This window comes from Planococcus sp. BI3, from assembly GCF_056680115.1.
This window is the reverse complement of record NZ_CM155266.1, coordinates 2,016,714-2,097,500: the sequence shown is the minus strand read 5'-3', so window position 1 is coordinate 2,097,500 and position 80,787 is coordinate 2,016,714. Positions and strand designations below refer to the sequence as shown.

Annotated in this window: 67 protein-coding genes, 1 tRNA gene, 2 rRNA genes and 3 riboswitches (1 of these 73 cut by a window edge); of the genes, 59 read left to right on the top strand and 11 right to left on the bottom strand. The window is 46.0% G+C overall.

Going from position 1 to position 80,787, the window contains the following annotated elements:
- The 7 genes from AC1MEO_RS10405 to tsaD form a co-directional block, all read left to right on the top strand.
- Positions 1-1,884: ribosomal RNA gene (locus AC1MEO_RS10405) — 23S ribosomal RNA — on the top strand; it begins 1,048 nt to the left of the window's first position.
- A gap of 72 nt (positions 1,885-1,956) precedes the next feature.
- A 5S ribosomal RNA gene (rrf, locus tag AC1MEO_RS10400) occupies positions 1,957-2,072 on the top strand.
- Positions 2,073-2,085: 13 nt separating this feature from the next.
- Positions 2,086-2,158, top strand: a tRNA-Asp gene (locus AC1MEO_RS10395).
- 141 nt (positions 2,159-2,299) lie between these two features.
- Positions 2,300-2,752 carry a tRNA (adenosine(37)-N6)-threonylcarbamoyltransferase complex ATPase subunit type 1 TsaE gene (gene tsaE / locus AC1MEO_RS10390; RefSeq protein WP_480330131.1) on the top strand — a complete coding sequence of 151 codons (453 nt, stop codon included), beginning with the start codon at positions 2,300-2,302 and terminating at the stop codon, positions 2,750-2,752.
- Positions 2,749-3,444, top strand: a complete 696-nt coding sequence (gene tsaB, locus AC1MEO_RS10385; RefSeq protein ID WP_480330129.1) for a tRNA (adenosine(37)-N6)-threonylcarbamoyltransferase complex dimerization subunit type 1 TsaB — start codon at positions 2,749-2,751, stop codon at positions 3,442-3,444. The genes tsaE and tsaB overlap by 4 nt, the downstream gene beginning before the upstream one ends.
- Positions 3,441-3,896 carry a ribosomal protein S18-alanine N-acetyltransferase gene (rimI, locus tag AC1MEO_RS10380; protein ID WP_480330127.1) on the top strand — a complete coding sequence of 152 codons (456 nt, stop codon included), beginning with the start codon at positions 3,441-3,443 and terminating at the stop codon, positions 3,894-3,896. Before tsaB ends, rimI begins: the two co-directional genes overlap by 4 nt.
- Positions 3,889-4,908, top strand: a complete 1,020-nt coding sequence (gene tsaD, locus AC1MEO_RS10375) for a tRNA (adenosine(37)-N6)-threonylcarbamoyltransferase complex transferase subunit TsaD (protein WP_480330125.1) — start codon at positions 3,889-3,891, stop codon at positions 4,906-4,908. Before rimI ends, tsaD begins: the two co-directional genes overlap by 8 nt.
- Before the next feature lie 380 nt (positions 4,909-5,288).
- On the opposite strand, the gene AC1MEO_RS10370 is transcribed toward tsaD, so the two are convergent.
- Positions 5,289-7,226: an ABC-F family ATP-binding cassette domain-containing protein gene (locus tag AC1MEO_RS10370; protein WP_480330123.1), complete on the bottom strand. Its 1,938-nt coding sequence runs from the start codon at positions 7,224-7,226 to the stop codon at positions 5,289-5,291.
- A gap of 132 nt (positions 7,227-7,358) precedes the next feature.
- On the opposite strand from AC1MEO_RS10370, the gene AC1MEO_RS10365 reads away from it, so the two are divergent.
- The 3 genes from AC1MEO_RS10365 (at position 7,359) to tatC (ending at position 9,056) form a co-directional block, all read left to right on the top strand.
- Positions 7,359-7,991 (top strand): redox-sensing transcriptional repressor Rex, encoded by a 633-nt coding sequence (locus AC1MEO_RS10365; RefSeq protein ID WP_480330121.1) that lies wholly within the window; start codon positions 7,359-7,361, stop codon positions 7,989-7,991.
- Positions 7,992-8,081: 90 nt separating this feature from the next.
- Positions 8,082-8,282: a twin-arginine translocase TatA/TatE family subunit gene (locus AC1MEO_RS10360; RefSeq protein WP_480330119.1), complete on the top strand. Its 201-nt coding sequence runs from the start codon at positions 8,082-8,084 to the stop codon at positions 8,280-8,282.
- A gap of 12 nt (positions 8,283-8,294) precedes the next feature.
- Entirely contained in the window at positions 8,295-9,056 is a 762-nt protein-coding gene (tatC, locus tag AC1MEO_RS10355; protein WP_480330117.1) for a twin-arginine translocase subunit TatC, read from the top strand.
- Between the two features lie 52 nt (positions 9,057-9,108).
- Here tatC and AC1MEO_RS10350 read toward each other — a convergent pair whose 3' ends face one another.
- Positions 9,109-10,032 (bottom strand): CPBP family intramembrane glutamic endopeptidase, encoded by a 924-nt coding sequence (locus AC1MEO_RS10350; RefSeq protein WP_480330115.1) that lies wholly within the window; start codon positions 10,030-10,032, stop codon positions 9,109-9,111.
- A 115-nt stretch (positions 10,033-10,147) separates the two neighbouring features.
- On the opposite strand from AC1MEO_RS10350, the gene groES reads away from it, so the two are divergent.
- The 5 genes from groES to AC1MEO_RS10325 all read left to right on the top strand — a co-directional run bounded on the left by groES (position 10,148) and on the right by AC1MEO_RS10325 (position 15,968).
- Positions 10,148-10,432 carry a co-chaperone GroES gene (gene groES / locus AC1MEO_RS10345; protein ID WP_006831533.1) on the top strand — a complete coding sequence of 95 codons (285 nt, stop codon included), beginning with the start codon at positions 10,148-10,150 and terminating at the stop codon, positions 10,430-10,432.
- Between the two features lie 31 nt (positions 10,433-10,463).
- A complete protein-coding gene (gene groL / locus AC1MEO_RS10340) occupies positions 10,464-12,095 on the top strand; it encodes a chaperonin GroEL (protein WP_480330112.1) in 1,632 nt (543 codons plus the stop codon).
- Positions 12,096-12,276: 181 nt separating this feature from the next.
- Complete coding sequence (locus AC1MEO_RS10335; RefSeq protein WP_480330110.1) at positions 12,277-13,014, top strand: TIR domain-containing protein; 738 nt, start codon at positions 12,277-12,279, stop codon at positions 13,012-13,014.
- 463 nt (positions 13,015-13,477) lie between these two features.
- A complete protein-coding gene (locus AC1MEO_RS10330) occupies positions 13,478-14,821 on the top strand; it encodes a DarT ssDNA thymidine ADP-ribosyltransferase family protein (protein WP_480330108.1) in 1,344 nt (447 codons plus the stop codon).
- Between the two features lies 1 nt (position 14,822).
- On the top strand, positions 14,823-15,968 hold the full coding sequence (locus AC1MEO_RS10325; RefSeq protein WP_480330106.1) for a macro domain-containing protein: 1,146 nt from the start codon (positions 14,823-14,825) through the stop codon (positions 15,966-15,968).
- A gap of 630 nt (positions 15,969-16,598) precedes the next feature.
- On the opposite strand, the gene AC1MEO_RS10320 is transcribed toward AC1MEO_RS10325, so the two are convergent.
- The gene (locus AC1MEO_RS10320; RefSeq protein ID WP_480330104.1) at positions 16,599-17,363 is read right to left on the bottom strand and encodes an SDR family NAD(P)-dependent oxidoreductase; all 765 of its coding nucleotides are present in this window, start codon (positions 17,361-17,363) and stop codon (positions 16,599-16,601) included.
- 281 nt (positions 17,364-17,644) lie between these two features.
- On the opposite strand from AC1MEO_RS10320, the gene AC1MEO_RS10315 reads away from it, so the two are divergent.
- From AC1MEO_RS10315 to AC1MEO_RS10300, 4 genes are all read left to right on the top strand, one after another.
- Positions 17,645-18,490: a DegV family protein gene (locus AC1MEO_RS10315; RefSeq protein ID WP_480330102.1), complete on the top strand. Its 846-nt coding sequence runs from the start codon at positions 17,645-17,647 to the stop codon at positions 18,488-18,490.
- 282 nt (positions 18,491-18,772) lie between these two features.
- A complete protein-coding gene (locus AC1MEO_RS10310; protein WP_480330100.1) occupies positions 18,773-19,717 on the top strand; it encodes a GAF domain-containing protein in 945 nt (314 codons plus the stop codon).
- A 330-nt stretch (positions 19,718-20,047) separates the two neighbouring features.
- Complete coding sequence (locus AC1MEO_RS10305; protein WP_480330098.1) at positions 20,048-21,049, top strand: tRNA dihydrouridine synthase; 1,002 nt, start codon at positions 20,048-20,050, stop codon at positions 21,047-21,049.
- A 470-nt stretch (positions 21,050-21,519) separates the two neighbouring features.
- Complete coding sequence (locus AC1MEO_RS10300) at positions 21,520-22,263, top strand: aquaporin (protein ID WP_480330096.1); 744 nt, start codon at positions 21,520-21,522, stop codon at positions 22,261-22,263.
- A gap of 65 nt (positions 22,264-22,328) precedes the next feature.
- On the opposite strand, the gene AC1MEO_RS10295 is transcribed toward AC1MEO_RS10300, so the two are convergent.
- Complete coding sequence (locus AC1MEO_RS10295) at positions 22,329-23,210, bottom strand: glycine betaine ABC transporter substrate-binding protein (protein WP_480330094.1); 882 nt, start codon at positions 23,208-23,210, stop codon at positions 22,329-22,331.
- Positions 23,211-23,392: 182 nt separating this feature from the next.
- Positions 23,393-23,944, bottom strand: a complete 552-nt coding sequence (gene cudC, locus AC1MEO_RS10290; protein ID WP_480330092.1) for a choline uptake/conversion transcriptional regulator CudC — start codon at positions 23,942-23,944, stop codon at positions 23,393-23,395.
- A 273-nt stretch (positions 23,945-24,217) separates the two neighbouring features.
- Here cudC and betB point away from each other — a divergent pair, with 273 nt between their 5' ends.
- Together betB and betA are read left to right on the top strand one after the other, a co-directional pair.
- A complete protein-coding gene (betB, locus tag AC1MEO_RS10285; protein WP_480330090.1) occupies positions 24,218-25,690 on the top strand; it encodes a betaine-aldehyde dehydrogenase in 1,473 nt (490 codons plus the stop codon).
- A 154-nt stretch (positions 25,691-25,844) separates the two neighbouring features.
- A complete protein-coding gene (gene betA, locus AC1MEO_RS10280; protein WP_480330088.1) occupies positions 25,845-27,527 on the top strand; it encodes a choline dehydrogenase in 1,683 nt (560 codons plus the stop codon).
- Positions 27,528-27,683: 156 nt separating this feature from the next.
- Here the strand turns inward: betA and AC1MEO_RS10275 are convergent, their stop codons facing one another.
- Positions 27,684-28,271 carry a TetR/AcrR family transcriptional regulator gene (locus AC1MEO_RS10275; protein ID WP_480330086.1) on the bottom strand — a complete coding sequence of 196 codons (588 nt, stop codon included), beginning with the start codon at positions 28,269-28,271 and terminating at the stop codon, positions 27,684-27,686.
- A 129-nt stretch (positions 28,272-28,400) separates the two neighbouring features.
- Here AC1MEO_RS10275 and AC1MEO_RS10270 point away from each other — a divergent pair, with 129 nt between their 5' ends.
- The 5 genes from AC1MEO_RS10270 to AC1MEO_RS10250 all read left to right on the top strand — a co-directional run bounded on the left by AC1MEO_RS10270 (position 28,401) and on the right by AC1MEO_RS10250 (position 32,326).
- On the top strand, positions 28,401-28,787 hold the full coding sequence (locus AC1MEO_RS10270; protein ID WP_480330084.1) for an MFS transporter permease: 387 nt from the start codon (positions 28,401-28,403) through the stop codon (positions 28,785-28,787).
- Between the two features lie 252 nt (positions 28,788-29,039).
- Positions 29,040-29,777 carry a toxin regulator gene (locus AC1MEO_RS10265; protein WP_480330082.1) on the top strand — a complete coding sequence of 246 codons (738 nt, stop codon included), beginning with the start codon at positions 29,040-29,042 and terminating at the stop codon, positions 29,775-29,777.
- 378 nt (positions 29,778-30,155) lie between these two features.
- Positions 30,156-30,605, top strand: a complete 450-nt coding sequence (locus tag AC1MEO_RS10260) for a PTS sugar transporter subunit IIA (protein WP_480330080.1) — start codon at positions 30,156-30,158, stop codon at positions 30,603-30,605.
- 72 nt (positions 30,606-30,677) lie between these two features.
- Positions 30,678-32,042, top strand: coding sequence for a PTS galactitol transporter subunit IIC (locus tag AC1MEO_RS10255; protein WP_480330078.1), 1,365 nt, complete (start codon positions 30,678-30,680; stop codon positions 32,040-32,042).
- Entirely contained in the window at positions 32,039-32,326 is a 288-nt protein-coding gene (locus AC1MEO_RS10250) for a PTS sugar transporter subunit IIB (RefSeq protein WP_480330076.1), read from the top strand. Before AC1MEO_RS10255 ends, AC1MEO_RS10250 begins: the two co-directional genes overlap by 4 nt.
- Positions 32,327-32,407: 81 nt before the next feature.
- Here AC1MEO_RS10250 and AC1MEO_RS10245 read toward each other — a convergent pair whose 3' ends face one another.
- A complete protein-coding gene (locus AC1MEO_RS10245) occupies positions 32,408-33,817 on the bottom strand; it encodes a GH1 family beta-glucosidase (RefSeq protein WP_480336078.1) in 1,410 nt (469 codons plus the stop codon).
- Positions 33,818-33,994: 177 nt separating this feature from the next.
- On the opposite strand from AC1MEO_RS10245, the gene AC1MEO_RS10240 reads away from it, so the two are divergent.
- Positions 33,995-34,459, top strand: coding sequence for a MarR family winged helix-turn-helix transcriptional regulator (locus tag AC1MEO_RS10240; RefSeq protein WP_480330074.1), 465 nt, complete (start codon positions 33,995-33,997; stop codon positions 34,457-34,459).
- 89 nt (positions 34,460-34,548) lie between these two features.
- Here the strand turns inward: AC1MEO_RS10240 and AC1MEO_RS10235 are convergent, their stop codons facing one another.
- Complete coding sequence (locus tag AC1MEO_RS10235) at positions 34,549-35,064, bottom strand: CarD family transcriptional regulator (RefSeq protein ID WP_480330072.1); 516 nt, start codon at positions 35,062-35,064, stop codon at positions 34,549-34,551.
- A 193-nt stretch (positions 35,065-35,257) separates the two neighbouring features.
- Between AC1MEO_RS10235 and AC1MEO_RS10230 the strand changes: the two genes are divergently transcribed.
- The 9 genes from AC1MEO_RS10230 to xylF all read left to right on the top strand — a co-directional run bounded on the left by AC1MEO_RS10230 (position 35,258) and on the right by xylF (position 45,375).
- Positions 35,258-35,470: a hypothetical protein gene (locus AC1MEO_RS10230; RefSeq protein ID WP_480330070.1), complete on the top strand. Its 213-nt coding sequence runs from the start codon at positions 35,258-35,260 to the stop codon at positions 35,468-35,470.
- A gap of 117 nt (positions 35,471-35,587) precedes the next feature.
- On the top strand, positions 35,588-36,106 hold the full coding sequence (locus AC1MEO_RS10225; RefSeq protein WP_480330068.1) for a YehS family protein: 519 nt from the start codon (positions 35,588-35,590) through the stop codon (positions 36,104-36,106).
- 190 nt (positions 36,107-36,296) lie between these two features.
- On the top strand, positions 36,297-37,415 hold the full coding sequence (locus AC1MEO_RS10220) for a sugar ABC transporter substrate-binding protein (protein WP_480330066.1): 1,119 nt from the start codon (positions 36,297-36,299) through the stop codon (positions 37,413-37,415).
- Between the two features lie 85 nt (positions 37,416-37,500).
- Complete coding sequence (locus AC1MEO_RS10215) at positions 37,501-39,021, top strand: ATP-binding cassette domain-containing protein (RefSeq protein WP_480330064.1); 1,521 nt, start codon at positions 37,501-37,503, stop codon at positions 39,019-39,021.
- A 12-nt stretch (positions 39,022-39,033) separates the two neighbouring features.
- Positions 39,034-40,209 carry a sugar ABC transporter permease gene (locus AC1MEO_RS10210; protein WP_480330062.1) on the top strand — a complete coding sequence of 392 codons (1,176 nt, stop codon included), beginning with the start codon at positions 39,034-39,036 and terminating at the stop codon, positions 40,207-40,209.
- Positions 40,210-40,349: 140 nt separating this feature from the next.
- Positions 40,350-41,330: a sugar ABC transporter substrate-binding protein gene (locus AC1MEO_RS10205; protein WP_480330059.1), complete on the top strand. Its 981-nt coding sequence runs from the start codon at positions 40,350-40,352 to the stop codon at positions 41,328-41,330.
- Complete coding sequence (locus AC1MEO_RS10200) at positions 41,327-42,796, top strand: sensor histidine kinase (RefSeq protein ID WP_480330057.1); 1,470 nt, start codon at positions 41,327-41,329, stop codon at positions 42,794-42,796. Before AC1MEO_RS10205 ends, AC1MEO_RS10200 begins: the two co-directional genes overlap by 4 nt.
- Entirely contained in the window at positions 42,768-44,321 is a 1,554-nt protein-coding gene (locus tag AC1MEO_RS10195; protein WP_480330055.1) for a response regulator, read from the top strand. The genes AC1MEO_RS10200 and AC1MEO_RS10195 overlap by 29 nt, the downstream gene beginning before the upstream one ends.
- The gene (xylF, locus tag AC1MEO_RS10190; protein WP_480330053.1) at positions 44,311-45,375 is read left to right on the top strand and encodes a D-xylose ABC transporter substrate-binding protein; all 1,065 of its coding nucleotides are present in this window, start codon (positions 44,311-44,313) and stop codon (positions 45,373-45,375) included. Before AC1MEO_RS10195 ends, xylF begins: the two co-directional genes overlap by 11 nt.
- Positions 45,376-45,420: 45 nt before the next feature.
- Here xylF and AC1MEO_RS10185 read toward each other — a convergent pair whose 3' ends face one another.
- The gene (locus AC1MEO_RS10185) at positions 45,421-46,059 is read right to left on the bottom strand and encodes an NAD(P)-binding protein (protein WP_480330051.1); all 639 of its coding nucleotides are present in this window, start codon (positions 46,057-46,059) and stop codon (positions 45,421-45,423) included.
- Between the two features lie 235 nt (positions 46,060-46,294).
- Positions 46,295-46,401, top strand: a riboswitch (SAM riboswitch).
- 134 nt (positions 46,402-46,535) lie between these two features.
- Between AC1MEO_RS10185 and sat the strand changes: the two genes are divergently transcribed.
- The 20 genes from sat to metH all read left to right on the top strand — a co-directional run bounded on the left by sat (position 46,536) and on the right by metH (position 73,551).
- Positions 46,536-47,699, top strand: a complete 1,164-nt coding sequence (gene sat, locus AC1MEO_RS10180; RefSeq protein ID WP_480330049.1) for a sulfate adenylyltransferase — start codon at positions 46,536-46,538, stop codon at positions 47,697-47,699.
- A gap of 18 nt (positions 47,700-47,717) precedes the next feature.
- Entirely contained in the window at positions 47,718-49,496 is a 1,779-nt protein-coding gene (locus tag AC1MEO_RS10175; RefSeq protein ID WP_480330047.1) for an SLC13 family permease, read from the top strand.
- An 11-nt stretch (positions 49,497-49,507) separates the two neighbouring features.
- Positions 49,508-50,110 (top strand): adenylyl-sulfate kinase, encoded by a 603-nt coding sequence (gene cysC / locus AC1MEO_RS10170; protein WP_480330045.1) that lies wholly within the window; start codon positions 49,508-49,510, stop codon positions 50,108-50,110.
- Positions 50,110-50,925 (top strand): 3'(2'),5'-bisphosphate nucleotidase CysQ, encoded by an 816-nt coding sequence (cysQ, locus tag AC1MEO_RS10165; RefSeq protein WP_480330043.1) that lies wholly within the window; start codon positions 50,110-50,112, stop codon positions 50,923-50,925. The genes cysC and cysQ overlap by 1 nt, the downstream gene beginning before the upstream one ends.
- A 138-nt stretch (positions 50,926-51,063) precedes the next feature.
- Positions 51,064-51,180, top strand: a riboswitch (SAM riboswitch).
- Between the two features lie 195 nt (positions 51,181-51,375).
- Positions 51,376-52,089, top strand: coding sequence for a phosphoadenylyl-sulfate reductase (locus AC1MEO_RS10160; protein ID WP_480330041.1), 714 nt, complete (start codon positions 51,376-51,378; stop codon positions 52,087-52,089).
- Positions 52,090-52,175: 86 nt separating this feature from the next.
- The gene (cobA, locus tag AC1MEO_RS10155) at positions 52,176-52,952 is read left to right on the top strand and encodes a uroporphyrinogen-III C-methyltransferase (RefSeq protein ID WP_480330039.1); all 777 of its coding nucleotides are present in this window, start codon (positions 52,176-52,178) and stop codon (positions 52,950-52,952) included.
- A 12-nt stretch (positions 52,953-52,964) separates the two neighbouring features.
- On the top strand, positions 52,965-53,717 hold the full coding sequence (locus AC1MEO_RS10150) for a sirohydrochlorin chelatase (RefSeq protein ID WP_480330037.1): 753 nt from the start codon (positions 52,965-52,967) through the stop codon (positions 53,715-53,717).
- A 22-nt stretch (positions 53,718-53,739) separates the two neighbouring features.
- Complete coding sequence (locus AC1MEO_RS10145) at positions 53,740-54,540, top strand: uroporphyrinogen-III synthase (protein WP_480330035.1); 801 nt, start codon at positions 53,740-53,742, stop codon at positions 54,538-54,540.
- Positions 54,541-54,864: 324 nt separating this feature from the next.
- Positions 54,865-56,703, top strand: a complete 1,839-nt coding sequence (locus AC1MEO_RS10140) for an assimilatory sulfite reductase (NADPH) flavoprotein subunit (protein WP_480330033.1) — start codon at positions 54,865-54,867, stop codon at positions 56,701-56,703.
- Positions 56,704-56,881: 178 nt separating this feature from the next.
- Positions 56,882-58,597: an assimilatory sulfite reductase (NADPH) hemoprotein subunit gene (cysI, locus tag AC1MEO_RS10135; RefSeq protein WP_480330031.1), complete on the top strand. Its 1,716-nt coding sequence runs from the start codon at positions 56,882-56,884 to the stop codon at positions 58,595-58,597.
- 186 nt (positions 58,598-58,783) lie between these two features.
- Entirely contained in the window at positions 58,784-59,980 is a 1,197-nt protein-coding gene (locus AC1MEO_RS10130) for an MFS transporter (RefSeq protein ID WP_480330029.1), read from the top strand.
- Between the two features lie 93 nt (positions 59,981-60,073).
- Positions 60,074-60,655 carry a hypothetical protein gene (locus tag AC1MEO_RS10125; RefSeq protein WP_480330027.1) on the top strand — a complete coding sequence of 194 codons (582 nt, stop codon included), beginning with the start codon at positions 60,074-60,076 and terminating at the stop codon, positions 60,653-60,655.
- A gap of 224 nt (positions 60,656-60,879) precedes the next feature.
- Positions 60,880-61,851 (top strand): YncE family protein, encoded by a 972-nt coding sequence (locus tag AC1MEO_RS10120; protein ID WP_480330025.1) that lies wholly within the window; start codon positions 60,880-60,882, stop codon positions 61,849-61,851.
- Positions 61,832-62,509 (top strand): response regulator transcription factor, encoded by a 678-nt coding sequence (locus tag AC1MEO_RS10115; RefSeq protein WP_480330023.1) that lies wholly within the window; start codon positions 61,832-61,834, stop codon positions 62,507-62,509. Before AC1MEO_RS10120 ends, AC1MEO_RS10115 begins: the two co-directional genes overlap by 20 nt.
- Positions 62,506-63,894, top strand: coding sequence for a sensor histidine kinase (locus AC1MEO_RS10110; protein ID WP_480330021.1), 1,389 nt, complete (start codon positions 62,506-62,508; stop codon positions 63,892-63,894). Before AC1MEO_RS10115 ends, AC1MEO_RS10110 begins: the two co-directional genes overlap by 4 nt.
- A 103-nt stretch (positions 63,895-63,997) precedes the next feature.
- On the top strand, positions 63,998-64,510 hold the full coding sequence (locus AC1MEO_RS10105; protein WP_480330019.1) for a FixH family protein: 513 nt from the start codon (positions 63,998-64,000) through the stop codon (positions 64,508-64,510).
- Between the two features lie 37 nt (positions 64,511-64,547).
- The gene (locus tag AC1MEO_RS10100; protein WP_480330017.1) at positions 64,548-64,697 is read left to right on the top strand and encodes a hypothetical protein; all 150 of its coding nucleotides are present in this window, start codon (positions 64,548-64,550) and stop codon (positions 64,695-64,697) included.
- A 120-nt stretch (positions 64,698-64,817) separates the two neighbouring features.
- Positions 64,818-67,892, top strand: coding sequence for a DEAD/DEAH box helicase (locus AC1MEO_RS10095; RefSeq protein ID WP_480330015.1), 3,075 nt, complete (start codon positions 64,818-64,820; stop codon positions 67,890-67,892).
- Positions 67,893-68,097: 205 nt separating this feature from the next.
- A riboswitch (SAM riboswitch) is annotated at positions 68,098-68,202 on the top strand.
- Between the two features lie 71 nt (positions 68,203-68,273).
- Positions 68,274-70,133: a bifunctional homocysteine S-methyltransferase/methylenetetrahydrofolate reductase gene (locus AC1MEO_RS10090; RefSeq protein WP_480330013.1), complete on the top strand. Its 1,860-nt coding sequence runs from the start codon at positions 68,274-68,276 to the stop codon at positions 70,131-70,133.
- Positions 70,114-73,551, top strand: a complete 3,438-nt coding sequence (gene metH / locus AC1MEO_RS10085; RefSeq protein WP_480330011.1) for a methionine synthase — start codon at positions 70,114-70,116, stop codon at positions 73,549-73,551. The genes AC1MEO_RS10090 and metH overlap by 20 nt, the downstream gene beginning before the upstream one ends.
- A gap of 552 nt (positions 73,552-74,103) precedes the next feature.
- On the opposite strand, the gene msrB is transcribed toward metH, so the two are convergent.
- Positions 74,104-75,240 carry a peptide-methionine (R)-S-oxide reductase MsrB gene (msrB, locus tag AC1MEO_RS10080; protein WP_480330009.1) on the bottom strand — a complete coding sequence of 379 codons (1,137 nt, stop codon included), beginning with the start codon at positions 75,238-75,240 and terminating at the stop codon, positions 74,104-74,106.
- 510 nt (positions 75,241-75,750) lie between these two features.
- On the opposite strand from msrB, the gene katG reads away from it, so the two are divergent.
- The 3 genes from katG (at position 75,751) to AC1MEO_RS10065 (ending at position 79,424) form a co-directional block, all read left to right on the top strand.
- Entirely contained in the window at positions 75,751-77,982 is a 2,232-nt protein-coding gene (katG, locus tag AC1MEO_RS10075; RefSeq protein WP_480330007.1) for a catalase/peroxidase HPI, read from the top strand.
- Between the two features lie 241 nt (positions 77,983-78,223).
- Positions 78,224-79,231 carry an LLM class flavin-dependent oxidoreductase gene (locus AC1MEO_RS10070; RefSeq protein ID WP_480330005.1) on the top strand — a complete coding sequence of 336 codons (1,008 nt, stop codon included), beginning with the start codon at positions 78,224-78,226 and terminating at the stop codon, positions 79,229-79,231.
- 58 nt (positions 79,232-79,289) lie between these two features.
- Positions 79,290-79,424, top strand: a complete 135-nt coding sequence (locus AC1MEO_RS10065) for a hypothetical protein (protein WP_480330003.1) — start codon at positions 79,290-79,292, stop codon at positions 79,422-79,424.
- Between the two features lie 166 nt (positions 79,425-79,590).
- On the opposite strand, the gene AC1MEO_RS10060 is transcribed toward AC1MEO_RS10065, so the two are convergent.
- Complete coding sequence (locus AC1MEO_RS10060) at positions 79,591-80,619, bottom strand: NADP-dependent oxidoreductase (RefSeq protein ID WP_480330001.1); 1,029 nt, start codon at positions 80,617-80,619, stop codon at positions 79,591-79,593.
- Positions 80,620-80,787: the final 168 nt, after the last annotated feature.

Sequence of the window (80,787 nt, the reverse complement as noted above, 5' to 3'; positions counted from 1 at the left end):
GGTCCCCAAATATCCGTTAAGTGGAAAAGGATGTGGCGTTGCTTAGACAACCAGGATGTTGGCTTAGAAGCAGCCATCATTTAAAGAGTGCGTAATAGCTCACTGGTCGAGTGACACTGCGCCGAAAATGTACCGGGGCTAAACGGATTACCGAAGCTGTGGATGGACATCGTAGATGTCCGTGGTAGGAGAGCGTTCTAAGGGCGTTGAAGTCAGACCGCAAGGACTGGTGGAGCGCTTAGAAGTGAGAATGCCGGTATGAGTAACGAAAGACGGGTGAGAATCCCGTCCACCGAATGCCCAAGGTTTCCTGAGGAAGGCTCGTCCGCTCAGGGTTAGTCGGGACCTAAGTCGAGGCCGATAGGCGTAGACGATGGACAACAGGTTGATATTCCTGTACCACCTCCCCGCCGTTTGAGCAATGGGGGGACGCAGAAGGATAAGGAGAGCGTGCCGTTGGTTGTGCACGTCCAAGCAGTGAGGCGTGGAATGAGGCAAATCCCATTCCTGATACGTTGAGCTGTGATGGCGAGAGGCCTAGCCTCGGAGTCCCTGATTTCACACTGCCAAGAAAAGCCTCTAGCGAGGCGGGAGGTGCCCGTACCGCAAACCGACACAGGTAGGCGAGAAGAGAATTCTAAGGTGAGCGAGTGAACTCTCGTTAAGGAACTCGGCAAAATGACCCCGTAACTTCGGGAGAAGGGGTGCTCTGGTAGGGTGTATAGCCCGAGAGAGCCGCAGTGAATAGGCCCAGGCGACTGTTTAGCAAAAACACAGGTCTCTGCAAAACCGTAAGGTGACGTATAGGGGCTGACGCCTGCCCGGTGCTGGAAGGTTAAGGGGAGTGCTTAGCGCAAGCGAAGGTGCGAACTGAAGCCCCAGTAAACGGCGGCCGTAACTATAACGGTCCTAAGGTAGCGAAATTCCTTGTCGGGTAAGTTCCGACCCGCACGAAAGGCGTAACGATCTGGGCACTGTCTCAACGAGAGACTCGGTGAAATTATAGTACCTGTGAAGATGCAGGTTACCCGCGACAGGACGGAAAGACCCCGTGGAGCTTTACTGTAGCCTGATATTGAATTTTGGTGCAACTTGTACAGGATAGGTAGGAGCCTTTGAGCCCGGAGCGCCAGCTTCGGGGGAGGCGTCAGTGGGATACTACCCTGGTTGTATTGAAATTCTAACCCACACCCCTGATCGGGGTGGGAGACAGTGTCAGGCGGGCAGTTTGACTGGGGCGGTCGCCTCCTAAAGAGTAACGGAGGCGCCCAAAGGTTCCCTCAGAATGGTTGGAAATCATTCGCAGAGTGTAAAGGCAGAAGGGAGCTTGACTGCGAGACGTACAGGTCGAGCAGGGTCGAAAGACGGGCTTAGTGATCCGGTGGTTCCGCATGGAAGGGCCATCGCTCAACGGATAAAAGCTACCCCGGGGATAACAGGCTTATCTCCCCCAAGAGTCCACATCGACGGGGAGGTTTGGCACCTCGATGTCGGCTCATCGCATCCTGGGGCTGTAGTCGGTCCCAAGGGTTGGGCTGTTCGCCCATTAAAGCGGTACGCGAGCTGGGTTCAGAACGTCGTGAGACAGTTCGGTCCCTATCCGTCGCGGGCGCAGGAAATTTGAGAGGAGCTGTCCTTAGTACGAGAGGACCGGGATGGACACACCGCTGGTGTACCAGTTGTTCTGCCAAGGGCATCGCTGGGTAGCTATGTGTGGCCGGGATAAGTGCTGAAAGCATCTAAGCACGAAGCCCCCCTCAAGATGAGATTTCCCATTGCGCAAGCAAGTAAGATCCCTCAAAGACGATGAGGTAGATAGGTTCGAGGTGGAAGCGTGGCGACACGTGCAGCTGACGAATACTAATCGATCGAGGACTTAACCAACCAACCGTACAGATTCTTGCATGAAATCAATGTCGTGTATCCAGTTTTGAGCGAACAAGCTCAACCAAATAGTCCAGTGATGATGGCAAAGAGGCCACACCCGTTCCCATCCCGAACACGGCAGTTAAGCTCTTTTGCGCCGATGGTAGTTGGGGGTCTCCCCCTGTGAGAGTAGGACGTCGCTGGTCTGTTTTTTTTTTTGGTCCCGTGGTGTAGCGGTTAACATGCCTGCCTGTCACGCAGGAGATCGCCGGTTCGATCCCGGTCGGGACCGTAATTTTAATGATGAACACAGCGATCCTGCTGTGTTTATTTTTTTTGTTTTCATTGTAAACCACTGGAAAAACAATATATTTTGATTTACTGCAGCAATTTCGCTAAACTGGGTAAAGACTCAATAGAGGTGACATGACAAATGACGTATACAATTACACTGAATTCACCAGAGAAAACCGAAGCATTTGCGGAAACTTTGGCTTACCTGTTGGAACCGGGAGATCTATTGACGCTGGAAGGCGGCTTAGGCGCTGGGAAAACCACATTCACCAAAGGCTTGGCAAAAGGTCTCGGTATTCAACGGATGGTCAACAGCCCGACCTTCACCATCCTAAAGCAGTATTCCGGCCGTCTGGAACTGAATCATTTTGATGTTTACCGTCTCGAAAACAGTGACGAAGACATCGGATTTGATGAATTTTTCAACAGCGAAGCAGTATCGGTGGTTGAATGGGCAACATTTATAGAAGAATATCTACCAAAAGAACGTCTGGCAATCACCATTGATCGGCAATCTGAGCAAGGGCGCAAGATTACTCTGCATCCGATTGGCAGACGCTACGAAAAAATTTGCAGGGAGCTAAACTTATGATCTATCTTGGAATCGATACCTCGAATTCTCCATTGGCGATCGCGTTAATAGAGGACGGCAAGGTCTTAATAGAAGAAACGTCTAATTTAAAAATCAACCACTCGTTAACAGCAATGCCTGCGATTGAGGAAATGATGAAAAAAGCCAAGGTGTTGCCTGCTGACCTGACTCATATTGCAGTAGCTGAAGGACCTGGTTCATACACAGGTGTGCGTATCGGATTGACCATTGCGAAAACTTTGGCATGGTCATTGAAAATACCGCTTCATTCTGTGTCCAGCCTGAAGGTGCTTGCTGCGAACGGGCTGGGATTTAATGGTCTCGTTTGTCCAGTAATGGATGCTCGTCGCGGTACGGCCTTTATTGGCTTATATGAAGGTGTTGGTTTGGAGCCGGTACTGGCTGATCAACACAGTGATGTTAAGGAATTTCTAACGGAGATCAAAGAACTTGGCCGCCCTGTGCTGTTCACGGGGATTGATGCGATGCTTCACGAAGAGCTGATTGTGGACATGCTTGGAGATGCGGCTCATTTCAGTGGGGTTCAGAACCGGTTGCCGAGGGCATCAAATCTGATTTTCCTGGCACAGGATTCTCAGGAGAGCGATGTTCATCATGCTGTTCCTGAATATCGCCGTATTACGGAAGCAGAAGCAAATTACAATAAAGCGCAAGAAGGCCAAGTCCTATGAATGAAACAGTCAGATTCAGAAAAATGACGGTTGCAGACATTGAACAGGTTTATGAGATAGAAACTTTGTCTTTTACCTTGCCTTGGACAAAAGATGCTTTTTTTCATGAAATGATCGGTAATGAGCATGCGTATTACGTAATTGCTGAAACCGATGAAGGCATTGTCGGATATTGTGGAATGTGGTTGGTGATGGATGAAGCGCATGTCACGAATATCGCCATTCACCCCGACCAACGTGGTAAAAAAATGGGAGAAGGCCTGATGCAGGCGGCCATCGATGCAGCGAAAGCGAATGGCGCTGTCCTGATGACTTTAGAAGCCCGTGTCAGCAATACAGTAGCACAAAATCTTTACCGGAAATTAGGCTTTAAAAATGGAGGCATCCGTAAGCGGTATTACACGGATAATTACGAAGATGCCATAGTGATGTGGGTGAACTTTGATGAATAAAGACATTTATATACTGGGAATTGAAACGAGCTGTGATGAAACAGCGGCTTCTATTGTCAAAAATGGCACGGAAATCATCTCCAATGTTGTGGCTTCTCAAATTGAGAGCCATAAACGCTTTGGTGGCGTAGTGCCGGAAATCGCTTCAAGACATCATGTGGAACAAATCACCTTGGTCATTGAAGAAGCGTTGCAGCTGGCAGGAATGGAACCGCATCAACTGAATGCAGTGGCGGTCACTGAAGGCCCGGGATTGGTTGGAGCTTTGCTGATCGGCGTCAACGCTGCAAAAGCCTTTGCTTTTGCGCACCAGCTGCCACTCGTTGGTGTTCATCATATAGCGGGGCATATTTATGCGAACCGCTTGGAACAGGAAATGGAATTTCCTCTTCTTGCGTTGGTCATTTCAGGCGGACATACTGAATTGATCTATATGAAAGAGCATGGAGATTTTACGGTAATCGGCGAAACTCGCGACGATGCAGCGGGTGAAGCCTACGATAAAGTCGCCCGGACCTTGAATTTGCCATATCCAGGCGGTCCGCATATTGACCGTTTGGCGCATGCCAGTGATAAGGCGGTAGTATTTCCGCGAATTTGGCTGGAAGAAGGCTCATATGACTTCAGCTTTAGTGGATTGAAATCATCCGTATTGAACTATATGCACAATGCAGCACAGCGCGGGGAAGAGGTTGCTCCTGAGCATGTGGCTGCCGGGTTCCAGAACAGTGTAGTGGAAGTGGTTACTGGAAAAACTGTGCGTGCAGCTGAGGAATACAAGGTTCGTCAAGTGATTGCAGCAGGTGGAGTTGCAGCGAACAAAGGATTGCGGAACTCATTGCAAGCAGCATTCAAGCAAAAGGACATTCCATTTTATATTCCTTCCTTGCATCTGTGTACTGATAATGCGGCGATGATTGCCGCAGCAGGAACCCTTATGTATGAAAAAGAACTTTATGGCACAATGGCCATGAATGGTCGGCCGGGCATGCCTTTAATATCATGGATTTAATAGAAGCAAGTAATTTCATCATTTCAGGAACTCTGAAATGTGTGAAATTACTTGCTTTTTTTTACCATAAAATTCAGACTTTCACAGTCAAAAACAAAATTGATCTGTCAATAGAGAACATTTGTACTTATGCACAATTTGTGAATAAGCTGTTACTAACTAGGGGGTAAAAGGTGGTTATCCTATATATTGTGTGCTTTAGAGTGGAAAACTATGTGGATAACATTTCATTGACCTGTGGATAATGTGCAAAAGTCTGTTGACAGTTGATTAGACAAGCGAAGGATTGTGGAGAAATCTGTGGAAATAAATATTTCACAAAAACCTATTGACCTATATATAGAGACCAAAAAACCGGCTATAGAAATAGCCGGTCTAAATTAAATACTTTCAATTTTTTCCTGAAGTTCAAGCCATTGGGTCATCGTTTCTTCGTGAGCTGCTTTCAAGCTTTCCAATTGGTTTTGAAGCGGCAGGACGCGCTCGTGATTCTGGAAGATTTCCGGTTCGCATAATTGCTCTTCGATTTCGCTAATCTGCAAATCCAATTTTTCCATAGCCTGTTCGACTTCTTCAGATTGGCGGACGAGCTGGCGTTCCAGTTTTTTCGCTTCCTTATCAATCTGCGAAGTGGAAGCGGCAGCTGCAGCTTTTTTCACTTCGGTAACCGAACCGGCTTCATCAAGAGCCTTGAGTTCAGCAACTTCCAGCTTCTTCTCCACGTAATAATCGTAGTCACCCAGGTATTCGGTTGTGCCGTCCTGTCTAAGTTCGATGACTTTGGTGGCGATCCGGTTCATGAAGTAACGGTCATGTGATACGAAAAGTAAGGTGCCTGGATAATCCAGTAAAGCATTCTCGAGCACTTCCTTGCTGTCGAGGTCCAAGTGGTTGGTTGGTTCATCGAGCAACAGAACATTGGCTTTTTGCATCATCAGTTTGGCAAGGGCAACGCGTGCCTTCTCGCCACCTGAAAGTGTAGAGACCGGTTTCAGTACATCGTCGCCGGTAAACAGGAAACGTCCCAGGATGCCGCGTATGTCTTTTTCATTGATGAGGGGATAATCATCCCAAAGTTCGTTCAAGACGGGCTTATTGCCTTTTAAATTGGCCTGTTCCTGGTCGTAGTAGCCAAATTGAATGCCGGTGCCGTAATGGATGTCGCCATCGAGCGGCTCCAGCTCTTTTATGATGGTTTTCAGCAAAGTTGATTTGCCGACGCCGTTCGGGCCGACCAGCGCCAAGCTTTCCTGGCGGTACAGCTTGAATGAGACATTCTCAGAAACTGGTTTGCTGGCATAGCCAATCTTCAGCGACTGGACACTCAAAACGTCATTGCCGCTTTGCTTGTCGATGGTGAAGCCGAAGCGGGCTGATTTTTCATTGCCATCGGGGGCATCCATCCAATCAGTTTTCTGGAGGGTCTTCCTGCGGCTTTGTGCCATTTTAGTCGTTGAAGCCCGCGCCAGATTGCGCTGAACGTAATCCTCCAGCTTGGCTTTCTCACCCTGCTGTTTCTCGAATTGCTTTTGGTCCAATTCGTATTGCTTAGCTTTTTCGTCCAAGTATCGGCTGTAGTTGCCGGTATACTTTTTGACGCGGTGGCGGGAAACTTCATAGACCAGCGTCACAACTTGATCAAGGAAATAACGGTCATGGGAAACAATCAGCAAAGCACCCGGGTAATTCTTCAGGTAGTTCTCCAGCCAGCTTAGCGTTTCGATGTCCAGGTGGTTGGTCGGCTCATCGAGAATCAGCAGTTGGGGCTTACTGAGAAGATGCTTCGCCAGCATCAAGCGCGTTTTCTGGCCGCCGGATAACGACACTACTTTTTTGTTGAAGTCATCCGGATAGAATTTCATGCCGTTTAGGATGGCCCGTGTATCCGCTTCGTATTGATAGCCGCCTGCGTCCTTGAAGTCATTCTGCAGCAGGTCGTATTCCTTCATAACTTTATCGTTTTCTGCAGGATTATTGTATATGTCAGGTTCGGCCATCTGTGCTTCCAGGTGGCGAAGCTGCGCTTCCTGTTCACGGAAATGATGGAAAATGGTCATCATTTCATCCCAAACGGTGGCGTCCGACTCTAAATTGGTCTGCTGTTCCAGGTAGCCGATCGTCAAATCTTTCGGCATGCTGATGTCCCCGCTGTCGTGGGACATTTCACCGGCGATGATTTTCAGCAATGTGGATTTTCCTGCACCGTTACGGCCTACCAATGCTACGCGGTCACGGTGCTGTACTTCCAATTTGACGCCCGACAGGATCTCTTCCGCACCAAATGATTTATAGACTTGATTTACTTGTAAAACAATCATGTAGGTCACCTCTATTCCCTTTAAGTGTAGCTGATGGGACAGTTGTTCGCAATTGCGCAAGCCTTTACATATCAAGTCTCCTATTGTAAGATGAAAGCGATTTGACAACACCTCAGGAGGATGCGAAAGCGTATGTTACATGAGCCATCAAAAATTCCGCAAGCCACGACCAAAAGGCTTCCGCTGTATTACCGTTTCCTTCAAAACTTCGCGAATGCCGGACAAAAACGGATTTCCTCGCAGGAATTGAGCGAAGCAATGAAAATTGATTCTGCCACCATCCGCCGTGATTTTTCCCATCTGGGTGCGCTTGGAAAAAAAGGCTATGGTTATGATGTACAGGAGCTGCTGCTGTTTTTCCGGAAGACATTGGATCAGGACGAAGCTACAAATGTAGCGCTGATTGGTGTTGGGGGACTCGGCAGTGCCTTTTTAAAGTATAATTTCCATCGCAACCACAACACGAAAATCATTGTGGCCTTCGATTCGAACAGCCCACTCGAAGGCGAAAAGATCAGCGACATCAATACGTACCATCCTGATAAAATCGAAGAGAAAATCAAAGAGTATGGGGTGGAACTGGTCATTTTGACAGTGCCGTCACGATCCGCACAGGAAGTGACAGACCGTTTGGCGAAGACCGATATCAAAGGGATTTTGAATTTTACGCCGGTGCGTATTTCAGTGCCCGACCATATCCGTGTCCAGACCATCGACCTGTCAGTTGAATTGCAGACATTGATTTATCAGATCAAACAGCAATGACTTAAAACCTTCACATTTTTACGCCCTTTCCAAATAGCCAAAACAGCTGCAATGATGTAAAATAGAGCCATAATACAGGAGGTGCCACGTATGCCAGGTCCAATGAGTATCATCATTATCGGTGTTGTTGCCTTGCTAGTTTTCGGCCCTAAAAAGCTGCCGGAACTTGGAAAAGCATTCGGTTCGTCTTTGCGTGAGTTCAAAAACGCTACAAAGGGACTTGTAGACGATGAAGACGACGATAAAAAAGTAGAACTGAAGAAGAAAGATGAGCAAAAGGAAATACGATAGGATGTTTGTCTGATGACAGAAAAAGACATGACTTTAGTTGAACATATAGTTGAATTGAGAAAACGGCTGACCATTGTAGTCGTTTTCTTTATATTGGCCCTTATTGTCAGCTTTTTTATTGCCCAGCCTTTGATTCAATATTTGCAATACACGGAAGAAGCAAGAGACCTTACCTTGAACGCGTTTAAAATTACAGATCCGCTGAAGATTTTCATGCAGGTCACGATGATTTTAGCGTTGATCATCACGTCCCCTTTGATCATGTATCAGTTTTGGGCATTCATCAGTCCAGGACTTCTCGATAAAGAGCGGAGAGCAACGTTAAGTTATATTCCGTTTTCCCTGCTGTTGTTTCTTGGGGGGATCGCGTTTGCCTATTTGATCCTGTTTCCTTACGTCATCGGATTTATGTTGAATATCTCCGATAATATGGATATACAGGAGACCATCGGCATCAATGAATACTTTCAGTTCCTGTTCCAGATCACGCTGCCGTTCGGCCTGATTTTCCAGTTGCCTGTGCTGATGCTGTTTTTGACCAGACTTGGCATCATCACACCGATGCTGATGACGAAATACCGCAAGTATTCCTATCTTGGATTGGTGGTCATCGCGGCGTTCATCACCCCGCCGGACATCGTTTCGCATATGATTGTGACCTTGCCATTGATCGTGCTGTACGAATTCAGTGTCATCATCGCCAAAATCGGCTACCGAAAGTTCCTTAAAGCTGAACAGCAGCAAATTATCGAAGAACAACAACCGATCGAATAAGAAAAAACCTTCCACCGAATTAGATCGGGGAAGGTTTTTTCTTATTTGATGGTCATTGGAAGATGAAGAAGAATCCTGCAGATTGAAGTTCTTCCATCTGTTTTTGGAACTCTAAAATCTTATCCATATTGAGCTGAATCAGCATGACATAGCCGTTCAGGCAAATATGGGCGATGATCGGTGTGATGATGCTTTTCGTTTTCTGGTATAAAAACGCCAAGATCAATCCGGTAGTGAAGTACAGCAGCAAGTGCGTAAAGTCGAAATGGATCAAAGCGAACACTAAAGCACTGATTGCTGTCGCGAAAAAGAAATTGGTTGTTTGGTTGAGTGAACCAAACAACACACGGCGGAAGACCAGTTCTTCAAGAATCGGTCCAAACAATACGATTGAAACGATAGCGAGCGGCACCGCTTCAGCAATGTTGACTAATGAAGCAGTATTATCAGAGCCTGGCTCGATGCCGAGAAACTTCATTTCAATTAAAGCGGCAATCGATTGCCCGATCAGCAACAGCAAGAAGCCAAGAAAGCCCCAGACGACTGACATGAAGACGCTGGATTTCTTGCCTTTCCAGATATCAAAAAAGCGCTTGTCCCGGAAAATCACGAGGAGCGTAAGAACAAAGCCGATGCCCATGGTCAGGAAAATCAGCCAGCCTGATGTAGCGGCGCCGGCAGCTGCACGGTCCATGCCTTGCCCTTGAAAATAACTCAAGGTGGGAGCTATAAACAGGATCGGTGAAAGCTGTGCTGCGATAAAAATCAATAATACATACAGCGGCGTCTTTTTGCCTTGGGATTTCGGGCGGTGGCCGCTGGTCTGTTTAGCTTTTGGCCGAGACGTGCTATCATTTTTAAAAAAATTGTCTATAAAGGTTTTTCGTTTGGTGGGCATGATGTAATTCCTTTCACTGATGGATGCTCTTTCTATTGTAGAGCTTTCAGAGGCCAACCGCAAAGAAATCAAAATCATGATGGTTACCACTTGCAAAAGACTGAAGATTTTATTAAACTTGGTAGTGGGTTAGCACTCAGAGGTTGAGAGTGCTAAGCGAGAACATTTAGATAATTTGAGGAGGGTGTTTCAATTGTTAAGACCACTAGGAGATCGTGTAATTATTGAGCTCATCGAAGCGGAAGAAAAAACGTCAAGCGGTATCGTCTTGCCGGGATCAGCACAAGAAAAACCGCAGGAGGGCCATGTGATCGCTGTAGGAAATGGACTTATCCGTGAAAACGGGCAGCGCACAGAATTGGACGTGCAAGCTGGCGACCGCGTCATCTTCTCGAAATACGCAGGATCTGAATTAAAATACGAAGGCAAAGAATATTTGATTTTACGTGAAAACGACATATTAGCAGTTTTAGGCTAAAATAAACCGACGACACAGGAGGAAGCTAAACATGGCAAAAGATATTCGATTCAGTGAAGACGCACGCAGTTTAATGCTGAAAGGCGTAGATAAATTAGCAGATGCAGTAAAAGTGACACTTGGGCCAAAAGGGCGCAACGTGGTTCTTGAAAAAAAATTCGGTTCGCCACTCATCACCAATGATGGTGTAACGATTGCGAAAGAAATTGAACTTGAAAATGCTTTTGAAAACATGGGAGCGAAACTTGTTGCGGAAGTTGCTTCTAAAACAAACGACATCGCCGGTGACGGTACAACTACAGCAACGGTTCTTGCACAGGCAATGATCCGTGAAGGCTTGAAGAACGTTACAGCTGGCGCGAATCCTGTCGGCATCCGCCGCGGAATCGAATTGGCCGTTGAAAGCGCGCTTTCGGAACTGAAAGCCATCTCTAAACCGATCGAAGGCAAAGAATCGATTGCACAGGTTGCAGCTATTTCATCTGGCGACGAAGAAGTCGGCAAACTGATCGCTGAAGCGATGGAGCGCGTCGGCAACGACGGCGTCATCACGTTGGAAGAGTCACGCGGCTTCACGACGGAACTTGATGTGGTAGAAGGCATGCAGTTTGACCGTGGATACCAGTCTCCATACATGGTGACGGATTCAGATAAAATGGAAGCAGTTCTTGATAACCCGTTCATCTTGGTTACCGACAAGAAAATCGGCAACATCCAGGAAATCCTTCCGATCCTTGAGCAAGTTGTTCAGCAAAGCAAACCCTTGTTGATCGTTGCTGAAGATGTTGAAGGCGAAGCATTGGCAACATTGGTCGTCAATAAATTACGCGGCACGTTCAACGCTGTTGCTGTTAAAGCTCCAGGCTTCGGTGACCGCCGTAAAGCAATGCTTGAAGACATCGCAGCCTTGACTGGCGCAGAAGTGATTACAGAGGATCTTGGACTTGAATTGAAAACAACAAACATCGCTCAGCTTGGGCGCGCATCAAAAGTGGTTGTTTCGAAAGAAAACACAACCATCGTGGAAGGCGCCGGCGACCAGGAACAAATCGTCGCACGTGTTACACAGATCCGCAACCAGCTGGAAGAAACAACTTCTGAGTTCGACAAAGAGAAATTGCAGGAACGCTTAGCGAAATTGGCTGGCGGCGTTGCAGTCATCAAAGTTGGAGCGGCTACCGAAACTGAGTTGAAAGAACGCAAACTTCGCATTGAAGATGCCTTGAACTCAACGCGTGCAGCAGTAGAAGAAGGAATTGTTGCCGGCGGTGGTACAGCGCTAGTCAACGTCTACAGCAAAGTGGCTGAACTTCTTGAAACGCAGGAAGGCGACGTAGCAACTGGTGTCAACATCGTGCTTCGTGCACTTGAAGAGCCAGTTCGCCAAATCGCAACAAACGCAGGCCTTGAAGGATCAATCATCGTTCACCGCCTGAAATCCGAAGAAGTCGGCATCGGCTTCAACGCGGCTAACGGCCAATGGGTCAACATGGTGGAAGAAGGAATCGTCGATCCAACCAAAGTTACGCGCTCAGCACTTCAGAACGCAGCATCTGTTGCAGCTATGTTCTTGACGACTGAAGCGGTAGTAGCAGACATTCCAGAACCAGCAGGACAAGGCGGCGGAATGCCTGATATGGGCGGCATGGGCGGCATGATGTAATTCATTAACGCATTAAAAAGCTCCTCCTCACAATGTGAGGAGGAGCTTTTCTTTATTTTGAAAGAAAATAGCAAATTTCAATTCTCATTGAGTTTTCTGATAACACTATGGAATTTATGGTATGATTTAACTAATTTAGGATTTAGGATTTAGGATTTAGGTTTGGGGAGAGATAAACTATATGGAAAAAAAGAGTAAGGAAGCAATTTTACAAATTAAAAGAACGATAAAAGATATAAGAAATTACCGTAATGACTATTATTATGCCAATGCATTCAAACAGTACATAACGATTCTCAACAGAAACGTACAACAATTAAACTTACCTAAATTTGAATTTGAAGAGTTCCATTACTCTTCTACTAAAAAGACAATTAATGATATAGGATATAAAGCTTTGATTCATTACATAGAAACGTTAGAAGAAGAATTACCTCAATTTCATATTACTAATCAGACTGAAAAAATTTCAATAGATGATAAAAAAGTATTTATAGTTCACGGTAGAAATAAAACTGTGCTAAATGAAGCAGAACTTATACTAACGAGAGCAGGCTTGGAACCAATAGTTTTAAACAGGCAAGCAAATAGCGGTATGACACTAATAGAGAAATTTGAGAAATACTCAGAGGTTTCTTACGCAGTAATTTTACTTACACCTGACGATGTCGGATCCTACTATGAGGAAGGCGTCAATCCCAATTTGCAATTTAGGGCAAGACAGAACGTGTTATTTGAATTAGGTTTCTTTTACGGAAAATTAGGAAGGCAAAGTGTTTGCTGTTTAATAAAACAGTCGGTGGAAAAACCAAGTGATATTGATGGGATAGCATATATTCCTTTTAATCAATCCATTGAAGAAATTGAATTGTTATTACTCAAAGAATTAAGAGCAGCTGATCTTAGAGTGAATATTTAATGAATCTTTTAGTCTTAAAATAATTTTAGTGATGTTTTGTAATTCAAATCATGACAATAAATTATCATTAAAGAAAAGATAACAAATTTTTTTAATTATTTTATCACCTAGGTTACTTAAAGGATAAAGGATTTAATATTAGAGCGCCCAAAGTAAAAGCGAATGAAACAATACATTGGGAGACTGAAGTAAAAGGCAAACAAAGATTTTTTCTTGTCAATTTAATCTAATTAATGGTTTTAAAACTCTAACGGTTTGTTATTTTTTATTACAAGAGCTATTCCAGCATCTCCATTTCAAATAGTTCAGGTCCTATTTTGTAGAGTATCAAAACAATAAGGAAGTATACAATATAAATGTTTAAAAATTCAAAAAATATATTTTTATTCAATAGACCAAAATATAATAAATATATGAATAAGTATATGAGCACTTAAGAATCTTTTAATTAAAGGAGAGCTTTATGAAAATTCCACCAAAGTATAAAGGGAAATATTTTTATCACTTTACCCATATTGATAATATCGAATCGATAGTGAAACATGGTCTTTTGTCGACCAATGAAAAAGAAAAAATAAGTGTTGAACATGTTGACTTGTCAAATGAAGATATTCAACAAAGGAGAAGTCAGATGAATGTTCCAATTGAACCTTTTGGAAAAATTCATGATTACGTTCCTTTTTATTTTGCGACAATAAATCCTATGTTATTAGGTATACTTAATAGAAAAAATATTGATCAGCCATTAGTAGTATTTGTTGCTATATCAATAGAAAAATTATTAAATGCTAATGTTATATTTACTGATGCATCTGCAAATGCTCAGGTTCATCCTGGTTTTTACAGCAATCCGGAAGACTTAGACAATCTAAATTGGAATTTGATTGATACTAAAAGATGGCATCGTGGTACCGCCGAAGAGCTACGTGCTCGAATGGCCGAAGTACTTACATACAAAAAAGTTCCAGTCGAATGGATAGACAGCTATGTTGTTTTTAATGATATTTGTAGAAAAAAAATTAAAGAGATTTATAAAGATCATGGACTACAGTCACCTGCTATTTCCTACGAGCCTTTTAGTGGTAGATATTTCTTTTTTACAAAATTTTATATGAAAAATAGAAAAAACGAAACTTTAATAACTGGACCAATATTCCTTTTTAATTATTTTCAGAGCTTAATAAAGGAAATTATAGAAAAAAGAAAAAGTGAAGACTCAAAACAAAGTACTTTTCAAGGTATTACTGACGCATTATTAAAAATAGAAGAAGATTTTTGTTTTTTAAAAGAGTTAGCAGATATTTTTGAATTAGAAACAGACAATAAAGTACATAATAATAATGTTAGCGATCATACACTTCAGGTTGTCAGCAAATTAGTAGATAACAATTATTATAGAAGCCTGTCTGAAGATGATAAAAATTTGGTGACATTGTCTGCTTATTTACACGACATAGGGAAAGGCCCTAAGTCGAAGTGGAAAAATGGAATTCAAGCTACATATCCAGATCATCCAGCAGATTCAATTCCTATGCTTGAAAGAATTCTAGTTGAGGAATTTAAAGTAATATCTGAATATGAAATAAGGAAAATTTGCTTACTGGTCGTTTACCATGACATAATTGGAGATATTCTTGCAAGTGGTAGAAGCGAGACAGAATTATTAAAACTAAATATAGATGAAAATGAATTAAATATGTTAGTTGCTATTTCAATTGCGGATGTTTCTGCAATTAACCCTATTTGGAGTAGTGAAATGGAACGGGAATTGCCGAGTTTCATTAAAAAAATAGTTAAGGAGATTTAAAATGATAAAATTCGTATCAGGTGATTTTTTTGATTATGATGCTGATATTCGAATAAATACTGTTAATTGTGTAGGTGTTATGGGTAAAGGTGTTGCTTTAGTCTTCAAAAAAAAGTATCCAGATATGTTTATTGATTATTATAATGTTTGTAAAAGAAATGAGCTTAAACCAGGTAAACCTCATGTATGGAAGGATGAAGATTTGTTTTCTTCCTTTACTATAGTTAACTTTCCAACAAAAGTTCACTGGAAAAATCCTTCAAAATATGAATATATAGAAGAAGGGTTAATTTGGTTAAGGCAATTCCTCTCAGAAAAAGAGAATTCTACTGTAACTTTACCTGCTTTGGGCTGTGGACATGGAGGGCTTGACTGGGACAAAGTAAAAGTTATGATTAATAAATACTTGAGTGATTTAAATGCGCAAATCCTAGTCTTTGAACCCAGTAGTTCTACAAAAATATCTAATCATAAGTCGGAAAATATTCATCTAAAGGAACAAGATATTCGAAAGCTTTTACCGGATGATGAACATTATCCATTAAGGTTAATAAAACATTCTACAAGTGAAATATATTGTAGGGGAAATACTAAATTATTTCATAAAAAAAATATAGCTCTTATAACTAATTACAAATCAAGTGATAGAGAAAAAAGTGCTTTGTTAAAGATAATAAATGAACTTCCTGTAGGTGAATTCGTTTTTACTATCGGATGGGGAAGCAGCTATGAAAAAGATTTAGCAAAAGAGATACTATCTAAAGGCTTTGAAGTTTTATTAGTTATTCCATTTGGAATTTTACAATTAAAAGTTCGTAAAGATTTAGAATCATTATGGGACTATGAAAAGATTGTTGTATTATCAACGACGAAACCAGATCAAGAATGGAAAAATTACGAAAGTGTTAATTCACTTAAATTGCGTATGAAACTTGGAGATATAGTGATGTTTAATAGCCTTGAAATGGAATATATAACGAAATTCGCTAAAGAGATTCATGAATTTAATGGTGGAATATTTTATATAAATTACTGGGATAAAGAAATAGAGTTTTATAAAAATTCGGCAGCTCAAAAAATTGGAGTAAACTCTTTAACAAAGAGACCGAATGTTTTACCACTGTTAAAATTTTTAAAAAAAATATAAGTACGATAGGGCTAATTAAGGGGGAAGTAAAAATAAACTCATCTCTAGTAAGATAATAACTGCCTTTGCCATGTTAATCAGTAGACTATTTTGAAGATACAGAAAGGGTATACAATGAAAGAAGAATGTACCTTCCTGCTACTGCATGAAGAATATAAGCACCATTTAAAAATTTTTTGTTCTGAAATGTGGAGGCCGATTTTTTTAACATAATTTACGAAAGTAAAAGGCGGTATGTTACTCCAAATTTTGGTTATTGTCTATGCGAATCTTTAAGCATAATATATAAATAATTCTCAGTAGTAGATATAGCGTCTTATACCCTAAATTTTTTCTTACTTTTAACATTAGTTCGATAAGCAAAATAAGAACATGTTTTGCGTCTTTTTCAGTCCAGAATCAGCAACATCAATTGGCGGCATGATGTAACGCAGAAATGAATCGAGAGCTTGAAACCCGATGATGTTCGGGTTTCAAGCTCTTTTTTTTTGAAAAAAGAGCTTTGTTCATCTTTAAATCATTTTTCTTTGTAAAATAAGAGACTGGTATTAAAAAGGGGACGGCGCCGATAAAATAAAGCTGCATTCCGAAAATGGAATGCAGCTTTATTTATGGAAAGGTATAGTTAAATCACTTAGCTGTACGCTTCGAAGTATAAGGAAAAATAGGATCCATTAATTCGAATTCGTAGTTCTCGCTATTTACTTTCCCGACAGTCTTCTCGCTGTCGTAAAGTTCCAGCATGAAGTGGGCCATTTCTTTTGCGGTGTGATATTTTTGGACATTGTCGCTGTAGCTGAACTCATCCAGCTCGCGGGCTGTTTTCACAAACTCGGTTTCGGTCATAGCCGGCGCAATTATTTTTACTTTCATTGGGGAGTCCTGGTCGCGCAGTTCCTGGGCCAACCCTTCTGTAAATGCGCTCACGTAGAATTTGGTTGCAGCGTATGATACAGCATTTGGTACGATCCTGTAACCTAAGTCAGACGAGACATTGATTAATTGTGTGCCTTCTTTGCCGGAATAATCGTGTGTGTAAAGTGTGGAGAGAGTTGTAAGTGCTTCAACGTTTACACGAAGCATCTTTTCGATTTTCTTTACCGCCTGTTCAGCAACCGGCGCACTGTTTCCAAAGCCGGCATTGTTGATCCAGGTTTCAATCTCGTATTCTTTCAGGCTCTCGTATAAATCATGAACTTGTTCACTTTCAGAAAGATCTGCGGTTCTAATGACGACGTCCAGGTCAGCGTTCATGTTAAGGATTTCATTTTTTAACGCTTTAAGCTGAGCTTCCCGTCTTGCGACCAGAATGACGTTTTTGTTCCGTGATGCAAAAGCTAATGCGGTTTCGTATCCAATGCCTGAGCTGGAGCCTGTAATGATGGTGTATTTCATCCCAATTCCCCCACTGAAATTTATTGTGATACACAGCTATCGTACTGTTAGTATTAACCGGAAAGCAAATGATGTGATGATATTCTTCGGGCGGAGAACCCCGCTCCGAGATTCAAGGTTTTTATGCGTTAAATGAAATATGTTTATATTATGTCGGCCGTTAGAAAATTTCTGCTTTTATGACAGCTGTCACTGGTTTCAAAGCTGCTCCGTAATGTAAGTTAGTAGGAGTCGAATGCGGATTCCTTTTAGGGATTTGCTTAAAAAGGAGAATTTTTTCAATGAAAAAAATCGCTTGGATTACGGATACAGCAGCGCAATTGGATGAGGCTTTCATCCAACAACATCATGTACACATCCTGCCCCTCAGTGTTGTTTTTTCTGACGGGTCATTTCGGGAATCCATCGATCTTACACAAAAAGAGTTTTACGAAAAATTACACTTAGCGAAAGTTTCACCTAAAACCTCGCAGCCAGCAATTGGCGAGATGGTTTCTTTATATGAAAAGCTGGAGTTGGAAGGGTATGACTTTGCAATTGCCTTGCACTTATCGAGCGGACTTTCTGGGACATTTGAAAGCGCACAGGCAGCTGCGAAGATGACAAACTTCAAGGTCTATCCCATCGATTCGAAAATCGGTTCTTTTCCGATGGTTAAAATGATTGAAGTTGGAGACAGTTTGCTTGCAGATGGGAAAGGCGTAGAAGAAGTGATTGCAACGATCACTAAAATGACCGCTAAATCGAGGTTGTCCTTTATTCCCTCGAGCTTGAACCAATTGCATAAAAGTGGACGCGTTTCTGGAACGCAGGCATTTGTCAGTAATTTGCTGAACATTAAAGTGGTCATCAGTTTTGAAGACGGGAAAACGGTCCTGAAAGAAAAAGTCCGTTTAACTAAACGGGCAAAAGAGAAGGTGACCCTGTCCCTGCGTGCGGACATGGCGACGGGCACGGTGCCGGAAGTTGCGGTTATTCATTGCAATAACGCACCTGATGCAGAAGTTTGGAAGAACGAGTTGGTCCAGGAGTTTCCGGAGTTAAAAGTAAAAATTGCTGCACTTAGTGTTTGTGTAGGGGTACACGCGGGTGAAGGAACTACAGGTTTAAGCTGGGTTGCTTATTAAGTTTTCATCATAAATTTTAATACCTGTACAGCAAAGGAGCGAATCCGCAATGGTTTCGGTCCTTTTTTGGTTTGTCCCGATCCTTCAAGAAGATATTTTTAACGGTCCTTACCTTAGCCGTGAATTGTCTTACACCTTATAACAGTATATGTTAAAATTTAATAAATGAAGTAATATATTTCCTGTTGGAAATAAGAGAACTAGAGTCGAGTCGGCTGTATTTCATTTGATAGTTGATGGATTGATAAAATTAGAATTTAATGATAATCGAGGTGCTTTAGGGTGACAAGCTTTCAGGAATTGGAGATGTACAAGAATTTTGATGAGCTGGCCAGCGATGTTCTGGATCTTGCAAAAGAAATTCTGCCTGATCAATTGATATATTTAAGCTCTCTCAACGATACGCAGCAAGTTATTCTCAAACTTTCAAATGAGGACACGAACATTCTCGTAACTGAAGGAATGGTCATAAATCTGAATGATACTGTTTGTAACCGCATTGATTTTGAGGAAAAACAACCTTTGATATATGAAGATATGAGGCAAGAAAGCAATTTGGCTGATATAAGAAATGTGTTCGAAGATGCCAATATCAGGTCATATTTGGGCCTTCCAATTTCTCTTATGAACGGAGAAAAATTTGGTACATTATGTGCAATAAACGATGAAGTCAGCCACTTTGACAACAAGAGCATCCAGCTGCTGCAGAAAATCGTCCGGATGTTCACCTATTATCTGGATCTGGAGCGCTTTGCTTACAGAGACGCATTGACGGATCTGTACAACAGGCGTTATCTTTCCAATTTCTTTGAAAATCATTCCGCTGATGGCGGCACGATCCTCTTTCTGGATTTGGATGGCTTCAAAAAGGTGAACGACAAATATGGCCACGATACGGGAGACTTGGTTTTAAAGGAAGTCGCAAGGAAACTTCAAAATTTTGCGGCCCAGCACAGCGACGCTTTTGCGGTCAGACTAGGGGGAGACGAATTTGTCATGCATTTTCCCTCCATGTCCACCAAAGAAGAAGTGCAAAAGGAGGCTGAACGTGTACTTGACGGTTTGAGGACCTGGGACGAGGACTATCAACTTTCCACCAGTATTGGGATTGTAACGTACCCGGCCGATTGCGTGGAGGAGTTGAAGATGCTTCTTAAACATGCGGACCAGGCTTTGTATGAGGCCAAAACCTCCGGAAAGAATACCTATAAGTTCTTTAGCCTGTGAAACGGAGCAGATTTATACAGGTGGCGCGTCAACTCGTTTATCGGGATTGGCGTTTTTTATATGGAAGAAAGCCAGGTGTTGATCTTTTAGGAGGTTAATTTGTTGCTGGAACGTAAAAGAATAACTCAATACTCTGCACGGCGCGCGGCCCGTTCAAAGCCCTCTACTTTCCACCAAGCCGCGTTTCGTGTAAACTGTATAAGGTTAAAGAAAACATGAGATGGTATTCCAGACATAGATGATGTGCAGTGAGCTGCAGCATAATAGTGTGAGAATTTTTGGATGAAGGGTTCGCCTTCCATCCCGTAATGAAAGGATTGGAATTTGAATATGAAAGAGAATTTTTGGCGTGATTTGCCGAAACCGTTTTTTGTGTTAGCGCCGATGGAAGATGTCACGAATGTTGTGTTTCGCCATGTAGTGGCTGAAGCCGCACGGCCTGATGTGTATTTTACAGAGTTTACGAACACCGAAAGTTATTGCCACCCGGAAGCGGTTTTCAGTGTGCGGGGACGTTTGACGTTCACGGAAGACGAACAGCCGATGGTGGCCCACATATGGGGCAATAAACCCGAGCATTTCCGTGAGATGAGCATTGGCATGGCCAAGCAGGGCTTTAAAGGAATCGACATCAATATGGGTTGTCCTGTACCGAACGTGGCAGCCAAAGGAAAAGGCAGCGGATTGATTCGCTACCCTGACAATGCGGCTGAAATCATTCAAGCAGCAAAAGCTGGCGGCTTGCCTGTCAGTGTTAAGACGCGTCTCGGCTACACCGATGTGGACGAGTGGAAAGGCTGGTTGACCCATGTATTAGAGCAGGACATCGCCAATCTATCGATTCATTTGCGGACAAAAAAAGAAATGAGTGCTGTGCCGGCGCATTGGGAACTCATTCCGGAAATCAAGAAACTCCGTGACGAAATAGCACCGGATACCCTGATTACGATTAACGGGGATATTCCAGATCGCCAGGCAGGCCAGGAACTTGCCGATAAATACGGCATCGATGGTGTGATGATCGGACGGGGGATTTTCCATAATCCGTTTGCCTTTGAAATCGAACCGAAAGAACATAGCAGCAAGGAATTGTTTGATCTGTTGAGGCTGCACCTGGATCTTCATGACAAATATTCGACAGAGATCGAGCCGATTTCTTTCAAGCCGCTCCGCCGATTCTTTAAAATCTATGTCCGCGGCGTACGTGGGGTCGGGGAACTGAGAAACCAATTGATGTACACAGAAAAGACCGATGAAGTGCGTGCTTTGCTTAATGACTTTGAGGCTTCAATAGAAGCAGAGAATTTAGCAGAAACTGTAGAAAATAGCTGAGCTCTGAACAGCAGAGGATTGGGAACCTATCGTATCCGATTTTCTTACTATGGGCTGGTGTATAAAACTAAGTTGAATAGAAATCTCCTGCCAGTTCGCTGAAATTGGCAGGAGATTTTTTTGCCGTTTTAGGTTGGTTGCTGTTGAAACAGGTGTGGTTTTTAAAAGTTAAACAAAAGCAGTTTGCCAATCCAAAAATAAAGAGAAGCAAGGGACAAAGGACTGATGGCAGGACAAGGGAAATATGGAGATGGACTGGAAAGGGAATGTGAGTTAAACTAGCATAAAGGTTTTGAAAATTCAGTTTATAAGATTGTTAGATTCCCCTTGTTCGTAATGATCATTTTACCGACTATTGTAGCTTACTGATAAAAAATTATATGCGTTTTAAATGCCAGGCACTCGGCTTCCATGTAATGAAAGCAAGTGGAGTCTTTTGGAAATTCAGTCAGAAGAAGGAGTGAGTTTGGATGAAAAAGTATTTGGCGGAATTTATCGGCACTTTTATTTTGGTATTCTTAGGGACAGGTACAGCAGTTGTCTTGGGAGGCTACACAGGAGGGACGGACACAGGATTTCTTGGCGTGCTGGCCATTGCGCTTGCCTTTGGGCTTTCGATTGTCGCGGGTGCTTACGCCATCGGCCATATTTCGGGATGCCACGTAAATCCAGCGGTTTCGCTGGCCGTGCTAATATCGGGTAATATAACGGTTAAAGAATTTGGCGGGTATGTCGTTGCACAGGTATTGGGGGCATTTGCTGGGAGTTCAATCCTTGCCTTTGTCGCTGCAAGTTCGACAAGCTTGGAAGGGTTTGGCGCAAATGGCTATGGAGAGTTGAGTGCTGTCGGGTTGAATCTGTCAGGGGCACTTGTCATTGAAGTGATTCTCACCTTCATCTTTGTCCTTGCCATTTTGGGTGTCACTTCAAGTAAAGCAACTTCCCATATGGGCGGAATTGTCATCGGATTGACGCTGACATTGGTGCACATTATCGGCATTCCGTTGACAGGCACTTCCGTAAACCCGGCAAGAAGCTTGGCTCCTGCGATTTTTGCCGGCGGCGATGCACTTGCACAACTGTGGGTATTCATTTTAGCTCCTCTTGTCGGCGCGGCACTCGCTGCCTTTGTCTTTAAATCTTTCTTTGTTGTAAAAGAAGAGACGGGGATCGAAGTAGCTGGAGAGTCGGATATCGACCTAGCTGGCAAGTAAAAAAAGACTGTTTCCCTTCGAAATGGGAAGCAGTCTTTTCTGTTTGGGTTCTATTTATCGGGCGTTTACTGTACCCATTGACCAATCAATTCTTCATTTTCTTCCACCCATTGCGCAGCTCCAACTAGAGGATCTTCAGCGCTTTCCACATAGTCAATAAGCTCGCCGATCTGTTCATCTTCCATCTTCCAATTCTTCAGCCACTCGCTTACTTCCGGGTGGTCTTCTTCAAATCCTTGTCTTGTTGCATGGTGAATTTTTTCGATGCCGCCGAATGTGTTTTGTGGATCTTCCAGAAACTTCAGGTCGTATTTGGAGAATACCCAATGAGGGCTCCAAAGTGGCGCTACAATCGGTTCTTCATTTTTTATTGCTTCGCTGATTTCAGCCAGCATGGCAGCTTCCGAGCTTTGCTGCAATTCAAAGTCCAACTCATAGTCCTTGATCAATTGTTCCGTCACTTCCATCGTGCCGGCGCCCGGATCAAACCCGACAATATTGCCGCCGAACATTTCTTTATGGTCATTTAAGTCTTCCACACTATTCACTTCTTCTACATAGCTTGGAACAACCAGCCCTACTTTGGCATTGTCATACCAGGTAGCTTCGGAGAAATTAACGGTATCCTGGTATTCCTTCAAGTAATTCGCGTCTTGTACCGGTAACCATACTTCCAAACTAGCATCTACATCGCCGCTTTCCAAGGCCTGCATCGTCACGCCCATGTTTAAAACATTCAACTTCACATCGTACCCTTTTTCTTCCAGAATCACTTTCCACATATTGGTGACGGCAATATTCTCGGCCCAGTTGATTTGGCTGATGGTTAATTCTTTATCGCTTTCCTCAGCCTGCGTCTGATCACCATCACTGCTGCTGCATGCTGTCAGTGCCGTAGCCATAACTATCGCTGAAATAAACCCAACTTCTTTTCTCCATTTTTTCATATTGCAAAACTCCCCTTTTGTAATGATATCTATTAATAAAATACATTTAAAAAATTAAATATATTAAGATTTTATTTAACGAATGGGCCGTAGAGAGCCCTTTTTTTTATATAGTCAATGCCTTTAAATATGGAGGCAGTCTATTGCTGTATTCAATAGGCTGCCTGATTGCTTTCCATCCCTTATTCCTGCTGTTCTTTCGGCAAGAATTCAAATATCTTCCCGCTTCTTATACTTTCAACCAAGTCATCCAACCAATGGTAGTAAACTTTGGATTCTTCCAATTGATCGTAGAAATGCTTTGCTTCTGCAACAATCTCAGGTGTGGTGGCAGCATCTTTGATGATTTCGATAAACTCTTCCTGTGATTCCTTGATCGCTTCCATATTCGTTTTTACTTCCCGCTCCCACATCTCACAGTAGAACATCATAAACGAACGGAAGAAGTTTTTCTCCGCTACGTAAGTATGTTTTCTGGAACCGCGAGTAAATGTCTTTTTCACCATTTTTATTTCCTGTAGCTTGCGGACTCCCGTGCTCATACTCGGTTTGCTCATTTCAAGCTCGGTGCGCATTTCATCAAGTGTCATCTGGTCTTTAAAGTACATTGTCGCGTATAAATTTGCAGCTGCAGGCGTCACGCCGTATAAGTCCATTGTCTCTGCAATGGCGCCGATGACTTTATCCTTAGCTTCTTCTAATTTGATTTTGGATCGTTCGCTGGATTCACTCATAAGGCCGCTCCTTCGTTAATAAAATACGATGTTAAAAATTGATTAAATCTTCTTAACAAACTTCATGTTAACCTGTACAGCTTAAATGTCAAATGGAAATGGGTGATTTTGTGGCTTGAAAAATTCACCACCTCAATAACCGCAACGGTTTTTGAGCAGGTTTTATACTTTTTACTAAAACTAATTTTGACAGCTATATATAGGCATGTTATGTTTTTAACGTTAAATAAATTCTTAACGAACTTAATTTAATGGGAATTGGAGTTGTTGAATGTGAATCTGAAATTAAAACAATACATAAATGGTGAATGGGTAGATGCAAAATCCGGCAACAAACGTGAAATCATCAATCCTTATAATCAGGAGATTATCGCTATTGTTCCAGAAGGGGATGCCCTGGATGCAAAAGCAGCAATTTCTGCAGCAAGAGAAGCATTCGATCACGGAACTTGGGCTTTTGTGCCTGCAACTGAACGAGGGGCCATCGTAAGGAAAATTGCGGAACTGATTGAACGGGATAAACAGGAGCTTGCTGAGTTGGAATCGTTGGATACGGGGAAAACCGTAGTGGAAAGCCAAGGCGACATGGATGATATCGCTGGCGTGTTTCGTTATTATGCAGAACTTGCCGATAAAAATGGCGGAGAATTGATCGCTTCTCCAGTGCCGGACTCCACCAGCAAAGTAGTTCATGAACCTGTCGGGGTTTGCGGACAGATTACACCTTGGAATTATCCGCTGCTGCAGGCGTCCTGGAAACTGGCGCCTGCGCTGGTGACCGGAAATACGTTAGTGATGAAGCCAAGTGAAATTACGCCACTTACTACTATAAAAGTATTTGAATTGATGGAAGAAGCAGGAGTGCCTGCAGGTGTTGCGAACCTGGTTCTTGGGACAGGTGATACAGTAGGCGCCGAATTGTCCAGCAATACCGACGTAGACCTGATCTCTTTTACCGGCGGACTAGCTACGGGCAAGAAAATTATGCAGGCGGCAAGTGTGAACGTGAAGAATCTCGCGCTTGAGCTTGGCGGAAAAAACCCGAATATCATCTTTGCGGATGCTGATTTTGAAGTAGCGGTCGATCAAGCATTGAACGGGGTATTTTTCCATGCAGGACAAATTTGTTCCGCTGGTACGAGATTGATCGTAGAAGAAAGCATTCACGATGAATTTGTGAATGCGCTTGTGGAGCGGGTGAAGAAATTCAAGCTGGGCAGCGGGTTTGACGAAACGACGCAAATGGGTCCGCTTATTTCAGCTGAACACTTGGCAAAAGTAGAAAAGTACGTAGAAACAGGGATCAAAGAAGGGGCTGCATTAGCCGTGGGAGGAAGACGCCCTGAAGAGCCGGAATTGCAAAAGGGCTTTTTCTACTTGCCGACGATTTTTACGAATTGCACAACTGACATGAAAATTGTTCAAGAAGAAGCTTTTGGCCCAATACTAACCGTTGAAAAATTCCAGACAGAAGAAGAAGCCATCAAGCTCGCCAATGACTCGATTTACGGACTTGCCGGAGGCGTTTGGACAAAAGATACGGTGAAAGCTGAACGCTGTGCAACAAAAATGCGCATGGGTACTGTGTGGATCAATGACTTCAACCTCTACTTTCCACACGCGCCGTGGGGCGGATTCAAGCAATCAGGGTTTGGGCGTGAACTTGGCAGACAGGGCTTGGAAGAATATACAGAAACCAAACACATCTTCCAAAACCTGAAGCCAGAAGCGATCAACTGGTTCTGAGCCAGCAAGCGATTATCCGGACTTTATAACTTTCATATAGAAGAAACAAAAACGATTCATTAAATGTGAAAAACGAAGAAGGGTTTTTGAGCAATGCTTTTCCTGTTGTCTGACTCCTTTCCTTCTAATTTCAACATTCAAGGAGGAACAGAAAATGAGCGAAACATATGATTTTATTGTTATTGGGGGAGGCAGTGCGGGTTCTGTACTCGGCGATCGCCTAAGTGAAGACGGAACGAGAAATGTTCTTGTTTTGGAGGCAGGGCGCAGCGATTACTCGTGGGACCTGTTGATCCAAATGCCGGCAGCTTTGCCATTTCCAGCAGGCAACAGCCTGTATGATTGGAAATACGAATCGGATCCAGAACCTTATATGAATGGACGCCGCATCAAGCATGCACGGGGCAAAGTGCTTGGAGGCTCGAGTTCAATCAACGGCATGATTTACCAACGCGGCAACCCATTGGACTATGAGCGATGGGGAGCGGATGCGGGAATGGAAACATGGGATTTTGCCCATTGCCTTCCGTATTTTAAACGGTTGGAAACGGCTATAGCTTCACCGGATGATGATCTTCGCGGCCACGATGGACCGATCAAATTGGAACGCGGACCAGCGACAAATCCGTTATTCCAAGCCTTCTTTAACTCAGGAGTAGAGGCTGGCTACTCGCGTACTCCGGATGTCAATGGATTTCGCCAGGAGGGATTCGGACCATTTGATAAGCATGTCTATAAAGGCAGACGTTTGTCAGCTTCACGGGCCTATCTGCATCCGGCCATGAAGCGCCAAAACCTGACGGTGAAGACACGGGCTTTTGTGACTGCCATCGACTTTGATGGGACGCGGGCCAAAGGGTTGACTTACCGGCAAAACGGCAAGACTCATTATGTAGCAGCAGGGGAAGTTATCCTGTCAGGTGGGGCGATCAACACACCTCAGCTGCTTCAGCTGTCAGGCGTTGGAGATGCTGAACACCTTCGTTCCCTTGGCATTAAACCGGTATTGGACCTTCCGGGTGTGGGAGAAAACCTGCAGGATCATCTCGAAGTCTACATTCAGCATTCTTGCCCGTTGCCTGTTTCCCAGCAGCCGAGCTTAAATAAAGCACGGATGCCTTTGATCGGCTTGCAGTGGATTTTCACGCGTACTGGACCGGCAGCGACCAATCATTTCGAAGGCGGCGGTTTTGTTCGTTCAAACGAAGATGTCGCCTATCCGAATTTGATGTTCCATTTCCTGCCGGTAGCTGTCCGCTATGATGGACAAAAAGCGGAAACCAAACACGGCTTCCAGGTACATGTTGGACCGATGTACTCAGATGCCCGGGGATCATTGAAGATCCGTTCGAAAGATCCGAAAGTGTACCCGAGCATGGTCTACAATTACCTGTCGACTGAACAAGACCGTCGCGAGTGGATTGAAGCAGTGAAGGTTTCCCGGAAAATCATGTCTCAATCAGCGATGTCGACTTATAATTCAGGAGAAATCTCACCTGGCGCTGCTGTCAGCACAGATGAGGAAATTCTGGAATGGGTCGCAAATGATGCGGAGACTGCCCTTCATCCATCTTGTACCGCAAAAATGGGACCTGCTTCAGATCCGATGGCAGTCGTAGATCCATTGACCATGAAAGTGCACGGCTTGGAAAACGTCCGTGTAGTTGATGCATCTGCCATGCCATACGTTACGAACGGCAATATCCATGCGCCGGTATTGATGTTGGCGGAAAAAGCGGCAGACCTCATCCTGGGGCGTGAACCCTTAGAGCCAATCCACGCTGATTTCTATCGCCATGGTGTCCATCCTGCTGATGCGGGGACCGTAACTGAATAACAATTTCTATAAGAAGGCACTCGTTCACCATGTCATACATTGGTGAACGAGTGCCTTCTTTTTTCTGGATAGAGAGGGTTATTTGCTGTCTATTGAAGAGTCCTACTAATTGAGGCCGACAAAGAGTTTCTGCTTCTGCAGCATTGATGGCAGCTATCACAAATTCCTGATGAAAAAGATGATTTGAATATACATCTCTGCCATTTCAGAGGGAGTCTCCGTCAATTCATTATCCAGCCATTGCTCGACCAAGCCTAAAAAGGCGGAGGTGGCAAATGAAGACAGGTAGTCATGTGGAACGGTAGCACTCTTGAAAAAATTTTCGTTTATCATCATTTTTTCCAGAAAGTGCTCGATGAAGAAATGTTTGAGCCGCTTATGGAAGCCGACGTGGTTGTTGCCGCCTAAAAACACTTTGAAGGCGTCTGCATTCAACTGGATATAGCGGAATACCTCCACGGCATGAATCGAGGTATTGCCCTTTTCGGCTTCTGACAATAAAAAATCCGGCTGGAGCCGTTCCAAATGAGTTTCCAGTCCAGCGAGTAAATTTTCCTCCATCTGGTCCAGCAAATCATACTTATCCAGGTAATGCAGATAAAAAGTGCCTCTGTTTATGTTCGCAGCCGTTGCAATATCCTGAACAGAAATTTTCATAAAATTCTTGTCCTTGAGCAATTGAAGAAATTGCTGTTGGATTTTTTCTCTTGTCCTTGCATTCATGTCATCATAAACTGTGTTCATCCCATCGCCTCCCACCCATTCAACAGTTGAACATTTTCTGTTTATTGCTTTCATTATAGCAGGCGCCTAAAATTAAGGTATACCACTCAACAGTGTGTTTAGTGGAATTCAAGGGGACAGGTGAGATAAATGAAAAAGTCGAATGCGATGATGTGGATTACGTTGCTTATTGCGAGTGTTGTGCTGGTGAAGGCGTTTCTTTTAAATGAAGATATTAAACTGTTTTTATTGATCTTTTTTGCGATTGGATTGGCTCTGGCCTTATTGCGTCTTTTTGTGAACAACTCGATCAAGAAGATGAAGGGCAAGGATTGGAAGACGAAGGCGCTGTTCTTCGCTGTGCTGTTAGGGTTTGGCCTGCCGTTCCAATCGTGGTTTAGAAACGAAGTGCTGTTTTCGATGGATTCAGCCTTTCTGGCAGGCAGCATCGGCATGCTGATTGTCGGTATGCTGTTTATGACGACTTTCTTCGGTTATGCAGTGAATAAATTTCAGGAAATAGAGGCGGATAAATAAAGAAGGTTTTAATTTCGCAAAACAATTAAAGCAAAGACAGCTTCCTTTTAAAAATAGGAAGCTGTCTTTTTCTATCCAGTGTTTAGGAACAGTAAACTGTATGAACGGAAGAGTAACGGTTAAATGGGAAAAAATCTCATATAATAATTAAATAGTACGTATTAAAATATATTTTTATAATTATTACTATGAAATTAGTAGTGTATATACTATGATTAATTTGGACTATATAATCGAAAGGAAGTTAGTATCATGAAAAGTGTATTAAGCTTCGTCAAACTTAGGTGGAGATATGTTCTAGTAGCCTTATTTGCTTTAATTATTGGTGGGAGCGTAGGTCCTTCCCAATCTGAAGTAGATGCATCTACCGAGAGCAATGAAAAACTGATTGAACAAATCAGTAAACTGGAATCAACTAATGAGGAATCCGTGCTGAAAATTAAAGAACTGGAAGCAAAAGTAAAAGAAGCAGAACCGTTTTTCTCATTAAAAGAAGAAGAACGCAAAGAAAAAGAAGCGGAAGTGAAGAAGAAAGAAGAAGAAGCGGAGGCTAAAAAAGCAGCGGAAGAAGCGGCGGCAAAAGCTAAAGCAGAAGCTGAAGAAAAAGCCGAAGCAGATGCCAAGGCTGCAGCTGAAGCTAAAGAAAAGGCAGCAGCTGAAGAAAAAGAAAAAATCGGCTATGATACAGGAATCACATATGATCAACTAGCCAGAACTCCAGATGATTTTATTTATGAAAAGGTCAAATTCTACGGTACAGTTATTCAGGTAATGGAAGGAGATGGGACAACTCAAATCAGATTAGCTGTAAATGACAATTACGATACTGTCCTTTATGCAGAATTCGATTCCACAGTTGTCGACTCCCGAATCTTAGAAGATGATACGATTACGATAAGAGGGTTATCAACAGGGTTACTTACTTATGAATCCACTATGGGCGGGTCAATTTCCATACCTGGAATTTCTATAGAACAAATTGAACAATAATTAAACTAGATATAAGAACCAAGGTGTGGCAGACTTGGGCAAATGAAAATCCGACTGATGATTACTTCTAAAAAGTGATCTCAATCGGGTTTTTTCTACATATTACTAGAATTCAAATGAAAGTGGAGTATAAAATTTTTGGAGAAAGAATTAGCTATTAGTGAATAAAGTTGAAGATTAAGTTAACTAAATATTCTGTATTTTATATTGATTTATTTTGAAAGCGCTTTTATAATAAGGGTGATATCAAATGTGCTAAGAAAGAACATTTGTAAATGAGTTTTTATTGAAGAAAAGGGTGACCCGTACATCCTGTTTATACATATAGTGAGTCATCGCTTTCCGGAGGTGCAAAAAATTGGGGAAGGAGCGTGGAGGATGAGAGTGGAAAAAGAGCTGGCAATCATTGGATTGGAGGCAAATTCCAAGGAGGAAGCATTACAGCTGTTGGGGAGTAGGCTGATCGAGCAAGGTTATGTCAAAGAGGATTTTATCGAAAGTCTGCTCGAAAGAGAAAAAAATTATCCAACGGGGTTGCCGACAGAGCCCTTTGGCGTAGCGATTCCGCATACAGATGGCGACAGGGTGCATCGATCGACGGTCGCCTTTGCCAGTTTGAAGAATCCGGTCAAGTTCCTGATGATGGGAACAGACGATAAACTGGTCGATGTGAAGCTGATTTTTATGCTCGCTTTAAAAAGTTCGGATGACCAATTGGAAATGCTGCAGAAGTTGATGGAATTGATACAAGACCCGGAAATGGTCTCGAAGCTGGTCCAAGTCAAAAGTGCTGACGAACTCAATGGATTAGTAGAAGACAAAGTATAAAAATCACGGCATATTCCCTTAAATAAGCTTTTTCTTTCGATAGATGAAAATATAAGTCGAGGAGTGAAGTTGATGGGATTTTTACAATGGTTCGTAGATCTGGGTGCTTCTGTCTTACTGCCAATTTTAATTTTTATCTTTGCGTTGGTGCTGGGAACCAAGCCCGGTAAAGCATTGCGTGCCGGCATCATCGTCGGGATCGGGTTTGTCGGCATCAACCTGGTCATCGGATTGCTTGTTTCGAGCTTGGGGCCAGCCGCTCAATCAATGGTCGATAATTTCGGCTTCCAATTGAACACCATCGATGTCGGCTGGCCGGCGGCTTCTGCTATTTCCTATGGTACGTCTTTAGGGAGTCTCGCCATTCCATTGGGGGTGGGCGTCAATATTCTCCTCCTGACTTTCGGTTTGACCAAAACGCTGAACGTCGATATTTGGAATTTCTGGCATGTGGCATTCACCGGCTCGTTGGTCTATGCATTGACAGGAGATTTTTGGCTGGGAGTCTTGACCATTATTGTTCACTTGCTGTTGCTTTATTTGATGGCAGACGTTCTGGCGAAGCATATCGAGAAATTCTATGGTTTCCAAAACATCACATTTCCGCACGGGACCTCGGCGCCGTCCGCTTTTGTCGCCATGCCGATGAACTGGGTTTTTGACCGGATTCCTGGCTTCAACAAGCTGGAAGCCGACCCGGAATCGATTCAGAAAAGACTCGGGATTCTCGGGGATTCAACCATCATCGGTGTATTGATTGGGATTCTGATTGGGATATTGGCGGGATACGACATCCCAGGCATCCTGCAGCTATCCATTCAGACCGGTGCCGTCATGGTGCTGCTTCCGAGGATGGTTGCGTTGTTGATGGAAGGGTTGATCCCGGTTTCGGAAGCGGCCGGGGAATTCGTCAAAAAGCGTTTTCCGGGAAGAGACCTCTACATCGGCATGGACAGTGCTTTGGCGATCGGCCATCCAGCTGTCCTGTCCTCGGCTTTGCTGATTGTGCCGATCACCATTTTTATGGCTGTCCTGCTGCCGGGGAACTCCGTGCTGCCGTTTGCGGATCTTGCATCCATTCCATTTCTGATCTGTTTGATGGTGCCGATTTTTAGAGGGAATATCATTCGAACGGTAATCGGGGGATCCATTTATATCGGAATTGGTTTCTATATCGCGACATGGATTGCGCCGCTGTTCACAGAGGCTGCCATTGCCTCGAATTTCGAGATGGGTGAGAACACCAGTATTTCGTCATTGATCGATGGAGCGGTTTGGACGACCTTCATCTTTGTTTGGATTCCGAAAATCCTCAGCTGGTATGGCATGATCGGATTGGGGCTATTGATCTTGTTCGGGTTGATTTATCAAAATAAAATCAAGCCGAGACGACAGAAACAAACAGACGCAACAGAAGAGGGAGAGGAAATTAAATGAAAAAGCTATTGATCATGTGCGGAACGGGAATCGCGACTTCGACGGTCGTAAAAGGGAAAGTGGAGCAATGGCTGAAGGACAATAACTTGAGCCAGGAAGTGAAGATCTACCAATCGAAAGTCAGTGATGAAATTGGGCGGATTGATGAATACGACGTCGTGCTGTCCACTACCTTAGTGCCGAATAACATAAAAGACAAAGTGATCGATGGGGTGCCGCTTCTGACCGGCATCGGTGTTGACAGCATGTATGAGAAAGTCTTAGCTGAGATCAAGCGCGAGTAGCATGGGTAGCAAAAAAAATCAGCCGGTTGCGAAATCGATCGACTTCGCAAACTGGCTGGTTTTATTGTGGGGCGGATGGACTTACAGTTCTTCTCCGCGCGTCTGGATCACCTGCTTGTACCAATGGAACGATAGCTTTTTCTTGCGGTTCAGCCCATCCTTATGGTCGACATAGATAAAGCCATATTGTTTTTTGTAGCCGTTCAGCCAGCTCAACAGGTCAATGGCCGACCAGGCATAATAGCCTTTCAGGTTGATGCCCTGCTGGATTGCTCTTTTGATGACTTTCAGGTGCTCTTCAATGTACTTGATGCGGGGGACATCAACGATTTCGCCGTCGATGATCGGATCTTCATCGCCCAGGCCGTTTTCGGTGACGTACATCTTAACGTCGCCATAGCGCGCTTTCAGCATATGAAGGCCATCTAGAAATCCTTGCGGTGAGATTTCCCAGCCCCATTTGGTATAGGTTTTATCCTCCATTTTGACAGTCCGGTAAAAGCCGTCAAAAGAAGGGCTGCCGGGAACCAATGTGGAGGTTTCCCTTGAGTGTTCGATAGAAGACACTGCTTCGTGATTTTTTTTAACACGGATGGGTTGATAGTAATTAAGCCCGATGAAATCGTTATGGTCCGCATTTCTCCGCAAGGTGTCCAACTCTTCTTGGGTCCAATCGGGCGTCCAGCCTTTTTCCTCCAGCTGCTTAACCACATACGCAGGGTATTCGCCTTTTAAGATCGGATCGTAATACCAGTTGGTCTCGTATTCATTGGCATGCTGGGCAGCTTTCAGGTTATCCTCGTCGTCATCGACGCTATAGGCTGGAAGGAATACATGGGTAATGCCGATTTCGCCGTATTGCTTCAGTTTCTTGTAGGTTTCCACAGCCTTGGCATGGGCATAGAAGACATTATGTGTCGCTTGGAAATATTTCTTTTCGTCGTTCTGGATGCCTGGTGGATGGGCGCCTTTCAAGTAGCCCAATCCGCAGAACATGACGGTTTCATTGAAAGTGATCCAATGCTTGACCCGGTCACCGAAGGATTGGAAGCAAATCTCCGCATACTTGACGAACGCTCGAGCTGTCCGCTTATTGGTCCAGCCGCCGTCTTTTTCAAGTGCCAGCGGCAAATCCCAATGATACAGCGTGACGAAGGGGACGATGCCGTATTTCAAACATTCATCGATTAGATTGTTATAGAATTCCAGTCCTTTTTCATTCACATTGCCGTCACCGTCAGGCAGGATGCGTGCCCAGGAAACAGAGAAGCGGTATGATTCAAGGCCCATCTCGGCCATTAAACGGATGTCTTCTTTGTAGCGGTGGTAATGGTCGACAGCAATATCGCCATTTGTTCCTTCAAAGGTTTTTCCAGGGATCTTGGAAAAAACGTCCCAGTTGGTGGTCCCTTTGCCGTCTTCATTGGCAGCACCTTCCACCTGATAAGAAGCGGAAGCTGCCCCGAATAAAAAGTCATGCGGAAACTTCAATTGGATTTCGTTGTTTTTCATGTAGAAAGACCTCCATCTGCATTTGCTGATTTACAGTATAGCAGGAGAGGGGCCGAAGACAAATGGATGAGGGAGTACAGGGGCTTTCGGCAGTTCTATAGAACGTGCATAAGTATTTCTACAAATTGACTTCCCCTAATGGAATGGGTATATTAAATGGCGAAGAAGATGATTGGAGTGAACCGTTTGACCCCGGACATGGAATTACAGAACTTGGATTTGATTGATTTATTGAGCGAGCGCCATATAGCGACACGGAGAATTTCGGAAAGCGCATGGAATGACGCTAGTGAGATCCATATTTCAAACTCTGAATGGTATATCATGGCCCGTATTTATAAAAAGCAGCCCACCATTGCGTATGTCGCCAAGAATGTGGATATTTCCCGCCAGGCGATTCATAAATTCATAAAAAGCCTGGCTGCCAAAGATTTGGTGGAAGTGCATAATGTGGAGAACAATAAAAAAGAGAAATGCATCCGCCTAACAGCTTTAGGGGAAGAGTGCTACGAGAAACACGAAGCGCTGAAGGTTCAGGCGGAAAAGAAAATTGCTGAAAAAATTGGCAGCGACCAAATGAAAGTCCTCAAAGATATTCTGAAGGCCGATTGGGGAATCTAACCCAAACCGAAGAACGCCCTGCTTCATCAATCCACTTGATGAAGCAGGGCGTTCTTTTCTATATATAAGCAACGTCGGGCAAGGACTTTTTATACGATAGGAAGCGGTTTATCATTCTTGATCAAGTCATTGATCCGTTTGTTGATTTCTTCAAAACTGGTGTCCAAAGCACGGGCAAGTTCCTTGAAGAGAATGATCTGTGTGTTATTCAGCAGTTTGTAGTCGCGCTCGTAAAGTGTCGTCTTCTCGAGTTGTGCATCGAATTTTTTGCGCATCAGGGTGTTGACGACTTTGGCGATCTGCAAACGATCTCCTGAATTGATAAGCTCGGAATACTGCTTCAGCCGCGAATTCGGCTGGGTTTCCCATTCAGCTCCATCTTGCTTGAAGCTTTCGATGATTTCAAGGGCTTCTTCTTTTTGGAGAAGCTTCAGCATAACAACCTTTTCGTTATCAACAGGTGTGCTGATGGTCACCAGGGTATTCTCCAAAGGATGCAATTTATAATATTTTTTGGTGACACCTGAAACGGTTTCATCACGAATATCGTCAATTCTACATAGGCCATGGGCGGAATAAATGATGTGATCTCCAATAGTGAACATTTTTTTCCTCCTCAAATCTAACTCAACTGTAATCAGTATAACACAAGTCTGATTTATTGTAAACTTAGTTGACGATTAATCGCCCTGCTTCTGCCGGACATACAAATGCCATAAACAATAGAGTAGACCATAAATAAAGGGGAATACAAATACAAGGCGGCTTTAGGGTTGCCAAAGTGGAGGTAACAGAAGAATGAAGAGTGTAATAGATGCAAAACGGCTGATCGTTGCTGAAAAACTCAAGCACTACAATGAGCGCTTGGCGGACATGGAGCGGGATTTACAGTTTTTTTACGAAGAATCACTGGACGATGAAGAGTCCCTTACAATAATTATGGAGCTGCAGGATAAAGTCGAGCAATTAAGAGTAGTGATAAATAAAGAAAACCACGAGACAGTCAACTAAAACTGTCTTTTTTGCTGTCTTCAAGTAAGTCTGATGGACACGTGATAATGTGCTATTATTAGTATTGGATTTACCATAGATATGCACAAACACTGGAAATCACAGGAGGCTACTACAATGGACAATAATGATTTATTGATCAGACTGCGCTACGCGCTGGATATAAAAAACAATGACATGATCGAGATCTTCAAATTGGGCGGGGTTGAACTGAGCAAGGAAGAAGTATTGAAAGTGTTGACGAAAACCCCTGAAAGCGATGATGAGGACAATGACAGCATCTGGGCCGAACAGGAAACCGATGATTACATCAAAGCGGACGACCATCTGTTTGAGTCATTCTTGAATGGCTTCATCATTTTCAAACGCGGCCGCCAGGAACCCAAGCCGGGACAGCCGGAAATTCCGGCGCAGACGAACGAGCGCTCCAATAACCTGTTGTTGAAAAAAGTGAAAATCGCTTTGCAGCTCAACAGTGAAGATATGCTGGAGGTTTGGGATTTGGCTGGTGTAACCGTAACGAGAGGCGAGCTGGGCGCATTGCTGCGAAAAGTAGGCCACAAAAACTACAAAGAATGCGGCGATCGCTACGCACGGAACTTCCTGAAGGGCTTGGCGATCAAGTACAGAAAATAGAAAACAGCATTTCTGCTTGTCAGCATCATCGACAAACGGAAATGCTGTTTTTTTTTTGCCGGAAATTAAACAGGAAGTTGAAAAAGTACAGATGATATTAAAAGAGTGCTAGTGACAGCGCTTTCAAATCAGTTATCTGAATTTATACTTAAGTTGTACTTATTTTATTCAAAGGGAGAGGGATAAATAAATGACAAGGAATGTAAAGGGTGTTTTGTTTCTGATGATGCTTATGGCATTTGTATTAGTGGCCGCGGGGTGCAATAGCGATGATGGCGGAGGATCTTCTTCAGCTGTAGATGTAGGAATCGTCTTGCCTACCAAAGATGAACCGAGATGGGTTCAAGATGAGCAGCGTTTCAAAGATGCATTGGCGGATTCAGAGTATTCAACAGAAATCCTATTCAGCCAAGGATCTTCAGCAAAAGAAAAAGAGAATGTTGAAGCCTTGTTGAACAAAGGCATTAAAGTATTAATCATTACACCACACGATGGGCCAGCGGCTGCAGCAGCAGTGGAAGCGGCGAAAAAAGAAGGCGTGACAATCATCGCCTATGACCGTTTGATAACGGACACAGACGCAGTAGACTATTACGTGACGTTTGACAGCTTAGCGGTAGGGGCGGCACAGGCTCAGTATCTGGTCGACAATGCAGAAGGCAAAGACATGCCACTTTACCTATATGCCGGCGCGTCTTCTGATAACAATGCCTTCCTGTTCTTTGAAGGTGCATGGGAAGTGCTTCAACCAAAAATCGCTGATGGAACGTTCAAAGTAGCCAACTCGAGCGAAGCTGAAGCGTTGAAAGATACCGGAGACTTATCACGTGAACAATTGAGCAAAATCATCGGCCAGGTGACTACCAACTGGGATCCGAATGAATCCAAGAACAAAGCACAGACGCACTTGACTTCAGTAGGGGATGATATGAAAGGCGATATCGCCGTTCTTGCGCCAAATGACGGAACAGCTCGTTCGATTGCTGATGTATTCGCTTCAGACGGTGCCGTATCAAGCTATTTGATTACCGGCCAGGATGCTGAAAAAGCATCGATTCAGTACATCATCGATGAAAAGCAATCCATGACAGTATTCAAAGATGTTCGTTCATTGGTTACAGATGCAATGGGCATGGCAGTTGAAGTACTGGATGGCAATACACCTGAAACAACTGGAACATACGACAATGGCTCTGTGGAAGTGAAAGCGAAACAGACACCGGTCATTGTTGTGGACGAAGCAAATGTTAAAGCTGAATTGATCGATTCTGAATATTACGAAGCAAGTGAGTTTACAGGATTAGAGTAAAAGATACAGCGAAGCGGAAAAATAGTGATAGAACTTCTATCGCTGTTCTTCCGTTTCACTTGTATTTAGAGCAGGAGGCGATTGCATGAGTGGCTACATTTTAGAGATGAATAACATCACTAAGGAATTTCCGGGCGTCAAGGCACTTTCCGATGTCAGTTTCAAAGTCGAACAAGGGGAGATCCACTGCTTGATCGGTGAAAATGGAGCAGGCAAATCGACCTTAATGAAAGTGCTGAGCGGTGTTTATCCTTATGGAACGTATAAAGGAGATATCGTTTTCGAAGGACAGGTCCAGCAGTTCAACGAAATCAATGACAGTGTCAAAGCAGGAATCGGCATCATTTACCAAGAGCTTGCCCTTTTTCCGGATCTGACCGTATATGAAAACATTTTTGCCGGCAATGAAATCACAAAAGGACCGTTTGTCGATTGGAATGAAACCATCGTTCAAGCGACTCGCATGCTGAAAAAAGTAAAACTGAATGTTACACCAGAGACCTTGATCAAAGACCTTGGCGTTGGAAAGCAGCAGCTTGTTGAAATTGCCAAAGCGCTCAGCAAAGATGTGAAGCTGTTGATTCTTGATGAACCGACCGCTGCCTTGAATGAAAACGACAGTGAAAATTTATTGGAATTATTGAAGGAACTGAAAAGCCAAGGCATCAGCTGCATTATGATTTCACATAAATTAAAGGAAGTCATCTCAATTGCTGACAAAGCGACAGTGCTGCGGGACGGCAAGACGATCTGTACGCTTGATGCCAAAAAAGGAGAAATCACCGAAAGCATCATCATCAAAAATATGGTTGGACGCGAAATTGAAGATATCTACCCTAAGCGACCCGATAAAAAAATTGGTGAAACGGTCTTAAAGCTGACAGACTGGACTGCCTATGATGCTCAATTGGGTCGGAAAGTTGCAAAAAATATCAATCTGGAAGTGAAAAAAGGGGAAATCATCGGCATCGCCGGCCTTATGGGGTCGGGGCGGACAGAACTGGCGCTCAGCATCTTCGGCAACCCTAAAAATTATAAGCTGCAGGGAGAACTGGAAGTGCATGGAGAAAAGAAAAACTTCAAGCATACCAGCGACGCCATCAAAGCGGGCATTGCCTATGTGACGGAAGACCGTAAAGGCGATGGGCTGTTCTTGATCCAGGATATCAAGATCAATGTCTCCGCCGCTAATATGAAGGGCATTTCCAAGAAGGGCATGCTGAATTTGAATGAAGAAGTGAAAGTCGGATCAGAATATAAAAAGTCACTCAATATTAAGGCCAGCTCTTTGGAACAAGTGGTCGGCAAATTGAGCGGCGGAAACCAGCAAAAAGTATCTCTCGGCAAATGGTTGTTCACAGGGCCGAGAATTCTGATTCTGGATGAACCGACACGCGGGATTGATGTAGGAGCTAAATTTGAAATCTATACCATCATGAACGAATTAATCAAAGAAGGGCTCAGCATCATCATGATTTCCTCGGAACTTGGTGAAATCATGGGAATGAGCGACCGTATTTACGTAATGGCTGAAGGTGCGATAAAAGGGGAACTGGCCATTGAAGAAACGACACAAGAGACCATTATGGAGCTCGCAACGCAATAGGAGGCAGTAATAATGAATCTTTTTACGGAAGCTAAGTCCATCGTAAAATCAAATATCCGCGATTACGGCATGTACATCGCACTGATCGTCATCATGCTGACGTTCACGATCATGACAGACGGTCTTTTCATCTCATCCCGAAACATCAGCAATTTGTTGGACTCTGCAGGTTACATCGCTGTCCTGGCTGTAGGAATGACCTTGGTCATCGTCATCCGGCATATCGATTTATCTGTAGGTTTTGTGGCCGGATTTTTAGGCGCTGTTGCGGCAATCTTTATGACGCAGCTCGGTTTTTCCATTTGGATCACCATTCCCGTCATACTGGTATTTGGTATTCTGATCGGTTTTTTCAATGGATTTCTGATTGCGCAACTGGGCATCCCGGCTTTTGTAGCTACACTCGCAGGTATGCTGATTTTCCGGGGAGCTTTGCTGAATGTCACTGAAGACACCGGAACCATCATCATCAATAACGACCAATTCAATGCGATCGGCAATGGTTTCATCCCTTCGCTGATGCTTGTCAATGGCTTGCATCTGCTGTCGTTGATGGTAGGAGTTGCCGCTATCATCCTGTATATCTTCAGTGAAATTTCTACTCGGAAAAATAAAATGACTTACGGCTTTGACGTGATGTCGAGCGGCATTTTTCTTATTAAATTATTGCTGGTTTCTTTAGTCATTGCATACATTACCTGGATTTTGGCCGGTTACAATGGATTTTCATGGACAATGGTCATTATGCTGGTAGTGGTGGTCATTTATCATTTCCTGACAACGAAAACTGTTTTAGGGCGCAACATTTACGCAGTCGGGAGTAATCCTGAAGCAGCGCACCTGAGCGGCATCAATGTTAAGAAAATCACCTTCATTGTTTTCGGTTCCATGGGAATGCTGGCTGCATTGTCAGGCTTATTGTTCACTTCACGTCTGCAGTCGGCAACGACTACAGCGGGAACATTGTTTGAACTGGATGCCATTGCAGCCGCTTACGTCGGTGGAGTGTCATCAGCCGGTGGGGTAGGACGTGTCACAGGAGCCATTATCGGGGCTGTCGTTATGGCCTCTTTATCCAGCGGCATGAACCTGCTGGGTACGGGTATTTCCTATCAATATATGATTCGCGGCGGGGTGTTGGCGGCGGCTGTTATTTTTGATGTAATGACTCGCAGACAGCGGGCCTGAGCAGTTTAGAAGATGACGGAAAAATAAGGCGGCATCTTCCTTTTGGGAGGTGCCTTTTTGTCTGTTCGTGCCTGTATTGTGAATTTTCAGCCAAGTGGTAAGATGGAAAGAGTTCACTACCGGAAAAGGAGTCAAATCCCGTGAGAAAAAAAGTGATAATCGTCCTCTGTTCCCTATGTGCAATTTTTGGTTTTTTTACTTTATGGTCGGCTGAAGGAACATTCCGATCCGACTGGGAATTGCCGGCTCCCATTCCTGCTGATGAAGAAAGCTACCGGCTTGTATTGATTACGCAGGAGCTTGAAACACCTTTTTGGGATAAAGTTGGAGCAGGTGCAATGGCGCAAGCGGAACGTGAAGAGGTAATTCTGGATGTCTGGGGAAGTTACAGCAACAACCAGGAAGATTTTTTGAAGCAGATTGAAATCGCTCTTCATTCCAAAGTGGATGGACTGATCGTCCAAGGGCTGGATACGGAAGAATTCAAGCAATTGACGAAAGAAAAGGCGGCATTTTATGGCATTCCAGTCATTACAGTTGCCAATGATGTACCCGTTGCGGAAAGTCTGCGCAAAACCTTTGTGGGATCGGATCATTATGCAGCAGGGAAAATGCTTGCGGAACAATTGGTTAAGGAGATGGGCGGTACCGGACAGGTGGTTTTGCTTGGTGATATCGAGCAGGAATACAGCCAACAACAGCGGCTGCAGGGAGTGACTGAAAGTCTTGGAGCGCATACAGGCATTTCAACTATCAATGTGGAAAGCGGTAAGTCGGATGAAGAAGTCGTTGCGGTCACCCAGAATGTACTCAACCAGAACCCGAATGTTCAAAGCTTTATCGCACTCAATGCCAATCACGTCGGGCCCATGATGAAAGAAATCAGCAGACGTGCTCAACTGGAACCCTACCATTTGTATTCATTTGACGATGGCTCTGAGACGGCAGCGTTGTTGGAACAAGGAAAACTGGATGCAATGATTCAGCAGTCTCCCGAAAAAATGGGCGGGCAAAGTATTGAATTGATGATGAAATGGTTGAGAAATGAGGTCGTTCCACTGGAATCGAGTGGATACATCACAGATATTCGTATTGTAGAAGGGGCGGAAGCCGGATCATGAATACGATTCAGAAAAAAATCTGGATGCTCGCGACCGTAGTACTGGTGATGATGATTGCCATATGGCTGACGCTCACCTTCTATAATCAGAAGATGCAGACCCAGTATAATGATATTTTGCAGCGCTATTTGCAGATGAATGAAATCACCAGTGAAAGCCAGCAGATGGTGACTGATTTGAATAATTATTTATTGATGCCATCGGTTGATACGCAATCCCGGCTCGAAGGGAGCAGAGAACGGCTGCTGGATGTTCAGTCGACGGTTTATGAATTGCGGAATGTGGAGAATGAATTCGCTTTGACGAATTACAGTCACCTCATCAGCAGTTTCGTGGAAACGGTGGACCGTTCTGTCAGTTTTCAAGGACAAGAAGAGACCGAAGCTTCCTTGACGGAATTTGAGGAAGCTACTCGTATTTCAATGTATATTTCGGAAATGACTTTAACCATTATAGATACAGAACTTAGGACTTATGAGAGATTTTATCGGGGGATTATTGATCAATCGGCGGAATTGAAGAAACTGGGTGTCTGGCTGCTGCTGTTGATTACGGCAGCGCTTCTGCTGTTTACCTATCTATTCTCCCTCAGCATCACCAAGCCTATCCATCAATTGACGAAAGCGGCAAACGAATTGGCCAAAGGCCGATTTGATCAGACGATTTATGTGGACTCCAATGATGAAATTTCTTTTTTGGCAAAAACTTTTAATCATATGCGGAGAAATATCAATGACATGATTCTGGAAATCCAGCAGAAAGCACAATTGGAGCGCGAATTGCAGGACAGTAAATTATTGCTCCAGCAAAGCCAGCTGCGCAATCTGCAAAGTCAGATCAATCCTCATTTTCTATTCAATACCTTGAACACCTTATCAAAAAAAGCCTACTTGGATGGCGCTGAAGAAACCAGCGACTTGCTGGTCAGTGTCGCCAGTTTGCTGCGCTATAACTTGAAACGCATGGACCGGCCTGTGACGTTGGCAGAGGAAGAGTTTGTGCTCCGCCAATACATGGAAATCCAGCAGGCGCGATTCAGCGACCGTCTGCAATTTTTTACGGAGCTGGATGCAAGCTGCTTGAATCTGCAGATTCCGGGACTCACGCTGCAGCCCCTTATAGAAAACGCAGTGATTCATGCAATTGAACCGGAAGAGGACGGCGGCCATATCTGGTTCCGCATCATGGATCGGGACGATGAAGTATGGATTGAAATCGAGGACAATGGCAAAGGCATGAGCCCGGAAAAACAGCACCAACTGCTCGTTGGAGCGATAGCGCCGGCGGAAGGCCATTCCACGGGAATCGGATTTACCAATGTTGTAAAAAGACTGCAGCTGTTTTATGGCAAGGAAGATGTGGTGGCGATTGAAAGCGAAGTAGGCCGAGGAACCAAAGTCATCTTGAAACTACCGAAAGTCAAGGGGGCGGTTAACGATGATCAAGCTATTGATAGTAGACGATGAACCGACTGAACGAGACGGTATGCAAGCTATTTTGGAGCGCGCCTACAAGGAGTTCGATATCAAGCAGGCAAAAAACGGAAAAGCAGCGATTGACTTGGCGGAAATCTGGAAACCTGACTGGGTGTTCATGGACATCATGATGCCGGGCATGACAGGTTTAGAAGCGATAGAGAAGATTCAGGAAATGGATCGGGAGATTCAATTTGTCATGGTCACTGCTTTTGAGACCTTTGATTATGCCCGTCAGGCGATTAAGTTAGGTGTCAAAGACTATTTGCTGAAGCCGAGCAAAGCCAGCGAAATTGTGGCGACTGTCGCCAAACTGCTGGAACAGCAGGTACAAAAAGAACAGCTCTCAATAGTCCAGCATCAGCAGCGGGAAGATTTTCATAAAGCCCTGGCAATCGTGGAAACAGATATCGTGACCCAATTGCTGTTTGATCATGTTCATGATGTCCATATTGAATTGCTGGTTGATATGCTGGAAATTCCGGCAACTGACGAAAAATTCGTCATGACGGTTCTGGTGCCGGAAGGCTCGGAAAAATTATATCCACAATTAAAAGCGGAAATCCGCAAGACTGAAAATGCATGGATTGGGGCATTGTATGGCCGTCAATTGCCCATCATCGTTTTTCGGGACCAGGAAAGATCTTTTCGATCCCAGGCAATTTCATTGGTAAAAGCCATCCTGTCCATTTCGGGAAGCCATCAGGAAGGGTGGTTTGTCGGTGTAGGACCGGTCTGTGAGTCGTTGGAGGATATCAGGAATTCTTATCAGAAATCCCTTATTGCAACAATGGATCTGTCGCTGCCTTCCAGATACCGATTTTCATCTGATGTCCCGTCCCTTGAAAAAGCGGGGGATGCTGCATTTGTTAAGCGGCAGGAGAAAAAGCTATTCGATTTTATTCGTTTAGGGGAATGGGAATCGATTGATCGATTGGTGGTGGACCTAATCCGACGTTTCGAGCAGGAAGGCGCAAATATCCTTTGGACACAACAGCGGACACTTGAATTTTTGTGGATTACTGCACGAGTCATGGGAGAAATGGGCATTGACGCGCCTAATCCTTATTATACGATTCAAGCCAAAGATCATCGGCAGCTGCACAGTGAAACCCTTCAGGTGATCGAGCGGTTGAAGTGGGTCTATATGAAACATTATGACCGTCTGGAAGTGGATAAAATCCATCAGATCAAGCAATACATCATGGATCATTCCCATGAAGACATTTCATTGGATGCATTGGCCCAGAAAGTAGAGTTGAGCCCTATCTACCTCAGCAAGATGTTCAAAGAAAAACTGGGTTTCAACTATATCGATTTTCTGACCTCGTGCCGAATAAACAAAGCAAAAAAGCTATTGGGTGATCCAAAGAAAAGCCTAAAGGAAATTGCCTTTGAAATTGGCTATCATGAGCCGAATTATTTCAGCAAGGTCTTTAAGAAGATGAACGATGTATCTCCAAAGGAATACCGCAGAACGCTGTTGACGGAAAGGAAAGATCAGCGTGAAGAATAAAAGAATTCAACTATTGCTGGTCTTATTCATCAGCCTGTTTTTTGGAGCCTGTGCACCTGACGAATCGGTGGGCAAAGCAGTGCCTGAAAAAAAACAGTATACAGAAAGCAAGGAGCCCATCAAAATCGGATTTTCCATGGATACGCTGAAGGAAGAACGCTGGTTGAAAGACCAAGCGCTATTTAAGAAAGCCGTAGAGGATTTGGGCGCAGAAGTGGAGATTGTGGCCGCCAATGGGAATGATGCACTGCAGCTCACCCAGGCTGAAACGTTGATCCAGCAAGGCATCGACCTATTGGTCATTGTTCCGCATAATGCGGAAGCCACAGCTGCTATTGTCCATAAAGCGCATCGTGCCGGCATTAAGGTAATTGCCTACGACCGCCTGGTGAAAAATGCGGATATCGATCTCTATGTATCATTTGATAACGAGCGGGTGGGGGAAATGCAGGCGGAGGCAATTTTAGAGTTGGTGCCCAAAGGGAATTACGTCTATATCGGAGGGGCAACGACGGACAATAATGTTCATCTGATAAAAAAAGGCGTATTCAATGTACTTCAGCCGGCCATTGACCGTGGAGACATTAAAGTCGTTTATGACCAATGGACAGAAGATTGGTCACCCGAGAAGGCTTTTCTCAATATGACGGAGGCACTGGCAGCCAATGGCAATCAAATTGATGCGGTCATCGCTGCCAATGATGCGACTGCCGGAGGCGTTATTCAAGCTTTAGAAGCACAAGGATTAGCGGGTAAAATCCCAGTAGCGGGACAGGATGCAGAACTTGCTGCTGCACAACGTGTTGTCAATGGCACCCAGACGATGACGGTCTATAAGCCCATTCAGACTTTGACGGAGCAAGCTGCTGCCTTGGCAGTCAGAATGGCGGAGGGGGAAGATGTCACGACTGTTAAATATGTTAACAATGGCAAGATCGATGTGCCTTCCATCCTGTTGGAGCCGATTCCCGTGACGGTCGAGAACATGAGAGACACCGTCATTGCTGATGGTTTTCATACGGGTATGGAGATTTATGGAGCCGGGAATGACTAAGGGTTCAGCCAGCATCCAGGAAGTCCACAGCTTTAGTTTTTGGTTCTAATCCGGCTGGTTATCGCTGTCCTTGTCGGCAAACAGCCGCAATTCACGGAGTGTCTCTTGTTGGACCTCCCCCTGCAAAAATGATTCAGTCAAAAAGCCGTGCAAGCATTCTTCTTTCGCGCTTTTGGAAAGCGCGCTTTGCTTCAAGAGCTGCCTGGCTTCAAAAAGAAATTCCAGATATTGTTCGTAGCGTTCATCAAATTGGGTCTGCAGATCCTGCTTGATTTTTTTAGCAAGCATGGGACTGGCACCGTTCGTTGCAATCGCGATGCTCAATTTGCCTCTTTTCAAATGGGCGGGGAAATGGATGTTTCCAGACTCTGCCGCAGTGGAGGCATTCACCAAACAATGCGGAGGTGCAGCTTTTTTGGCAGCCTCGTTAACAGCTGGATCGTCGGTAGCGATGACCATCATGAAAGCCTCTTCGACCTCTTTCAGGTCGAATTTTTTTTGCTTCCATCTAATTCTTCCTTCTTCAGCCCAACCGGCTATTTCTGGCAGCACTGCCGGACTGATTACCGTCAGCAAAGCTCCGCTGTCCAATAAAGCGTCCAGCTTTCGCTTAGCGATGCGTCCGCCGCCCACTACAATCACTTTTTTCTCTGCCAATTCAATCATGATGGGAACCACCGTCATCTTCTCCGCCTCCTCAACTCTCTTCATACTATCAAAAATATTCCTATCTGCGTTGAATAGCAACCATTCAGCAAACAATCCAAATAATTTTACTTGCCCTAGCCTCTGGCAGGACAGCTTTCCTGGAAAGAAACCTAAAAAAAATCTAAAACATAGTTTGACACTCGGAATAGTCTATTATATACTTTGTGAAATCAAATATTTCAAACAATTCAGCTCAAAAATTGAATACGCGTTCTTATCAAGAGAGACGGAGGGATTGGCCCTTTGATGTCTCAGCAACCCTCCTTTAAGGAAACGGTGCTAACTCCAATAGGCTTTCCTTAGCCTAGAAGATAAGAAGATTGTTTGTTTTTCCGGACCTTCTTCTTAGCGAAGAGGGTCCTTTTCTTTTTGTCTGAACGCCTTGGAAATTTGGTTTAAGAACCCTTTCGAAATGGACAGCAGAATTCAAAACTAACCTTGGAGGTAATGACATGACGAGTAAAGCACACGGTGGAGATTTGGTAAACAGACAGGTGACCGGCACGGAAAGAGAAACGGCATTAAAGAATGCAGAAACGCTTTCTTCTTTATTCATATCAGATTGGGCGATTTCGGATTTGGAATTGATCGGCATCGGCGGTTTCAGCCCGCTGACCGGTTTCCTTGGACAACAAGATTACGAAAGTGTCGTCCATACATCGCGCCTCAGCAACGGCACGGTGTGGAGTGTGCCGATTACACTGTCAGTCACCAAAGAAGAAGCAGCCAGCTACCAGGTCGGCGACGAAATTGCGCTGAAAGGCGAAGACGATGTCATTTACGGAACGCTCCAACTGACGGAAAAATACGCTTACGACAAAGGGTTGGAAGCGGAAAAAATTTATGGGACCACAGAAGAAGCGCATGCAGGCGTGAAAAAACTATACGAACGCGGTGATATTTACCTGGCAGGTCCGATCACGTTATTGAATCGTCCGGACCATAGCGAATTTGAGGAGTTCCATCTGGACCCGTTAGAAACGCGCCAGCTATTCAAAGATCTTGGGTGGAAGACGATTGTCGGTTTCCAGACGCGCAACCCGGTGCACCGCGCGCATGAATACATTCAGAAAGCAGCATTGGAAGTAGTCGATGGCTTATTGTTGAACCCACTGGTGGGCGAAACAAAATCCGATGACATTTCAGCAGCTGTGCGGATGGAAAGCTACCAGGTCATTTTGAAGCATTATTATCCTGCAGACCGTGCGCGCCTAGCCATCTATCCTGCGGCAATGCGTTACGCGGGACCGAAAGAAGCGGTGCTCCATGCCATCGTCCGCAAAAATTACGGCTGCACGCATTTCATCGTCGGCCGCGACCACGCAGGCGTCGGCGATTATTATGGCACCTACGAAGCACAGGAATTCATCAGCCAGTTTGAAGATGAACTGGGCATCCAGATTTTCAAGTTCGAGCATTCGTTCTACTGCAATACATGCGAAAACATGGCAACAGCGAAAACCTGCCCGCATACGGCAGAAAATCATGTCCATTTGAGCGGCACGAAAGTGCGTGAATTGCTTCGCAACGGGGAGAAGCCCCCGAAACAATTTTCCCGTCCGGAAGTGGCCGATGTGCTCATCAAAGGCTTGCGGGAGACCGTAATAAGTAACTAAGTTGAAGGATGGTTGCCCATGTCAGTCGAAATGATTTTTGTGCTAATTGTCATCGTTGGAATGGTCAGTGCCTTGCTGTTTGAAGTTGCCCGTCCGGATATGATTGTCTTCTCGGCATTGGTGGTTTTGCTGCTGTCAGGGATTTTAACGACAGAAGAAGCATTGCGCGGCTTTTCCAATCCGGGAATGCTGACCATTGCTTTATTGTTCATCGTTGTCGGGACCGTACAAAAACATGGCCTGATCGACCAGATGATGATTGGCTGGCTGAACAAGGGCAAAAGCTTGAAGGGTTCATTGTTCCGTATTTTTCTTCCGCTTCCGCTGTTTTCGGCTTTCTTGAACAATACGCCTATCGTTGTGACATTGACGCCGCTATTGAAGAAATGGTGTGAAGAACGGAACATTGCACCATCCAAGGTGTTGATTCCTTTATCGTATGTAACGATTTTAGGAGGCACCATCACGTTGATGGGAACTTCCACCAATCTGGTGGTCCACGGCATGCTGATCGATTATGGGCTTCCTGGATTTTCCTTGTTCCAGTTGGCGATAGTCGGAATTCCCATCACGATTGTCGGCTTGATTTATCTCTTTACTGTAGGAAATATGCTGTTGCCTGAAAATAAAGGGTTCAGCAAGCAGGTTGCTGAAGATTCCCGGAAATACATCGCTGAAATGATCGTGGAAGAGACATTTCCACATACCAACCAAACGGTTGAGGCGGCTAAGCTCCGCGATTTGAAAGGACTGTACTTGATTGAAATCATTCGGGATCAAACACGGATTTCATCGGTCAGTTCCAAAACCGTCATCCAGTCCGGAGACCGGCTGATTTTTACAGGACTTATTTCCACCATCGCAGACCTGCAAAAAAGAAAAGGGCTGACGTTAAAGACCGGAACCGATCTTCAATTGGATGATCTGAAAAACGGCAATACGCAGCTTGCAGAAGCTGTGGTTTCCCATGAATCGTCGCTGCTGTCGAAGACCATCAAGCAATCCCAATTCCGTTCACGTTATGATGCAGGTGTCATGGCCGTCCACCGCAATAACGAACGCATCAAAAGCAAAGTCGGCGATATCATCCTGCGGCCGGGTGATACGCTATTGCTGCTCGCCGGAACCGGATTTGTGGAAAAATACCAGCAGTCCAATGACTTTTACGTGGTTTCGTCGATGAAAACCCCGAAATCACTGCAGGAAAGCCGCTTGGTGGGCTGGTTTTCATTGGTTGTCCTATTGGGGGCCATTGCCCTTGTCGTTGTCGGCTGGTTGAGCATGTTCAAAGCCATGGCATTGGCGGTACTGATTTTGCTGGTGACCAAATCAGTTTCCATGGAAGATGCCAAAAACGATGTGCAGTTCAACGTGTTGCTGCTGATCGCCAGTGCATTCGGCGTTGGAGCAGCAATGACCAAAACCGGTCTGGCACAATGGGCGGCGGACGGGCTGCTGGCAATTGGGCAGCCGTTCGGCTTGTTGGCCATCCTGATCTTAGTTTATCTGCTGACCAGCATCTTTACCGAATTGATCACCAATAGTGCTGCGGCAGTCTTGATGATTCCCATCGGCATCGAAATGGCCAGCAACCTGCAGCTTGACCCCATGGGCTTTGCTGTCATCATCACTATTGCGGCATCCGCCAGCTTCATTACACCCATCGGCTACCAGACTAATTTAATTGTGTACGGGCCAGGCGGCTATAAATTCATGGATTACGTTAAAGTGGGGACGCCCCTAAGTATTCTGGTTATGTCGGTAACCATCGGAATCGTTTACTATTACTGGTTTTAGGAGGAGAAAAAATGAGCAAATCAACCAATATCGTTTGGCATGAATCGAGTGTTACAAAAGAGGACAGACAGAAATTGAATAATCATAAAAGCGGGGTCCTATGGTTTACCGGATTATCGGGATCGGGAAAATCAACGGTGTCCGTAGCTTTGGAAAAAGAAATTCACGCGCTTGGAATCCGTACGTATTTGCTGGACGGAGACAATGTGCGCCACGGTCTGAATAAAAACCTGGGATTCAGCCCGGAAGACCGGACTGAAAACATCCGCCGAATCGGTGAAGTCGGAAAGTTGATGAGCGACGCTGGGGTATTGACCTTGTCCGCATTCATTTCACCATATCTGGAAGACCGCGACCAAGTCCGTGCGTTGCTTGAAGAAGATGAATTTATCGAGATTTATGTAAAGTGCAGTGTGGATGCTTGTGAAGCCCGCGATCCGAAAGGCCTTTACAAAAAAGCCAGAGCTGGTGAAATCAAAGGGTTTACCGGCATCGATGCACCTTACGAGGAGCCGGTAAACCCTGAAATCACTATTGAAACCGACAAGCAGACATTGGAAGAATCGGTTCAGGTGATTATTGATTATTTGAAGAAAACAGGCTACTTGGGCTAATGGCTAGTGGCATTGACCTGAACCGGCTGCTCGAAATCAGCCTCGTAGCAGGCAAAGAAATCATGGCAGTCTATGGACAGGAACTGGCTGTTGAGGCAAAAGCGGATGATTCGCCCTTGACGATTGCAGATCAGCGGTCGCACCGCGCCATTGATGCAGGACTAAAGAATGCCTACCCGGAAATTCCGGTGTTGAGCGAAGAAGGCAGCGAAATTTCTTATGAAGAACGGAAAAACTGGCAACGGTTTTGGCTGGTGGACCCGCTCGATGGCACCAAGGAATTCATCAAACAGAACGGTGAGTTTACCGTCAACATCGCGTTGATAGAAGAGCATTATCCAGTTCTCGGAGCCATTTACGTGCCGGCTGCCGATGTCTTCTATTACGGCGAAGAAAACGGCGGCGCATATAAATTGGAAAAGGCTTCAGCTGTAAAGTTTGAGGATGCCGCGGCATTGCGAGAAAAAAGTATTTCCTTATCTGCCAGGAAAGCTCTGGATAAAATCCGGGTTGTCACGAGCCGCTCCCATATGTCTGTTGAAACACAGGAATTTATTGAGCGATTAAACGATGGCAGGAAAACGATTGAACGTGTATCCGCTGGCAGCTCGCTGAAGTTTTGTCTGATAGCGGAAGGACAGGCGGATTATTATCCGCGCTTTGCACCGACGATGGAATGGGACACGGCTGCCGGGCAAGCGATTGTCGAAGCGGCAGGCGGCACCGTGCAAGACGCCAAAGACCAGAGCCGCTTTTCCTATAACCAGGAAAGCCTGACGAATGGATGGTTTTTGGCAGCTGGAGCGAATGAATAATCCGGTGAATAAAGAAAGTGATGATATTGAAAAACAGCTACCGTAAATAAATGATATTTTCAGAGTTTTATTGACAGTCATCTTTTATTGCTTTAGTATTTAGACAAATCATTAAAACCAAGTAATCTTATAAGGTATTTCTTATCATGAGAGGTGGAGGGACTGGCCCTTTGAAGCCTCGGCAACAGCTCTGGTCTTTGACTGGGGATAATGTGCCAATTCCAGCAGGTCCCGAACGGATCTGGAAGATAAGAAGACAGGCCGACGCAATGCGTATTGGATCCCTCTCTTCTTGTTCTATTGGAAGAGAGGGTTTTTATTTTATATTTTATGGTAGGGAATTTATTGTTTTGCTTTTGAAGAAATCGCTTCAGGCGGAATATCCAAAGCACAATAATAGTTATTGAAATGTTTAATCGAATTCATGAAAGTTTGAAGGAGGAAATTGGGATGAGCCACGCTGTTTCGTACGAGCAATTTACTGGAGATCCATTTAAAGACCTGGCACCGACCGATACGCTGAAAGGTGCCGCTGATATTCTGCAATGGGCCTATGATTCCTATGGAGAGAATATTGTCTATGCCTGCAGCTTCGGGGCGGAGGGCATGGTATTGATCGATCTTATTTCCAAGGTGAAAAGCGACGCGGAAGTGGTATTCCTGGATACCGACGTCCACTTCGACCAAACCTATGAATTGATTGAACGCGTCAAGAAGCGCTACCCGAAATTGAATATCCGGATGAAAAAACCAGAGTTGACGCTGGAAGAGCAAGCCAGCCAGTTTGGTGATGAACTATGGAACAGCCAGCCGGATAAATGCTGCGACATCCGCAAAGTCAAACCGCTTGAACAAACGCTTTCCGGTGCACAGGCTTGGATTTCCGGCCTCAGAAGAGAGCAGTCTGAAAGCCGCAGCAAAACGGATTTCATCAATAAAGACAACCGCTTCAAATCCGTCAAGGTTTGCCCGCTGATCCACTGGACGTGGGACGATGTTTGGCAATATATCCAATTGAACGGCCTTGAATACAACATTTTGCATGATGAAGGCTATCCGAGCATCGGCTGCAAACATTGCTCGTTCGCCGTGACAACTGATGGAGACAGCCGCGACGGAAGATGGAAAGGCTTTGCGAAAACCGAATGTGGCCTGCATACATAATGAGGCCAGCAAGATGATGGGAATTAACGATCAGAAAATGGCGGGATCATCGTTTCTCTGGTTAAAAAAAGGAGTCTAGGAAGCTTATGAAAAAAGTTTATTTAGTTGGTGCAGGTCCAGGCGACCTTGATTTGATTACAGTGAAAGGGTTGAAGGCCATCCAGAAGGCCGATGTCATCCTTTATGATCGCTTGATAAACCAGGAATTGCTGGACGAAGCGAAAGAACATGCCCAATTGATCTACTGCGGCAAAAAACCCGATAACCATTCCTTGAAACAAGAAGAAATCAACGAGCTGCTGTGCCGGTTCGCGCTGCAGGGAAAAACGGTGACGCGCCTGAAAGGCGGCGACCCGTTTGTATTTGGAAGAGGCGGAGAAGAAGCGGAAGCACTGGTTGACCATAATATTCCGTTTGAAATTGTGCCGGGAATTACAGCTGGAATTGCAGCGCCCGCCTATGCAGGAATTCCGGTCACACATCGCGATTACAGTTCATCCGTAGCGTTTATTTCAGGGGTCAGCAAAGTGGGCGTCGACCAGGATGAATATTGGGAGCATGTCGTGAAAAGCATGGATACATTGTGCATCTATATGGGCGTCAGCAAGCTTCCGGAAATCTGCGGCCGTTTGATGCGCCACGGCCTGAAACCGACGACACCGATCGCGCTGATTGAATGGGGCACGACAGAACGGCAGCGGACAGTGACCGGCACGCTTGAGGACATTATCCGAAACGCCAAGGATTTCGAGAATCCATCGATGATTGTGGTGGGAGAAGTGGTCCGCCTGAGAGACAAATTGCAATGGTATGAGCAGCTGCAGGACGAACAGCAATTTCAGCTTGCCGCCCATGTTGGATAAGGAGATGGTGATATGCAGGCTGTATTATATGTAAGCCACGGAAGCCGTGTAAAGGAAACGCGCCAGGAAGCGATGGCGTTTATGGAATTGGTGCAAGGGAAAGTCGGCGTTTCTCTTCAGGAAACCTGCTTTTTGGAATTGGCCAGTCCGGATATTGCAGAAGGAATCGCCAGCCTTGTGGAACAGGGCGCTACAGCAATTGCGGTCGTTCCAGTTCTGCTTCTGAGCGCCGGACATTATTACGAAGACATTCCGGATGAAGTCAAAAAATCGATATCGCGCTATCCAGACATCCGCTTTACTTACGGCAAACCACTCGGTGTCCAGGACAGACTCGTAGAAATTCTAGCCGAGCGCTTAGAGGAAACAGCAGTGGAACGCTTGTCTGAAGCGAAGATCCTATTGGTCGGAAGAGGCGGGAAAAGTTCAGAAATCACCCGTTCGGTTGAAGAAATTGCGGCGAAACTGGCAGTAATGGCCAAAGTGCCGAAAGTGGAAGTGTGTTATTTGGCCGCGGCTGCCCCGTCATTTGATGAAGGATTGCAAGCTTCCATCAATACCGGCAGCAAACAGATTTTCGTAGTCCCTTATTTATGGTTCACCGGACTCTTGGTCAAATCAATGCAGAAGAAAATCAACGCCTTATCTTCAGAAGAACAGCAAATCATCTTATGCGGATATCTAGGCGACCATCCGGCGATGGTGGATGCCCTCGCAGAACGCGTGCACGAAGCGCTGCAAAGTGAACAACAGCCGGCATGGTGAATAGTGGAAGGAGAGATTGAATATGAATGGATTAGCCGGAAAGAAAATTGGTGTGGCAGCCGTACGTGCCGCAAAAGAAATCAGCCTGCTGATTGAAAAGCAGTCCGGCACTCCCGTCATTCTCCCGATTCAGGGAAGACAGCGGCTAAACGAAGACATCAGCGCACAGAACATCAGTGATTTTTTAGCCAAGCCTTTCGACTGGGCCATCTTCACGACCGGCATTGGAGCAAGGACGTTGACGGATTCAGCGGGAGGCATGGGCCTTCATGTTCCGTATATCAACAAATTGAACACAACAAAATTGGCCGTTCGGGGCAGCAAAACGATGAAGTGGATCAAAGAGCATGATTTGGAGCCGGTCCATGTTTCAGAAGATGGAACCATGGATAATCTATTAGCAGCTTTAGATGAAGAGTATAAAGGCAAAAGCCCACAGCAGATCTTTTTGCAGGCCTATGACCAGGATGACGATAAGCTAAAAAGCAGATTGGAAGAAAATGGCCATATTGTCTACTTATCCCGCCCTTATTCCTATGAAAAACCGGACCCTCTTGTCGTGGATCGATTGAAACAATCCATTATTGAACGGTCGTTGGACGCTATCGTCTTCACCAGCAAAACGCAGGTCCGGAATATATTTGCTGATCCAGATCAAAGCGCACAGCTGATCGAAGCTTTCAATGACCAGGTGCTGGCAGTAGCCGTCGGCAAAGTCACCGCCAAGGAACTCGAAAGCAACGGCATCAAACAAGTGCTGCAGCCTGAACACCAAAAGATGGGGGCGATGATCGTCGCGATCGACCACCATTACCGCCAGTAACATGTCTGACGGCAGTTTAGAGGGTGAAGATGTATAACATAGATTAATGATTGTTATGTGCCATATCTTAATTTTGTAAACAGCAATTTACCTTATATTTGTTTCTAACCGCACAACCCTTAGAAGAAAGAGCAAAGGGCGGCGACTATTCTAAGCATGTGAGTTGCGATAAAACTGCTCCTGCATCGCTTCGCTGCTTCGCCGCAAAGGTATTGCCCGAACTTCCTTCGCCCAATGCCTTGTCCGCCCGGAGCGATTTCTTCAACTCAACGCTCTTTATAAGAATTAATTATAAAAAATAAACGAATTTCGAGGTGAAACAATTTGCAATTGCAGACAATGAACAGCCCATTCGATCAGGAACAGGTAGAGCTTATCAACCGCTTATTGCCGATGCTGACCGACAATCAGAAAATTTGGCTGAACGGCTATCTGGCCGGCTCGCAGTCATCCGCCACCGTCGCTGTGCAGGAACAACCGGGATTGGAATGGTACGCCCAGCAAGGCGGTGCATCTGTTGCCACCCGTGAAATCACCATTCTGGTCGGTTCCCATACAGGCAACTGCGAATCGGTTGCCAAGGAGGTTTCGAAAAAACTGCAGGACAAAGATTACCAGGTGAAGCTTACGCCAATGGATGAGTTTAAACCGAAAGACTTGAAGAAAGTCGAAGATTTGCTGATCGTCACCAGTACGCACGGGGACGGCCACCCACCGGATAATGCCCTTGCCCTTTATGACTTCCTGCACAGCAAGCGTGCACCGCAGCTTGAAGATGTTCGGTTCTCCGTTTTATCTCTGGGTGACAGTTCTTATGAATTCTTCTGCCAGACCGGCAAAGATTTCGATAAGCGCCTGGAGGAACTGGGTGCCAAGCGCATCCATCCGCGTGTGGATGCTGATCTGGACTTTGAAGAACCAGCAGAAGAATGGTTTGATGGCGTCTTTAGTGTCCTGAATAAAGAAAAAGAAACAAATCGTCCGGGAGCTGCAGGGGCTTCAGCGGCTCAAGAAGCTGCACCAGCCAGCCGGCCGGCATATTCCCGCAGCAATCCATTCAATGCGGAGGTTCTGGAGAACATCAATTTGAATGGCCGGGGTTCGAATAAAGAAACCCGCCACTTAGAACTCGACCTGGAAGGTTCTGGCCTGCAATATGAGCCGGGCGACAGCCTCGGGATTGTTCCTGAAAACGAAGACAAGCTGGTTGATCAATTGATAGCTGCAACAGGATGGAATCCGGATGAATCGGTCTCCATCAATAAGCAAGGCGATACCAGCTCCCTGCGAGACGCGTTGATTTCTACCTTCGAAATTACTATCCTATCGAAGCCATTGCTTGAAAAAGCCGCAGCTTTTGCGGACGGTGATGCATTGGCCAATCTGCTGGAACCGGAAAACAAAGAACAGCTGCAGGCTTATATCTATGGAAGAGACCTGATCGACTTGACGGAAGATTTCGGTCCTTGGCAAGCGTCAGCTGCTGAATTCATCCAAATACTGCGCAAAATACCGGTTCGCCTGTATTCAATTGCCAGCAGTTCAACAGCAAATCCGGATGAAGTCCATTTGACGGTCGGAGCTTTACGCTACGAAGCGAATGGGCGCAAGCGGACGGGCGTCTGCTCGACACAATGTGCAGAACGCGCTGAAATCGGCGCGACCTTGCCGGTGTTCATCCAAAGCAACAGCAATTTCCGATTGCCTGAGAATCCGGAAACACCGGTCATCATGATCGGCGCCGGAACAGGGGTCGCCCCTTATCGTGCCTTTATGGAAGAACGCGAAGAAACGGATGCTCAGGGAGACGCGTGGCTGTTCTTTGGTGAACAGCATTTCGTCACTGATTTCCTTTACCAGACCGAATGGCAAAGATGGCTGAAGGATGGCGTTCTGACGAAAATGGATGTTGCCTTTTCCCGTGATACAGCTGAAAAAATTTATGTGCAGCACCGTCTGATGGAGAAGGGCCAGGAAGTGTACCAATGGCTGGAAGCCGGCGCCAATATCTATGTCTGCGGCGATGAAAAATACATGGCCAAAGATGTTCATGCTACGCTAGCAGCAATTCTGGAGCAAGAAGGCAATATGACTGCGGAACAAGCGGAAGACTATCTGACTTCTATGCGCAGCGACAAGCGTTATTTGCGGGATGTTTATTAAGAAGGTATACATGAGTAATCAGCAATTAGTTTTTATATGATCTTAACTGCACGGCCTTGGGAAGTAGGAGCGGCAGCCGGCACCGTGACGTCCTGTCACGCCTGCTGCATGACCCACATCCTGTGGGCCCGAAAGCGTCCGTCTGGAGCAATTTCTTCAACAATGAAAGGAGCTTACCATGAAAATTAAAGAGTTGACTGATATAGAAGGCACTCCAAGTGAAATGGAGGTCATCAAAGATCGAACCAATTATTTGCGGGGCAATCTCGTGGAAAGCTTCGCGGAGCCTTTGACGGCTTCAATACCGGACGATGACGGCAAGCTATTGAAATTCCATGGCAGCTATATGCAGGATGACCGGGATATCCGCAACGAACGGGCACAGCAGAAACTCGAACCTGCTTACCAATTCATGATCCGTGTCCGCCTGCCGGCAGGCGTCGCAACGCCGCATCAATGGCTGACAATGGACAATCTGGCAAACACGCACGGCAACGGCACCTTAAAGCTGACGACGCGCCAGACTTTCCAGATGCACGGCATTCTGAAATGGAATATGAAGAGCACCATCCAGGAAATGAACCATGCCCTGATGGACACGATTGCGGCCTGCGGGGACGTCAACCGGAATGTCATGTCGACATCCAACCCGTACCAATCGGATGTGCACGGGGAAGTATACGAAATCTCCCGCGAATTAAGTGAACACCTGTTGCCGAAAACGAGAGCTTACCACGAAATCTGGCTGGACGAAGAAAAAGTCGTCGACAGCAATGAGGACGAAGTGATCGAGCCGATGTATGGGCATCTTTATTTGCCGCGGAAATTTAAAATCGGCTTTGCGATTCCACCTGCCAATGATGTTGACATCTACTCACAGGATCTTGGGTTTATTGCCATCTTGAAAGACGGCAAGCTGCAAGGCTTCAACGTGACAGTCGGCGGCGGCATGGGCATGACGCATGGCGATACCGCCACATATCCGCAATTGGCGCGCGTCATCGGATTCTGCCCGCCGGACAAAGTCAATGAAGTCGGGGAGAAAATCCTCACCATCCAGCGCGATTACGGCAACCGTTCAGAACGGAAAAATGCCCGTTTCAAATACACCGTCGACAGACTGGGGCTTGATTGGATCAGAAATGAACTGAACACGCGCCTCGGCTGGGACATTAAACAAGAGCGCCCGTTCCAATTCGACCGCAACGGCGACCGCTATGGCTGGATCGAAAGCGACGGCAAATGGCATTTGACTTTATTCGTCGAAAACGGCCGCGTCAAAGATTTTGACGGCTATCCATTGATGACAGGCCTTCGTGAAATTGCCCAGGTCCATACGGGGGAATTCCGCCTGACTGCCAATCAGAACCTGATCATCAGCAACGTGACGGAAAACAACAAAGCCAAGATTGATGCCTTGGTCGAGAAATACGGATTGACCGATGGCAAAGAAAATTCAGCACTGCGCCAAAACTCGATGGCTTGTGTATCACTGCCGACTTGTGGATTGGCGATGGCTGAAGCCGAACGCTATTTGCCGGTGCTGATCACCAAGATCGAAGATACGCTGGACGAAGCTGGACTGCGCGACGAAGAAATCATCATCCGCATGTCAGGCTGCCCGAACAGCTGCTCACGCCCTGCATTGGGGGAAATCGGCTTTATCGGCAAAGCACCGGGCAAATACAATATGTATTTGGGAGCCGGCTTTGCAGGCGACCGCCTGAACAAGATGTACCGCGAAAATATCGGGGAAGAAGAGATTTTAGCGACACTCAAGCCAATCTTCTTCCAATTCGCCAAAGAGCGTGAGGAAAACGAACATTTTGGCGATTTCGTCATCCGCGCCGGCTATGTGGCACCTGTCACATCCGGACTTAATTTCCATAGCTAAAATCAAATAAGGTCCATCCAAAAGCTCGGGAGCGATTTCCGGGCTTTTGGCGTTAGAAACTATTCAACCCTTCATTAAACTGATGAAGGGTTTTTTGTCAGCTATCTTATTTACTTTTGCTGTTCTATGATAAAGGGACAAGAAAGAACAGACTCGTTTTGTTTTACGGATGGAGGAATTGTGGTGATGGCAGGAAAATGGACGGCTTTAATGTGGATCGCCCTGGCGGAACTGTTCGCTTTGAGCCTGTGGTTCAGTGCGAGCGTCACAGGGGCGGAATTGAGGGAGCTTTGGAGCCTCACTGCGCAGACAGAGGCCTGGCTGTCGGCAGCGGTTCCGGCCGGCTTTATCATTGGTACATTGATCAGTGTCTCCTTCGGGATTTCAGATCGCTTTAATGCACGGAAGGTATTTGCGCTTTCCGCCTTGGCAGGGGCCTTGATCAATGGCCTGCTGATTGTTGCCGACAGTGCCTTGATAGGAATTGCCTTGAGGATAGTGACCGGCGTGACCCTTGCCGGCGTTTATCCGACAGCAGTCAAATTATTGTCCCAATGGTTTCCGACAAAAAGAGGATTGGCACTTGGGATTTTGATTGCGGCGCTGACCTTAGGGTCGTCCTTGCCCCATTTCATCAGCCTCCTTTTTTCCTCTGTGGATTGGAAATTGGTCATCATCGTCAGCTCCCTGTTGGCGTTGGCCGCAGCGGGCATCATGAACTGGGTTGTGAGGGACGCACCAACCTCTCCGCAGAAAACGATTTTTTCCTTTAAATTGATTAAGCAAGTACTGCTCAATAAACCTGTCATGCTGGCGAACTACGGGTATTTCGGCCATATGTGGGAATTGTATGCGATGTGGACATGGCTTCCTGTTTTTCTTGCCGCGAGCTTTTCCAGTTCCGCTTCTCAAGCCAGTCCGGAAATTATTTCTTTGGCTTCTTTTGCATCGATTGGAGTGGCCGGAGCAGTTGGCTGCATATTCGGCGGATTGGCGGCAGATAAGATGGGAAGGTCACGGCTGACCATCCTTTCTCTGCTGGTCAGCGGCGGCTGTGCCATCCTGATCGGCTTTACATTTGGACAGGCCTTCTGGCTGACGCTTCTGGTGGCCGTCATCTGGGGAATGTTTGTGATTGCTGATTCAGCACAGTTTTCAGCTGCGGTGACAGAATTTGCAGAGGCTCCGTATTTGGGGACAGCTTTGACGTTTCAGATGTGCATCGGATTTTTGGTCACAATCTTTTCCATCAACTTGATCCCCGTCGTGCAAAGTTTGATCGGCTGGAAATGGGTATTTTCCCTGCTGAGCATCGGCCCTGTATTCGGAGTGATCTCCATGGTGAAATTCCATACTTATGAAATGAATGCAAAAGGTGAATAGTCTTTTAGGCGTGAATAAAAAGAACTATCTCTTTTGTGTGGAAATGATTATGATAGAGAAAAGAACATAGATGGAAACAAAGGGGATAGCGGGATGAATTGGTTGCCGAAAAGGAAAAATAAGGTGGCGGCTTTTTGGGAATGGTTTGCAGACAATAAAGAGGCATTTTTCGACTTGGACGATGCTGGCAGAGACAAACTTTTCAGCCAACTGGAAAAGAAGTTGCATAAGGTCAATCGGCATTTGGCCTTTGAGTTTGGTGAAAGTCTGACTTCAGGGAAACGCGAGTTTGTCATTAGTGCGGATGGTGTTGTAGAAGCTTTTGATGATGTCATCGACCTGGTCGGCAATGCACCGGCCTTTGGCAATTTCGAAATCATCAGTTTTCGCCAACCGCATGAGGAAGAGTTTTCTGTTGTGTACGGTGATATCGAACTGGGGTGGGATGATATCTTCTGCACGTTTGAAAAAGACAGCGGCGAAGTGAATTTGACGCTCTACATCAAAGGCTTTACCGAAGAAAATGAAGATGAATTCATCTCAGCTTCTTTTATTCTGCTGGATACGGTTATCGGAGAATATAATGTCGGCATGCGCATCGGCGAAATTGAGTTCACCAGCTACGAAGGGCAGGCGGATGTCCGCCCGATAAAGGAATTGCAGAGTCTTTTTTAGAAGATATAGCAGGGAAAAATAGAAAAAGCGACGCAAGACCCTGTTCGGAATATACATTCCGAACAGGGTCTTGCGTTGTTTAGAATGAGTCAGCCCTAAGCATCACTAGCGGTCTGGATTGAACCGATCATTGCACAATTTCCTAGGGCAATAGAGTAGGATTTCACATGAATTTCGCATTTTCAGTGTATACTTTCCACAGGATGAAGCAAAGGATGATTTTGATGAAATGCAAAATAGGGATAATTGGTGTGCTGGCGCTCGTATTGCTGCTCGGGGCATGCTCTGGCGAAATGGACTATGACTGGCCTGAAGGCGATAATCAGCTGTTCGTATCGCATATCAAAGAGCCTTTACTCACGGTCATTGGCGATGGGGAGACGCAAGCTGAACTCGAGTTGCCTTTCATCGCATCGGACATGGTGATGGCAGAAGGCAAATTGGTGCTCGCAAGCAGGGAAGAAGACGAGCTGTATGTGCTCGACTTGGAAACACAGAAACTGGAATCACTCGGAAAAGCGGGAGCAGGCATCACCAAACTTTTGTATGACGGTGGAAAACTGTATGCGGCGTATGCAGATTCGGACCAGATTGCCCAGCTGTCGCTGGAGCCGTTCGCCATTGGAAATATAGCGGAAACCGGTGGGCATCCCCATTCGATGGCATTTGACGGAACGATGCTCTATGTAACGAATGTCTACGGCCATACTGTGCAGGCGATTGATACTGCAACGATGACCGTAAAGAGCAGCTTTGCTATCGTTGACCGCCCGAATGGCGTCGCCCTGTATGAAGATGGCCTTATTGTCGGCGGCCACGGCCCTTACGGTAAACTCAATAATAGCGTTTATCGCTACTCGTTTGACGAAGAAAAAACGGTCCAGCAGGTGGAGACCGGGTTGATGCCGATTGAAATTATTGCAGCCGGAGACAACCTTTTTGTACTGAACCACGGGTCGCATGATGTGGTGAAACTGGATGCGGCTACATTGGAATTGAAAGGTGAAGTTGCGGTAGGCGACAACCCGTATTATGGAGTCACTTCAGGCGGTAAATTATACGTCAGCAGTATGGATGCAGATATAATCAGTGAAATCGATATTGAAAGCTTTACTGTGACAAAAGAAATTCCGACGGCTGCTGGGCCGCACGCGATGGTGCTGGAGGAGGGAAACGATGAAAATCCTGGTCATTGACGATGAACAAACGATGCAGCATCTGCTGCGGCTCATGTTGGAAGGAGCGGGCTATGAGGTCTTGACTGCTGCAAGCGGCGAAGAAGGCATCCGCAAAATGCGCGAGGAAAAAGTCGGATTTGTCATTCTCGACGTGCTGATGGGCGGTATGGATGGCTTTTCCACCTGTGCAGAAATCCGGCGCTTCACGCCAGTGCCGATTCTCATGCTAACCGCAATTGCCGGCAGCGAAGTGGATAAAGTGAAAGGGCTGCGGGCAGGGGCCGATGATTATATGGTCAAGCCGTTCAGCAAACAGGAGTTGCTCGCGCGCATCGAAGCGATCCTGCGCCGCACCCTTACGGCAAGCCTCCAGGTGGACAGCGAATGGACAAATGGCACACTTGAGCTGAACGAAATGCTGCGTACGGTGATGGTTGCAGGAACGAAGGTTACACTTACGCGGCGTGAATTTGATTTGCTGGCATTTTTATTGAAGCATCGGGAGCAGGTGTTTTCCCGTGAACAGTTGATGGAGAAACTATGGGGCGAACAGGCCTATAACGTTACAACGCGGACCGTCGACACCCATATCAAAACCCTGCGCATCAAACTTGGTGAAGCTGGCAGCGCCATCGAAACCGTCTGGGGTCTTGGCTATAAACTGGTGAAATTATGAAGCCGTATCGCTCTGTCACAACGAAATTATGGCTTTTATTCGCTGGGGTTTCTTTGGCCGGCATTGCGCTCTTGATGTTCGTCGCCTATTCGGTTTATGATGCCGTTTATGTAGAGGCGGAGCGCGAACAGTTGCATGAATTGGCTGAAGCATTGCGAGGCGCCTACTTGGCTGAAAATGCGGCGGAATTGGAAAGGATTATAGAATTTCTGGAAGATTCCGGCCTCAATGCACTGGCGATCGATGACCCGATGGTGCTTGGGGCGGCGTTGCCGCTGCAGGCGCCGGAGGGGGATGTCATCATCAATTTTAAGGAGCGCGAAAGGCTGTCGCAAGGGCAAGCGGTGGTCATTGAGCGGCGCAATGCATATGTCGATGCGGACTTGATCGGAGTGGCGTTGCCAGTGGTCGAGGATGGGAATTTGCGGGCAATCGTATTTGCCTACCGGCCGGTTTCGGAACTCAGCCAGGCATTTGGGAATGTGCTGCCGATCCTGCTGGCGTCGGGATTGCTGGCGCTTGCCACTCTCTATGCCATCCGCGGGCGTATTGAGAAGGAATTCATCGGTCCGGTCGTAGAATTGCGGAACGCTTCCAACGCCATGGCAAAGGGGCGTTTCGAAGGGAGCGTCCATCCTGCTGTCCACAATGAAGTGGGAGACCTTGCCCGGTCGTTCAACACGATGGCAGAATCAATCCGTGAAGCAGATGAAAAGAAGCGCGAATTTCTGCAGAACCTGTCCCATGAATTGCGGACCCCGCTCAGCTATATAAAAGGCTATAGTGAATTGCTTCAGCAGCCGGATGCGGAACACCTGCACATTGCGGCTATTTTGCACCGCGAATCGGAGCGCATGGAGCGCATGGTCAGCCAGATTCTGGATTTGACCAAGCTTGAAGGCGGCGAGGAGGACATTGCGCATGAACTGTTGGCGCTAAGTGAGATCGCATTATCAGCCATCGACAACACAGCGGTGAAATGGCGGGGCAGACAGCAGCAAGTAAAGACAGATCTGGATGAGGATATACTCGTATATGGGGATGAAGACCGATTGTTGCAGGTGTTGGTCAATTTGCTCGACAACGCCATTGCCTATACGCCGGACGGCGGTTCGATTACTGTAAGCCTGCGTTCTGAAGGCAGCGAAGCAGTACTGGAAGTCAGCGACAGCGGTCCGGGAATCCCGGAGGAGCATCTGCCCTACATTGCTGACCGTTTCTATCGCGTCGAAAAAGGACGCACCCGGGGTGCAGGCGGGGCTGGCATCGGCTTGGCAATCGTCAAACAGATTGCAGAACTCCACGGCGGTCGGCTGAAAGTAGCATCGTCCGAAGGCAACGGTACGCGAGTGCAGATTTGGCTTCCGCTCGCAGCGATAAGTTGATAAATAACTGGGGAAAATTATTACAGAGATTTCACAAGCGTTTCACAATTGCCCAGTAAACTGAATCCATTGGAAAAAATTCAGTTTAACGGAGGGTTTATTGATGAAGAAATTAATGGTTATTGGTGCGTTTGGTTTGATGCTTGCAGGTTGCGGCATGGAAGAGAAGAGCGCGGACAACGCTTCAGCTGCCGGGCAAGAAATGCAGGAATTAGAAGTCCAAGTTTTGACTGAACCTGCAGGCGAAACGGGTGAATGGACACTTGAAGCTTATGTATCCCAAGGCGGCGAAGCGGTGAACGACGCGGATGAAGTGAAGTTTGAAGTATTCGAGGCCGGCAAGAAAGATGGAAGTGTAAAAATCGATTACACGACTGTGCAAGACGGTGTCTATTCGATTAAGCACACATTTCAGGAAGATGGCGTCTATTATTTTATCCCGCATGTAACGGCGCGCCGCATGCATACCATGCCAACGCAGCAAGTGATTGTCGGGCAAGTGACAGACGAAGAAATCCAAGCAGCTGAAGAAGCAATGGCCCAAGCGAAAGCGAAAATGATGGAAGAAAAAGAATCAGGCACCAAAGATGAAGAAGATATGCAAGACGGCATGTAAATAGCGAAGGCCACAATAATTACTAGGCTGCAGTCATATGAAAGCTGATAAAATCCCTCCTGGACCAGGCGGGATTTTTTGTGTTGAAAATAAAAATCATATCGTGGTTTTGCAAGCTTCTGCCGAGTCAGCTTTGGTGTGGCAGGCTGACTTTATGAACAGGGTCTTTTCAGAGTATCGAGGCTGAAGCTGAAAGGAGCTGGGAATGTAAAACGAGTGATTTACAGGAAATTAATTTACATGGAAATAAAATGCAATTTATTTTCATGTTATCATTTGATTAAGCTATTAAAAAGGGGAGAAAAAGATGAGTGCAAAGAAAGTGAATGCAGCATTGCAAGCCTGGCATTTATTGGAGGCTGTTAATCCCAGTCAGGTACCAGATCGAGGAAATAAAATTGAAAAATCCTTGTTTAAGGATGGGAAATACAGAATGGATGTAGAATCTGTACTAATTGAAGCTTATACATGGCAAGCTGTTCAGTTAAAAGATGAGCATGCATATGGATCACAATTTCATTATTACATGGACTGCTTTGAGCAAAGCAAGTTGGTTCGATTCCTGCGCGATCATTTTAAAAGCACTGAGGAAATCATTAATGAAGATTCATCCATGCTATTCAGCTTTGTTTTTTCTGTAGATGGCAAGGGCAACTACATCGCTGACTCGCTATTCGTTCCCTTTGTGATGTTTCTCATAAAAAAATTAAAAGACAGCGCAGCTGTGGATTACGATTCGTTTATGGCCGATTACGAGTCTCAAATGAGCTTGTTTAAAGAGCGGACAGAAGCCTCATTTCTAAATGGAATCAATGAACACTCCTTGCGCGAAGTGCAGGGGATTTACAGCAATCACTTTGGTGAAATGGAAAGTACGAATTATTTTTACATAGAAACAGAAGTTCAAAAAATCAAAAGCTTAAAAAGTAAAATGAACTTTAACAGTTTTTACTTGAAGGATTTGCAGCAGATTCTTGAAAAAGGCAGCAATGACACACTCCACCAGTTTATTGAAGGCACCGATAAAAAAATGGACATAGATGAAAACCGCGAATACATTGAACATACACTGCAACCGAAATTCTTGCCGGTGGGTAGATGGATGTCACCGGTGGAACATCGGTTGTCATTGATGCAGCAAGTGGCTGTCAATCAAATCATGAATAATGGGCAGGCAATCGATTCGGTCAACGGACCGCCGGGCACTGGAAAGACCACCTTGCTGAAAGAAATTTTCGCAAATGTTGTGGTTAATCGGGCTCTGAAAATGGCGAAATTCCATGATCCGAAACAGGCTTTCACATTTGAAAAAAGTATTAAGTTTGATGGCAATTCCTACCCGTTCTCCATTTCCATCTTGAATGAAGAACTGACGAAGTTCTCCATGGTGATCGCATCAAGCAATAACGGCGCGGTTGAAAATATCTCGAAAGAACTGCCGCAGGAAAAAGAAGCAATTCGCCCTCCATCCAAAGAGAACAAAAGTGATTTTCCAGAATATGAAAAGGCCTATGCAGAAAAAGCCGCCGAATTGGCATTTTTTCCGGAGACTGCCGAAAAAATGCTGGGTAAAGATGAGGGAGCTTGGGGACTGTTCTCGGGAGCGCTTGGCAAAGGAAAAAATATTTCTGATTTCAGTAAAGCGCTCATGGGATCGAAGGACGATTCGGACAGACTGATCAGCCAACTGCAGAAGACTGCCGCTGAAAGCAGCGCGAAAGACTGGCAACAGGCGGTAAAAGAATTCAAGGATCTGCATGCGTCAATTGAAGAAAAAAAGGCGAAGTTGCAAGAAGTGGCTGAGCAGTTCAACCAATTTGAAACAACTCAAAAGAGAGTGTTGGAGCTCAAAGCGAAGTTTGATGAAAACAAGCATGAAGAACTTACTGCAGCAGAAAACATTAAGCAATTGGAAATCAAACGGGAGCTGACGGAAAGTGAGTTGGCGGTTTCTCCCAATCTTCCGCTTTTCCAAAAGGTGCTCGGCAAAAAAGACGTGAAAAAAGATGAGATCAAAAAAGAGCTAGCTGAATGCCTCAATGAATTAAAAATACTGCATTCTAGACAATTCACGATTCAACAACAGCAAAAGGAATTGCAAGGGGAACAACAGCAGCTTGAAGAACGGCAGCAATCCTTTCTCAAGAAACTGGCAGATTATGATAAGCAGAGACTGGTTCTGCCAACTGCAGAATATTGGCAGAACCATACAGAAGCTTATGAAAAACGCCAGCGGGAGACAATTTGGCTGACGGATGAGCTGAATTTCGAACGCGGCTTATTGTTCTTGAAAGCAATGGAACTGCATAAGCTATTTCTGGCATTCAATAAAGAAACGGTAACCGTTGCATTGCGCCTATTGATGTCGCGGGATAAATTGAATCTGAATGATGAAGATCACGTCCGTTACCTCAAAAATATGTGGAACGTCATTCATTTGATCACACCGGTCGTGAGTACGACTTTCGCAAGCTTTTCATCGATGTATCGTGGAATAGACAAAGATTTTATTCAATACCTATTCATTGATGAAGCGGGGCAGGCGAGTCCCCAACAGGCAGCGGGTGCTTTGTGGAGATCACGAAAAGCCATAGTGGTCGGAGATCCGATTCAAATTGAGCCGGTGGTGACAATAGATCAGACGATTTTAACGGATATTCGCAAACATTATCAGTTGGAGGAAGATTTTATCGGTATTAGTGCTTCTGTTCAAAGTTTAGCAGATCGAGCAAATCCGAGAGGTACCTGGAAGATGGGCGGAGAATGGATCGGAACACCGCTATGGGTGCATCGCCGTTGCCTGGATCCGATGTTCTCGATCGCCAATGAAATCGCTTATGAAGGGAAAATGGTCTTGGCTGATGAAAGAACCGGAAAAGTTGCCTGGTATAACTGTGCAGGTAAGGCTGTGAATCGCCAATACGTCAGAGAGCAGGGAGACTTGATTGCCGAATTGATTGCCAAACACTGGTCAGCAGAAAGCAAAGAGCCTGATGTCTTTGTTATTACACCGTTCACTGCGGTTAAAGCAGGCTTGCAAGCGGCTGTCCGCAAAAAATTGCAATCATTGGCGATTGATCCCAAAAAAATCACCGACTGGACCAATAAATCCATCGGAACGGTCCATACTTTCCAAGGAAAAGAAGCAGAAATCGTTTATTTTGTAGCGGGGACAGATGCAGACAGTGACGGAGCTGCTCAATGGTCCTGCGCAAAACCCAATCTGCTCAATGTTGCAGTGACACGTGCAAAAAAAGAATTCTACATCATTGCCGACTATCAGCGCTTTTCAAAAAAGACTCATTATGAAACCATTGCGAAATATGTAGCAGTTCTGGAAGTTGAAGCTAAAGTGGAGCCAAGTGGAATCGCTCAATCCTGATGAGGCAACACTAAATCCCCGCAATTAACTTTCTTCGCAGGAGCATTGCCGGAAGTCGCTGAGCTGTTATTCGACAGCTGTTTTTAGGTCTGAATGATACATTGTGAAAAAAATCACAGAAATTTCATTGTTTTTCGACAGATTGGGTTGACCTGTTCCCTAGATACAGGTACCATATCTAGAATACTTAAAACTGAATAGTGAATTCTTATCAAGAGAAGTTGAGGGACTGGCCCGATGAAGCTTCAGCAACCAGCCGAAAGGTCAGGTGCTAAATCCAGCAGGCAAGCAATTGTCTGACAGATGAAAAGGAACGAGTTTGATATCGTAAAGCCTTCTTTTTCATGAAGGCTTTTTTTGTATATATGGGAGGTTGAGCAGATGGGTTTATTAGACGAATTAAAAAATCGGATTTTGACGGCGGACGGTGCCATGGGAACCTTGCTGTATTCGTACGGCATTGAGTATTGCAACGAGGAGTTGAATCTGCAGCGTCCGGAAGTGATCGAGAAGATCCACCAGGATTACATCAAAGCGGGAGCCGATATCATCCAGACCAACACATATGGAGCAAATGCGGCAAAACTGGCCCGTTACGGATTGGAAGAACAGGTCGCGGATATCAACAGAGCGGCTATTGGAATCGCTAAACGGGCGGCGGCACCAGGCGGGCAATTTGTGTTCGGAACCATCGGCGGAATCCGGGGAATCCGTAAAAGCGACGCCACATTGCAGGAAATCATTGCGATGGTCGACCAGCAGGCAAACCATCTGCTGTCGGGTGATCCGGACGGCCTGCTTTTGGAAACCTATTACGATTTCGAAGAGTTGGCGGCGACAGTCAAGCACCTGAAAGGGATGACTGACACGCCATTGATCGCCCAAGTGTCCATGCATGAGCCGGGCATCCTGCAAAACGGTATGTCGTTGAACGATGCCCTGCATCAACTGGAGGCGCTTGGAGCCGATATTGTCGGCGTCAACTGCCGTCTTGGCCCGCACCATACCATCCAGGCTTTTGAAGAAGTCACCTTGCCTGAAAAAGCATTTCTGTCAGCTTATCCGAACGCCAGCCTGCTGGATGTGGAAGATGGCCGGATTGTTTATGAATCGGAAGCGGATTATTTCGGACGCGCTGCTTTGCTATTGAGAGAAGAAGGCGTCCGTTTGATCGGTGGCTGCTGCGGCACAACGCCGAAGCATATTGAAGCGGTGAAAAAGCATCTCGGCAATTTGCCGCCGATCGTCCATAAGGAAGTCACCAAAAGAAAACCGATTGTCATCCGTGAAGCGGAAGTGCTGGAAGTTAAGCCGCTCCATGAAAAAGCTAAAACGGAACGGACCATCATCGTGGAGTTGGATACGCCGCGCCACCTGGATACCACCAAATTCCTGGAGGGCTCGGCCGCTTTGAATGATGCCGGGGTGGACGCCATCACGATGGCGGACAATTCGCTGGCATCGCCGCGCATCAGCAATATGGCGATGGGATCGATCCTCAAACATAAGCAAGACATTCGGGCGCTTGCCCACATCACCTGCCGCGACCGCAACCTGATTGGCCTGCAATCGCATTTGATGGGGCTCGATGCGCTCGGAATCCATGATATACTCGCCGTGACGGGCGATCCGACCAAAGTCGGTGATTTCCCGGGAGCGACCAGCGTCTATGACGTGTCGAGCATGGAATTGATCCAGCTGATCAAAAAGCTCAATGAAGGCATTTCATTTTCCGGCAAGCCTTTGCGGAAAAAAGCCAACTTCTCGGTAGCGGCGGCATTCAACCCGAATGTCCGTGTACTGGACCGGGCAGTGGCAAGACTTGATAAGAAAATTGAAAGCGGTGCGGATTATTTCATTTCGCAGCCGGTTTACACAAAAGAGAAAATCGTAGAAATCCACGAAGCGACCAAACACCTGGAAACGCCGATCTTTATTGGCGTAATGCCGTTGACCAGCATCCGCAGTGCAGAGTTCCTGCACAATGAAGTGCCGGGCATCAAGCTGTCGGAAGATGCACTGGAACGCATGCGCGCATGCGGTGAAGACAAAGAGCGCGCAACCGCAGAAGGCATCCAGATTGCGAAAGAATTGATTGATACGGCGGCGGAGCTGTTCCATGGCATCTACTTGATCACGCCATTTGTCCGTTACGATATGACCGTGGAATTGATTCATTACATCAGACAACTAGATCAACAGAAAGAGAGAGATGCCAGCCATGCCCAAACATCTTATTGAACAGCAGCTTGAAAAAAGAATATTGATCATCGACGGAGCCATGGGAACCATGATCCAAAACGTCGACCTTTCCCCAGAAGACTTCGGGGGCGAAGAGTTTGACGGTTGCAATGAATACTTGAATATTGTCCGTCCGGATGTCATTGAAGACATCCATACCGCCTATCTGGAAGCCGGAGCTGATATTCTCTGCACCAATACCTTTGGCGGCACGCCGATCGTCTTGGATGAGTATGGCATTGGCGACCAGGCAGCAGAAATCAACCGGCGCGGAGTGGAAATCGCCAAAAAGGCGGCAGCCGCTTTTTCAACACCGGAATGGCCGCGTTTTGTGGCAGGGGCTATCGGGCCGACGACAAAAACCCTGTCGGTAACCGGGGGCGCAACATTTGATGAAATGCTGGAAAACTTTTATGTACAGGCCGAGGCATTGATTGAAGGCGGCGCAGATTTAATCCTGCTGGAGACAAGCCAGGATATGCTGAATGTCAAAGCTGCAACGATCGGCATCAAAAAAGCTTTTGAAGAAACCGGGATCGAATTGCCGATCATGGTGTCCGGAACCATCGAACCGATGGGCACAACACTTGCCGGCCAAAGCATCGAAGCATTCTACATCTCGATTGAACATGTTAAACCCCTGTCGGTCGGTTTGAACTGTGCAACGGGACCGGAATTCATGACGGACCATATCCGTTCGCTGTCTGAGCTGTCGGACGGCTATGTCAGCTGTTACCCGAACGCCGGCTTGCCGGACGAAGATGGGCATTACCACGAAACACCAGAATCGTTAGCGAAAAAACTGCGGGGCTTTGCGGATAAAGGCTGGTTGAATGTAGTGGGCGGATGTTGCGGAACAACCCCTGCGCACATCAAGGCAGTGCGTGAAGCGATGGAAGGTCTGGCGCCAAGAAAGCCGGATCCTGTCGAGCACGGCCATGTCGTGTCCGGTATAGAAGCATTGCAATACGATGAAACCATGCGTCCCCTGTTTATCGGAGAGCGGACCAATGTCATCGGCTCCCGCAAATTCAAGCGTCTGATTGTTGATGGGAAGTTTGAAGAAGCGTCTGAAATCGCTCGCGCACAGGTGAAGAATGGTGCGCATGTCATCGACATCTGTCTCGCGAACCCGGACCGGGACGAAGTGGAGGACATGACCCACTTTATGAAAGAAGTCGTTAAGAAAGTCAAAGTGCCGTTGGTCATCGATTCCACGGATGAAGAAGTGATCGAAGTGGCGCTGAAATATTCCCAGGGGAAAGCCATCATCAACTCAATCAACCTGGAAGACGGGGAAGAGCGTTTTGATGCGGTGATGCCGCTTGTGAAAAAATACGGTGCGGCAGTTGTTGTCGGAACCATCGATGAGCCAGGCATGGCGGTTACGCGTGAGCGGAAACTGGAAATTGCACAACGTTCGTATGATTTATTGGTCAATAAATGGGGACTGGCACCGGAAGACATCATCTTTGACCCGCTGGTATTCCCAGTCGGCACAGGCGATCAGCAATACATCGGATCGGCTGTGGAAACCATCGAAGGAATCCGCCTGATCAAAGAAAAAATGCCGCGTGCGTTGACCATTCTGGGCGTCAGCAACGTATCGTTCGGCTTGCCGCCGGTCGGCCGTGAAGTATTGAATGCAGTCTACCTATACCATTGCACGCAGGCAGGCTTGGATTACGCCATCGTCAACACGGAAAAACTGGAGCGTTATGCATCGATTCCAAAACAAGAAATCGATATGGCCAATGAATTGTTGTTTACGACGACAGATAAAACCTTGGCTGATTTCACCGCTTTCTACCGCGACAAGAAAAAAGAGAAGACCGAGGACGATATCCCGAAAACGGTACCTGACCGTTTGGCTTATTATATTATAGAAGGAACAAAAGAAGGCCTGATTCCGGATTTGGAAAAAGCGCTGGAAATGTACGATGAGCCGTTGGATGTCATCAACGGACCGTTGATGAAAGGGATGGCCGAAGTTGGGCGGTTGTTCAACGACAACCAATTGATTGTGGCCGAAGTGCTGCAAAGCGCAGGCGTCATGAAAGCGGCGGTTTCATTCCTGGAACAGTTCATGGAGAAGAAAGAAGACGACTCCGGAAAAGGCAAGATCGTGCTGGCTACGGTAAAAGGCGATGTCCACGACATCGGCAAAAACCTGGTCGAAATCATCTTGAGCAATAACGGCTTTAAAGTGATCGATGTCGGCATTAAAGTATCGCCGGCGACATTGATTGAAGTCATCCGGAAAGAAAAGCCGGACATGATCGGCTTATCGGGCTTGCTCGTCAAGTCCGCGAAGCAGATGGTCATCACCGCGCAGGATTTCAAAGAAGCGGGCATCGATGTGCCGATTCTGGTCGGCGGCGCGGCGTTATCGAGACGCTTTACGGAAACCAAAATTTCAGCGGAATACGACGGGCCGGTCATCTACGCCAAAGACGCCATGCAAGGGCTGGACCTGGCCAACCGTCTGCAAAGCGGGGCTGGAAAAGCCGAGCTATTGCTGGAATTGGATGCCCAGCAGGAAAAACGCCAGGCTTCTGAAGCGGTTCGCGCAGCCAAGCCGGCTGTGGCAGTTGCTGAGAAACCGGTCAAGACGGTTCGCGAAGATGTACCGGTCTTTGTGCCGAATGACCTGCGGCGCCATGTGTTAAAGGATTATTCAGTGGCGCATCTGTATCCATACGTCAATATGCGCACCTTGATCGGCCATCACCTTGGGTTGAAAGGCTATAGTGAAAAAACCTTGGCGCAGGGCGATCCGCGTGCTGTACAGCTGCATGAAATGGCGACTGATTTCCTGGGCTCTGGGCTATTGAAGCCATCTGGCCTGTATCAGTTTTTCCCGGCTCAAAGCGACGGCGACGATGTCGTCATCTACGATCCGAAAGACGCCAAAACGGAAATCGAGCGCTTCACGTTCCCACGCCAATCGGCTCCGCCATTCCTGTGCCTCGCTGATTACCTGAAATCGGTAGACAGCGGCGAAATGGATTATGTGGCCTTTATGCAGGTGACGGCAGGATTCGGTGTGCGGGACGAAGCGACGCGTTTGAAAGAGCAAGGCAAATTCCTGGAAAGCCATGCGCTTCAAGCAACAGCGCTTGAACTCGCTGAAGGCTTTGCCGAACGCATCCACCAGGAAATCCGCGACCAATGGGGCTTCTCGGACGCAACGGATTTCTCGATGCGCGACCGTTTTGCTGCGAAATACCAAGGCCAGCGTTTCTCCTTCGGTTACCCGGCCTGCCCGAACCTGGAAGACCAGGCAAAACTGTTCAACCTCATCAAGCCGGAAGACATCGGCGTCCATCTGACGGAAGAATACATGATGGATCCAGAAGCCTCGGTATCGGCGATGGTTTTCGCCCATCCGGATGCACGGTATTTTATTGTGGATTAATAACGAAAAGCGGAAGCGGCCGTGGAGCTCCGACAGGCATAAGGCGGACCAGCAGGGTGGCGTTCTTTGCCACGGCGCTGGGTTGGCTTATGATCCAAAGAGCTGGGCGCTGGAGTCTGGACAATAAGAAAGAAGAACAGGAAGAAAAAGCGGGAAATCATTGATTTCCCGCTTTTTCTTATTGTGGAGAAACTTCTCTCAAGCATTGATTTCGAGAAGCTCGCCGCTCGCTTTCGGATTCATACCCGTGTGCATGCTTTTTCATGCGAGTTTGGGCTGAACGACTGCAAATCCATTTGAACGACCACAAATCTATTTGAACGCCCATAAATAAAAAATCCGGGTATCTGCAGCATAAAAAAAGCCCTCTGCCGACCCGACAAAGAGCTCTTTTATGCAATTTTATCTAAAGCACCTCGAAAAAACGGTGCGTCACTGGCTATTCAACAACAAAAACAGCGGAAAATCATTGATTTCCCGCTGTTACTTTTAATAATGTGAAAAAAGAAGAGGCAGTCAGCACACCGCTGACTGCCTCTTCGGCAAGATAGATCAATTCACTTTATCCAACAAGAAGCCATAGCCTTCTGCTTCCATTTCCGCTTCCGGGATAAACAGCAAGGCAGCGCTGTTCATGCAATAGCGCAGTCCGCCTTTATCTTCAGGCCCGTCGTTGAAGACATGTCCGATATGGCTGTCGCCGGCGCGGCTGCGGATTTCAGTGCGTTTCATGAACAGCATGCCGTCATCGTGTTCGGTCACGACGGATGGGTCGATCGGCTTGGTGAAGCTCGGCCATCCTGTTTTGGAATCGTATTTATCCGCGGAAGAGAACAACGGCTCTCCGGTGGTGATGTCCACATAAATGCCCGGCTCATAGAAGCCGTCGTATTCATTGGAGAAAGCGGGTTCGGTCGCATCTTCCTGCGTCACTTCATATTGGATATCCGTCAATGTCGCTTTCAGTTCTTCATCGCTCGGTTTCGGGTAAAGCGCCGGATCGATCAATGACTGGGCGTCCCCGTCCACCTCTTGGCCTTCCAAGGTGTCAAACTCGACATGGCAATAGCCGTCCGGATTTTTTTCGAGGTAATCCTGGTGATATTCTTCTGCCAGGTAATAATGCTCCAGCACTTCGACTTCAGTGACGATCGGATCGTCGTAGCGGTCTTTTTCGGCGGCAACGACTTTGTCGATGACAGCCCGGTCGGCTTCATTTTCATAATAAATGCCGGTCCGGTATTGCTCGCCGCGGTCATTGCCCTGTTGGTTCAGAAGCGTAGGATCGATGATCATGAAGTAATGGCCGAGCAGTTTCTCCAGATCCACGCGTTCCGGATCATAGCGGACATGGACGGTTTCGGCGTGTCCGGTATTTTCGCGGATGACTTCTTCGTAGGTCGGATTTTCGGTATTGCCGTTGGCGTAGCCGGAAGTTACATCATAGACACCGAAAACCCGCGCCATATAAGCTTCGACTCCCCAGAAACAGCCGCCTGCGAGCCAGATATCCTGCAGCTTGTCTGTATCAAACTCGAGGTCTGTGTTCGGGTTGTCGGGAAATTTGGAAGTGCTCGCATCTGCTGTCTGTCCGGAAGCGGGGTTGCTGGAATTATCATTTCCGGATGAACACCCTGAAAGCACCAGCAGCAATAAAATTACAAAGCTAAAAAATGAGATCTTTTTCATAGGGAAGCTCCTGCCTTTCGTAATTGAGTGGGTCTGAAATCCTGACGATCCTAAGGGTCAGCGGCAAGGACAGCTTGGGCTTAAAGAGAGCTGGGTGCATGGGCGTATAAAGAATTTATTGGCTGTAAGCGTTATCTTTCTGTTTCTAACTATATTTTAATTGAATCGCTGCAAAAGAGGAACTGGAGAGGTTCGGGAAAAGCTGTTTACTTACTGAGTCTGTCACAAAATGGATTTATGACTCGCTGATTTTTCTAAGGAACTACTGTCTTTTGGGAAATACGATTAAGCGTGTAAAAGGACAGAATTTTATCTTTGAGAATCAAACACCAGACAGATAAGAGCTGAATTTTAATAAAATCATTGAATATTTACACTTCTGCGCATTATGCTGTTCAATTCATCTCCTATTTAGTATAATTCTAATGTAAGAATTACTATCCTTCACAAGCACTACCCAGCAATAATGGTTATAGATAGAGCTTTATTATTATTAGGAGGGTTTAGAAAATGGAAAACAACGTACATGATGACAATGATAAAAAGCGCCACACAGCAGCAGCGGATGCACAATGTCCGGTAACAGGCGGGCACACTGATAGTGCAATTACGACATCGAACAAACCAGGGAAAACGCAGAACAAAGACTGGTGGCCGAATATGCTGAATGTGAATATTCTTCATCAGCATGATAAGAAATCGAATCCTCTAGGAGAAGACTTTGATTATAAAGCAGAGTTCGAAAAACTGGATTATGCTGCATTAAAGCAAGATCTTAACGAGTTGATGACCAACAGCCAAGAGTGGTGGCCGGCTGACTACGGCCATTACGGCGGGTTATTCATCCGTATGTCATGGCATGCCGCAGGTACTTACCGGACGACAGACGGCCGCGGGGGCGGATCTACTGGAAACCAGCGTTTTGCGCCGCTGAACAGCTGGCCGGATAACGTTAACTTGGACAAAGCGCGCCGTTTGCTATGGCCGATCAAGCAAAAGTACGGAAACAAAATTTCATGGGCCGATTTGCTGGTGCTAACGGGCAATGTGGCACTTGAGTCAATGGGCTTCAAAACCTTTGGATTCGGAGCAGGCCGTGAAGACATTTGGGCACCGGAAGAGGATGTTTATTGGGGCAATGAAAAAGAATGGTTAGCAGATAACCGTTATTCAGGGGACCGCGAATTGGAAAATCCTCTGGCTGCAGTCCAGATGGGCTTGATTTATGTGAATCCGGAAGGGCCAAACGGCAAACCGGATCCTCTTGGAAGTGCGTTCGATATACGTGAAACGTTTGCACGTATGGGAATGAACGATGAAGAAACCGTTGCATTGATTGCAGGCGGACATACTTTTGGTAAATCACATGGCGCTGGAGATCCTTCCAACGTAGGGGACGATCCGGAAGCAGCTGTAATGGAAAACGTGGGACTTGGCTGGAAGAGCACGTACGGTTCAGGTAAAGGCCGCGATACGATTTCAAGCGGTATCGAAGGCGCTTGGACTGCCAACCCGACGAAATGGGACAATGGCTACTATGAGCAATTGTTAGGTTACGAATGGGAACTGACGAAATCTCCTGCCGGTGCATACCAATGGACGGCAAAAGATCTGCCGGAAGATCACATGGCGCCTGACGCGGAAGATTCGTCGATCAAAGTGAAGACAATGATGACAACGGCAGACATGGCACTTCGCATGGATCCGGCATATGAAAAGATTTCTCGCCGCTATTACGAGAATATGGACGAATTCGCAGATGCATTTGCTCGCGCTTGGTTCAAGCTTCTTCACCGCGACATGGGACCAAAAGCGCGTTACTGGGGACCTGAAGTTCCAGAAGAAGTATTGATTTGGCAAGATCCGGTACCGGAAGCACCCGGCACATTAAGCGACAAAGAGTTGGAAGCGCTGAAAGTGAAAATCCTGGAAAGCGGAATCAACCCGCAGCAATTGGTTAAAACTGCTTGGGCTTCTGCCAGCACATACCGCGATTCAGATAAGCGCGGCGGTGCAAACGGAGCACGCATCCGATTCGCGCCTCAACGCGAGTGGGAAGCAAACGAGCCGGAAGAGTTGGAAAAAGTGCTTTATTTCTATGAACACTTGAAAGCCGGCACTGACAATCAAATCAGCATCGCTGATTTGATCGTGCTTGGAGGAAACGCAGCAATTGAACAAGCTGTAAAAGCAGCCGGATTTGATATTGCTGTGCCATTCACTCAAGGCCGTGGAGATGCACTCGAAGAACAAACCGATGCCGAGAGCTTTGAGCCTTTGGAGCCGGTTTCCGACGGTTTCCGAAATTACCAGAAGAAAGAATACGCAACAAGCCCAGAAGAAATGATGCTGGATAAAGCGCAATTGCTTGGCTTGACAGCACCAGAAATGACAGTATTGGTTGGCGGAATGCGCGCATTCGGTGCAAATTACCAAGGAGCCACAGAAGGAATCCTTACCGACAAAGTCGGCATATTAACAAATGATTTCTTTGTCAACTTATTGGATATGAACACAGAATGGACGCCTGTAGAGTTCAATAAATACGAAGGCAAAAACCTTGCGACGGGCGAAGTTGTCCACACAGCAACACGTTTTGACTTGGTATTCAGCTCGAACGCGATTCTGCGTGCAATTGCCGAAGTATATGCACAAGATGACAACAAAGAAAAGTTCGTTCGAGACTTCATCAAAGCATGGAATAAAGTGATGAACGCTGATCGTTTTGATTTACAAAAATAATTAGGGAAAGCCTGGTCAGCGTATCTTGCTGACCAGGCTTTTTTTATGGAATGGTTTTTCAGGCATCCTGCCTATTTCAAGAGTTAAGCTGCGTCATCAGGTAAGAGGGAAGATGAATGTTTTCAACTTGAACTAATTTCTGATGAAAGATATTTGAAATCTATTGAAAGCAAGTCCCTATACTGGAGAGGATTTGGACCGGCATGCTACTATTCAAAGACCAGTGAAAGGAGGCCGAGCGATGATTTCATTGAACATCTTAGATTATTCGCCGATTGACGAAGGCAGAACCGCAGCAATTGCCCTGAAGCAGACGACAGATCTTGCGCAGCTGGCAGACCGGCTCGGCTATCAGCGTTTTTGGGCAGCAGAGCATCATCAGGTCGCGTCGGTTGCCGGCAGCACGCCTGAAATGTTGATGATGCATTTGGCGGCCTCAACCGAAACGATTCGCATCGGTTCTGGAGGCGTCATGCTGCCGCATTACAGCGCCTATAAAGTTGCGGAAAATTTCCGGATGCTCGAAGCGCTGCATCCCGGCCGCATCGATCTTGGCATCGGCCGTTCCCGCAGCTACCGGATCGTCAACGAAGCGTTGAATGAAGGCAAAACGAAACGGCTTCCCTACGACCAGCAATTGGCAGATCTCCAGAAATATTTCACCGATGACACAGCCGGCGAACACCGGTTCCAGCCGCTGCTCGCCATGCCGATCATCGAAACAGCACCGGAGATGTGGTTGCTTGGAACCGGCCAGGGCAGTGCGCGGCTCGCGGCTGAAAAGGGAATGGGCTATGCCTTTGCCCATTTTGCTAAGCCTTCGCCGCAAGGGGTGGAAGCAGTGGATGCGTACCGTGCGGAATTCCAGCCTTCGCCGCTTTTGCAGGAGCCGAAAGTGATCATCGCAGTCTTTGCGGTCGTTGCTGAAACAGCAGAAAAAGCCGAGGAGCTGGCGACGGCGTTCGATTTGTGGCTGCTGTTTGTCGAATCCGATTCGCCGCCGCCTTATTATCCGTCTGTCGAAACGGCAAAAAAGCGCGGCTTCAGCGCCAGTGAACAGGAAAAAGTGGCGCGCAACCGGGAGCGTATGCTGATCGGCACTGCTGGGCAAGTGAAAGCGCAGATCGAGTCCATTGCAGAACGCTACGGTACAGACGAAATCACCATCATCCCCAATATTCCCGGTGCGGCTAACCGCATGGATGAGCTGCGTTTATTGGCATCGGCATTTAATCTTTCTGGAAAATGAAACCATTTGCGTCGGTACTGCGTATAGAGTAAAAAAGCAGTAGGGGCGGAGATGGCAGATGGCAATCAAAACGAAAACGAAAGAGAAGAAAGACCGCTGGTGGATTTATGATGTAATTGACTTTTTTATTGGCATCCTGGAGATTTTGTTCTATCTTCCGCGCATGGTCTTCCGTTTTCTCAAGGAGTGGTAGCGGACACAAAGTATATCCAATTAAATGAAAACAGCCGCATGCTCATTGTGGCTGTTTTTTGCGTTTGGACAGTATTTACCCTTACTTCGACAGTATTTCACTCCGATTGGACCGTATATCCAATTAAATGGAAAAAAGCCGCCCATACAGGCGGCTTTTCACAGTTTTATAGCTTCGCGAAATCAGGATCAGCGACTTTTACCAATTGCTTGCCGAGGTTGGTGCCTTTGAATAGGCCAAAAAACGCGTCCGGCGTGTTTTCAAAGCCTTCGACAATCGTTTCGTCGTATTTCAATTTGCCTTCCTGGAACCATTGGGTAAGTGCTGCGGCGCCTGTTGGCAGGTCTTTCGCATAATCGCCGAGCGTAAAGCCTTTCATCATCGAGCTGGTCTTGATGAATTTCCATTGCATGCGGGGGCCGACGTCTTCACCCGGTGAGTTGTAGGAAGAAATCGATCCGCATAATGAAACGCGGGCATTCCGGTTCAGCTGATTGATGACGGCATCGGAAACGTCTCCACCGACGTTGTCGAAATAGACGTCGACGCCATCTGGAAGTGCTGCAATCAGGTCTTCTTCGAAACTGTCTTTCTTGTAATTGACTGCAGCGTCAAAGCCGAGTTCATTGATCAGGTAATCGACTTTTTCATCGGTACCTGCAATGCCGACAGCGCGCGCTCCTTTGATTTTGGCGATTTGGCCGACAATCGAACCGACAGCACCCGCTGCTCCTGAAACGACAACCGTTTCGCCAGCCTGCGGTTTGCCGATGTCCAGCAATCCGAAGTAAGCGGTAAGCCCGGTCAAGCCGAGAACGCTAAGCCGTGTAGTGATTGGTGCGACAGTTGGGTCCACTTGCTGCAGCTTTTGGGGATCGGCTACATTGTACTCAGCCCAGCTGAGGTTGCCGTTGACGATATCGCCTTTTTTCAATAAATCCGAATTGGAATCGACCACTTCGGCAAGCACACCGCCGACCAGTACTTTATTCAATTCGAACGGCGGGATATACGATTCTACATCTCTCATCCGTCCGCGCATATAAGGATCGACTGACAAATAAAGTGTCTTCAATAAGACTTCATTATCAGCGGGTACCGGAATTGCTTTCTCAACAAATTTAAAATCATCGTTCGTTGGCATGCCTTCTGGGCGATTGACCAAATGGATTTCTCTATGTGTTTGGTTTGTCATGGAAAATTCCTCCTAATATACGAATTCGATGAAAAGCGTACCACTCCAACAGAGGGGGGTCAAAAATAATGCACTGGAAAATGGCGGTGAGCGTGTATTCTTGATTCCTTAAAATCCGTATGCTATTTTGAAATACCGAAGCCTTTCGGAACAGAACCAATTGCAGAA

What these genes read in the sequence shown, in the direction of transcription:
- tsaE (WP_480330131.1), top strand. Translation starts at nt 2,300, where the DNA reads ATGACGTATACAATTACACTGAATTCACCAGAGAAAACCGAAGCATTT.
- tsaB (WP_480330129.1), top strand. Translation starts at nt 2,749, where the DNA reads ATGATCTATCTTGGAATCGATACCTCGAATTCTCCATTGGCGATCGCG.
- rimI (WP_480330127.1), top strand. Translation starts at nt 3,441, where the DNA reads ATGAATGAAACAGTCAGATTCAGAAAAATGACGGTTGCAGACATTGAA.
- tsaD (WP_480330125.1), top strand. Translation starts at nt 3,889, where the DNA reads ATGAATAAAGACATTTATATACTGGGAATTGAAACGAGCTGTGATGAA.
- AC1MEO_RS10370 (WP_480330123.1), bottom strand. Translation starts at nt 7,226, where the DNA reads ATGATTGTTTTACAAGTAAATCAAGTCTATAAATCATTTGGTGCGGAA.
- AC1MEO_RS10365 (WP_480330121.1), top strand. Translation starts at nt 7,359, where the DNA reads ATGTTACATGAGCCATCAAAAATTCCGCAAGCCACGACCAAAAGGCTT.
- AC1MEO_RS10360 (WP_480330119.1), top strand. Translation starts at nt 8,082, where the DNA reads ATGCCAGGTCCAATGAGTATCATCATTATCGGTGTTGTTGCCTTGCTA.
- tatC (WP_480330117.1), top strand. Translation starts at nt 8,295, where the DNA reads ATGACAGAAAAAGACATGACTTTAGTTGAACATATAGTTGAATTGAGA.
- AC1MEO_RS10350 (WP_480330115.1), bottom strand. Translation starts at nt 10,032, where the DNA reads ATGATTTTGATTTCTTTGCGGTTGGCCTCTGAAAGCTCTACAATAGAA.
- groL (WP_480330112.1), top strand. Translation starts at nt 10,464, where the DNA reads ATGGCAAAAGATATTCGATTCAGTGAAGACGCACGCAGTTTAATGCTG.
- AC1MEO_RS10335 (WP_480330110.1), top strand. Translation starts at nt 12,277, where the DNA reads ATGGAAAAAAAGAGTAAGGAAGCAATTTTACAAATTAAAAGAACGATA.
- AC1MEO_RS10330 (WP_480330108.1), top strand. Translation starts at nt 13,478, where the DNA reads ATGAAAATTCCACCAAAGTATAAAGGGAAATATTTTTATCACTTTACC.
- AC1MEO_RS10325 (WP_480330106.1), top strand. Translation starts at nt 14,823, where the DNA reads ATGATAAAATTCGTATCAGGTGATTTTTTTGATTATGATGCTGATATT.
- AC1MEO_RS10320 (WP_480330104.1), bottom strand. Translation starts at nt 17,363, where the DNA reads ATGAAATACACCATCATTACAGGCTCCAGCTCAGGCATTGGATACGAA.
- AC1MEO_RS10315 (WP_480330102.1), top strand. Translation starts at nt 17,645, where the DNA reads ATGAAAAAAATCGCTTGGATTACGGATACAGCAGCGCAATTGGATGAG.
- AC1MEO_RS10305 (WP_480330098.1), top strand. Translation starts at nt 20,048, where the DNA reads ATGAAAGAGAATTTTTGGCGTGATTTGCCGAAACCGTTTTTTGTGTTA.
- AC1MEO_RS10300 (WP_480330096.1), top strand. Translation starts at nt 21,520, where the DNA reads ATGAAAAAGTATTTGGCGGAATTTATCGGCACTTTTATTTTGGTATTC.
- AC1MEO_RS10295 (WP_480330094.1), bottom strand. Translation starts at nt 23,210, where the DNA reads ATGAAAAAATGGAGAAAAGAAGTTGGGTTTATTTCAGCGATAGTTATG.
- cudC (WP_480330092.1), bottom strand. Translation starts at nt 23,944, where the DNA reads ATGAGTGAATCCAGCGAACGATCCAAAATCAAATTAGAAGAAGCTAAG.
- betA (WP_480330088.1), top strand. Translation starts at nt 25,845, where the DNA reads ATGAGCGAAACATATGATTTTATTGTTATTGGGGGAGGCAGTGCGGGT.
- AC1MEO_RS10275 (WP_480330086.1), bottom strand. Translation starts at nt 28,271, where the DNA reads ATGAACACAGTTTATGATGACATGAATGCAAGGACAAGAGAAAAAATC.
- AC1MEO_RS10270 (WP_480330084.1), top strand. Translation starts at nt 28,401, where the DNA reads ATGAAAAAGTCGAATGCGATGATGTGGATTACGTTGCTTATTGCGAGT.
- AC1MEO_RS10265 (WP_480330082.1), top strand. Translation starts at nt 29,040, where the DNA reads ATGAAAAGTGTATTAAGCTTCGTCAAACTTAGGTGGAGATATGTTCTA.
- AC1MEO_RS10260 (WP_480330080.1), top strand. Translation starts at nt 30,156, where the DNA reads ATGAGAGTGGAAAAAGAGCTGGCAATCATTGGATTGGAGGCAAATTCC.
- AC1MEO_RS10255 (WP_480330078.1), top strand. Translation starts at nt 30,678, where the DNA reads ATGGGATTTTTACAATGGTTCGTAGATCTGGGTGCTTCTGTCTTACTG.
- AC1MEO_RS10250 (WP_480330076.1), top strand. Translation starts at nt 32,039, where the DNA reads ATGAAAAAGCTATTGATCATGTGCGGAACGGGAATCGCGACTTCGACG.
- AC1MEO_RS10240 (WP_480330074.1), top strand. Translation starts at nt 33,995, where the DNA reads ATGGCGAAGAAGATGATTGGAGTGAACCGTTTGACCCCGGACATGGAA.
- AC1MEO_RS10235 (WP_480330072.1), bottom strand. Translation starts at nt 35,064, where the DNA reads ATGTTCACTATTGGAGATCACATCATTTATTCCGCCCATGGCCTATGT.
- AC1MEO_RS10230 (WP_480330070.1), top strand. Translation starts at nt 35,258, where the DNA reads ATGAAGAGTGTAATAGATGCAAAACGGCTGATCGTTGCTGAAAAACTC.
- AC1MEO_RS10225 (WP_480330068.1), top strand. Translation starts at nt 35,588, where the DNA reads ATGGACAATAATGATTTATTGATCAGACTGCGCTACGCGCTGGATATA.
- AC1MEO_RS10220 (WP_480330066.1), top strand. Translation starts at nt 36,297, where the DNA reads ATGACAAGGAATGTAAAGGGTGTTTTGTTTCTGATGATGCTTATGGCA.
- AC1MEO_RS10215 (WP_480330064.1), top strand. Translation starts at nt 37,501, where the DNA reads ATGAGTGGCTACATTTTAGAGATGAATAACATCACTAAGGAATTTCCG.
- AC1MEO_RS10210 (WP_480330062.1), top strand. Translation starts at nt 39,034, where the DNA reads ATGAATCTTTTTACGGAAGCTAAGTCCATCGTAAAATCAAATATCCGC.
- AC1MEO_RS10200 (WP_480330057.1), top strand. Translation starts at nt 41,327, where the DNA reads ATGAATACGATTCAGAAAAAAATCTGGATGCTCGCGACCGTAGTACTG.
- AC1MEO_RS10195 (WP_480330055.1), top strand. Translation starts at nt 42,768, where the DNA reads ATGATCAAGCTATTGATAGTAGACGATGAACCGACTGAACGAGACGGT.
- AC1MEO_RS10185 (WP_480330051.1), bottom strand. Translation starts at nt 46,059, where the DNA reads ATGACGGTGGTTCCCATCATGATTGAATTGGCAGAGAAAAAAGTGATT.
- sat (WP_480330049.1), top strand. Translation starts at nt 46,536, where the DNA reads ATGACGAGTAAAGCACACGGTGGAGATTTGGTAAACAGACAGGTGACC.
- AC1MEO_RS10175 (WP_480330047.1), top strand. Translation starts at nt 47,718, where the DNA reads ATGTCAGTCGAAATGATTTTTGTGCTAATTGTCATCGTTGGAATGGTC.
- cysC (WP_480330045.1), top strand. Translation starts at nt 49,508, where the DNA reads ATGAGCAAATCAACCAATATCGTTTGGCATGAATCGAGTGTTACAAAA.
- cysQ (WP_480330043.1), top strand. Translation starts at nt 50,110, where the DNA reads ATGGCTAGTGGCATTGACCTGAACCGGCTGCTCGAAATCAGCCTCGTA.
- AC1MEO_RS10160 (WP_480330041.1), top strand. Translation starts at nt 51,376, where the DNA reads ATGAGCCACGCTGTTTCGTACGAGCAATTTACTGGAGATCCATTTAAA.
- cobA (WP_480330039.1), top strand. Translation starts at nt 52,176, where the DNA reads ATGAAAAAAGTTTATTTAGTTGGTGCAGGTCCAGGCGACCTTGATTTG.
- AC1MEO_RS10150 (WP_480330037.1), top strand. Translation starts at nt 52,965, where the DNA reads ATGCAGGCTGTATTATATGTAAGCCACGGAAGCCGTGTAAAGGAAACG.
- AC1MEO_RS10145 (WP_480330035.1), top strand. Translation starts at nt 53,740, where the DNA reads ATGAATGGATTAGCCGGAAAGAAAATTGGTGTGGCAGCCGTACGTGCC.
- cysI (WP_480330031.1), top strand. Translation starts at nt 56,882, where the DNA reads ATGAAAATTAAAGAGTTGACTGATATAGAAGGCACTCCAAGTGAAATG.
- AC1MEO_RS10130 (WP_480330029.1), top strand. Translation starts at nt 58,784, where the DNA reads ATGGCAGGAAAATGGACGGCTTTAATGTGGATCGCCCTGGCGGAACTG.
- AC1MEO_RS10125 (WP_480330027.1), top strand. Translation starts at nt 60,074, where the DNA reads ATGAATTGGTTGCCGAAAAGGAAAAATAAGGTGGCGGCTTTTTGGGAA.
- AC1MEO_RS10120 (WP_480330025.1), top strand. Translation starts at nt 60,880, where the DNA reads ATGAAATGCAAAATAGGGATAATTGGTGTGCTGGCGCTCGTATTGCTG.
- AC1MEO_RS10115 (WP_480330023.1), top strand. Translation starts at nt 61,832, where the DNA reads ATGAAAATCCTGGTCATTGACGATGAACAAACGATGCAGCATCTGCTG.
- AC1MEO_RS10110 (WP_480330021.1), top strand. Translation starts at nt 62,506, where the DNA reads ATGAAGCCGTATCGCTCTGTCACAACGAAATTATGGCTTTTATTCGCT.
- AC1MEO_RS10105 (WP_480330019.1), top strand. Translation starts at nt 63,998, where the DNA reads ATGAAGAAATTAATGGTTATTGGTGCGTTTGGTTTGATGCTTGCAGGT.
- AC1MEO_RS10100 (WP_480330017.1), top strand. Translation starts at nt 64,548, where the DNA reads ATGAAAGCTGATAAAATCCCTCCTGGACCAGGCGGGATTTTTTGTGTT.
- AC1MEO_RS10095 (WP_480330015.1), top strand. Translation starts at nt 64,818, where the DNA reads ATGAGTGCAAAGAAAGTGAATGCAGCATTGCAAGCCTGGCATTTATTG.
- AC1MEO_RS10090 (WP_480330013.1), top strand. Translation starts at nt 68,274, where the DNA reads ATGGGTTTATTAGACGAATTAAAAAATCGGATTTTGACGGCGGACGGT.
- metH (WP_480330011.1), top strand. Translation starts at nt 70,114, where the DNA reads ATGCCCAAACATCTTATTGAACAGCAGCTTGAAAAAAGAATATTGATC.
- msrB (WP_480330009.1), bottom strand. Translation starts at nt 75,240, where the DNA reads ATGAAAAAGATCTCATTTTTTAGCTTTGTAATTTTATTGCTGCTGGTG.
- katG (WP_480330007.1), top strand. Translation starts at nt 75,751, where the DNA reads ATGGAAAACAACGTACATGATGACAATGATAAAAAGCGCCACACAGCA.
- AC1MEO_RS10070 (WP_480330005.1), top strand. Translation starts at nt 78,224, where the DNA reads ATGATTTCATTGAACATCTTAGATTATTCGCCGATTGACGAAGGCAGA.
- AC1MEO_RS10065 (WP_480330003.1), top strand. Translation starts at nt 79,290, where the DNA reads ATGGCAATCAAAACGAAAACGAAAGAGAAGAAAGACCGCTGGTGGATT.
- AC1MEO_RS10060 (WP_480330001.1), bottom strand. Translation starts at nt 80,619, where the DNA reads ATGACAAACCAAACACATAGAGAAATCCATTTGGTCAATCGCCCAGAA.